This is a genomic window from Flavobacterium ajazii (assembly GCF_010614725.1).
GTDB lineage: Bacteria > Bacteroidota > Bacteroidia > Flavobacteriales > Flavobacteriaceae > Flavobacterium > Flavobacterium ajazii.
Genome location: NZ_JAAEHL010000013.1, coordinates 1 through 115,343 on the forward strand (window position 1 = coordinate 1; position 115,343 = coordinate 115,343).

The 115,343-nt window shown below is 33.7% G+C and carries 113 protein-coding genes and 1 pseudogene (1 of these 114 running past the window's edge); 61 read left to right on the plus strand and 53 right to left on the minus strand.

Going from position 1 to position 115,343, the window contains the following annotated elements; translation table 11 throughout:
• Nucleotides 1–185 precede the first annotated feature (185 nt).
• Nucleotides 186–1,838, plus strand: coding sequence for a M1 family metallopeptidase (locus tag GWR14_RS19895; RefSeq protein ID WP_163410897.1), 1,653 nt, complete (start codon nt 186–188; stop codon nt 1,836–1,838).
• Nucleotides 1,839–1,894: 56 nt separating this feature from the next.
• Here the strand turns inward: GWR14_RS19895 and tpiA are convergent, their stop codons facing one another.
• Both tpiA and GWR14_RS19905 read right to left on the minus strand, forming a co-directional pair.
• Nucleotides 1,895–2,647: a triose-phosphate isomerase gene (tpiA, locus tag GWR14_RS19900; RefSeq protein WP_163410898.1), complete on the minus strand. Its 753-nt coding sequence runs from the start codon at nt 2,645–2,647 to the stop codon at nt 1,895–1,897.
• A gap of 67 nt (nt 2,648–2,714) precedes the next feature.
• Nucleotides 2,715–3,209 carry a TlpA family protein disulfide reductase gene (locus tag GWR14_RS19905; RefSeq protein WP_163410899.1) on the minus strand — a complete coding sequence of 165 codons (495 nt, stop codon included), beginning with the start codon at nt 3,207–3,209 and terminating at the stop codon, nt 2,715–2,717.
• Between the two features lie 350 nt (nt 3,210–3,559).
• On the opposite strand from GWR14_RS19905, the gene GWR14_RS19910 reads away from it, so the two are divergent.
• The 4 genes from GWR14_RS19910 (at nt 3,560) to GWR14_RS19925 (ending at nt 7,568) form a co-directional block, all read left to right on the plus strand.
• Nucleotides 3,560–4,978 carry an amidohydrolase family protein gene (locus GWR14_RS19910; RefSeq protein WP_163410900.1) on the plus strand — a complete coding sequence of 473 codons (1,419 nt, stop codon included), beginning with the start codon at nt 3,560–3,562 and terminating at the stop codon, nt 4,976–4,978.
• A gap of 49 nt (nt 4,979–5,027) precedes the next feature.
• Nucleotides 5,028–5,501, plus strand: coding sequence for a 23S rRNA (pseudouridine(1915)-N(3))-methyltransferase RlmH (gene rlmH / locus GWR14_RS19915; protein WP_163410901.1), 474 nt, complete (start codon nt 5,028–5,030; stop codon nt 5,499–5,501).
• Nucleotides 5,502–5,593: 92 nt separating this feature from the next.
• Nucleotides 5,594–6,910: an MFS transporter gene (locus tag GWR14_RS19920; RefSeq protein ID WP_163410902.1), complete on the plus strand. Its 1,317-nt coding sequence runs from the start codon at nt 5,594–5,596 to the stop codon at nt 6,908–6,910.
• A gap of 85 nt (nt 6,911–6,995) precedes the next feature.
• Nucleotides 6,996–7,568, plus strand: coding sequence for a pentapeptide repeat-containing protein (locus GWR14_RS19925; RefSeq protein ID WP_163410903.1), 573 nt, complete (start codon nt 6,996–6,998; stop codon nt 7,566–7,568).
• On the opposite strand, the gene GWR14_RS19930 is transcribed toward GWR14_RS19925, so the two are convergent.
• Both GWR14_RS19930 and guaC read right to left on the minus strand, forming a co-directional pair.
• Nucleotides 7,569–8,066: a GNAT family N-acetyltransferase gene (locus tag GWR14_RS19930; protein WP_163410904.1), complete on the minus strand. Its 498-nt coding sequence runs from the start codon at nt 8,064–8,066 to the stop codon at nt 7,569–7,571.
• A gap of 2 nt (nt 8,067–8,068) precedes the next feature.
• On the minus strand, nt 8,069–9,112 hold the full coding sequence (gene guaC / locus GWR14_RS19935; RefSeq protein WP_163410905.1) for a GMP reductase: 1,044 nt from the start codon (nt 9,110–9,112) through the stop codon (nt 8,069–8,071).
• A gap of 271 nt (nt 9,113–9,383) precedes the next feature.
• Here guaC and GWR14_RS19940 point away from each other — a divergent pair, with 271 nt between their 5' ends.
• The 14 genes from GWR14_RS19940 (at nt 9,384) to GWR14_RS20005 (ending at nt 22,905) form a co-directional block, all read left to right on the plus strand.
• Entirely contained in the window at nt 9,384–10,613 is a 1,230-nt protein-coding gene (locus tag GWR14_RS19940) for an HD domain-containing protein (protein ID WP_163410906.1), read from the plus strand.
• Between the two features lie 38 nt (nt 10,614–10,651).
• Nucleotides 10,652–11,695 carry a UDP-3-O-(3-hydroxymyristoyl)glucosamine N-acyltransferase gene (gene lpxD / locus GWR14_RS19945; protein ID WP_163410907.1) on the plus strand — a complete coding sequence of 348 codons (1,044 nt, stop codon included), beginning with the start codon at nt 10,652–10,654 and terminating at the stop codon, nt 11,693–11,695.
• Nucleotides 11,688–13,076: a bifunctional UDP-3-O-[3-hydroxymyristoyl] N-acetylglucosamine deacetylase/3-hydroxyacyl-ACP dehydratase gene (locus tag GWR14_RS19950; protein WP_163410908.1), complete on the plus strand. Its 1,389-nt coding sequence runs from the start codon at nt 11,688–11,690 to the stop codon at nt 13,074–13,076. The genes lpxD and GWR14_RS19950 overlap by 8 nt, the downstream gene beginning before the upstream one ends.
• Before the next feature lie 68 nt (nt 13,077–13,144).
• Complete coding sequence (gene lpxA, locus GWR14_RS19955) at nt 13,145–13,930, plus strand: acyl-ACP--UDP-N-acetylglucosamine O-acyltransferase (protein WP_163394580.1); 786 nt, start codon at nt 13,145–13,147, stop codon at nt 13,928–13,930.
• 98 nt (nt 13,931–14,028) lie between these two features.
• On the plus strand, nt 14,029–14,595 hold the full coding sequence (efp, locus tag GWR14_RS19960; RefSeq protein ID WP_132991049.1) for an elongation factor P: 567 nt from the start codon (nt 14,029–14,031) through the stop codon (nt 14,593–14,595).
• Nucleotides 14,596–14,714: 119 nt separating this feature from the next.
• Nucleotides 14,715–15,644: a UDP-3-O-(3-hydroxymyristoyl)glucosamine N-acyltransferase gene (locus GWR14_RS19965; protein WP_163410909.1), complete on the plus strand. Its 930-nt coding sequence runs from the start codon at nt 14,715–14,717 to the stop codon at nt 15,642–15,644.
• 1 nt (nt 15,645) lies between these two features.
• Nucleotides 15,646–16,008, plus strand: a complete 363-nt coding sequence (locus GWR14_RS19970; RefSeq protein ID WP_163410910.1) for a nuclear transport factor 2 family protein — start codon at nt 15,646–15,648, stop codon at nt 16,006–16,008.
• Between the two features lie 86 nt (nt 16,009–16,094).
• Entirely contained in the window at nt 16,095–16,967 is an 873-nt protein-coding gene (sucD, locus tag GWR14_RS19975) for a succinate--CoA ligase subunit alpha (protein WP_163410911.1), read from the plus strand.
• A gap of 137 nt (nt 16,968–17,104) precedes the next feature.
• Nucleotides 17,105–17,530 (plus strand): hypothetical protein, encoded by a 426-nt coding sequence (locus GWR14_RS19980; protein ID WP_163410912.1) that lies wholly within the window; start codon nt 17,105–17,107, stop codon nt 17,528–17,530.
• 123 nt (nt 17,531–17,653) lie between these two features.
• A complete protein-coding gene (gene fabG / locus GWR14_RS19985) occupies nt 17,654–18,400 on the plus strand; it encodes a 3-oxoacyl-[acyl-carrier-protein] reductase (protein ID WP_163410913.1) in 747 nt (248 codons plus the stop codon).
• Nucleotides 18,401–18,500: 100 nt separating this feature from the next.
• Nucleotides 18,501–20,528, plus strand: coding sequence for a hypothetical protein (locus GWR14_RS19990; RefSeq protein ID WP_163410914.1), 2,028 nt, complete (start codon nt 18,501–18,503; stop codon nt 20,526–20,528).
• A 20-nt stretch (nt 20,529–20,548) separates the two neighbouring features.
• Nucleotides 20,549–20,959: a hypothetical protein gene (locus GWR14_RS19995; protein ID WP_163410915.1), complete on the plus strand. Its 411-nt coding sequence runs from the start codon at nt 20,549–20,551 to the stop codon at nt 20,957–20,959.
• Nucleotides 20,960–20,968: 9 nt separating this feature from the next.
• On the plus strand, nt 20,969–21,865 hold the full coding sequence (locus GWR14_RS20000; protein WP_163410916.1) for a LysR family transcriptional regulator: 897 nt from the start codon (nt 20,969–20,971) through the stop codon (nt 21,863–21,865).
• Between the two features lie 59 nt (nt 21,866–21,924).
• Entirely contained in the window at nt 21,925–22,905 is a 981-nt protein-coding gene (locus tag GWR14_RS20005; protein ID WP_187356549.1) for a YeiH family protein, read from the plus strand.
• A gap of 130 nt (nt 22,906–23,035) precedes the next feature.
• Here the strand turns inward: GWR14_RS20005 and GWR14_RS20010 are convergent, their stop codons facing one another.
• The gene (locus tag GWR14_RS20010; RefSeq protein ID WP_163410918.1) at nt 23,036–23,995 is read right to left on the minus strand and encodes a hypothetical protein; all 960 of its coding nucleotides are present in this window, start codon (nt 23,993–23,995) and stop codon (nt 23,036–23,038) included.
• A 169-nt stretch (nt 23,996–24,164) separates the two neighbouring features.
• Here GWR14_RS20010 and GWR14_RS20015 point away from each other — a divergent pair, with 169 nt between their 5' ends.
• Complete coding sequence (locus GWR14_RS20015; protein WP_163410919.1) at nt 24,165–25,163, plus strand: zinc dependent phospholipase C family protein; 999 nt, start codon at nt 24,165–24,167, stop codon at nt 25,161–25,163.
• A 64-nt stretch (nt 25,164–25,227) separates the two neighbouring features.
• Here the strand turns inward: GWR14_RS20015 and GWR14_RS20020 are convergent, their stop codons facing one another.
• Complete coding sequence (locus GWR14_RS20020) at nt 25,228–25,860, minus strand: MCP four helix bundle domain-containing protein (protein ID WP_163410920.1); 633 nt, start codon at nt 25,858–25,860, stop codon at nt 25,228–25,230.
• A gap of 269 nt (nt 25,861–26,129) precedes the next feature.
• On the opposite strand from GWR14_RS20020, the gene GWR14_RS20025 reads away from it, so the two are divergent.
• The 10 genes from GWR14_RS20025 (at nt 26,130) to hisIE (ending at nt 36,217) form a co-directional block, all read left to right on the plus strand.
• Nucleotides 26,130–26,792, plus strand: coding sequence for a response regulator transcription factor (locus tag GWR14_RS20025; RefSeq protein ID WP_163410921.1), 663 nt, complete (start codon nt 26,130–26,132; stop codon nt 26,790–26,792).
• A gap of 2 nt (nt 26,793–26,794) precedes the next feature.
• Nucleotides 26,795–28,186 (plus strand): sensor histidine kinase, encoded by a 1,392-nt coding sequence (locus GWR14_RS20030; RefSeq protein ID WP_163410922.1) that lies wholly within the window; start codon nt 26,795–26,797, stop codon nt 28,184–28,186.
• 363 nt (nt 28,187–28,549) lie between these two features.
• On the plus strand, nt 28,550–29,407 hold the full coding sequence (gene hisG / locus GWR14_RS20035) for an ATP phosphoribosyltransferase (protein ID WP_163410923.1): 858 nt from the start codon (nt 28,550–28,552) through the stop codon (nt 29,405–29,407).
• A 110-nt stretch (nt 29,408–29,517) separates the two neighbouring features.
• Entirely contained in the window at nt 29,518–30,801 is a 1,284-nt protein-coding gene (hisD, locus tag GWR14_RS20040; protein ID WP_163410924.1) for a histidinol dehydrogenase, read from the plus strand.
• Between the two features lie 104 nt (nt 30,802–30,905).
• Nucleotides 30,906–31,952 (plus strand): histidinol-phosphate transaminase, encoded by a 1,047-nt coding sequence (hisC, locus tag GWR14_RS20045; RefSeq protein WP_187356550.1) that lies wholly within the window; start codon nt 30,906–30,908, stop codon nt 31,950–31,952.
• Between the two features lie 116 nt (nt 31,953–32,068).
• Nucleotides 32,069–33,205 carry a bifunctional histidinol-phosphatase/imidazoleglycerol-phosphate dehydratase HisB gene (gene hisB, locus GWR14_RS20050; RefSeq protein WP_163410925.1) on the plus strand — a complete coding sequence of 379 codons (1,137 nt, stop codon included), beginning with the start codon at nt 32,069–32,071 and terminating at the stop codon, nt 33,203–33,205.
• 83 nt (nt 33,206–33,288) lie between these two features.
• Nucleotides 33,289–33,876: an imidazole glycerol phosphate synthase subunit HisH gene (gene hisH, locus GWR14_RS20055; RefSeq protein WP_163410926.1), complete on the plus strand. Its 588-nt coding sequence runs from the start codon at nt 33,289–33,291 to the stop codon at nt 33,874–33,876.
• Between the two features lie 84 nt (nt 33,877–33,960).
• Complete coding sequence (gene hisA / locus GWR14_RS20060; RefSeq protein ID WP_163410927.1) at nt 33,961–34,686, plus strand: 1-(5-phosphoribosyl)-5-[(5-phosphoribosylamino)methylideneamino]imidazole-4-carboxamide isomerase; 726 nt, start codon at nt 33,961–33,963, stop codon at nt 34,684–34,686.
• A gap of 96 nt (nt 34,687–34,782) precedes the next feature.
• Nucleotides 34,783–35,538, plus strand: coding sequence for an imidazole glycerol phosphate synthase subunit HisF (gene hisF / locus GWR14_RS20065; RefSeq protein ID WP_163410928.1), 756 nt, complete (start codon nt 34,783–34,785; stop codon nt 35,536–35,538).
• 82 nt (nt 35,539–35,620) lie between these two features.
• Nucleotides 35,621–36,217: a bifunctional phosphoribosyl-AMP cyclohydrolase/phosphoribosyl-ATP diphosphatase HisIE gene (hisIE, locus tag GWR14_RS20070; protein ID WP_163410929.1), complete on the plus strand. Its 597-nt coding sequence runs from the start codon at nt 35,621–35,623 to the stop codon at nt 36,215–36,217.
• 86 nt (nt 36,218–36,303) lie between these two features.
• Here the strand turns inward: hisIE and GWR14_RS20075 are convergent, their stop codons facing one another.
• From GWR14_RS20075 to GWR14_RS20105, 7 genes are all read right to left on the minus strand, one after another.
• Nucleotides 36,304–37,236, minus strand: coding sequence for a transglutaminase (locus GWR14_RS20075; RefSeq protein ID WP_163410930.1), 933 nt, complete (start codon nt 37,234–37,236; stop codon nt 36,304–36,306).
• Nucleotides 37,237–37,256: 20 nt separating this feature from the next.
• Nucleotides 37,257–38,108: a substrate-binding domain-containing protein gene (locus GWR14_RS20080; protein ID WP_163410931.1), complete on the minus strand. Its 852-nt coding sequence runs from the start codon at nt 38,106–38,108 to the stop codon at nt 37,257–37,259.
• Between the two features lie 60 nt (nt 38,109–38,168).
• Complete coding sequence (locus GWR14_RS20085; protein ID WP_163410932.1) at nt 38,169–38,642, minus strand: DUF4265 domain-containing protein; 474 nt, start codon at nt 38,640–38,642, stop codon at nt 38,169–38,171.
• A gap of 8 nt (nt 38,643–38,650) precedes the next feature.
• The gene (locus GWR14_RS20090) at nt 38,651–39,031 is read right to left on the minus strand and encodes a VOC family protein (RefSeq protein ID WP_163410933.1); all 381 of its coding nucleotides are present in this window, start codon (nt 39,029–39,031) and stop codon (nt 38,651–38,653) included.
• A gap of 22 nt (nt 39,032–39,053) precedes the next feature.
• Nucleotides 39,054–39,923, minus strand: coding sequence for a nucleoside phosphorylase (locus GWR14_RS20095; protein ID WP_163410934.1), 870 nt, complete (start codon nt 39,921–39,923; stop codon nt 39,054–39,056).
• 145 nt (nt 39,924–40,068) lie between these two features.
• The gene (locus GWR14_RS20100) at nt 40,069–40,401 is read right to left on the minus strand and encodes a translation initiation factor (RefSeq protein ID WP_163410935.1); all 333 of its coding nucleotides are present in this window, start codon (nt 40,399–40,401) and stop codon (nt 40,069–40,071) included.
• Nucleotides 40,402–40,513: 112 nt separating this feature from the next.
• Nucleotides 40,514–41,464, minus strand: coding sequence for an isopenicillin N synthase family dioxygenase (locus tag GWR14_RS20105; protein WP_163410936.1), 951 nt, complete (start codon nt 41,462–41,464; stop codon nt 40,514–40,516).
• Between the two features lie 250 nt (nt 41,465–41,714).
• Here GWR14_RS20105 and GWR14_RS20110 point away from each other — a divergent pair, with 250 nt between their 5' ends.
• The 3 genes from GWR14_RS20110 (at nt 41,715) to GWR14_RS20120 (ending at nt 46,463) form a co-directional block, all read left to right on the plus strand.
• Nucleotides 41,715–42,464, plus strand: coding sequence for a 4-hydroxy-tetrahydrodipicolinate reductase (locus tag GWR14_RS20110; RefSeq protein ID WP_163410937.1), 750 nt, complete (start codon nt 41,715–41,717; stop codon nt 42,462–42,464).
• Between the two features lie 228 nt (nt 42,465–42,692).
• Nucleotides 42,693–44,669 carry an alpha-ketoacid dehydrogenase subunit alpha/beta gene (locus tag GWR14_RS20115; protein WP_163410938.1) on the plus strand — a complete coding sequence of 659 codons (1,977 nt, stop codon included), beginning with the start codon at nt 42,693–42,695 and terminating at the stop codon, nt 44,667–44,669.
• Nucleotides 44,670–44,720: 51 nt separating this feature from the next.
• Nucleotides 44,721–46,463, plus strand: a complete 1,743-nt coding sequence (locus tag GWR14_RS20120) for a DUF885 domain-containing protein (RefSeq protein WP_163410939.1) — start codon at nt 44,721–44,723, stop codon at nt 46,461–46,463.
• A 67-nt stretch (nt 46,464–46,530) separates the two neighbouring features.
• Here GWR14_RS20120 and GWR14_RS20125 read toward each other — a convergent pair whose 3' ends face one another.
• From GWR14_RS20125 to GWR14_RS20140, 4 genes are all read right to left on the minus strand, one after another.
• A complete protein-coding gene (locus GWR14_RS20125; RefSeq protein WP_163410940.1) occupies nt 46,531–47,502 on the minus strand; it encodes a quinone oxidoreductase family protein in 972 nt (323 codons plus the stop codon).
• Nucleotides 47,503–47,579: 77 nt separating this feature from the next.
• Entirely contained in the window at nt 47,580–48,155 is a 576-nt protein-coding gene (locus GWR14_RS20130; protein ID WP_163410941.1) for a Crp/Fnr family transcriptional regulator, read from the minus strand.
• A gap of 21 nt (nt 48,156–48,176) precedes the next feature.
• Entirely contained in the window at nt 48,177–48,638 is a 462-nt protein-coding gene (locus GWR14_RS20135) for an LURP-one-related/scramblase family protein (RefSeq protein ID WP_163410942.1), read from the minus strand.
• A 6-nt stretch (nt 48,639–48,644) separates the two neighbouring features.
• Nucleotides 48,645–49,052 carry a glyoxalase gene (locus GWR14_RS20140; RefSeq protein ID WP_163410943.1) on the minus strand — a complete coding sequence of 136 codons (408 nt, stop codon included), beginning with the start codon at nt 49,050–49,052 and terminating at the stop codon, nt 48,645–48,647.
• A 252-nt stretch (nt 49,053–49,304) separates the two neighbouring features.
• On the opposite strand from GWR14_RS20140, the gene GWR14_RS20145 reads away from it, so the two are divergent.
• Both GWR14_RS20145 and GWR14_RS20150 read left to right on the plus strand, forming a co-directional pair.
• On the plus strand, nt 49,305–49,691 hold the full coding sequence (locus tag GWR14_RS20145) for an acyl-CoA thioesterase (protein ID WP_163410944.1): 387 nt from the start codon (nt 49,305–49,307) through the stop codon (nt 49,689–49,691).
• Nucleotides 49,692–49,724: 33 nt separating this feature from the next.
• Nucleotides 49,725–50,174, plus strand: coding sequence for a hypothetical protein (locus GWR14_RS20150; protein ID WP_246236357.1), 450 nt, complete (start codon nt 49,725–49,727; stop codon nt 50,172–50,174).
• 42 nt (nt 50,175–50,216) lie between these two features.
• On the opposite strand, the gene GWR14_RS20155 is transcribed toward GWR14_RS20150, so the two are convergent.
• Nucleotides 50,217–51,476 carry a mechanosensitive ion channel family protein gene (locus GWR14_RS20155; protein WP_163410945.1) on the minus strand — a complete coding sequence of 420 codons (1,260 nt, stop codon included), beginning with the start codon at nt 51,474–51,476 and terminating at the stop codon, nt 50,217–50,219.
• Nucleotides 51,469–51,756 carry a DUF3817 domain-containing protein gene (locus tag GWR14_RS20160; protein ID WP_163410946.1) on the minus strand — a complete coding sequence of 96 codons (288 nt, stop codon included), beginning with the start codon at nt 51,754–51,756 and terminating at the stop codon, nt 51,469–51,471. The genes GWR14_RS20155 and GWR14_RS20160 overlap by 8 nt, the downstream gene beginning before the upstream one ends.
• 105 nt (nt 51,757–51,861) lie before the next feature.
• Here GWR14_RS20160 and GWR14_RS20165 point away from each other — a divergent pair, with 105 nt between their 5' ends.
• The 6 genes from GWR14_RS20165 to GWR14_RS20190 all read left to right on the plus strand — a co-directional run bounded on the left by GWR14_RS20165 (nt 51,862) and on the right by GWR14_RS20190 (nt 58,146).
• On the plus strand, nt 51,862–52,395 hold the full coding sequence (locus GWR14_RS20165) for a DUF6155 family protein (RefSeq protein WP_163410947.1): 534 nt from the start codon (nt 51,862–51,864) through the stop codon (nt 52,393–52,395).
• A 109-nt stretch (nt 52,396–52,504) separates the two neighbouring features.
• Nucleotides 52,505–54,043, plus strand: a complete 1,539-nt coding sequence (locus tag GWR14_RS20170) for a DEAD/DEAH box helicase (protein WP_163410948.1) — start codon at nt 52,505–52,507, stop codon at nt 54,041–54,043.
• A gap of 124 nt (nt 54,044–54,167) precedes the next feature.
• Nucleotides 54,168–55,370: a tetratricopeptide repeat protein gene (locus GWR14_RS20175; RefSeq protein WP_163410949.1), complete on the plus strand. Its 1,203-nt coding sequence runs from the start codon at nt 54,168–54,170 to the stop codon at nt 55,368–55,370.
• Nucleotides 55,371–55,555: 185 nt separating this feature from the next.
• Nucleotides 55,556–56,602, plus strand: coding sequence for an o-succinylbenzoate synthase (locus tag GWR14_RS20180; protein ID WP_163410950.1), 1,047 nt, complete (start codon nt 55,556–55,558; stop codon nt 56,600–56,602).
• A 94-nt stretch (nt 56,603–56,696) separates the two neighbouring features.
• On the plus strand, nt 56,697–57,170 hold the full coding sequence (locus GWR14_RS20185; protein ID WP_163410951.1) for a CYTH domain-containing protein: 474 nt from the start codon (nt 56,697–56,699) through the stop codon (nt 57,168–57,170).
• A 7-nt stretch (nt 57,171–57,177) separates the two neighbouring features.
• Entirely contained in the window at nt 57,178–58,146 is a 969-nt protein-coding gene (locus GWR14_RS20190) for a YpdA family putative bacillithiol disulfide reductase (protein WP_163410952.1), read from the plus strand.
• Nucleotides 58,147–58,247: 101 nt separating this feature from the next.
• Here the strand turns inward: GWR14_RS20190 and GWR14_RS20195 are convergent, their stop codons facing one another.
• Both GWR14_RS20195 and msrA read right to left on the minus strand, forming a co-directional pair.
• Nucleotides 58,248–59,813: a protein adenylyltransferase SelO gene (locus GWR14_RS20195; RefSeq protein WP_163410953.1), complete on the minus strand. Its 1,566-nt coding sequence runs from the start codon at nt 59,811–59,813 to the stop codon at nt 58,248–58,250.
• 3 nt (nt 59,814–59,816) lie between these two features.
• Nucleotides 59,817–60,350 carry a peptide-methionine (S)-S-oxide reductase MsrA gene (msrA, locus tag GWR14_RS20200; RefSeq protein ID WP_163410954.1) on the minus strand — a complete coding sequence of 178 codons (534 nt, stop codon included), beginning with the start codon at nt 60,348–60,350 and terminating at the stop codon, nt 59,817–59,819.
• A 295-nt stretch (nt 60,351–60,645) separates the two neighbouring features.
• Between msrA and GWR14_RS20205 the strand changes: the two genes are divergently transcribed.
• The 5 genes from GWR14_RS20205 to GWR14_RS20225 all read left to right on the plus strand — a co-directional run bounded on the left by GWR14_RS20205 (nt 60,646) and on the right by GWR14_RS20225 (nt 68,623).
• On the plus strand, nt 60,646–61,869 hold the full coding sequence (locus GWR14_RS20205) for a BamA/TamA family outer membrane protein (RefSeq protein ID WP_163410955.1): 1,224 nt from the start codon (nt 60,646–60,648) through the stop codon (nt 61,867–61,869).
• Nucleotides 61,870–62,044: 175 nt separating this feature from the next.
• Complete coding sequence (locus GWR14_RS20210; protein ID WP_163410956.1) at nt 62,045–63,538, plus strand: aminotransferase class V-fold PLP-dependent enzyme; 1,494 nt, start codon at nt 62,045–62,047, stop codon at nt 63,536–63,538.
• Between the two features lie 123 nt (nt 63,539–63,661).
• Nucleotides 63,662–64,189: an MFS transporter gene (locus GWR14_RS20215; RefSeq protein WP_163410957.1), complete on the plus strand. Its 528-nt coding sequence runs from the start codon at nt 63,662–63,664 to the stop codon at nt 64,187–64,189.
• Between the two features lie 410 nt (nt 64,190–64,599).
• Nucleotides 64,600–66,375 (plus strand): 30S ribosomal protein S1, encoded by a 1,776-nt coding sequence (gene rpsA / locus GWR14_RS20220; protein ID WP_163410958.1) that lies wholly within the window; start codon nt 64,600–64,602, stop codon nt 66,373–66,375.
• A 130-nt stretch (nt 66,376–66,505) separates the two neighbouring features.
• Nucleotides 66,506–68,623, plus strand: coding sequence for a DUF7619 domain-containing protein (locus tag GWR14_RS20225; protein ID WP_163410959.1), 2,118 nt, complete (start codon nt 66,506–66,508; stop codon nt 68,621–68,623).
• Between the two features lie 69 nt (nt 68,624–68,692).
• Here GWR14_RS20225 and GWR14_RS20230 read toward each other — a convergent pair whose 3' ends face one another.
• Entirely contained in the window at nt 68,693–69,214 is a 522-nt protein-coding gene (locus GWR14_RS20230; protein WP_163410960.1) for an ExbD/TolR family protein, read from the minus strand.
• 12 nt (nt 69,215–69,226) lie between these two features.
• Nucleotides 69,227–69,751 carry an ExbD/TolR family protein gene (locus GWR14_RS20235; protein ID WP_163410961.1) on the minus strand — a complete coding sequence of 175 codons (525 nt, stop codon included), beginning with the start codon at nt 69,749–69,751 and terminating at the stop codon, nt 69,227–69,229.
• Nucleotides 69,752–69,964: 213 nt separating this feature from the next.
• Between GWR14_RS20235 and GWR14_RS20240 the strand changes: the two genes are divergently transcribed.
• The gene (locus tag GWR14_RS20240) at nt 69,965–70,519 is read left to right on the plus strand and encodes a fasciclin domain-containing protein (RefSeq protein WP_163410962.1); all 555 of its coding nucleotides are present in this window, start codon (nt 69,965–69,967) and stop codon (nt 70,517–70,519) included.
• 68 nt (nt 70,520–70,587) lie between these two features.
• On the opposite strand, the gene GWR14_RS20245 is transcribed toward GWR14_RS20240, so the two are convergent.
• From GWR14_RS20245 to GWR14_RS20265, 5 genes are all read right to left on the minus strand, one after another.
• Nucleotides 70,588–71,166, minus strand: coding sequence for a PhnA domain-containing protein (locus GWR14_RS20245; RefSeq protein ID WP_163410963.1), 579 nt, complete (start codon nt 71,164–71,166; stop codon nt 70,588–70,590).
• 237 nt (nt 71,167–71,403) lie between these two features.
• Nucleotides 71,404–71,862, minus strand: coding sequence for a pantetheine-phosphate adenylyltransferase (gene coaD / locus GWR14_RS20250; RefSeq protein WP_163410964.1), 459 nt, complete (start codon nt 71,860–71,862; stop codon nt 71,404–71,406).
• 99 nt (nt 71,863–71,961) lie between these two features.
• Nucleotides 71,962–72,654, minus strand: coding sequence for a DUF421 domain-containing protein (locus GWR14_RS20255; RefSeq protein ID WP_163410965.1), 693 nt, complete (start codon nt 72,652–72,654; stop codon nt 71,962–71,964).
• Nucleotides 72,655–72,705: 51 nt separating this feature from the next.
• Nucleotides 72,706–73,332, minus strand: a complete 627-nt coding sequence (locus tag GWR14_RS20260; protein WP_163410966.1) for a zinc ribbon domain-containing protein — start codon at nt 73,330–73,332, stop codon at nt 72,706–72,708.
• 130 nt (nt 73,333–73,462) lie between these two features.
• Nucleotides 73,463–74,434: a D-alanine--D-alanine ligase gene (locus GWR14_RS20265; protein ID WP_163410967.1), complete on the minus strand. Its 972-nt coding sequence runs from the start codon at nt 74,432–74,434 to the stop codon at nt 73,463–73,465.
• A 371-nt stretch (nt 74,435–74,805) separates the two neighbouring features.
• On the opposite strand from GWR14_RS20265, the gene GWR14_RS20270 reads away from it, so the two are divergent.
• The 4 genes from GWR14_RS20270 (at nt 74,806) to GWR14_RS20285 (ending at nt 77,779) form a co-directional block, all read left to right on the plus strand.
• The gene (locus GWR14_RS20270) at nt 74,806–75,429 is read left to right on the plus strand and encodes a PASTA domain-containing protein (RefSeq protein ID WP_163410968.1); all 624 of its coding nucleotides are present in this window, start codon (nt 74,806–74,808) and stop codon (nt 75,427–75,429) included.
• Nucleotides 75,419–76,465 (plus strand): RluA family pseudouridine synthase, encoded by a 1,047-nt coding sequence (locus tag GWR14_RS20275; RefSeq protein WP_163410969.1) that lies wholly within the window; start codon nt 75,419–75,421, stop codon nt 76,463–76,465. Before GWR14_RS20270 ends, GWR14_RS20275 begins: the two co-directional genes overlap by 11 nt.
• Before the next feature lie 158 nt (nt 76,466–76,623).
• Nucleotides 76,624–77,406, plus strand: a complete 783-nt coding sequence (locus GWR14_RS20280) for a HipA family kinase (RefSeq protein ID WP_163410970.1) — start codon at nt 76,624–76,626, stop codon at nt 77,404–77,406.
• Entirely contained in the window at nt 77,396–77,779 is a 384-nt protein-coding gene (locus GWR14_RS20285) for a DUF3037 domain-containing protein (protein ID WP_163410971.1), read from the plus strand. Before GWR14_RS20280 ends, GWR14_RS20285 begins: the two co-directional genes overlap by 11 nt.
• A 176-nt stretch (nt 77,780–77,955) precedes the next feature.
• Here the strand turns inward: GWR14_RS20285 and GWR14_RS20290 are convergent, their stop codons facing one another.
• Together GWR14_RS20290 and GWR14_RS20295 are read right to left on the minus strand one after the other, a co-directional pair.
• Nucleotides 77,956–78,465 (minus strand): GNAT family N-acetyltransferase, encoded by a 510-nt coding sequence (locus GWR14_RS20290; RefSeq protein ID WP_163410972.1) that lies wholly within the window; start codon nt 78,463–78,465, stop codon nt 77,956–77,958.
• A 21-nt stretch (nt 78,466–78,486) separates the two neighbouring features.
• Nucleotides 78,487–79,074 (minus strand): hypothetical protein, encoded by a 588-nt coding sequence (locus GWR14_RS20295; RefSeq protein WP_163410973.1) that lies wholly within the window; start codon nt 79,072–79,074, stop codon nt 78,487–78,489.
• 122 nt (nt 79,075–79,196) lie between these two features.
• Here GWR14_RS20295 and GWR14_RS20300 point away from each other — a divergent pair, with 122 nt between their 5' ends.
• Together GWR14_RS20300 and GWR14_RS20305 are read left to right on the plus strand one after the other, a co-directional pair.
• Nucleotides 79,197–79,967 carry a class I SAM-dependent methyltransferase gene (locus GWR14_RS20300; RefSeq protein WP_187356551.1) on the plus strand — a complete coding sequence of 257 codons (771 nt, stop codon included), beginning with the start codon at nt 79,197–79,199 and terminating at the stop codon, nt 79,965–79,967.
• Nucleotides 79,968–80,494: 527 nt separating this feature from the next.
• The gene (locus tag GWR14_RS20305; protein WP_163410974.1) at nt 80,495–81,877 is read left to right on the plus strand and encodes an MFS transporter; all 1,383 of its coding nucleotides are present in this window, start codon (nt 80,495–80,497) and stop codon (nt 81,875–81,877) included.
• Between the two features lie 408 nt (nt 81,878–82,285).
• Here the strand turns inward: GWR14_RS20305 and GWR14_RS20310 are convergent, their stop codons facing one another.
• Both GWR14_RS20310 and GWR14_RS20315 read right to left on the minus strand, forming a co-directional pair.
• Nucleotides 82,286–82,789 carry a hypothetical protein gene (locus GWR14_RS20310; protein WP_163410975.1) on the minus strand — a complete coding sequence of 168 codons (504 nt, stop codon included), beginning with the start codon at nt 82,787–82,789 and terminating at the stop codon, nt 82,286–82,288.
• Between the two features lie 7 nt (nt 82,790–82,796).
• On the minus strand, nt 82,797–83,003 hold the full coding sequence (locus tag GWR14_RS20315) for a helix-turn-helix transcriptional regulator (protein WP_163410976.1): 207 nt from the start codon (nt 83,001–83,003) through the stop codon (nt 82,797–82,799).
• Between the two features lie 144 nt (nt 83,004–83,147).
• Between GWR14_RS20315 and GWR14_RS20320 the strand changes: the two genes are divergently transcribed.
• Nucleotides 83,148–83,348, plus strand: a complete 201-nt coding sequence (locus GWR14_RS20320) for a hypothetical protein (RefSeq protein ID WP_163410977.1) — start codon at nt 83,148–83,150, stop codon at nt 83,346–83,348.
• Nucleotides 83,349–83,806: 458 nt separating this feature from the next.
• Here the strand turns inward: GWR14_RS20320 and GWR14_RS20325 are convergent, their stop codons facing one another.
• From GWR14_RS20325 to thrA, 5 genes are all read right to left on the minus strand, one after another.
• Nucleotides 83,807–84,025, minus strand: a complete 219-nt coding sequence (locus GWR14_RS20325; protein ID WP_163410978.1) for a hypothetical protein — start codon at nt 84,023–84,025, stop codon at nt 83,807–83,809.
• A gap of 67 nt (nt 84,026–84,092) precedes the next feature.
• Nucleotides 84,093–85,952, minus strand: a complete 1,860-nt coding sequence (locus GWR14_RS20330) for an AAA family ATPase (protein WP_163410979.1) — start codon at nt 85,950–85,952, stop codon at nt 84,093–84,095.
• Nucleotides 85,953–86,084: 132 nt separating this feature from the next.
• Complete coding sequence (thrC, locus tag GWR14_RS20335) at nt 86,085–87,374, minus strand: threonine synthase (RefSeq protein ID WP_163410980.1); 1,290 nt, start codon at nt 87,372–87,374, stop codon at nt 86,085–86,087.
• 329 nt (nt 87,375–87,703) lie between these two features.
• Entirely contained in the window at nt 87,704–88,627 is a 924-nt protein-coding gene (locus tag GWR14_RS20340) for a homoserine kinase (protein ID WP_163410981.1), read from the minus strand.
• 96 nt (nt 88,628–88,723) lie between these two features.
• The gene (gene thrA, locus GWR14_RS20345) at nt 88,724–91,171 is read right to left on the minus strand and encodes a bifunctional aspartate kinase/homoserine dehydrogenase I (RefSeq protein ID WP_163410982.1); all 2,448 of its coding nucleotides are present in this window, start codon (nt 91,169–91,171) and stop codon (nt 88,724–88,726) included.
• A gap of 561 nt (nt 91,172–91,732) precedes the next feature.
• Between thrA and hutH the strand changes: the two genes are divergently transcribed.
• From hutH to GWR14_RS20360, 3 genes are read left to right on the plus strand one after another with little or no spacing between them, the layout of a single operon-like run.
• Nucleotides 91,733–93,247: a histidine ammonia-lyase gene (gene hutH, locus GWR14_RS20350; RefSeq protein WP_163410983.1), complete on the plus strand. Its 1,515-nt coding sequence runs from the start codon at nt 91,733–91,735 to the stop codon at nt 93,245–93,247.
• A gap of 48 nt (nt 93,248–93,295) precedes the next feature.
• Nucleotides 93,296–93,940, plus strand: coding sequence for a DUF47 domain-containing protein (locus GWR14_RS20355; RefSeq protein ID WP_068843093.1), 645 nt, complete (start codon nt 93,296–93,298; stop codon nt 93,938–93,940).
• A gap of 30 nt (nt 93,941–93,970) precedes the next feature.
• Nucleotides 93,971–95,302, plus strand: a complete 1,332-nt coding sequence (locus tag GWR14_RS20360) for an inorganic phosphate transporter (protein WP_163410984.1) — start codon at nt 93,971–93,973, stop codon at nt 95,300–95,302.
• A 111-nt stretch (nt 95,303–95,413) separates the two neighbouring features.
• Here the strand turns inward: GWR14_RS20360 and GWR14_RS20365 are convergent, their stop codons facing one another.
• Together GWR14_RS20365 and miaA are read right to left on the minus strand one after the other, a co-directional pair.
• On the minus strand, nt 95,414–96,163 hold the full coding sequence (locus GWR14_RS20365) for an acyl-[acyl-carrier-protein] thioesterase (RefSeq protein ID WP_163410985.1): 750 nt from the start codon (nt 96,161–96,163) through the stop codon (nt 95,414–95,416).
• 68 nt (nt 96,164–96,231) lie between these two features.
• Nucleotides 96,232–97,152: a tRNA (adenosine(37)-N6)-dimethylallyltransferase MiaA gene (miaA, locus tag GWR14_RS20370; RefSeq protein WP_163410986.1), complete on the minus strand. Its 921-nt coding sequence runs from the start codon at nt 97,150–97,152 to the stop codon at nt 96,232–96,234.
• Here miaA and GWR14_RS20375 point away from each other — a divergent pair, their 5' ends adjacent.
• Complete coding sequence (locus GWR14_RS20375) at nt 97,153–97,305, plus strand: hypothetical protein (RefSeq protein ID WP_163410987.1); 153 nt, start codon at nt 97,153–97,155, stop codon at nt 97,303–97,305.
• 1 nt (nt 97,306) lies between these two features.
• Here the strand turns inward: GWR14_RS20375 and GWR14_RS20380 are convergent.
• The 6 genes and pseudogenes from GWR14_RS20380 to GWR14_RS20405 form a co-directional block, all read right to left on the minus strand.
• A pseudogene (locus GWR14_RS20380) lies at nt 97,307–98,142 on the minus strand (ion transporter).
• A gap of 30 nt (nt 98,143–98,172) precedes the next feature.
• Nucleotides 98,173–99,534 (minus strand): exonuclease domain-containing protein, encoded by a 1,362-nt coding sequence (locus GWR14_RS20385; protein WP_163410988.1) that lies wholly within the window; start codon nt 99,532–99,534, stop codon nt 98,173–98,175.
• Nucleotides 99,535–99,623: 89 nt separating this feature from the next.
• Entirely contained in the window at nt 99,624–99,971 is a 348-nt protein-coding gene (locus tag GWR14_RS20390) for a four helix bundle protein (RefSeq protein ID WP_163410989.1), read from the minus strand.
• Nucleotides 99,972–100,067: 96 nt separating this feature from the next.
• A complete protein-coding gene (locus tag GWR14_RS20395) occupies nt 100,068–100,757 on the minus strand; it encodes a YggS family pyridoxal phosphate-dependent enzyme (protein WP_163410990.1) in 690 nt (229 codons plus the stop codon).
• Nucleotides 100,758–100,768: 11 nt separating this feature from the next.
• Nucleotides 100,769–101,662: a 3-hydroxyacyl-CoA dehydrogenase family protein gene (locus GWR14_RS20400; RefSeq protein WP_163410991.1), complete on the minus strand. Its 894-nt coding sequence runs from the start codon at nt 101,660–101,662 to the stop codon at nt 100,769–100,771.
• Between the two features lie 88 nt (nt 101,663–101,750).
• Complete coding sequence (locus GWR14_RS20405; protein ID WP_163410992.1) at nt 101,751–102,716, minus strand: Gfo/Idh/MocA family protein; 966 nt, start codon at nt 102,714–102,716, stop codon at nt 101,751–101,753.
• Between the two features lie 198 nt (nt 102,717–102,914).
• Between GWR14_RS20405 and GWR14_RS20410 the strand changes: the two genes are divergently transcribed.
• Entirely contained in the window at nt 102,915–103,556 is a 642-nt protein-coding gene (locus GWR14_RS20410; RefSeq protein ID WP_163410993.1) for a protein-L-isoaspartate(D-aspartate) O-methyltransferase, read from the plus strand.
• A gap of 181 nt (nt 103,557–103,737) precedes the next feature.
• Here the strand turns inward: GWR14_RS20410 and GWR14_RS20415 are convergent, their stop codons facing one another.
• From GWR14_RS20415 to GWR14_RS20430, 4 genes are read right to left on the minus strand one after another with little or no spacing between them, the layout of a single operon-like run.
• Nucleotides 103,738–104,970 (minus strand): ATP-binding cassette domain-containing protein, encoded by a 1,233-nt coding sequence (locus GWR14_RS20415; RefSeq protein ID WP_163410994.1) that lies wholly within the window; start codon nt 104,968–104,970, stop codon nt 103,738–103,740.
• Between the two features lie 21 nt (nt 104,971–104,991).
• Nucleotides 104,992–105,843 (minus strand): sulfurtransferase, encoded by an 852-nt coding sequence (locus GWR14_RS20420; RefSeq protein ID WP_163410995.1) that lies wholly within the window; start codon nt 105,841–105,843, stop codon nt 104,992–104,994.
• A 20-nt stretch (nt 105,844–105,863) separates the two neighbouring features.
• Nucleotides 105,864–106,253, minus strand: a complete 390-nt coding sequence (locus GWR14_RS20425; RefSeq protein WP_163410996.1) for a DUF1398 domain-containing protein — start codon at nt 106,251–106,253, stop codon at nt 105,864–105,866.
• Nucleotides 106,254–106,275: 22 nt separating this feature from the next.
• Nucleotides 106,276–107,268: an alpha/beta fold hydrolase gene (locus GWR14_RS20430; protein ID WP_163410997.1), complete on the minus strand. Its 993-nt coding sequence runs from the start codon at nt 107,266–107,268 to the stop codon at nt 106,276–106,278.
• Nucleotides 107,269–107,632: 364 nt separating this feature from the next.
• Here GWR14_RS20430 and GWR14_RS20435 point away from each other — a divergent pair, with 364 nt between their 5' ends.
• Nucleotides 107,633–110,656, plus strand: a complete 3,024-nt coding sequence (locus GWR14_RS20435; protein WP_163410998.1) for a LamG-like jellyroll fold domain-containing protein — start codon at nt 107,633–107,635, stop codon at nt 110,654–110,656.
• 80 nt (nt 110,657–110,736) lie between these two features.
• Here the strand turns inward: GWR14_RS20435 and GWR14_RS20440 are convergent, their stop codons facing one another.
• The 4 genes from GWR14_RS20440 to GWR14_RS20455 all read right to left on the minus strand — a co-directional run bounded on the left by GWR14_RS20440 (nt 110,737) and on the right by GWR14_RS20455 (nt 114,720).
• Nucleotides 110,737–111,174, minus strand: coding sequence for an acyl-CoA thioesterase (locus GWR14_RS20440; protein ID WP_163410999.1), 438 nt, complete (start codon nt 111,172–111,174; stop codon nt 110,737–110,739).
• Between the two features lie 91 nt (nt 111,175–111,265).
• Nucleotides 111,266–111,934: a hypothetical protein gene (locus GWR14_RS20445; RefSeq protein WP_163411000.1), complete on the minus strand. Its 669-nt coding sequence runs from the start codon at nt 111,932–111,934 to the stop codon at nt 111,266–111,268.
• Between the two features lie 183 nt (nt 111,935–112,117).
• Nucleotides 112,118–113,215: a nuclease-related domain-containing protein gene (locus GWR14_RS20450; RefSeq protein WP_163411001.1), complete on the minus strand. Its 1,098-nt coding sequence runs from the start codon at nt 113,213–113,215 to the stop codon at nt 112,118–112,120.
• An 11-nt stretch (nt 113,216–113,226) separates the two neighbouring features.
• Nucleotides 113,227–114,720, minus strand: a complete 1,494-nt coding sequence (locus GWR14_RS20455; RefSeq protein ID WP_163411002.1) for a TlpA family protein disulfide reductase — start codon at nt 114,718–114,720, stop codon at nt 113,227–113,229.
• 396 nt (nt 114,721–115,116) lie between these two features.
• Here GWR14_RS20455 and dnaK point away from each other — a divergent pair, with 396 nt between their 5' ends.
• Nucleotides 115,117–115,343 carry the 5' end (the start) of a molecular chaperone DnaK gene (dnaK, locus tag GWR14_RS20460; RefSeq protein WP_163411003.1) on the plus strand. The gene runs 1,657 nt beyond the window's last position, so only the first 227 of its 1,884 coding nucleotides appear in the window; it begins with the start codon at nt 115,117–115,119; the stop codon falls past the right edge of the window.

A 115,343-nucleotide genomic window follows, 5' to 3' on the forward strand; every position in this document is an offset into this window, starting at 1 on the left:
TACTGCATTATTGTGGGAGAGTATGTCGTCGCCTTTCTTTGAAAACCCTTCCCGGTAGCGGGAAGGGTTTTTTGTTTTACAAAATCTTGTAATTTTAGATTCTAATAGGTATTAAAACAGGATTGAATGTTTACTTTTGTTAATAAGCGTTTTTTTTAGATTTTTAAATTTCAAAATTTATATTAATGAAAAATTATATAATCATTTTTATCTCTTTTTTTATAGTTTTTACAGCAAATTCACAAGGGCTTCTTAATAAGTCAGAAAAACTGTTTACACATCAGGATACTTTGAGGGGGAGTATTACTAAGGAAAGAGAATGGTGGGATTTAAAGTATTATCATTTGGATATTAAGGTAAATCCGATTGAGAAAACTATAATAGGCTCAAATACAATTAGGTATACTGTTTTAAGCGAATATAATAAAATGCAGATTGATTTGCAGGAACCAATGCAAATTTACAAAGTGACTCAAAATGGAAAGGAACTAAAATTTGAAAGAAATGGAAATGCTTTTTTTGTTCAGTTGCTTGAAAATCAAAAATCTGGTGAAATAAAAGAAATAGTTGTTTCGTTTGGAGGAAAACCTAAAGAAGCAGTTAATCCACCATGGGATGGAGGAATTACATGGAAAAAAGATAAAAACGGAAAAGATTTTATAGCTTCATCATGTCAGGGATTGGGCGCCAGTGTTTGGTGGCCATGTAAAGATCACATGTACGATGAAGTGGAAAATATGTTAATTAGTGTAAATGTTTCGGGAGATTTGACAGACGTTTCAAATGGAAGATTGCAAAGTGTCAAAAAAGAAAAAGATGGTACAAAGACATTTAATTGGTATGTTTCTAATCCTATTAATAATTATGGTGTAAATATAAATATCGGTGATTATGTGAATTTTTCTGAGAAATATAAAGGAGAAAAGGGCAATTTAGATTGTAATTATTATGTTTTGAGAGATAATTTAACATTAGCAAAAGAACAATTTAAAGATGTTCCAAAAATGTTGAAAGCTTTCGAAAACTGGTTTGGTCCTTATCCGTTTTATGAAGATAGTTACAAATTGGTTGAAGCGCCTTATTTAGGAATGGAGCATCAAAGCAGTGTAACCTATGGTAATCAATACAAGAATGGATATTTAGGACGTGATTTGAGTGGAACTGGCTGGGGGCTAAAATTTGATTTTATAATTATTCACGAGTCTGGTCATGAATGGTTTGCAAATAGTATAACCTATAAGGATATTGCAGATATGTGGATTCATGAGAGTTTTACTAATTATTCAGAGAGTCTTTTTCTGGAATATTATTATGGAAAAGACGCTGCAGAAGAATATATAATTGGTTGTAGAAGAAATATTGAAAATGACATTCCAATTATAGGGCATTATGATGTAAATAATGAAGGATCAGGTGATATGTATCCAAAAGGTGCCAATATGCTGAATATGATTCGTCAGATAATTAATGATGATGTTAAATGGAAGTCGATTTTAAGAGGCTTAAATAGTACCTTTTATCATCAGACCGTTACATCAAAGCAGATAGAAGATTATATTAATATTGAGTCAGGAATTAATTTCAACAGAGTGTTTGCACAATATTTAACAACTACTAAAATTCCGGTTTTAGAATATATTTTTAAAGAAGGATCTTTTGGTTATCACTGGACTAATTGTGTTGCTAAATTTGATATGCCGGTAAAAATAAAACTGAATGGGGTTGAAACGTGGTTAAAGCCAACTACAGAATGGAAATCTGAAAAAACCACAAGTAATGAAAGAACAATTGAAGTAGATAAAAACTTTTATGTAACCAATTCTAATATTACAGAATAATATAAAAAGAAGAAACCCGATAATTCATGAAATTTTATCGGGTTTTTGTGTTATAATTAGATAGCTGTTACAATTGCAAGGAAATCATCAGCTTTTAAAGCTGCTCCACCAATTAGGCCGCCATCTACATCTGGCTTAGAAAAAATTTCTTTTGCATTTTCAGGTTTTACTGATCCTCCGTATAAGATAGATACTTCATCAGCGATATCATTTCCAAAAGCTTTACGAATAGTTTCTCTAATAAATTCGTGCATTTCCTGTGCCTGTTCAGGAGATGCTGTTTCTCCTGTACCAATAGCCCAAACTGGCTCATAAGCCAAAACTACATTTGACCATGATTCTTTCGAAATATGAAATAATCCGTCACGTAATTGATTTTCAACAATATTAAAATGATTATTAGCTTGACGATCTTTTAATTCTTCTCCAAAACAAAAAATAACTGTCATTTCATGTTTTAAAGCTGTGTCAACTTTATTAGCAATTAAAGCATCAGTTTCATTAAAAATAGCTCTGCGCTCTGAGTGGCCTAAAATTACAGTATTAACTCCAATACTTTTTAGCATATCGGCAGAAATTTCTCCAGTAAAAGCTCCTCCTTCTGCCTGGTGAACGTTTTGTGCTGAAACACCAATTGGAGTGTTTTTTAATTTATTAATGGCAGCAGCTAAATTTACAAAAGTCGGTGCTACGATAACCTGAGCGTTTGTTTTTGCTGGTATTTTTGTAATTAATTCGTTTAATAATTCTTCAGTTTGACTAGCATTTTTATGCATTTTCCAGTTTCCTGCAACAATTTGTTTTCTCATTTTTGGATAGTATTAATTTTTTTTGTTTTTATAGATTTTAAAGGTTGTTTTTTTTAATGTGTATTAATTATTTAAGACTTTTTAATGTTTCATTAATTTTATCAAAATCGGTTTCTATGGCACGATAGATTATAATTTTTCCAGTTTTATCAAGTATAATATATCTCGGAATCCAGTCTAAATCAACTGATTTTCCAAAAGCACCTTTCATTCCATCATTCATCATGTAATGGTCCCCATTTAATTCGTGTTTTTCAATTCCGGCTTTCCATTTATCAGCTGTTTTATCAGCTGAAATAAATAAATAAGAAACTTCAGGATTGTTGGCTTGAAGTTCTTTTACTTTAGGCATCGCTTTTACACAGTCACCACACCACGAAGCCCAGACTTCAATTACTAAAGTTTTTCCTTTGTATTTTTTTAAAATATCTTTGAATGTAACCTGATTTTCTTCAACAGACAATAATTTTTCAGATAAAGCTTCTTTTGAAAAATTATTTTTTTGAGCATTTGTACATGAAAATGTAGCAAAAGCAATAAGTAATATAACTAATTGTTTCATTTTTATATGTTTTAAACAAAGTTAAACAAACAATTTGAAACAGAAATGCAGATTATAAAAATTCAGAAAACACTCAATTTTACATTCAAAAAGAGAAAAATTGTTTAGTAAAGAAAAAATGAAATCGTAATAGTTATACCTGAAATTTTAATTTTTTGATAATTCTATAAATCAATCTAGTGTTAAAAGGTTGTTTATTTGCTTTTTTATTCAAAAAAATGGAAAATAAACGTCAAAAAAGATTTTTGAGAAGTATAAAAATTTAGTTTTAAAGAATTGATTATGAAATTTAATTCTCTCCCGGATTTTTTCAAAATTAGCTATATTTGCATGTAATTTAAACTTAGAGTATGACGAGGATAATTACATTTTTTTGTTTTCTGATAACGCAATCAAATTTTTCGCAGTCGGCTGAAAATTATTTAGAAAAAATCAGAAGTAATGAAGCTGCCCTGACAGCTTTTTTTCAGCAAATGCCAAAAGGCGGCGATTTACATCATCATTTTTCGGGATCTATTTATGCAGAACCTCTTTTGAATAGGGTTATCGCAGAAGATTTTTATCTTAATTTGGAAACGATGGAAGTTTCAAAAACAAAACCGGCAAAAGGAAATTGGGAAACTTTTTCATCACTCAAAAATCAGGGTAAACTTCCTTTTTATAAGCAACAGGTAATGCAAACTTGGTCTGCAAAAGATTTTAACGGTGTATCAGTTCCTTCTGATGATTTGTTTTTTGACTCTTTTCAAAAGTTTTCTCCTGCCATTGAAGGTCATTTTGCAGAAGGCTTAACAGAACTAAAAAACCGTGCACTTTCTGAAAATGTAAGTTATATTGAAACGCAATTGTCTACGATTCCATGTGATATGAAAGTAGATGATTTAAATGATTTTAACGTAAAACTTCGGCAGGCAGCCAGTCAGAAAGATGAAAAGACTGTTTTAAAACTTCTGGATGATTTATATAAAAGCATCCAGCAAAGAGATGCTAAAAAATACGCTGAAGATTTTAATAGCAATTTTATAGCAAAACTTCACAAAGATTTAAAAATTGATGATGACCGATTTACGATGCGTTATCAAAATTTTGTACTCCGTTTTATGGAACCTGTTGATTTATTTAAAAATCTTACGATTGCTTTTATATCTGCAAACGAAAGTAAGCTGCTTGCGGGCGTAAATATTGTCTCTCCGGAAGATGGAGAAACTTCTATGAAGGATTATTGGCTTCATATGGTGATGTTTAAATATTGCCATTCGCGTTTTCCAGATGTAAAATACACGCTTCATGCAGGAGAACTTACATTGGGACTGGTACAGCCTGAAGATTTAACCTGGCATATTAATTCGGCAATCCATATGGCGGGAGCTAATAGAATTGGACACGGAGTAGATATTGCTTACGAAGCAAATTCGTATGATTTATTGCGTTACATGTCAAAAAATAATATTCCGATTGAAATCAATTTAGCGAGTAACGAATTTATTTTGAAAGTTAAAGAAGGTAGACACCCTTTTACACTTTATAAAGAATTTAATGTCCCAATAGTGATCAGTACAGATGATGCCGGGATTTTAAGAACCAATATGACGGAGCAATATGTTTTATTAGCCAAAAGATATCCGGATGTTTCTTATGAGACGATAAAAAAGTATGTTTACAACAGTATTAATTATAGTTTTATACAAGATACAGACATAAAAAAACAATTATTAAAAGATTTGGATAACAGATTTAAAATCTTTGAAAATCAATTTTTTAAAAATTAGGATATTTGAATTTGAAAACTGTTTTTGTAAACAAATTATATTTCTTCAGATGAATATTAAACTTATCGCCATTGGCAAAACCGATAATAAATCATTGCAAACGTTAATCGATGATTATACCAAACGTTTGTCGTTTTATATCAAATTTGATTTAGAAATCATTCCTGATATTAAAAACGTAAAGAATTTATCTGAAAGTCAGCAAAAAGAGAAGGAAGGAGAATTGATCTTATCTAAATTAGCTCCAACCGATCAATTGATTTTGTTGGATGAAAACGGAAAAAATTTCTCCAGCGTTGGTTTTTCAGAAGAGCTGCAAAAAAAGATGAACTCCGGAATAAAAACACTGGTTTTTGTAATTGGCGGACCTTATGGTTTTTCGGAAACGGTTTATAACAAAGCTCAGGGCAAAGTCTCACTTTCTTTAATGACATTTTCCCATCAAATGGTGCGTTTGTTCTTTATAGAACAATTGTATCGCGGTTTTACAATTTTAAGAAATGAACCTTATCATCATCAATAATTAGAGATTGTTAAAATCTTGTTTATTTATTAATGAAGATTCATTATGATTACAGGAAAAAATAGATAAATTAGCCTTCCAAAACCATAACTATGACAAACTTACCTAAAGGAAGTAAAAAACTATTGAATGCCTGGGTCTTTTATGATTGGGCAAATTCTGTTTATACTCTTACAATAGCATCAGCTGTATTTCCAATTTTTTATGAAGCCTTATTTTCTAAAAGAAGTCATTACATTGAAGTTTTTGGATTAGAATTAAAAAATACAGCCCTGATTAGTTTTATAACAGCATTTGCCTTTGTTTTTGTAGCCATTTTTTCGCCATTATTATCAGGTATTGCAGATTATGTTGGGAATAAAAAATCATTCATGAAATTTTTCTGCTATGTGGGAGCATTATCCTGCATGGGATTGTATTGGTTTGATCTTGAAAATATTTACATCGGATTATTGTTTTACTTTCTGGGGCTTATTGGTTATTGGGGAAGTTTAGTTTTCTATAATTCCTATTTGCCGGATATTGCTTTTCCTGAACAGCAGGATAAAATTAGTGCGAAAGGATATTCTTTAGGGTATATTGGAAGCGTAATTTTGCTGGTTATCAATCTGGCGATGATAATGAAGCCTGACTGGTTCAAAATTACAGGAACAGCAACTCAATCGGCTAGTGATATAGCGATGCGATATTCTTTTATAATGGTGGGGGCATGGTGGATTTTATTTAGTCAGTATACCTATTATTATTTACCAAAGGGAAGTAAAGAAAAAGGCGAAAAACTAACTAAATCTGTAATTTTTAACGGTTTTAAGGAGTTGAAAAAGGTGTGGGGTTTATTGAATGATAATGTACCTCTAAAAAGATACTTAGGTGGATTTTTTGTGTCAAGTATGGCGGTTCAGACAGTGATGCTTGTCGCTACTTATTTTGGTGCTCAGGAAATTCAGTGGGCATCTAAAGACGAAAGTACAATTGGTTTGATTATTTGTATTTTAATTATACAGTTAGTTGCTGTAATTGGAGCTGTTTTAACTTCGAGAGCTTCGGAGAAGTTTGGTAACATCCCAACTTTAATCTTCATTAACTGTATTTGGGCAGTTTTTTGTGCTCTTGCTTTTTTTATTACTTTACCAATACATTTTTATGTTATGGCGACAGTAGCAGGATTTGTAATGGGAGGAATTCAGGCTTTATCACGCTCAACATATTCAAAATTATTACCTGAAACAGAAGATACAGCATCATTTTTTAGCTTTTATGATGTAGCTGAAAAAATTGGGATTGTTATTGGAATGTGTCTTTATGGAATTATCGATCAGATTACAGGAAGCCCTCGTTTGGCGATTGTGTTTTTAGCATTATTTTTTGTAACTGCTATTTTCCTTTTAAGAAGAGTACATAAAAAATAATTAGTAAAATAATACTTCAGTCTCAACGCAATTATCATACAATTGATTCTTGCGTTTTTTATTTAAATTAAACAATAAATCTTTAATGATTAGCGAGTATTTCATTGATAAAGAATATAATAACGTCATTTATGATAAGGATGCTGCTAATTTTAAGGAATTTGAATGTTGTATTTTTAATAATTGTAATTTTTCTGCCTGTACTTTTTTAGCTGTTACATTTATTGACTGCGTTTTTAATGACTGCACTTTTTCTGAAGCAAAGATTAATTATGTGGCTTTTAGAACAGCAACTTTTAATCGGTGTGAAATTAAAGATGTGAATTTTGCCATGTGTGACAAACTCATTTTTGAAATTCATTTCAATGATTGTGTATTAGATTTTTCGAAATTTTATACCTTGAAAATAAAAGGAACAACATTTACAAACTGTAGTTTAATTGCTGTTGATTTTATGGCTGCAGATCTTACAAATGTGCTTTTTGATAATTGTGATTTGTATCGATCGGAATTTGATAAAGCAACTGCAAATAAAGCGGATTTTAAAACCAGTTATAATTATACGATTGATCCATCCAAAACGAAACTAAAAAAAGCTATTTTTTCTTTGAATGAAGTAAAAGGATTGTTGTTTAAGTATGATGTAATTGTGAGTTAATTACAACTTTTTCTCCATTACATAATCTTCCATTAAATATCCATTTCCAATGTCAATATTGACTTCATCGATAATTTCAAAACCTATTTTTTTATAAAAACTTAAGGCTGAATTGAATCGGTTTACATTTAATAATAAACTGATGGAATGATTTTCTAAAGCCAGTTTTTCAATGTTTTCAATTGTTTTTTTACCAATACCTTTTCCCTGTGTTTCCGGTAAAAGATATATTTTATGAATTTTTGTTACTGCATCATTTTTGTAATGATGTTCAATTCCGATAAAACCTAAAGTTGTTCCATCTTCTGAAATCAGATAAAATAATTGCTCTTTGTTCTTAATCTGATTGGTTAAAGCTTCATCTGAATAAATTAAATTGAGCATATAGTCTAATTGATCTTTCGTTAAAATTTGACCATAGGTTATCGGCCAGGTTATATGCGCAATCTTTTGAATTTTGTTGATATCCTCAAATGAGGCTTCGGTAACTAGAATCATATTTATTTTGTAAAAACTTGATTTTCCTGCTCGCTTACGCGGATAAAAGTGGTTCGTTTTGTTAATTCTTTTAGTCTGGAAGCTCCCACATACGTGCAGGTACTGCGTAAGCCACCTAAAATATCCAGAACAGTGTTGATTACGTTGCCTTTAAAAGGGACCTGAACAGTTTTTCCTTCACTTGCTCTGTATTCAGCAACTCCGCCAGCATGTTTGTCCATTGCGGTAGCCGAACTCATTCCGTAAAATTGTTTGAATTTTTCGCCTTTTATTTCAATTAGTTCACCTCCACTTTCTGTATGTCCGGCAAGCATTCCGCCAAGCATTACAAAATCTGAGCCTGCACCAAAAGCTTTGGCAACATCACCGGGAGTTGTACACCCTCCATCGCTAATAATATGTCCGCCTAAGCCATGAGCCGCATCAGCGCATTCAATGATAGCTGACAGCTGCGGATAACCTACTCCGGTTTTTACACGGGTAGTACAAACGGAACCAGGACCAATTCCGACCTTAACAATATCAGCTCCGGCTAATAATAATTCTTCTGTCATTTCACCGGTTACTACATTTCCTGCAATAATAACTTTGTCAGGATATTGTTTTCGGGTTTGTTTTAAAAACTGCACAAAATGTTCTGAATATCCATTGGCAACATCAATACATATGAATTTCAGTAATGGATTTGCTTCAATAATTTTAGCGATTTTTGCAGCATCCTCTTTTCCTGTTCCGGTGCTGATGGCAATATAATTATAGAAATCGGTAGATGCATTTTCTAAAAACTCATTCCATTCCTTAAGTGAATAATGTTTATGAATAGTTGTAAAAAGCTTTTCTTTTGCTAAAATAGCAGCCATTTCAAAGGTGCCGACAGTATCCATATTCGCTGCCATAATTGGAATTCCTGTCCATGCAGTAGCAGTACTGTGTAAAAAATTAAAATTTCTTTCTAAAGATACTTCGGATCTGCTTTTCAAAGTAGATCTTTTGGGTCTGATCATAACATCTTTAAATCCTAATTTAAGATCTGTTTCTATTCTCATGATTTTCGAAATTTTAGATACTATCAAATATATTAATTTTGAAAATGACAGTGTTTATAACAATGTAAAAACTAATCTTTTAGTTATTAACATCTGAAAAAATAAAAGTTTTAAAAATTTAGCAGGTATTTGTATTTTGTTTTAAAGTGCTTGTTTTTAGTGTTTTGTGATGTTTGTTGTAAAAGAATTTCTTTTTGTTTTTTAAGATAAAAACAGAAAACGGTTTATAGTTAATTACTTATATTTGTTGACTTAAAAAATTACCAGAATAGTGAATCATATCAATAAGTTAAAAATATTCAATGACCCCATTTATGGCTTTATTTCTATTCCGAATGAGCTTATTTATGATTTAATTCAGCACCCGTATTTTCAGCGTCTACGCCGTATTTCGCAAATGGGATTGTCATATTTGGTCTATCCGGGAGCTAATCATACACGTTTTCATCATGCTTTGGGTTGTATGCATTTGATGCAAAAAGCTGTTGAAACACTTCGTTTTAAAGGCGTTGCTATTTCAAATGATGAAGAATGTGCTTTATTAATAGCTATTTTATTGCACGATATTGGCCATGGGCCTTTTTCTCATGCAATGGAGAAAAGTATTGTAGAAGATGTTAATCATGAAGCTATTTCATTGTTGTTTATGAATCAGTTAAACAATGAATTTGATGGAAAGTTAAGCTTGGCAATTCAGGTTTTTAAAGGAGAATACCATAGAAAATTCATGCTTCAATTGATTTCTAGTCAATTAGATATGGATAGAATGGATTATTTAAAACGAGATAGTTTTTATACGGGAGTTGCTGAAGGAAATGTAAATTCTGAACGTCTGATTCAGATGATGAATGTTGAAAACGATGTTTTGGTTATAGAAGAGAAAGGAATTTATTCCGTAGAAAAATTTTTGCTGTCAAGAAGATTAATGTATTGGCAGGCGTATTTGCATAAAACAAGTCTGGTGGCTGAATTAATTTTGATGAAAGTGCTTAAACGGGCTAAGGAATTAACATTGAAAGGAGTTAAGTTACCTTGCAGTGAGCCTCTTTCTTATTTTATGCAAAATAAAATTTCACTTGAAAATTTTGATGCCGAAAAATTGGATTTATTTTCTCAGTTAGACGATTTCGATATCATAAGTGCTTTGAAAGCGTGGCAAAAGCATAATGATTTTATATTATCGACTTTAAGTAAAATGATCATTAACAGGGATTTGCTGAAAATTAAAATGAGTGCTGAGAAAATTCCGATGGAAGAGTCACAGGCGATGAAAGAAGAGTTTGCAGAGGAGCATCATATCTCGCAATTAGAGGCAGGATATTTTATTTTTAGAGGGAAAATTAAAAATCAGGCTTATAGTAAAGAAGCAGAACCAATACGAATTTTGAAAAAAGATAAAACAATTGAGGATGTTGTTGAAGCATCTGACCAGTTGAATTTGAAATCGTTATCTAAATTGGTGACAAAATATTACATCTGTTTTCCAAAACAACTTATTTAAATTAACATTTAAAACCTATTTTTTATATTTTTGTCGGGATGAAATTTACAGCAGAACAAATAGCAGGAATTTTAGAAGGAGAAGTTGTTGGAAATCCCAATGCAGAAGTTTCTCGGCTTTCTAAAATTGAAGAAGGGGAGGAAGGTTCTCTTACTTTCTTGGCAAATCCAAAATATATCAATTACATTTATACGACAAAAGCATCCATTACAATTGTTAATGATTCTTTTGTCCCGGAATCTGAAATTACTACCACTTTAATAAAAGTTGAGGATGCGTATGCGTCTTTTTCTAAACTTTTAGAATTTTACAATCAGGTTAAATTAAACAAAAGCGGAATCGAACCTCAGGCTTTTATAACTGAAGGAACTAAATATGGTGAAAACCTGTATTTAGGAAGTTTTAGCTATGTAGGTCAAAATGTGAGTTTAGGTAACAATGTAAAAATATATCCAAACAGTTTTATCGGTGACAATGTTGTTATTGGTGATAATGTATATATTTTTGCGGGCGCTAAAATTTATTCTGAAACTATAATTGGTAATAATTGTACAATTCATTCAGGAACTATAATTGGAGCAGATGGTTTTGGTTTTGCGCCAAATGAAGATGGAGAATATAATAAAGTACCGCAAATAGGGAATGTTATTATCGAAGATAATGTAGATATTGGTGCCAATACGACAATTGACAGAGCTACGCTTGGTTCTACAATTATTAGAAAAGGTGTGAAATTAGACAATCAAATTCAGATTGCCCATAATGTAGAGATTGGTAAAAATACTGTAATTGCTGCCCAGACAGGAGTTGCAGGTTCTACAAAAATTGGAGAAAATTGTATGATTGGTGGTCAGGTAGGTATTGCAGGACACTTGGTAATTGGAAATAATGTTCGGGTTCAGGCACAGTCAGGAATTGGCAGAAACATTAAAGATGACGAAATTTTACAGGGAAGTCCGACATTTGGTTATACTGATTTTAGTAAATCATATGTTCATTTTAAAAACTTGCCAAAGATTGTTGCCGAATTAGAAGAATTAAAGAAACAAATAATAAACCCAAAAAATGGAAATAATGGTTAAACAGAAGACCATCAAGAATGAAATTTCACTAACAGGAGTTGGATTACATACTGGAAAAGAAGTTACAATGACTTTTAAACCTGCTCCGATTAATAATGGTTTCACTTTTGTTAGAATTGATTTGCAAGGTCAGCCAGTAATCGAAGCTGATGCCAATTATGTAGTTAACACACAAAGAGGTACCAATTTAGAAAAATTAGGCGTAAAAATTCAGACTCCTGAACACGTTTTAGCCGCATTAGTTGGTTGTGATCTGGATAACGTAATTATAGAATTAAATGCTTCAGAACTTCCTATTATGGATGGTTCTTCCAAATATTTTGTTGAGGCTATTGAAAAAGCCGGAATCGAAGAACAGGATGCAAAACGTAATGTTTATGTAGTAAAAGAAGTAATCTCATTTACAGACGAAGCTACAGGAAGTGAGATTTTGGTTATGCCAAGCGATGATTATCAGGTTACAACAATGGTAGATTTTGGTACTAAAGTTTTAGGTACCCAAAATGCAACTTTAAAAAGCATTACTGACTTTAAAGATGAAATCTCAAATTCAAGAACTTTTAGTTTTTTACATGAATTAGAGTCTTTATTAGAACATGGATTAATTAAAGGCGGTGATTTAAATAATGCTATTGTTTATGTAGATAAAGAGATTTCTGATTCTACAATGGAAAGTCTAAAAAAGGCTTTTGGAAAAGATGAAATTTCGGTTAAACCAAATGGTGTTCTTGATAATTTAACTTTGCATTATCCAAACGAAGCGGCAAGACATAAGCTTTTGGATGTTATTGGTGATTTATCTTTAATAGGTGTTAGAATTCAGGGTAAAATTATTGCTAATAAGCCAGGACATTATGTGAATACTCAATTTGCCAAAAAATTAGCAAAGATTATTAAGATTGAGCAAAGAAACCATATTCCGGTTTATGATTTAAATCAGGAGCCATTAATGGATATTCATAAAATTATGGCTGTTTTGCCTCACAGGCCGCCATTTTTGTTGATTGACAGAATTATTGAAATGTCAGCAAGCCATGTAGTCGGATTGAAAAATGTTACAATGAACGAAAATTTCTTCGTTGGACATTTTCCTGATGCTCCTGTAATGCCAGGTGTATTAATTGTTGAAGCAATGGCGCAAACGGGTGGAATTTTAGTTTTGAGTACAGTTCCGGACCCTGAAAATTATTTAACTTATTTTATGAAAATAGATAATGTTAAATTTAAACATAAAGTCTTACCGGGTGATACCTTAATATTTAAGTGTGATTTGATTTCTCCTATCAGAAGAGGGATTTGTCACATGCAGGCCAACGCTTATGCCAACGGAAAATTAGTAGCAGAAGCAGAATTAATGGCTCAAATTGCGAAAAAACAGTAATTAATCTAAAATTATTGTTTAGGTTTGTTGCCTAAATTAGACATTTAATTAAAATATAAAAAACACAGATGAATCAACCATTAGCCTATGTTCATCCTGGCGCTAAAATCGCTAAAAATGTTGTAATAGAACCCTTTACAACGATTCATAATAATGTTGTTATCGGGGATGGTACCTGGATAGGTTCAAATGTAACTATTATGGAAGGTGCCCGAATTGGTAAAAATTGTAATATTTTTCCAGGGGCAGTAATTTCTGCAGTTCCACAGGATTTAAAATTTGGAGGTGAAGATTCGTTAGCTATTATCGGAGATAACTGTACAATTAGAGAGTGTGTAACTATTAATAGAGGAACAATTGCTTCAGGTCAGACAGTGCTTGGAAATAATTGCCTTGTAATGGCTTACGCTCATATTGCACACGACTGTGTAATCGGAAATAATGCTATTATCGTAAACGGAGTAGCTTTAGCAGGTCACGTAGTAGTCGGAAATCATGCCGTAATTGGTGGTTTGGCTGCAATTCACCAATTTATTCATATCGGAGATCATGCTATGATTTCTGGAGGATCTTTGGTTAGAAAAGACGTTCCTCCTTATACAAAAGCGGCAAAAGAACCGTTGTCTTATGTTGGAATTAATTCTGTTGGTTTAAGAAGAAGAGGGTTTTCTACCGAAAAAATTAGAGAAATTCAGGAAATCTACAGAATTTTATACCAGAAAAATTATAATACAACTCAGGCTTTAAGTATAATTGAAGCCGAAATGGAAGCGACTCCTGAGAGAGATGAAATTTTAGATTTTATCAGAAATTCATCAAGAGGAATTATGAAAGGTTATTCAGGTAACTATTAAAATAAAAGTTTAATTGTTTATTTGTTGAATCGTTTAATCGAAAAAAAACAGTTAAACGATTCAACGGATTCAACAAAAATAAAATAAAACAAATTACAATGGCATCTACATCAGATATTAGAAACGGATTGTGTATTAAATTTAATCACGATATCTATAAAATTATTGAATTTCTTCACGTAAAACCAGGAAAAGGACCTGCTTTCGTAAGAACTAAATTAAAAAGTTTAACTTCAGGTAAAGTATTGGATAATACTTTTTCAGCAGGTCATAAAATTGATGTTATTAGAGTTGAAACTCATACATTCCAGTTTTTATATCCGGAAGGTGATGAATTTCACTTCATGAATGCTGAAACGTTTGAACAGATTTCTTTAAACAAAAATATTTTGGATGCTCCGGATTTGTTAAAAGAAGGAACAAATGTAATGGTTCAGATCAATACAGAAACAGATTTACCTTTATCTGTTGATATGCCTGCATCTGTAATTCTTGAAGTTACTTATGCTGAGCCAGGAGTAAAAGGAAATACAGCTACGAATGCTACAAAAAATGCTACAGTAGAAACTGGTGCATCTGTAAATGTTCCTTTGTTTATTAACGAAGGAGATAAAATTAAAATTGATACAGCTTCAGGGTCTTACATGGAGCGTGTAAAGGAGTAGTTTTTTAATTAAGATATTTGATAATGAGTCAATTAGGTAATTTGTGAATCGACATATTTTTGTATATTCACATTCTAATTGACTCATTTTCTAATTGGCACATTTTCGAATTATAAAATATGAAATTTCCAAAGGTTTACTCTTTAGACGAAATTGCAAATTTGCTTAACTGCGAATTTATTGGAGACAAGAACTTTCAGGTTTTGGGCATGAACGAAATTCACGTTGTAGAACCAGGAGATATTGTTTTTGTTGATCACCCGAAATATTATGACAAAGCTTTACAATCTGCAGCAACTATTGTTTTAATCAATAAAAAAGTGGATTGTCCAGAGGGTAAAGCACTTTTAATTTCTGATGATCCTTTCAGAGATTTCAATACTTTAACGAAACACTTTAAGCCTTTTCAATTTGCTAATGTTGCTATTGCTTCATCTGCCCAAATTGGAGAAGGGACAGTTATTCAGCCAAATTCTTTTGTTGGAAATCACGTTACTATTGGTAAAAACTGCCTGATACATTCTAATGTTTCGATTTATGATCATACAGTAATCGGAGATAATGTGATTATTCATGCAGGAACTATTTTAGGAGCAGATGCTTTTTATTATAAAAAACGTCCGGAAGGTTTTGATCAGCTAATATCGGGAGGAAGAGTGGTAATTGAAGATAATGTTGGTATCGGAGCTCTTTGTACTATAGATAAAGGAGTAACCGGCGATACAACAATTGGTGCGGGTACAAAACTAGATAATCAAGTGCATGTTGGACACGATACCGTTATTGGTAAAAAGTGTTTAATTGCTTCTCAAACAGGTATTGCAGGTTGCGTTATCATTGAAGACGAAGTGACACTTTGGGGACAAGTTGGAACTACCAGCGGAATTACAATTGGAGCTAAAGCTGTAGTTATGGGACAAACCGGTGTGACTAAATCGGTAGAAGGAGGAAAATCTTATTTTGGAACTCCAATAGAAGAATCAAGAGAAAAGCTGAAACAATTAGCGAATATCAAAAAGATTCCAGAAATTCTAAATAAATTGAAATAATATGTCTATTAAAGAATTTGTTCAAAAATTTTATAAATCGGATGCCCTGATTGATAGTGAAATTTTGAAGACCTATCTGCATCCTGACGTTACAATAGAGTGGAATAGCAGTAAAGGATTAATTCATATGGATTATAATTCGATAATAGAAATGGCTAATGAATTAAATAGAGCTTACGTACGTTCAAAAGTTCGAATTAGTCATATTGTAGCTGAAGACGATTTGGTTTCAGTACGTTATTCCCACTTTGTAAAAACGATTGAGAATCCTCGTGAAGAAATGCTATTAGCTCATTTTTTTACAATTTGGCAAATAAAAGATGATAAATTATACAGAGGTTATCAAATGAGTCAATTTTCTTAATATTTTTTGCCAATAAAAAAGGTGAAAATAAGTTACAAAACCTTACTTTTGCATCACAATTTTAAAAACTACATAAAATATATATCATGAGTGTTTTAGTTAATAAAGATTCCAAAATAATTGTTCAGGGATTTACAGGAAGCGAAGGGACGTTCCATGCTTCTCAAATGATTGAGTACGGTACTAATGTTGTAGGTGGTGTTACTCCGGGTAAAGGAGGAACTAGCCATTTAGATCGTCCGGTTTTTAACACAGTAAAAGATGCTGTTGATCAGGCCGGAGCTGATACTTCTATCATTTTTGTACCGCCAGCTTTTGCTGCTGATGCAATTATGGAAGCTGCTGATGCCGGAATTAAAGTAATTATTGCTATTACAGAAGGAATTCCTGTAGCAGATATGATTAAGGCTAATAATTATGTTAAAGAAAGAAATTCAAGATTAATCGGACCAAACTGTCCTGGTATTATTACTCCGGGAGAAGCTAAAGTTGGTATCATGCCAGGTTTCGTTTTCAAAAAAGGTTCAGTTGGAATCGTTTCTAAATCTGGAACTTTAACTTACGAAGCTGCTGATCAGGTTGTAAAACAAGGTTTAGGAATTACTACTGCTATTGGTATTGGTGGAGATCCAATTATTGGAACTACAACTAAAGAGGCTGTTGAATTATTAATGAATGACCCTGAAACTGAAATTATCATCATGATTGGTGAAATCGGAGGTCAGTTAGAAGCTGATGCTGCTAAATGGGTTAGAGCTGATGGTAACCGTAAGCCAGTTGTTGGTTTTATTGCCGGAGAAACTGCTCCTGCAGGTAGAACTATGGGGCATGCTGGTGCTATTGTTGGTGGTTCTGATGATACAGCTGCTGCTAAAAAACAAATCATGAGAGACAACGGAATCCATGTTGTTGATTCACCAGCTGAAATTGGTAAAAAAGTAAAAGAAGTACTTGGATAATTTTCAGGTCTCGAAATAATAAATTTCAAAAAGTCTCAATATTCGTTGAGACTTTTTTATATTTTTAAAATGTTTGAAATATAAAAAAACTTAGCGGCTCAGATTCTTAGGAACTTTGAAGCTAAAAAATAAAATATATGTATAAAGAATTAGAAAAATTTAAAGTAACGAATAGTTTTACTTTTACGGTTGAAGATAGTTTAGAACAAGCTTGTAATGCTCCTGATGGTGCGGGCATTTTTGTTGTTTATGCTGTTGAAGGAAATGAGAAAGAATTGATTATGGTTGGTTCTACGGGTACTGTGCAGAATGATGGAACTTTAAAAAGTAAAAATGGTGGTTTGTATGATAAAATCGTAAACGGACATCAATTTGCTAAAACAGGAAGAAAATATTCATGGTCGGCACAAATGAAGCTGGAAAATATTGAAGCTCTTGAAGTAACTTGGTATGAAACATTCAATGCCGATGTAAAAGCAATTCCAACTACTGTTGAAGGTCAGGTTTTGCAAAATTTTCTTGATGAAAATGGCAGATTGCCGAGATGGAATGTTGCTTTCTAAATAACGCTTAAATAATTTTAAAAAAGCTTTGCATTATGCAAAGCTTTTTTAGTATTACAAATTTTATAAAACGCCCAAATAATCTATATTTGTACTTCAAAAAATAAAAACGAATACCTTAATATGAAATTACTAGAAGGAAAAGTAGCCATCATTACAGGCGCAAGCCGTGGAATTGGTAAAGGAATTGCCGAAGTTTTTGCTAAACATGGTGCCAATGTGGCCTTTACATACAGTTCATCTGTAGAATCAGCTCAGGCTCTGGAAGCAGAATTGAACGGTTTGGGAGTTAAAGCAAAAGGATACCAGTCGAATGCAGCAGATTTTAATGAGGCGCAAACTTTTGTTGACGCTGTTTTAGCAGATTTTGGAACAGTTGATATTTTGATTAACAATGCCGGTATTACCAAAGATAACTTATTGATGCGTATGTCTGAAGCTGATTTTGATCAGGTGATCGATGTGAATCTCAAATCGGTTTTTAATATGACAAAAGCAATTCAGAAAACTTTCTTAAAACAGCGTGCAGGTTCTATCGTTAATATTAGTTCTGTGGTTGGAGTTTCCGGAAATGCGGGACAAACGAATTATGCAGCTTCAAAAGCAGGTGCGATTGGTTTTACAAAATCTGTAGCTTTAGAACTAGGTTCTCGTAATATTCGCTGCAATGCAATCGCTCCGGGATTCATTGAAACAGAAATGACAGCAAAATTACCGGAAGATGTAGTAAAAGGATGGAGAGACGGAATTCCGTTGAAACGTGGCGGAACTACTGAAGATGTTGCTAATGCATGTCTTTACCTGGCTTCAGATTTGAGTGCTTATGTTACCGGACAAGTACTAAATGTTTGCGGAGGAATGCTTACCTAGATAAATTAAAAGATTTAATGATTTTAAAATTAAAAGATTCTTATATTCGTAGCTCTTTAATTTTTCAATCTTTCAGTTTTTTAATCCTCAAATTAAATTTATGACTACAAACACGATTCTATTATTACTACTTTCTTTAGTAATAGCTGGTGGATTGTCGTATTTTCAATATTTTTATAAAGCCAAAAACCATTCGAATGTGAATGTGTTTTTGGCTTTTTTACGTTTTTTAGTCATTTTCGGATTATTGGTGTTACTGATTAATCCTGTTATGACGAAAAATTCGCTTCAGGTTACCAAAACGCCTTTGGCAATTGCGGTTGACAATTCGAGTTCTATAACAGCTTTAAAATCTGATAAAAAAGTTACTGAATTATATCAGAAACTGATTTCAAATCCTGCTCTTAAGGACAAATTTGAAATCCAGTCCTATCAGTTTGATGCCGATTTTAAACCTTCGGATAAGTTTGATTTCAAAGGAAAACAGACTAATCTTGATGAAGTAGCAAAGAATTTAAAAAGCATCAATAAAAACCTGATTTTTCCAACGGTTATCATTACCGACGGAAATCAGACTACAGGAAACGATTATGTATATCGTTTTGATCCTGCTAATAAAGTTTATCCTTTGGTTGTAGGAGATACAACCACTTTTTTTGATTTAAAAATCAATCAGTTAAATGTCAATAAATACGCTTTTCATAAAAATAAATTTCCGGTTGAAGTATTTCTGCAATATGCCGGGACCAAAGCTGTAAATGCCGATTTTACAATTTCGCAGGGAAATTCAGTAGTAGCCAGAGAGAAAGTTTCTTTTTCTCCTTCTAAAAAAACAGCTTCTTTAAATCTATTATTACCGGCTGATAAGGTTGGACTTCAGATTTTCAGGGCAAATGTTTCGTCTAACGCAAAAGAGAAAAACAGCTATAACAATATCAAAAACTTTGCAGTTGAAGTAATCGATCAAAAGTCAACCATTGCAATAGTTTCTACTATAAATCATCCGGATATTGGCGCTTTGAAACGTTCCATCGAAACGAATGCACAGCGCAAAGTGATTCTGGCAAAACCAAATGAAATAGACAAATTAAATGATGTGTCAGTTTTGGTTTTGTATCAGCCAAATGGAGCTTTTAAACCCATTTTTGATAACAACAAATTAGCCGGAACGAATAGTTTTATCATTACCGGAAACAACACGGATTTTAATTTCCTCAACCAAAAACAGAATAATCTGGTTTTTAAAATGAGTGGTCAGAGAGAAGATTTTTTAACCGAATTTCAGTCGCAGTTTAATTTGTTTGCTATTGAAAATATTGGTTTTGAAAATTTTCCGCCTTTACAGAATCTATTCGGAAGTGTTACAACGAGCGGAAATGTATCGGTTTTACTTTCGTCTAAAATCAGAAACGTTTCGACCAATGCGCCTTTATTGGCTTTCGCTGAAAATCAGGGCAAAAGAACTGCTTTTCTTTTAGGAGAAAATAGCTGGAAATGGCGTTTACAAAGCCATATTGACAATCAGTCGTTTGAAAAATATGATGTTTTTGCAGACAAGATCATTCAGTATTTGGCAACATCAGCCTCAAAAAAATCGTTAGTTGTAGAACACGAAAGCTTTTATAATTCGGGAGAGGCTATTGTAATCAATGCACAATACTTCAATAAAAACTATGAGTTTGACGAAAAAGCAAGATTAACCATCACGGTTACTAATGCCGAAACGAAGCAAACAAAGAACTACGATTTGTTAAAAGGAAACAATTCTTTCTCAGCTAATCTGGACGGATTAATAGCCGGAAAATATAATTTTACGGTAAAAGAATTAAATTCGAATACGTCGTATTCGAGTCATTTTGAGATTTTGGATTTTGATATCGAAAAACAATTTGTAAACCCTGATGTTCAAAAACTGAAACAACTGGCTTTACAAACCAACGGAAAAGCCTTTTTCGAAAACCAGGCAGATGATTTGATTCAGGCACTTTTAGAAAATAAGGAATATAAATCGATAGAGAAGAATATTTCAACAAAAACACCACTGATTGACTGGATTTGGCTGTTGGTTTTAATTGCTACTTTATTGACTACGGAATGGTTTGTTAGGAAGTATAATGGGATGTTGTAAAATAATTTAAATTAAAGCAAATGGATGACATTCAGAATATTTTAGATGAAACATTTCCTTTTGTAGAAACTTTGCTTAAAGATTATGGGGAGTTTTACCCATTATCTTCTGTCGTTGATACTGAACGAAAAGTCAAACAGTTTATACTTGAGGAAGATGAAGAAAATGATTTTCCTACCTCAAATTCGGTAATAGCAGAGTTGAAAAAAGATTTGCGATGGAGGAAAAATGAGTTTTTAGCGATAGCAATTTTTTATGATGTCAAAATAAAAGAAAAGCAAACAGATGCAATTGCAGTTTTTGTTGAACACAAAGAGACAAAAGAAGCTTATACATTTTACTATTCATACCAATTGATTAATAAAGATTTAATTTTTGGAGAATCTTGGAAAGTGGAGGAAAAAATGCAAATCTTTGATTGCAATAACTAAATTATAAAGATGGACTTCAGGTTAAAAGTATTTTACACCGTTGCACTCCGCCTTAATTTTACTAAAGCGGCAACAGAATTATACATTACCCAGCCAGCCGTTTCAAAACACATTCAGGAACTCGAAGAAACTTATAAAACCAAACTTTTCGAGCGAAACGGTTCTAAAATTGCCTTAACTCCTGCCGGAAAAATCCTTTTAGAACATACTAAAAATATTTTCGAAATTTATCGCGAAATCGACTTTGATATGAGTTCGTTTCGTAACGAACGTCAGGGATTACTGCGATTAGGTTCAAGTACCACCATTTCACAATATATTATTTCGCCTGTTTTGGCACGGTTTCATCAAAAGCAGCAGGATATTAAAGTCAATTTGCTGAACGGAAATACCGAACAGATTGAAAATGCCTTAATCAACAAAGAAATCGAAATTGGAATTGTCGAAGGTCAGTCTAAAAACCAGTTGATTAAGTATGTTCCGTTTATAAAAGACGAATTGGTTTTGGTCTGCAATACTCAAAATCCTTTGGTAAAGCAAAACGAAATTTCACAGGAAGATTTAAAATCCATGAAATTCATCACCCGTGAGCGTGGTTCTGGAACACTTGAAGTTATAGAATATGCTTTGAAACAAGTTGGTATAAAATTATCCGATCTGCAAATCGAAATGCAGTTAGGAAATACAGAAAGTATCAAATCGTATCTGCTCAATTCAGATTGTTTTGCTTTTATGTCAATACACGCAGTAGGCAAGGAACTTAAAAATAATGAATTGATAGTTTTAGATGTAGAAAATTTAACGGTCGAAAGATACTTTTACATTATTACCTTACTCGGAAAATCAGATGCTCTATCTGAACTGTTTATTCAAAATATTTCATCTTACTATAACCTGAAGTTATAGTCGATTGTATTTTACGATTGGTTTTTTCAATATAAAGAGCAGAACTTTGCAGGGTAAATATGAAGTACCCAATTTTGAAAACACAACAACATACAGCGTCCCATTTATTTGAAGTTAATCTTTTTCTTCAGCAGCTTATTTTTGGAGCAGTAATCATTTTGTGTCTGTTTTCAATAATTTCGCCACCAATTGCTTTATTATTAGGTGTTCTGATTGTAAATGTTTTTGGAAACCCGTTTTTAGAATTCAATCATAAAGCCATCACCTTTTTATTGCAGTTTTCAGTTGTGGGTCTAGGTTTCGGAATGAATGCTTCATCAGCTATTTCAGCCGGTAAAGAAGGGTTTTTGCTGACTGTCCTGTCTATTTTCAGCACATTAATTTTCGGTGCACTTTTAGGAAAATGGCTTAAAACCGATAAAAAAACATCACATTTAATTTCATGCGGAACAGCAATCTGTGGAGGAAGTGCCATTGCGACGATTTCACCAACAATCAAATCAAACGAAAATCAGACTTCAATTGCTTTGGGAGTAATTTTTATTCTGAATTCAGTTGCTTTATTTGTGTTTCCGTTTATTGGTCATCAGTTTGATTTATCCCAGAAAGATTTTGGATTATGGTGTGCCATTGCGATTCATGACACCAGTTCAGTAGTAGGAGCGGCCAATAAATATGGTGCTGAAGCCTTGCAGATTGCTACAACTGTAAAACTCGCAAGAGCTTTATGGATTATTCCGATTTCGATTCTAACAGCCATTATTTTTAAAAATAAAAACTCAAAAATTAAGATTCCGTATTTTATCGGATTGTTTGTTTTGGCAATGCTTTTAAATTCTTACGTACCGCAAATAGCTATTTTTACCCCAAATATTGTTGGGATTGCCAAAATCGGTTTAACAATAACGTTGTTTTTAATCGGGGCAACTTTAAATAGTAATGCTTTAAAATCAGTAGGAGTAAAGCCTTTATTGCAGGGCGTGTTTATTTGGATGTTTATTGCTGCTTTAGGTTTGGCATCAATTTTATATCTGAAATAATTTTTACGTAAAATTTTTAAACACATAGAAACATAGTTTTTGAAAGCGTAAAAAGACGTTTCACTTATTCTGAAAACATATAGCGAACTATGTGTTTAAATTAAATTTTTAAAATTACATTCACTAAAGTTTATTTAACATTAGAGAATTTCACAATAGGCTTACCAACAATAGTATACCATTTTCCATTAAATGAAAGGCGTTTTTCAATTGTAAAATTAAATTGTTTTTTTGTTTTCACCATTTCGCTTAATTCTTTTGGCATATCCACTTCAAAGTCATCTTCAGTTCCTTTCGCTTTTTTATAGAATCCGGTAGTTGTAATGATAAAATCCCTAAAAAACTTTTTCTTGCCATCATTAATAACTTTGTAGGTACTTGACCATTCAGTACTACCTTCAGCATTATTAGAAAGTCTGTAATCTCCAAGTTCCATTAAAGTCTGGTATTTTCCGTTAAATCCCACAATAAGATATAGGTATGCATTGTATGGGCCGCCCGCACCTCCGTTGGCATGTATAAGCGAAAAAGCAAATTGATCTTCACCAATTTCTACAAGTTTCAAAGCAGGTATATGAGAGAAAGCACCAAATGCACCAATTGCAGGTTGATACGACTTCATTTCCCAGGCACTTCCATTTTTTGCAAATTTGGCTAATCCTAAAAGACCTCCACTAAAACGCCCGGTTTGTGATCCATCGGCATCATAAACAGAATGATTAAAAACCAACATTTTGAATTGATTCCCTTTTGAATCCGAATAACTGATTGTTGTATCAAGTCGTGTTGCAACACCTTCAGCATAAGGAAATGATGGGTCTTCTTCAACGCCATTAACATCCGTGTAAGTTGTGGGTTTGCAAGTACTGCATTTCCAACTTATAAAAGTATTGTATGAAGATTTTTTATATAGCTTTCCAGGAAATAATTGTTGCATTGTTTTAACTCCATTTAGAGGATCTGGTATAGTCAATACTCGTTTGGAATTTAAAATGGTGTCGCTAACGTTTTTCAACTGCACAATATCATCTTGTGCAACACAGAAAGAAGTAAAAATCAGGCAAAGAATACCGGAATAAATTTGGCGCATATATTTAATTTTAAGTAAAAGTGATACGAATTTACAAATAAACTTTTAAATGAACTTATATTGCTTATATGGTTTAAAAAATCATAAAAATTAAATTAACACAATATTAATTGGTATTCTTTTGAATTATCTTTAAATGAAATAAATTTGCAGTTCAAATAAAATTCAAATGAAAAACTTTAAAATGAAACCAAAATTGATTGCATTTTTTGCAGTTATAATTGGATTTTTAACCTTATCATGGGGAATCGTAGGTCACGAACGAATCAATAAAGCTGCTGTAATGGCACTGCCGCAACAACTACAAGTCTTTTTTTACAATCATATCGATTTTATTACGCAGGAAGCTTCTGTCCCGGATATACGCAAATATGCCTTAAAATACAAAGATGAGAACCCGAGACATTATATCGATTTGGAAAACTTCGGTGCAATGGACAGCCTGCCTAAAACATTAGAAGAAGCAACTAAAAAATATGATGCTAAATTTCTGAATGATAACGGAATTTTACCTTGGTATATCGAAGACATGATGGCTAAATTAACGAAAGCTTTCAAAGAAAAAAACAGGGCCGAAATTTTATTCCTGGCTGCAGATTTAGGGCATTACATAGGAGATGCACACATGCCTTTACACACTTCTGCAAACCATGACGGACAATTGAGTGATCAAAAAGGAATACATTCACTTTGGGAAAGCAGATTGCCTGAGTTGTTCGTTAAAAATTACAGATTAAATGTTCCGGAAGCAAAGTATTACGAAGATGTTCACAAAGCAACATGGGACATGATCAGAGATACACACAGTCTGGTTCAGCCGTTATTGGCAGTAGACAAAAAACTAAGGACTTCAACTCCCGAAAATCAGGTTTTTGTGGTAGATGCCGAAGGGAAAATTATAAAAAATAAATACAATTCGGCTAAATTCTCAGATGAATATGCTGTCAAACTTCATACAGAATTAAACGGGATGGTCGAAAATCAGATGAAAAAAGCGATTACAGCAACAGCAAGTTTTTGGTACACTGCCTGGGTAAATGCAGGAAAACCGGATTTAAGTGATTTAGATTCAAAAGAACTTACAAAACGTAACAGCAAAGCCTTAAAAGAAGATTTGAAATTATTCAGGAAAGGAAATCTTTTCGGAATGCAGAATCAAAACGATTAAGGGTTTTATCATATTTAATAAAACCGAAAAGCCTGTGAATACTACTTCACAGGCTTTTCGATTTTTAATTAAGACTCGGAGATCCCGGAATTTTAATATTTCTTTTATGCTTTTTTATGATCAGTAAGTAAAAAGTAATACCGCCCAAAACAATCAGTAAAGCAATCTCAAGCTGACCAAGCGTATTATTGCCGCTATGCATAGCATTGGCACTTGCCAGTTTGGCTTTTCCTTCCTTTACCTGAATCTCAGAAAGCTGATTTAGTGTGTTTAAAGCTTTGTCGCATAGTGGTACGATATGATTCCAGTTTTTATTCTGCACATCTTTATTAATTGCAGTACAGGAAGCCAGAAAACTGTCAAAATGAATTTTTTCCTTTGGCGTTAATACCGTTTTAAAATACAAATCATCAATTGTATGGATTATTTTCAGGGCATTTTTAATTTCGTCATTTTTCGTGATATCATTCAGATTCTCTTTCTGTGCTTCAGCTTTTATATAATGGAGTTCATTCGCATATTGAAAAATATAATAAGCCACAACCAGCCTGTCATTATAAATTGTGTTGATGTTTTCGTTGACATTTTTAGAATTTCGCAGCGTATTAAAGTTGCTCAGTAAGATGATCAGCATCACAATCAGTAAAATAAAAGCGGCTTTTGTTTTGTTGCTGTATTTTTTTAAAATGTCTTTCATTATCGATAGATTTATAAATAGCTCCTTTCTCAAAGATACATAAATATAAGGTTTTAGATTGTTGTAATTTAGAATGTTAGGCAGATTTTTTAAGGAGCATTCTCCTGCTGTCCGCTATATCTTTACTGCCGAACCCCGGCAGTAAAGGATGTCGCTTCCATCAGGGCTAGGGCCTTAGGTTTCATAAGATGATTAATGAAAAAACATTTATCTTTGAAAAAAAATAACTATAAAAGCCTAAAAATTAATCTTAATTACAAACAGTAGCAATGCATATTTTAATAGTAGAAGATGAGTTGGGAATTGTTCAGTTTTTGCAGCAGGGACTGCAGGAAGAAGGATATAAGGTAACTACAGCCAACGACGGATTAAAAGGTTTTGAATTAACGCAAAACCATCAGTTTGACCTGATTTTACTGGACTGGATGCTGCCAAAAATCAACGGACTGGATCTTTGTAAAGCCATCAGGATTAAAAACCAGACAACACCAATAATTTTTTTAACAGCAAAAGATACTGTAAGTGAAACCATTCAGGGCTTGAAAGCAGGTGCTAATGATTATATAAAAAAGCCTTTTAGTTTTGAAGAACTGGCTGAGCGCATAAAAGTTCATTTCAGATACCAAAAGGGTTCAGGAACATTGTCTTTGGGCACTATCAAAATTGACTTGTCAAAATATACTGTTTTAAAAAACGATGAAGAAATTTCGCTCACACAAAGAGAATTTGAATTACTGTGCTATCTGATTGAAAACAAAGGAAAAGTTTGTACCAGAAACCAGATTTTAAAAGACGTCTGGGATATCAATTTTGAGTATGATACCGGGGTTATTGATGTTTTTATCAATGCCATCAGAAAAAAACTGAATTTAAAAATTGAAGAAGATTATATAAAAACAATCCGTGGTGTTGGATACATTGCAAACGATTAAAAATGACACAGCTTTCCTTTAGAAACAGAATTGCCTTAAATTATATCCTCATAACCGGTTTGTTGATTCTGGTGGTTTTTTCGATGATTTATTCCACAGTAAAATTTACAGTTTACAAGCATCTTGATGAAAATTTAATGATTGAAATTGAAGATCATTTAAAAGAAATTAAGGTCGAGAACAATGTAGTAATTTTAATGGATGCTGAAGAATGGGAAGAACGTGAACATAACTCGGTAGATGTAAATCCGATTTTTGTTCAGTTTTTGGATGTGAATAAAAAAATAATCGAAAAATCACCTAATCTAAAGAATGAAGCCCTCGTTTATCACGAAAATGTTAGGCATCTTAAGCCGTTTGATACAGAATTATTAGGCAGTACAATCAGACAGATTCAGGTTACACTTCATATAAAATCAAAGAAAATTGGTTATTTGATAATTGCAATGCCGCTAACAGATTCTGCAAATGTTTTAAATAATCTTTTTGAGACCCTATTAGTTGCATTTCCTGTAATTTTAGTAATACTGTTTTTAATTGCACGTTTTTTTGCAGGAAGAAGTATTAAACCAATCAATGCAATTACAAGCATTTCAGGGATGATTACAAAGGATAATTTAAAAGCCAGAATTCCTTTACCTAAACAAAGAGACGAATTACACACACTTTCAGAGACTATCAATAGCTTATTAAATCGTATTGAAGATGCGGTTGAACGCGAAAAGCAATTTACATCTGATGCTTCTCATGAACTAAGAACACCTTTAACCGTGATTAAAGGAACGTTGGAAGTACTCATCAGAAAACCCCGGGACAACAAGGAATATGAAGAAAAAATAAACTATTGTATTAATGAAGTAGATCATTTAAATACACTGGTTGATCAGCTTCTAGTTCTGGCAAGGTTTGAGAATCAAAGGCAAAATATCTTACATGAGTCCGTTTACCTAAACGCTGTGATTTTGGACGTTATAACCTTAAATTCAGGAAAAATAAACAGCAAGAAAATCAATATGAAATTTGATGCTCAGGAAGATTGTTACATCAATTCAGATAATTACCTTGTTGTAACGATTTTAAGGAACATTGTTTCGAATGCTGTCAAATATACAAATGAAAGTGGCGAGGTGGCTGTTTCTCTTTCTAAAAATCAAGGTAAGATAATCTGTAAAATTTCAGACAACGGAATCGGAATTGCCAAAAAAGATTTAGAAGCCGTTTTTAATCCTTTTTTCAGGTCAAATTCGACGGTACATCCCGAAATTAAAGGAACAGGACTGGGATTGTCTATTGTAAAACGTTTTACAGAACTTCTTGAAATTAAGTTTGAGATAGAAAGCAAAATTAATATAGGAACCACAGTGGTTTTAGAATTTAATGAAGAGAGAAAATAAGTGTCAGGCTGAGTCCATTCGACTTCGCTCAGGATAAACTTAGTTGAAGCCCTTTTTAATAAAAAAAAAGTATTAAAAAACATGAGAAATCTTTTTTTAACAATAAACTGTAGTTAAGTTAAAATAAAAATTGCTTTTTTATGAAATTAACCTGTATATTTGCAACCGAATCAAAGAATAAAAAAACAACCAACAATGTTTATAAACCAATTACATCATCATCATTTTCATAATTGCTCTCAGGCGATGTGTTAATGTATGGATGTAAATCATCATATTTTAAAACCCGTTTGAGTACATCAAACGGGTTTTTTATTACCTATTCTTTGTACTCAAACTATTAATTAAACAAAAAAAAGAAAAATGAGTACTTTAAAAATTGCAATTCAAAAATCAGGTCGTTTAAATGAAGACAGCATTCAAATCCTAAAAGACTGCGGTATTTCAATTAATAACGGAATCGATCAGTTAAAAGCCGAAGCTTCAAACTTTCCTCTTGAAGTTTTATACTTAAGAAATTCGGATATTCCTCAATACTTAATTGACGGAGTGGTAGATTTGGCAATTGTAGGAGACAATCTTTTGGTAGAAAAAGGAAAAGGAATTGAAGTAGTTCAGCGTTTAGGATTTTCAAAATGCAAAGTTTCTGTTGCTGTTCCTAAAACTTTTGAGTACAATTCGGTTCAGGATTTAGCGAATTTGCGTATTGCAACTTCCTATCCAAACACAGTTACGGAGTATTTTAACTCTTTTGGATTGACAGTAGACATTCACCAGATTTCAGGATCGGTAGAAATTGCGCCAAATATTGGTCTTGCAGATGCTATTGTGGATATTGTTTCCAGCGGAAGTACTTTATTTAAAAACAATTTGAAAGAAGTTGAGGTAATTTTGAAAAGTGAAGCAGTTTTGGCGGTTTCTCCAAAAGTTTCTCCGGAAATCCAAAAACACATTGATACTTTAAAATTCAGAATTCAGTCGGTATTAAGAGCCCGAAATTCAAAATATATTTTGATGAATGTGCCAAACGACAAGATCGATGAAGTGGGTAAAATTTTACCGGTTTTACGAAGCCTTACCGTTTTGCCATTAGCTCAGGAAGGTTGGAGTAGTGTTCACTCTGTAATTGATAAAGATACTTTTTGGGATGTAATCGATCAGCTAAAAGAAGCAGGAGCCGAAGGAATTTTAGTTTGTCCAATTGAGAAGATGGTACTGTAAAAAAGAAATTTCCAATTTTTTAAAATCCAAATTCCAACTTTACGAAACTTTGCAATCATACAGAATTGGAATTTGGAATTTTTAAAATTTGGAATTTAATATGAAATATTATGAATAAAATAAATAACCCAAAACCGGATACCTGGTCAGAAATATTAAAAAGACCTACAAAAACAATCGATGATATCGAAGTTACGGTTAAAGAAATATTTAAAGAAGTACAGAAAAAAGGTGATGAAGCAGTTGCGAAATACACTTCTATCTTCGACGGAATTGCTTTAGATAATTATGAAGTTACTTCAGAAGAAATTCAGGAAGCGATTAATTTAGTTTCAGTCGAATTGAAAGAAGCAATCCAGCTGGCTAAAAACAATATTTATAAATTCCATTCAGCACAAAAAACAGAAAGAATCTCGATTGAAACAATTGAAGGTGTAAACTGCTGGCAGGAAAAAAGACCAATTCAAAAAATTGGATTATATATCCCGGGCGGAACAGCTCCTTTGTTTTCAACTGTTTTAATGCTGGCTGTTCCTGCTGAAATTGCAGGTTCGAAAGAAATTGTGTTATGTTCGCCTCCGGATAAAAACGGCAAAATTAATCCTGCTATCTTGTATGCTGCCAATTTATGCGGAGTAACCAAAATATTAAAAGTAGGCGGAATTCAGGCTATTGCCGGAATGACGTTTGGAACAGAATCAATTCCGAAAGTGTATAAAATTTTTGGTCCTGGCAATCAGTTTGTAACCGTGGCTAAGCAATTGGCAACACAATTTGGAGTTGCAATCGATATGCCTGCTGGTCCATCAGAATTATTGGTAGTAGCTGATGACACGGCTGTTCCTGCCTTTGTAACTTCTGATTTATTGTCACAGGCAGAACATGGAGCTGACAGTCAGGTAATTTTAGTTTCGACTTCAAAAAAACTTATTGCTGCTGTAGAAGAGGAGCTTCAGGTTCAGCTTGAAGCACTTCCAAGAAAAGAAATCGCCAAAAAAGCCATTGCCAATTCTAAATTAATCTTTGTTGAAAATGACAAAATTGCTTTAGAACTTATCAATGAATACGGTCCGGAACACTTTATTATCTGTTCAGAATATGATGATTTTTACTGTAACGGAATCGTAAATGCAGGTTCTGTTTTTATTGGAAATTATACCCCTGAAAGTGCCGGAGATTATGCTTCAGGAACCAATCATACACTGCCGACAAATGGTTATGCCAAAAATTACAGCGGCGTAAATCTGGACAGTTTTATGAAATCAATGACTTTTCAGAAAATTTCAGAAAAAGGAATTCAGAACATAGGGCCAGCTATTGAAGCTATGGCTGAAGCAGAAGGGTTACAGGCACATAAAAATGCTGTTACTTTAAGATTGAGGAATTTAGATTAAATTAAAGAGAAAAGAATATAGAACAAAGAATATAGAAATTTTACAGACCAGATGAGAAGTCTTTCCTCTTTATTCTATTTTCTATATTCTAAAAAATTAAGACAATGAAATTCGATATAAACACAATAACACGTGAAAACGTAAAATCTTTAAAACCATATTCGTCCGCGCGTGATGAATTTGAAGATTTTGATACAGCCGAAATGATTTTTCTGGATGCCAATGAAAATCCATTTCAAAATGGAGTAAATCGTTATCCCGATCCACAGCAGAACTCGGTTAAGGCAATTTTAGCTAAGAATAACAATGTAAAACAAAGCCAGATCTTATTAGGAAATGGAAGTGATGAGGTTTTAGATTTGCTTTTCAGGGCTTTTTGCGAACCAAAAGCAGACAATATTATTTCGTTGCCGCCAACGTACGGTATGTACAGTGTTCTGGCGAATATAAATGCCGTTGAAAACAGAGAAGTTTTACTTTCGACAGATTTCCAGCCACAGGTGGAGAAAATTTTAGAAGCAGTTGACGAAAATACAAAAATCATCTTTTTATGTTCGCCAAACAACCCAACCGGAAATTCATTTTCGGATGAAAGTGTGGTGAAATTGCTTCAAAACTTTAAAGGTTTGGTGGTAATTGATGAAGCCTACATTGATTTTTCGGATAAAGAAAGCTGGCTGATAGAAATTGATGAGTATCCAAATTTGGTAATCACTCAGACACTTTCTAAAGCATACGGATTGGCCGGAATTCGTTTAGGAGTTTGTTATGCTTCAGAAGCTGTGATTTCAATTTTAAACAAAATCAAACCTCCATACAATGTAAACGAACTCACACAGCAAAGAGCGATTGAGCGTTTGAAAGACGGAGAAAAAATAAAACAGGAAATTGCTTCTATCATTGAACAAAGAGAAGAATTGCTTAAAGTTTTGACAGAAGTTGCTTTTGTTGAAAAAATATATCCAACAGAAGCTAATTTTGTTCTGGTAAAAGTGGATGATGCTAATAAAAGATACGATCAGTTGATTGAAAAAGGAATTGTGATTAGGAACAGAACAACACAGCCTTTATGCGAAAACTGTCTTCGTTTTACGATTGGTATTCCTGAGGAAAATGCTGTATTAATTAAGGAGTTGAAGTTGTTGAAATAGAAAAGAAGAGTAAAGAGTAAAGAGTAAAGAGTAAAGAAGAAAGAAAGTTGTAAAGCTCTAAACATTTAATTACAAGTCTATTCTCTTTGATTTCTTTATTCTAAAAAAAATAAAATATGAAAAAAGTACTTTTTATCGATCGTGACGGAACGATTGTTTTAGAACCAGAAGGATATCAATTAGACAGCTTAGATAAACTTGAGTTTTATCCGAAAGCGTTTCAGTATTTGGCAAAAATTGCCAATGAACTGGATTACGAACTGGCAATGGTAACCAATCAGGACGGACTGGGAACGGATAGTTTTCCGGAAGATACGTTTTGGCCAACACAGAATTTTATTCTGAGAGCTTTTGAAAACGAAGGCGTTTTGTTTGATGATATTTTTGTAGACAGATCGTTTCCGGAAGATAATGCACCAACACGCAAACCAAGAACCGGAATGCTGACAAAATATATTGACAATCCGAAATACGATCTGGCAAATTCGTTTGTATTAGGAGATCGTCTCACAGATGTTGAACTGGCTAAAAATTTAGGTGCAAAAGCCATTTTCATGAATTTGACTGATGGAGCAGGTAGTACTGAAATTTCATCAAAACGTGAAGAATTAGATGAAACGATTATTCTGCAGACAACGGACTGGAAAACGATTTATGAGTTTTTAAAATTAGAGGCACGTTCTGCTTCGATTACACGTAAAACGCACGAAACGGATATTTACATCAATCTGAATCTGGATGGAACCGGAAAAAGTAAAATCGATACCGGGATTGCTTTCTTTGACCATATGTTAGATCAAATCTCCCGTCATGGTCAAATGGATTTGGAAATTTTGGTAAAAGGCGATTTAGAAGTTGACGAGCATCATACTATTGAAGATACAGCAATTGCGCTTGGAGAGGTTTTTGCAAAAGCATTAGGAAATAAATTAGGAATTGAACGTTACGGTTTCTGCTTGCCAATGGACGATTGTTTAGCTCAGGTTGCCATTGATTTCGGAGGAAGAAACTGGCTGATTTGGGAAACCGAATTCAAACGTGAAATGGTAGGCAAAATGCCAACAGAAATGTTTTTCCACTTTTTTAAATCATTCTCAGACGGTGCAAAAGCGAACATCAATATCAAAGCGGAAGGTGATAATGAGCATCATAAAATTGAAGCAATTTTCAAAGCTTTCGCGAAAGCGATAAAAGTAGCTGTAAAAAGAGATACCGAAAAAATGATTTTGCCTTCGACGAAAGGGATGCTTTAATGAATTTTGTTTCAAGTTTTAGGTTTCACGTTTTGTTGAGCAACCTGAAACATGAAACCTGAAACAAAACAAACAAAAAACTAATGAAAATAGTAATAATAAATTACGGAGCAGGAAATATTCAGAGCATTATGTTTGCTATTGAAAGACTGGGTTTTAAAGCTGTTCTGAGTAATAATCCTGAGGAAATTCAGGCAGCAGACAAAGTGATTTTTCCTGGTGTGGGCGAAGCAAGCTATGTCATGAAAAAACTGAAAGAAAGCGGTTTGGATACTTTAATTCCAACTTTGAAACAGCCTGTTTTCGGCATCTGTCTCGGAATGCAGTTAATGTGTAATAAAACAGAAGAAGGAAACACAGAAGGCTTAGGAATTTTTGATGTCGATGTTATCAAATTTTCAAATAAGGTAAAAGTACCGCAAATGGGCTGGAATCAGATTTATGATTTAAAAACCGATTTGTTTAAAGGCGTTTCTGAAAATGAATTTATGTATCTGGTACATAGTTTTTATGCTCCAAACTGTGCTGAAGCCATTGCTACAACGAATTATGAAGTAGAATATGCGTCGGCTTTGCGCAAAAATAATTTTTACGGAACACAATTTCACCCGGAGAAAAGCGGGGATGTTGGAGAGAAAATCCTTGGGAATTTTCTTCAATTAAATAATTAAAAGATTTAATGATTTAAAAATTAAAAGTTCATAATGACAAATTTTTAAATTCTTCAATCTTCAAATCTTTAAATAAAAAAGTAAATGAGAATAATACCAGCTATAGATATCATTGAAGGAAAATGCGTTCGTTTGTCCAAAGGTGATTATGATACCAAAATAATTTACAATGAAAATCCGCTTGAAGTGGCCAAATCATTTGAGGCACACGGAATAGAATATCTGCATTTAGTGGATCTTGACGGTGCCAAATCGAGTAAAATTGTCAATTATAAAATATTAGAGCAAATTGCAACGCAGACAAGTTTAAAAATTGATTTTGGCGGAGGTTTAAAATCGGATGATGATTTGAGAATTGCATTTGAAAGCGGTGCAAACCAAATTACCGGTGGAAGTATTGCTGTAAAAAACAGAACAATCTTCGAAAAATGGATTTCTGAATATGGTTCGGATAAAATTATTTTAGGAGCTGATGCAAAAGACGAAAAAATTGCAGTTTCAGGCTGGCTGGAAGATTCTGATGAAGATTTGATTCCGTTTATTCAGGATTATCAAACAAAAGGAATTCAGTATGTTATTTGTACTGATATCGCCAAAGACGGAATGTTAGAAGGGCCAAGTTTTGATTTGTACGGCAAAATTTTAGCCGAAGCTAAAGGAATAAAATTAATCGCCTCAGGAGGTATTTCAACTTTTGATGAATTGCCCAAATTAGCTGAATTAGGCTGTGAGGGAACGATTATCGGGAAAGCAATTTACGAAGGCAGAATCACGCTAAAACAGTTAGAAAATTATATTTTAAATAAGTAGTATTCCGCAAAGATGCACAAAGTTAAGCGCAAAAGATTCACAAAATTTTGCGTAACTCTGAGAATCTTTGTGAATCTCTGTGAAACAACAAAAAAAATGCTTGCAAAAAGAATTATACCCTGTTTAGATATAAAAAACGGAAGAACCGTAAAAGGAGTTAACTTTGTTGACCTGCGTGATGCGGGTGATCCGGTTGAATTAGCTGAAATTTACTCAGCAGAAGGTGCGGATGAATTGGTTTTTCTGGATATTTCGGCTACGGAAGAAAGACGCAAAACGTTGGTTAATATGGTGCGAAGTGTGGCGGAGAAAATCAATATTCCGTTTACCGTTGGCGGCGGAATTTCATCTGTTGAAGACGTAGAAATCCTGTTGAATAACGGTGCTGATAAAGTTTCGATCAATTCATCGGCAGTAAAAAATCCACAGCTGATTAATGATTTGGCCCAGAAATTTGGAAGCCAGTGTGTTGTAGTTGCCATTGATGCCAAACAAATTGACGGACAATGGATCGTACATTTGGTGGGTGGAAAAGTTCCGACTGAATTAAATCTTTTCGATTGGGCTGTTGAGGTTGCTGAACGGGGAGCGGGAGAAATTTTATTCACCTCAATGGATAATGACGGAACTAAAAATGGTTTTGCAAATGAAGCTCTGGCAAAATTGTCAACTTTGATTAATATTCCGATTATTGCTTCGGGAGGAGCTGGAAATATTCAGCATTTCGTGGATTCATTTAAAGAAGGAAAAGCAGATGCGGCATTGGCAGCGAGTGTTTTTCACTTTAAGGAAATTGAAATTAAAGCTTTGAAACAGGAGTTAAGAAATAATTATATAGAAGTTAGAATTTAGAAAATAGAGTAAAGAATAAAGAAAAAAGAAAATCAAATGCGATTTTTCAATCTTTATATTTTTCAATCTTTAAATAAAATACATGGAAATAGATATCAAAAGCGCCCACGGATTAATTCCGGCTATCATTCAGGATTCAGAGACTAAAAACGTCCTGATGCTGGGATATATGAATGAAGAATCGCTTCAAAAAACAATAGAAACGCAAAAAGTAACTTTTTTCAGCCGATCCAAGCAAAGACTTTGGACAAAAGGTGAGGAGAGTGGTAACTTTTTAAATCTGGTAAGTATAAAAAATGACTGCGATGGTGATACGCTTTTAATTCAGGCAAAACCAGTTGGGCCAACATGTCACACGGGTGCAGATACCTGCTGGCAGGAACCAAATGATGTCAATTATGGCTTTATTTCCCAGTTAGAGAATACAATCAAAACCCGCAGAGAAAATGCTGATTCCGAACAAAGTTACGTAGCGTCTTTATTCGCAAAAGGAATCAATAAAATTGCTCAAAAAGTTGGAGAAGAGGCTGTCGAAGTGGTTATTGAAGCCAAAGACGATAACGATGATTTATTCCTGAGCGAAAGTGCCGATTTGCTTTTTCATTACCTGATTTTATTGCAGGCAAAAGGATATCAATTGAACGATGTAATAGAAGTTTTGAAGAAACGCCAGAAGTAGTTTCAGTAGATCGAAATAATCAAAATATATCAAAATATATCAAAAACCTGTCAGGAATTAAAGTTTCTGACAGGTTTTCTATTTTTTTAATTAAGCGTCAAAGCCCCTAAAATTTCTTCATACATAAAAGGGCCACCGGGATATTTGGCAGTGTAATCCAGATTCATCCAAACCTGACCGCGTTCGTCGATATGGTAATGAATTATTTTTCCCTTACTTTCTTTCACAAAAAGGACATTTTTAATCAGGTAATTAACTTTTTCCAGATCGATTAAAGATCCAATCAATATTTCCGGGTAAATATGTCCTTTGGTGTGAATTAATCTTGGTGTTCCTCCAATAGAACGAATTGCTGCAGCCATCAAGATCGAATGATCATCGCAATCACCCGAAAAATATTGTAAAGATTCACTGGCTGTGGCAATATAATCGCCTTCTTTAGGATCATTGACGTAATTCCATCGATTATTGATTTCCTTAAAAACAGCAAAACACTGAATTATAGTTCTGTAATCTGAATAGCCCCTTACCTTTTTAAAATGCTTTGTGGTTGACATGATAGCAAAGTTTCGAACCTTTGGGTCCTGATATTCTATCGCATTGATGATTTTTGTTTTATTAGGAAACGGAAGCAATTTTGCTACGATGATATCCTGTGGAAACGGGTTGTCAGACATGGTATAAATCATCGAATTGTAATCCTCGGATATTTCGGTAAAACCATAATTTCCAATCACGCTTCCGTAAAATAAAACCAACAAATAAACAGCAATACAAATGATGATGATGGTTCGTAACAACATCAGCAAGAAATAAATTGCGGCAAATACAAATAAAAAAATAAAAATACGGTCTAAATTAAAAGGCCATTTTAAGTCAATAAGGTTTTGGTGCAATATGATAAAAACCGGAATGGTAATCAAAAGACTCAATACCATAATAATAATCCTATCCCAGGGAGATTTTACCTGTAATTTGGATTTTAATTGCGGAAAGTCAATTTTTGGGAATTTTATCATAGCATTAAAAAGCAGTGTTTTTACATCGCTTTTACGGTTTCAACAAAAGTACTTTTTTTATCAATAATTCCCAGATCAAATAACTGATTTTGAATCTTAATAAATGCTTTTTCGGTTAAATTTTTCTGAGACCATTGTGTCAGTTTAAGCCATTCCTGAATATCTTCCAGTTTTTGATTGAAAATATCAGCTAATGTTTTGTCTATATCAGGAATCTGAGTAAAATCGTGTGTCGTACTGTTGATGATTTCAAGGATTTTCTCAACGGTTTTAGGATTTTTTTTCAAAAATTCATCACGAACTGCAATTACAAAAGAAGGCCATGGAGTGGGACAATCACTTACACGTCTGAAAACGCCTTTATCTACAAGAGGTTTTGTCATAAAACGCTCCCACATAAAGTAATCTGCAGTTCCGTTGGTCAGGGCTTCAACAGCACCATCTATCGTATTAATAATTTCAAATTGTATATTGTCAGTTTCCCAGTCTTGCTCATGTGCATTTACATACGCCATTAATTGAGAGCCAGAACCCAATCGTGAAATAGCAACTTTTTTATTTTCAAGGTCTTTTATAGTATGAAAATCTGATTTTTCAGCTACGTGAATTCCCCAGATTAAGGGAGACTGAACATAAATCTGAACAATTTTACTGGGATTTCCGGCAATAATATCTTTAATAATTCCCTCTGTTAAAATAACCGCCATATCGGTTTCTCCATCGCGGAGCATCTGGCACATTTTACCGGTACCTTCGGGAATATTTTTCCATTGTAAATCGATGTTTTCAGCTTCGAATTCGCCATTTTCAATGCATAGCTGCCATGGCAAATTGAAGTGTTCAGGAACACCTGCAATTTTTACTGTTTTCATTAGGTTGAAGTTTTAAGTTAAGTTGTTTGGGTATGCGTATTGTTTTGTTTGTTTGTTTGTTTAGTTTTTTAATAAATCTGTCCGGTGTTTATCTGAAAGGCAAGGCTCAGCGAATTCAATGATTTCCTGATCTTCGTATTGAAGAAGCAGGTTTTTTACAATAGAATAATCCACATCTCTTAAAACCTCAACAGCAAATAAGGTCTCATTTAAGCCTTCTGACGAACAGTTAATGGTCTTTAATTCTTCTCTGATGATCTCCTTATCAAAACCTTTTTCTAAAATTACAACCTGAAGTATAGAATTTCCAAAGCTTTCAATTGTTTTTTTATAAACCAGTCGTTCTTCATCTTCATCGTATTCAGCATAGAAAATATCATCTGTGGCAATTAAAGGACCAAAAAACGGAATATTATCTAATTTGAAGATTCCTTTCTCCAGGTCAATAATTTCTGCCCACATCGTTTCTGAAACGGTTTCTTCTAATAAGTCGCTGTAGTACTTAAACAATATTTTAATGTGTGTTTCTGACATTTTCTAATTTAATTTTGTGCTTTTAAAGGCGATATTAAAATTCGATATCCGTCCGGATCCTGAAACATTTTACCATTTTCATTCCAATACGGATTTATAGCCGGGATGATTGAGATATTATTGTCTGCAACCTTTTTTAGTATTGAATCATATTCAAAAAATGTTTTTGGATAAAGTACAATGATATCATCTTCATCAAAAATATGATTGGCTTTTGTTAGGGATTGTGTAAATTCAAAATGCCAGTCTAAATCCGGTTTTCCAATAAAAATACCATCGTAATTATTATGATTTTGAAAACCGCCGAGTATTTCAAAACCTAAAATATTCACGTAAAAATTTTCAATTTTCTTTAAATCATTAGTATGTCGGGCAACTCTCAAAATCATATTAAAAAAATAATTATCTAATTTAATTACCTGCCAGTTTATTCAATGTGTACCCAATTAATTCATCAACAGCTTTATACGGATCTTCACTAAATGTACCCGAAGCACGATTGGCGATAATGGCGTTTAAAGATAGCGCATTATGTCCTAAAAGTGCTGAAAGTCCATAAATAGCAGCTGTTTCCATTTCAAAATTGGTAATTCGGTTATCATTAAAATCGAAATTATCCATTTTATTATTAAGTTCCTCATCTTGGATATTCAAGCGTAATACACGCCCTTGTGGCCCGTAAAATCCTCCGGCTGTAGCAGTAATTCCTTTGAAAATTCTATCACTTTCAATGATTTTTTCCAGTTTTTCAGAACAGGCAATGGCGTAAGGTCTTCCTTTTCGGATATCCCAGTTGGTATGCATTATAAAAGCATCTTCGATAGCGTCTTCGGAAACTTCATCAAGTAAGTAAGAACGAAGCATGTTATCAAGTCCTAATCCAAATTTAGACATTACGAAACTATCTACCGGAATATCTTTTTGTAAAGAACCTGAAGTTCCGATCCTGATGATATTTAAAGAAGTCAATTCCTTTTTAGGAAGGCGGGTTGTTAAATCGATATTAACCAACGCATCCAGTTCATTTAAAACAATATCAATATTGTCAGGACCAATTCCGGTTGACATAACCGAAATCCGTTTGCCTTTGTAAATTCCGGTTTGGGTTTTAAATTCTCTTTTTTGAGTAGAATATTCAATGGAATCAAAAAACTGAGTAATTTTTTCTACCCGGTTTTGATCTCCTACAAAAATTATATCGTGCGCTATATGTTCAGGACGAAGGTTTAAATGATAAACACTTCCGTCAGGGTTGAGTATTAATTCTGATGCCTGTATCATTTTTTTTAGTTGCTAAGGTTTTTCTAAAATTCCAATTTTTAAAATTCCAAATTCCAATTCGTGAAACTTAAATGAGAGCTTTTGCGATTTTTAGATTGATACCAATTTATTGGAATTTGGAATTTAATAAATTGAGCTTTAAATTTTAACCGCCAACGCGTTTTGTTTTAAAGCCTTTCTCTTTTAAAATAGCCATAATTTTATCACGATAATCTCCCTGAATAATAATTGAAGGATCTTTGAAAGTACCACCAACACTGAGCTTTGTTTTAATTTCCTTTGCAAGGATTTTAAAATCTTCGTCAGAACCTTCGTAACCTTCAATTATAGTCGTGGCTTTTCCTTTTCGTTTTTCGAATTTGCAGATCATAGGTTCTTTCTGTACGTAAAGAACGTGTTCCTGCTCCTGAATTTCTTCCGGTTCGTTTGATTCAACGTGGTCCGGAAATAAATTTTTTAATTGATCTTTAAAGTCCATAAATTTTTATTCTAAAATAAATTCCAAATCATTACGTTTTTTAAAAATTAAATTCCAAATTCCAATGAAAGTTTGGAATTTGGAATTTTTAATATTTGAAATTTATTTGGTTTTATTTTTTGATTAAACCTAATTCTACTAAACGTTCGTGCAAAAACTCGCCGGCAGAAATATCCTCATATTTCTTAGGGTTTTCAGCGTCAATGCAATTTTCTAAACAATCCAGGCGCATATCACTTACAGGATGCATGAAAAACGGAATTGAATAACGTGATGTTCCCCATAATTCTCTTGGCGGATTTACAACCTGATGAATTGTAGATTTTAATTTATTGTTTGTATGTCTGGACAACATATCTCCAACGTTAATTACTAATTCATCATCCGCTGCAATAGCATCAATCCATTCGCCGTTATGATTTTGAACCTGAAGTCCTTTTCCCTGAGCACCCATCAATAGGGTAATCAGATTGATGTCACCGTGAGCTGCTGCACGAATAGCATTTTCAGGCTCAGAAGTAATTGGAGGGTAATGAATAGGCCTTAAAATGGAGTTTCCTTCTTTTCCATATTCATCAAAATAGAACTCATCAAGTCCAAGGTGTAAGGCCAAAGCTCTTAAAACGTAAATTCCGGTTTTTTCCAGCATTTGGTAAGCATCTTTGCCAACTTCATTAAAGCGGGGTAATTCTTTAACCTCAACGTTGTCGGGGTATTCAGATGCCCATTTGGAATCTTTGTCAACGTACTGGCCAAAATGCCAGAATTCTTTTAAATCTCCCTCTTTGCGTCCTTTGGCATGTTCTTTTCCAAAAGAAACATAACCTCTTTGGCCACCTATTCCGGGAATTTCATAATTGTGTTTGGTTTCTAATGGCAAGGCGAAAAATTTTCGAATTTCGCCATAAAGTTCGTCTACCAGTTTGTCATCCAAAAAATGACCTTTTAGGGCTACGAAGCCAATGTTTTCAAATGCACTGCCGATTTCATTTACAAATTTTTGTTTACGTTTCGGGTCGTCCGAAAGGAAATCACGTAAGTCTACACTAGGAATGTTTTGCATACTTTACATTTTTATTTAAGAAAAAAAGGTTTTGAACCTTTTCATAACAAAGGTAGAGAATATTTTAGTTTTGAATTTTAAAAAAATGTATAAAATTGGACTTTTCCTGTAATAATTTAACATTGTGATTGAAAAATAAAATTTGATTATACTTTAATTTAAACCTCGTTTTGAATTAAAAACATGTTAATAATTCTGAAATCACAGGGTTTTTAAATATAAAATGCTATTTTTATGAAAAACGAACATTATGAAAATAGGACTAATTGGATTTGGAAAAACAGGAAAAGCAGTAGCATCGGTTTTATTGCAAAACAAAAATTTCTCCCTTAAGTGGGTTGTGAAAAGAAGTCATACTTTAGAGAATCGTACTACAGCAGAATATCTGGGAATTGATTCTGAAGAAACCGGAAAAATATATTCTAGTGAAACGACTCCTATTGCAGAGCTTTTAGACAATCAGCCAGTTGATATGATTATTGATTTTTCATCAGGTTCCGGAATTTACACTTATGGTGAAGCAGCCAGCAAACGAAAAATAAAAATAATTTCTGCCATTTCGCATTATACAAAAAAGGAAAAAGATTTTTTGGAATCACTTTCTAAAATGACAACGGTATTCTGGAGCCCAAACATTACTCTTGGCGTGAATTATTTACTGTTTGCTTCTAAATTTTTAAAGAAAATAGCTCCCTGGGTAGATATTGAAATCATAGAAGAACATTTTAAAGGCAAAGATGGAATTTCAGGAACAGCAATAAAAATAGCCGAAGCACTGGATGTGGAAAAAGATGATATAAATTCTGTCAGAGCTGGTGGAATTGTGGGTAAACATGAAGTTGTTTTCGGATTTCCTTTTCAGACGGTAAGATTAGTACACGAAAGCATTTCCCGGGAAGCCTTTGGAAGCGGTGTAATCTTCGTTGCAGAAAACCTGAATGATAAAAAGGAAGGGCTTTTTAATTTTGAAGATATTCTCTCTCCGTATTTTGCTGTTTAATAATGTATTGATGAATGAATTTTACTTTTTAATATAAAATAGATTTAGAATTAAAGTTTTTTAGACACATTTGTCTGGCTAAGCAAAGTAGAAGCTCTAGCAGATAGATTATTAGAATCAGATTTTAATCAGTTTGACATTATGAGATTACTTTTTAAATAATTAATTCTTTAACAATTAGGTTTATGATTGTTGTATTTTTATATATTTGAAATAAAAAAACAGCAAATGATCTTTTATAGGCAAAACCTCACAGACAACCAATTATTAGATTTATACAAAAAAATACTGAAGCCTCGTTTGATCGAAGAAAAGATGCTCATCTTGATTCGGCAGGGAAAAGTATCAAAATGGTTTTCCGGAATAGGCCAGGAAGCGATTGCTGTAGGAGTTACGGCTGTTTTGGATGAATCTGAATATGTATTGCCAATGCATAGAAATCTGGGCGTTTTTACCACCAGAAATATTCCGTTACACAGGCTTTTTTCACAATGGCAGGGAAAAGCGAATGGTTTTACAAAAGGACGTGACAGAAGTTTTCATTTTGGAACTCAGGAATACAAAATAATAGGAATGATTTCGCATTTGGGACCTCAGCTTGGAATTGCTGATGGAATTGCCCTTGCGAATAAACTTCAGGACAATAAAAAAATCACAGCTGTTTTTACAGGCGAAGGTGCAACAAGTGAAGGCGATTTTCATGAAGCCTTAAATATTGCTGCGGTCTGGAAACTGCCGGTAATGTTTATTATCGAAAATAATGGTTACGGACTTTCTACTCCAACTAACGAGCAGTATGCTTGTAAAAATTTAGCCGATAAAGGAATTGGTTATGGTATGGAAAGCCATATTATTGATGGAAACAATATTCTTGAAGTTTATGATAAACTGTCTAAGTTAAAAGCAGAAATGCAGGAAAATCCACGTCCGGTTTTATTGGAATTTAAGACCTTCAGGATGCGTGGTCATGAAGAAGCGAGCGGAATCAAGTATGTTCCGAAAGAATTGATGGATGAATGGGCTGCAAAAGATCCGGTTGCCAATTATAGGAATTATTTAATTGAAAGTGGTGTTCTTACAGCAGAACTCGATGAGCAATTTCATAATGAAATAAAGCATGAAATTGACGAAAATTTAGCCATAGCAAATGCAGAACCTGAAATTGTCCCAACTTATGAGGGAGAATTAGAAGATGTCTATAAACCGTATCAATATGAGAAATTCAGTACAGATTCATCAAGTCAGAATATCCGTTTTATTGATGCTATACGCAATAGTTTAAATCAGTCGCTACAGCAGCATAGGAATCTTATAATTATGGGACAGGACATTGCTGAATATGGCGGAGCCTTCAAAATTACTGATGGATTTGTTGAGGTTTTTGGTAAAGATCGTGTTCGTAATACTCCAATTTGCGAAAGCGCCGTTATTTCTACAGCAATGGGATTGTCCATAAACGGATATAAAGCAATTGTAGAAATGCAGTTTGCCGATTTTGTTTCGACAGGCTTTAACCCAATTGTAAATTTACTGGCAAAATCACATTATCGCTGGGGCGAAAAAGCCGATGTGGTTGTTCGCATGCCTTGCGGTGGCGGAACTCAGGCAGGGCCATTTCATTCGCAGACAAATGAAGCATGGTTTACCAAAACTCCAGGCTTAAAAGTCGTTTATCCGGCTTTTCCGTATGATGCCAAAGGGTTATTAAATACTTCAATAAACGATCCCAATCCGGTGTTGTTTTTTGAACACAAGTTATTATATAGAAGCGTTTATCAGGACGTTCCAATAGATTATTATACGATTCCATTAGGCAAGGCTGCTTTAATAAAAGAAGGAAAGAAAATAACTATCATTGCTTTTGGCGCTACAGTGCATTGGGCATTGGAAACCTTAGAGAAAAATCCGGATATTGAGGCTGATTTGATTGATTTAAGAACATTACAGCCTTTGGATACCGAAACTATTTTTGCATCAGTCAAAAAAACCGGAAAAGTGATTATCTATCAGGAAGATACTCTGTTTGGTGGAATTGCCAGTGATATTTCAGCTCTGATTATGGAACAGTGTTTTGAATACCTGGATGGCCCTGTTAAAAGAGTCGCCAGTTTAGAGTCACCGATTCCGTTTACAAAAGCTCTGGAAGACCAGTTTTTACCCAAAAACCGATTCGAAAAAGAACTGATTGATTTACTGGCTTATTAAAAGAGCCAATTAAAATTATTTAAAAACGAATATTACTTAATACATAAAAATATGAAAAAACTGTTTGTTTCGATTTTTACACTTACACTCCTTTTTTCCTGCAATAAAAGCGCGAAATCTGGTGATGATAAAGCTTTAGACAAAAAATTCGATAAGTATAAAGATGGTTTTGTAACCGCTTTATGGCAAGTTAATCCGGGATGGGCTTCGGCTGTTGGTTATCATAAATTGGATAGTGTTTTGGTAGTTCCGGATGCTACGGCAGATAAAGTGCAGCTTGATTTTGCAAATGCGCAATTAGACTCCTTAAAACAATATGATGTTGAAGACTTATCGGATAACAATAAGACGGATTATCATATGATAAAAAATCAGCTGGAATCTGTAATTTTTAGTATTAAAGAATTAAAATCGTCGCAATGGGATCCGTCGGGATATAATGTTTGTGGTGCTTTTGCAGAAATTTTAAATGGTAAATATGATTCATTGGAAGTTCGTCTGCGTTCTTTTAATGCAAAAATGAATGCTATTCCGGCTTATTATGAAGCAGCTAAAAAGAATATTAAAAATCCAACGGTTGAACATACAGAACTTGCAATTGCCCAAAACATTGGAGGTTCTTCTGTTTTTGAAACGGATTTAAATGATGCTCTTGCTAAAAGTAAACTAACTCCGGCGGAGAAAAAAGAAATTCAGGACAAAGCAAAAGTTTCTGTAAAAACAATTAAAGATTATGCAGACTGGCTTAAAAATCTGTCAAATAAAACACCGCGCTCGTTTAGATTAGGAGCTGATTTATACGCTAAAAAATTCAGTTTTGATATTCAGTCTCGTTATTCTACGGATGAAATTTATAAAATCGCCGTTGATCACAAAAAAGATCTGCATGATAAAATGTTTGCACTGGCTGATAAACTTTGGTCTAAGTACAAAGGAAATGAGACAAAACCAACAAATAAGCTGGAATTAATCAAACAGGTTATTGATCAGATTTCATTAAAACATACTACTCCGGAGAAATTCCAGTCAGAAATTGAAAAACAGATTCCTGAATTGACAGCTTATGTAAAAGCGAAAGACTTATTATACATCGATCCTTCAAAACCACTGATTGTTCGTAAAGAACCTGCTTATATGGCCGGTGTTGCAGGTGCTTCAATTTCTGCTCCGGGACCTTATGACAAAAATGGAAACACTTATTACAATGTAGGTAGTATGTCTGGCTGGACAGCTGAAAATGCTGAAAGTTATTTGAGAGAATACAACGATTATATTTTGCAGATTTTAAATATTCACGAAGCAATTCCGGGACATTATACACAATTGGTTTACAGTAATCAGTCGCCAAGTATTATCAAATCTATTCTTGGAAATGGTGCAATGGTCGAAGGCTGGGCTGTATATGCAGAAAAAATGATGCTGGAAAGCGGTTATAAAAATTCTGATGAAATGTGGCTGATGTATTATAAATGGAATTTAAGAGCAACTTGTAATACTATTTTAGATATTAGTGTTCATACAAAAAACATGTCTAAGGAAGCAGCTTTGGATTTGCTTGTCAAAGAAGCTTTCCAGCAGCAGGCAGAAGCAGAAGGGAAATGGAAGCGTGTTACCTTGACACAGGTACAATTATGTTCTTATTTTACAGGATACACTGAAATTTACAATTTAAGAGAAGAACTTAAAAAACAGGAAGGAGAGAATTTTAACCTGAAAAAATTCCATGAGAAATTCTTAAGTTTTGGAAGCGCTCCGGTTAAATATATCAGGGAGTTGATGTTGTCTGAAGATTAAATTTTAAGATTATGGATTACGCCAAAAGGGTTTGATAAAATAGACTATCAAACCCTTTTTGAGTTTATCAGATATTTATAACCAAACGTTTGCCATCTAAAAGTTCAGTGTTCCAGGCTTTTTCAATATCACTTAAATTTACAGTTTCAATATTGATTTTTAATTTGTTTTGAGCAGCCAAAAGGAAGGTTTCAGGAAGTATTTCAGAAAATAGTAATTTCACTTCTTCCTTAGTCCAGCTTCCTAAGCCGGAACCTGATAACTGAAGATCAATACTTCTTAAAATTCCTGATGATAACTGAATATCGTCTCCTGACATGGAGCCAATTGAAACAAATCTGACTTTATTAGTAAATGTCCCGTTTCCTTTTAACGCTGACAAAATCAATTCTGCAGAGTGCCCCCATAAATAATCCAGAATAATATCTATTGGAGTATTTTGATGGATTTTTTTAAGTTGGTTTAGGATCGTTTCATCATCCTGTTTAAGAGAAATGATTTCGTTAGCTCCTAGTTCTAAAAGGGTTTTAAGTGTTTTTTCATTTCTTCCGGTTGCGATTATTTTTTTTGCTCCGTAATGTTTCGCAAGCTGAATAGTTATTTGCCCCGTAAAACCTGTAGCTCCGTTTATTAAAACTGTTTCTCCCGGTTTTATTTTTGCTCGAAATAGTAGGGCCATTGCTGAGCCTGCAACTGCATTTGGCATTGCCGCTGCTGTCGCATTACTGATTTCTTCAGGCAACAGAACCATTCTGTTTTTTTCTACAATGGCCTTTTCTGCAATTGTTCCTGTGATTCCCCTTGCGTAAACTCTTGTACCGTTTTCTAATAAGCCAATACAATCACTTCCTATTATAAACCCGTTTTGATTTTCATTTTCAGATGAATAATGTTTGCCACTCGCTTTTGCTTTGTCCAGATTGGTAATGGCAATGGCTTTTACTGAAAGTAAAATTTCGTTTTCATTTTGTGGAATGGGTTCTGCAAATTCTGCATATTTTGGCATTTCGCCCTTTTTATAAATTACTGCTGCTTTCATAATAATTAATTTTTATGATACAAAGCTAGATAGCAGTTTATGAGCAGACGATAACATTTGTTATCAAATGAAATGTATTATTTTTTCTGAAGTAATTTGCTTTTTATCCGGCTTAAATGAACTGTACTTATACCGAGATATGAGGCAATATAATGTTGTGGGACACGCTGGATGATTTGAGGATTTTCTTCTGTTAAATTTAGATATCGCTGAGCAGGAGAATCCTTTATAAAAGAAACGAAATGGTGTATGTAATCAAATGTGCGCTGAAAAAGTCTGTTAATAAGCTGATCTCTTAATTCTGGAATTTTCTTAATTTCTTCCAGTATTACATCGATATCACTTTTATGGATCCACCATAAAACAGAAGGCTCAATGGTTTCAATAAATACAGGACTTGGGTGTTTTTTAATAAAACTTTCGATAGAAGCAACGCTTTGGTTTTCGAAAAAAAACTGAGTAGTAAGATCCTTACCATTATTGTTAAACCAAACCCGGATGCATCCTTTTTCGATTATAAAAAGCTTTTTTGAAATTTCGCCTTCTTCTAAAAGAGTCGTTTTTGCAGGAACTTCAATACGATTGAAATAGCTTGTATATTCATGCCATTTTGAATCATCAAGAGGAAAATTATTTCGAAATTGGTCGAACATTATTGATCATTTTTGGGGTATTTAATCAACGGAAACCCCAGTTTCAATTGAAAGTATATGCATTATTATTTGATTTGAAAATTCTAAATTTTCATCGTTTATATCAAGTATCATTTTGAATGAAGTGCTAAAAATCTTCTTTTTTAGTTCGGCTATTTTAGTGTCCCTGAAATAATAATTATAATTGAATGAAATAAAGTGTTTTTGATTAACTGTTAAATGCTTGTCATTATTAAAAGTTATGGTTCTGCTATTTATTTCATTTATAAATGGGGTTAGAGATTGATTTTGAAATAAAATTTGATAATTGGATTTCATGAAAAATGATCTGCATTTTAATTCTAAAAATAAATCATCATTTTGATTGTAAATGTTTATAATTCTATTAATCCAATTAAATTTTAATACTGAATAAAATAATAATTGTCCATCCTGATAAACAAAAAGACTTTGTGTCCCTTTTTGTATTATTTCTAAAATCATCTAAAATTATTTAAAATCCGATTCCTTTTCAAACAACTGCACCTGGCTTTTTAATCTGTCAATCAGTAAATTCATCATTCGTTTATTTAAGTCGGAAGAATTCTTAATATAAGTTTCATATTCTTCACCGGTAAAAAGCGCAATGACAATTCCTTTTAAAGAATTTCTGAATTTGATATCTTTTTGAATCGAGTTTTCGATGGTCTGCAGTTTCTTTTCGACGGTATAAGAATAAAAATCAGCTTTATTTTTATTTACATAATTAATGAAAACCGCAATAAATAAATCATTCTGAAGTTTTAAAATTGGTCTAATCGTTTGATTTTGAAATATTTCATCAGATGATGACTGAGCGCTTACGGTTCCTAAAGTTTCGCCTCTGAATTCTCTTAAAAAAGTGTCTCTGTCGCTCATGGTTTTTATTTAAAGTTATAAAAATATCTTCTATAAAAATAACTTCCTCGGATTTAGTTACTGACAAATTCTACAATAAATAAGTTTATAAATTAAAATTTTAAGTTGACTTTAATTTTTAGAGTTTTAAAAGTGATTTTTGAAATAATTCAATAGCAAATTTTCGAATTATTGAAATCGTAAGAATTAATAAAAAAACATAATTCGACTATGAAAGTAAAAAACTATTTTTACCCGTATAAAATAAAAAATATGAGATTCCACACCAGAAAATGGGTTAAACCTGAAGATTTAAATCCAAACGGAACATTATTCGGCGGACAATTATTAGCCTGGATTGATGAAGAGCTTGCTTTGTATTCAATTGTTCAATTAGAAAATTCGAGAGTAGTGACCAAGCACATGTCTGAAATCAACTTTAAAAGTTCTGCCCGCCAAGGCGATATTGTAGAAATAGGAATCGATGTAGTAAAATTTGGAACAACTTCTTTAGTCCTTAAATGCGCCGTAAGAAATATGATGACCCGCGAAATCATTATCACAATTGACAACACTACTATGGTTAACTTAGGTGAGGACGGAAAACCAAAACCACACGGTAAAACTCAAATCGAATTTGTAAAAGACCGTTTACTGTAAAATAATGAGTAAATAAAAATAATGAAGTTTTGCATGGTGAAAGAAATATATTCAAAAGTGCCTAAAAAAATAATTCTGGCTTCTTTATTAATCGTTTTTCAAATGTCCTGCAACTCCAAAGAAGAGAAGGATAAATATAATGAGGTTGTTTATCGAGCATTAAACAATAAGGATACTGCAACTTTAGCCATTAAAATAAGTGATAAACGTTTTTACGGACGTTATGAAAGATCGTATTACAGAAATGGTAAAGATTCAGGAGATGTAAGGGGAGATATAAAAGGAGATACTTTAAGAGGTGACTTTCATTACATAACCAGTGGCGGAGGCTGGAAAAGAATTCCAATTGCTTTATTAAAGAAAGAAAATAAACTGTTTTTAGGAAGTGGTGTAATAGGAACTTACATGAATCTTCCATGTTTTTTGCCGGGAACTCTTAATTATAAGGACTCAGAGTTTGTTTTTGAAGAAGTAAAAAAATAGTTTCAGATTTCAAGTTTTTCAAATTGAAATCTGAAACTAAAATTACTTATCTAAATTAGGTAGACTGGAAGGTAATTCGAATATTTCCAAATCAAAATAGCCTACAGCTGCCATAATGTGGTCAAAAATATCGGCCATAATATATTCGTAATTGGCCCAGCGTTTATCACTCGAAAACACATAAATTTCCAATGGAACCCCATGTGCAGTCGATTGCAGCTGACGACAGATAATATGCATGTCTTTGTTAAGGCCTGGAGTATTCACTAAATACTGAATAATATATTTTCTGAACAAACCTAAATTGGTCATGTTTCGACCGTTAATTGCCAGATTTTTATCAATGCCCCTTAAGTCGTTGTATTTTTCAATTTCGGCTTGTCTGGATTCGATATAAGAGGTAATCAGCTGTATTTTTTTCATTTGATGTAATTCTTCATCATTTAAAAAACGAACACTGCTGCTTTTGATTAAAACATGTCTTTTGATACGTCTTCCCTGAGAATTTTGCATACCACGCCAGTTCTGAAACGAGTCTGAACTTAAGGCATACGTTGGGATTGTGGTAATCGTATTATCAAAATTTCGGACTTTTACAGTGGTCAGATTAATTTCGATTACATCTCCATCGGCACCAAATTTATCCATTGTAATCCAGTCGCCAATACGAACCATATCGTTGATGGCTACCTGTACACTGGATACAAAACCTAAAATAGTATCCCTGAAAATAAGTATGATGATTGCCGAAAGTGTTCCTAAGATTGTCAGCAATTCGCCTCTTTTCATGCCAAACAATGTTGATACTATAAGGGCAACTCCAAAAATCCAGAGTACAATCATAATGACCTGAACAAAGCTGTCGATCGGTTTGTCGCTGTATTCAGGCTTGTTTTTTAAATAATCACGTAGGGCATTAAAAATAGTCCTGATAATCCATAAACTGATCAGAACGATATATACACCTACAATTTTTCCGAAAACAGCTTCCCAGTATTCATATTTGTCCAGTATAACAGGAACCGCTTTATAAATAAAGAAAAACGGAATCAGATAGGCTGTATATTTAGTAGTCTTATTGTTAATCAGATAATCGTCAAATTTAGTTTTGGTTCGCTGTGCAAAAATGGCCATCAGCGTTACCAGAACAAATTTGGCAATGTAATAAATAGCATAAGCCAATGCCAGCATAATGGCAATATTAAAGATCAGGCTGGTATAAGACGCAAAACTGCGGCTCATTCCCCAATCTCTGAAAAGTGGATATAAAAAATTGAATATTTTATCCAAAAGCTTATGCATTATTTTCTAAATATTTTTTCTCAATGTAGAAAGTTCCGAACGGAATAAGAGAAGCAATCAAAATGATTCCAAAGGTTTTTGAATCCCAGTTTTGCGGTTTTTTTAATAATACAGCCAGTATAATATAAGCGATAAACAAGACTCCGTGTCCCATTCCGAAAGGACGTACAATGGCATGATACAGTTCCGGATTATTGGATTTTAAAATCAGCATATTGGCGATTAATACTAAATAAGAGATTCCTTCTAAAATGGCAGTAACTTTAAAAATCCTAAGCATACTTTTTTGTTTTTTGAATTAATAGCCGCAAAATTAAGTATTATCAGCGATTATTAAGGTATCTGTAATAAAAGTAATTTACTTTTGTATTCTTAAACTTTGGCTATGAGCAAACGCGATTTAAAAAAATATTTGGCTGAATTGAATAAAGAGCAGCTCGAAGAACAAATTATAGAATTGTACGAAAAATTCAGTCCTGTAAAAGTCTATTATGATTTTGCTTTCAATCCAAAAGAAGATAAACTTTTACAGGAAAGCAGAACGAAGATTTCACACGAATATTTCCCTGTTAAAAAGCCGGGTGCAAAATGGCGTCCAAAAGCAAAAATGCGGCGTTCTGTAGCGCAGAAAATCATTAAACATTTTATAGCTCTTGGAGTTGATTCTTTTGTGATTGCAGATATTATGCTTTTTAATATCGAAATTGCACAGACGTATTCGGCAGAAAATTTTATAAAACAGGAATTATTCTATAAGAGCATGCTCAATTCCTTTGAACAAGCGGTAAACTTTGCAATTTCTAATGGAATTTTAGGCGAATTTAAAGCCAGAATTATCGCGATTCAACAAGAAACTATTCAACAAAAATGGAAAAATAAGTATGATTTTGAAGCAATTGTAGATAAAATTGACTTTTAAATGCTTTTAGTATAAAAAAATCTTGTTTAAAAAAAACATTTATTTTAGGTTAAATTAAGATGAAAAACTGTTTTTTAGGTGTATTTTTGCAAAAATTCAAAAAATTACAATGCCTCAAGACACTTTAGAATTAGAAAGAGAAGACAGAAAAGAACTTTATGCATATCAAAAAGGCGATATTGACGCCATTTTTGATAGGTTAGACAATGCTCCTTCAAAACATCATTTACTTTACCAATTGCCGACAGGTGGTGGAAAAACGGTGATATTTTCTGAAATCGTTCGTCGCTATTTAGCGAATAATGATAAAAAGGTAGTTGTCCTGACACATCGTATCGAACTTTGTAAGCAGACTTCAAAAATGCTGAAAGGTTTTGGCGTAAGTAACAAAATAATCAACAGTAAAGTAAAGGATTTGCCGGATCAAAATGAATATTCATGTTTTGTGGCAATGGTTGAGACTTTAAAAAACCGTATTAATGATGAGAAACTGCATCTTGATAATATTGGTTTGGTAATTATTGATGAGGCGCATTACAATTCATTCAGAAAACTATTAAACTCATTTAAGAATGCTTTTATACTTGGTGTAACGGCAACACCTCTGAGTTCGAATATAAAATTACCGATGCATCAAAGCTATAATGAGCTGATTGTGGGAGACACTATTGGTTCATTGATTGAAAAAGGATTCCTGGCACGTGCGACTACCTATAGTTATGATGTGGGACTGACTTCTTTGAAAGTAGGTATCAACGGAGATTATACAGTAAAATCTTCAGACGATTTGTATACTAATACGCTGATGCAGGAAAAATTGCTGCATGCTTATACGGAGCGTTCTTTGGGTAAAAAAACGCTTATTTTCAATAATGGTATTCATACTTCACTATATGTATATGATACTTTTAGAGAAGCAGGTTATGACATCAGACACCTTGATAACACAAGTGGAGCAGAAGAGCGTAAAGAAATTTTGGCATGGTTCAAAAAAACTCCTGATGCTATTTTGACTTCGGTAGGTATTTTAACGACAGGCTTTGATGAACCGACTGTAGAAACTATTATTTTAAACAGGGCTACAAAATCCCTAACGTTATATTTTCAGATGATTGGCCGTGGGTCGCGTAAACTGCCTGGAAAAGATGAATTTACGGTTATTGATTTAGGGAACAATGCAGCCCGTTTTGGTTTGTGGAGTGATCCTGTCAACTGGCAGCATATTTTTAAATCACCTGAATTTTATTTGGAAAATTTACGTGACGACAATGAAATCGAAATGTTTTTCAAATACAGCATGCCTCCTGAATTACGTGCTAAATTCAGTAAAACTGCCGATGTTACTTTTGATGTTGATGAAGAACATAAATTAGCAATTAAGCAAAATCTGCGTTCAAAAATTGTACTGGATAAATCATTGGACCAGCACGCAGCAATGTGTGTAGATAATACAGAGACCCTTCAGGAAGCAAAAGCTTTAGGGAAAGAGTTGGATGACGATATAGAATGCAGGATCAAACGTTATGCAAAATGTCTGAGTCAGTGCAGTAAAAATTACCGCGAATGGCTGGTTGATGATTACAAGAAAAACATGACTTTATTAATCGGTAAAAAGTATCGTGAAAAAATCATGAACGAACCGGATTGATAAAATTTTTATTTCAGGTTTAAAAACACCAAACTAACGAAGTCGAATTGATTAAAGTTTGGCATTGAAATTGTTTTTTGCAATTGATTTTGATTTTGCCATTGAATTTTGATATTGAATAAAGATGAATTTGAAGAAAATTGTTGTTTTGTTTTTAATTGGTTCTTTTCATAATGCTTTTGCGCAAAAAGACGGGTATTGGGATAAAGAACGTGCTACTACAAAAGAGATAATCGTTTCTGCAGGAGACAGAATAACAGTTAAAACTGAAGACTTGCCTGTTGGTACAACTGAAATCGTTTATAGAGTTACACTTTTAGACGAAAACCAGCAAATGGCAAATAGTTTGGTTAATGTATTAAAAGCTATTCCTGATCCTTACGGAATAGGGCAGGGTTCGGCAGGAGCAGTATTTCTGATGTCAAAAATTTCAGGTGATGACAAATGTACTTATGCACTTTTTACTTCAGATATAAATGCCAAAAAATACGTTGATAATGGGAAAACCAATGATGCCTGTTATGCACAGACAGAGCCTTTAAGCAAAGATGCCAAACGTTTATCAATCGATAAATCGTCTTGCCTTAGTGCAAATACCACTACCATTTGGTTTGGTTTTGAAAGCAAAAACTGGTTGCTGAAACAAAAAATAGTTTTAGAAGTTGTGCCATGGGTTGACACGAAATTAAACCGTGGCTGGAATGCCGATAACAAAAACGAAATCGTGAGTTTGTGCAAAACTTCTACGATGGCACAAAAAATGGCTAATTCAGACGATTTTTGCGTTTGTATTCTGGATAAAATCATGAAACAATATCGTTATGATGAGTATCAAAAACTACTTGCTATAGAAAAAACTAAAGTTTACAAGGATTTTGGAAATGCCTGTTACAATGATGCTTCAATTTCTAAAAATGTCTACAATGATTTGCGTACTCAGGCAAATACTTTGATAAAACTGCAAAAATACAACGAAGCAATTCCAAAGTTAAATACAATTATAACAGCAGGAAAAGCAACAGCTCTGGATTACAGTTCCATTGGTTACAGTTATATTTTGACCAAACAATATGCAAAAGCCATAAAGTTTTTAAAGGAAGGCGAAAAGCTGGACGATACCGAATTATTAGTGAAATTAAACCTGGCGCATGCTTATTTAGTTAGCGATGATTACAGTCAGGCAAAAGCGATTTATAAAAAATATCAGTCTCAAAATGTTACTGATAGTTTAAGCTGGATAGACAAAACCAAACAGGATTTCATTCTTTTTCAAAAAGAAGGATTGCCTTCGTCAGATTTTGAGAGGGTTTTGAAGCTGTATAATTAAAAAAAATATTTCACCATATAAGTGTTATAAGTTCATTTAACTTTAGGCTGAGTTTATAGTTTTCATTGAATGTAATTAAAATCAATTGTCAGGCTGAGCGGAGTGAAGCCCTTTTTATAAATTTATACTTAAAAGAGAAATTTATATTTTCTTATATCGCTTATATGGTTTAAAAAGACTTCAAAATGATAGCTACTTACCAAAAATACATGCTCGAATTCAAACGTCCTTCGGGAACGTCTCGTGGAATTATGACCGAAAAAGAAACCTGGTTTATAATCCTTGAAGAAAACGGCAAAAAAGGAATAGGTGAGTGTGGAATTCTTAGAGGACTGAGTGCGGACGATAGGGAAGATTATGAAGAGAAATTAAATTGGGCTTGTCAAAATATTCATTTAGGTGAAAAGGTACTTTGGGAAAATTTATTGGAATTTCCTTCCATTCAATTCGGAATCGAAATGGCTTTTTTGTCTTTGAAAAGTGAAAATCCATATCTGTTATTTCCTTCAGATTTTACGAATAATTCAAAATCAATTGATATAAACGGTTTGGTTTGGATGGGAGAAGAAGCTTTCATGAAAGAGCAGATCGAAGAAAAACTCCAACAGGGATTTACCTGTATTAAACTCAAGATCGGGGCCATAGATTTTCAAAAAGAACTCGAATTATTGCACTTTATCCGTACTCATTTCACCGCTGAACAGATAGAAATACGAGTGGATGCGAATGGTGCTTTTTCTTTAAATGAAGCTTTAGATAAATTAAGTCAATTATCTGGTTTTGAATTGCATAGTATTGAACAGCCTATTCAAAAAAACAACACTGACAGTATGGCAGAGCTGTGTAAAACAACTCCTTTTCCTATTGCTTTGGATGAAGAATTGATTGGTGTGTTTTCGTTCGAAGAAAAAGAAGCGCTTTTGCAAAAAATCAAGCCACAATATATTATTTTGAAGCCAAGTTTTGTAGGTGGCTTCAGAGGAACTCAGGAGTGGATTACATTAGCAGAAAAATATAAGATCGGCTGGTGGATTACCTCAGCACTGGAAAGCAACATTGGTTTAAACGCAATTGCACAATGGACATTTCTGCTAAATTCTAACATGCCTCAGGGATTAGGTACCGGAGCACTTTATACCAATAATATCGATTGCCCATTGGAAGTTTTGAACGGACAATTGTGGTATAGTAAAACTAAAAACTGGGATACTTCATTTTTAGAAAATACCTAATAAAATTACTTTTTTGTCTTCTCAAAATCTGGCCAAACGAATTCAGCTTAGCGCTAAATTAAGTAACTTGCATAAAATTTAATTTGCAGAACTAATGGTTGAGATTGAAAGAAAGTTTCTTGTAAAATCGGATGAATTCAAAGCTGTGGCTTTCGCCCAAAATAATATTGCTCAGGGCTATTTGAGTTCGCTTCCTGAACGCACAGTACGCATTCGTATTAAAGGCGAAAAAGGATTCATTACGATAAAAGGAATCGGGCATCATGGCGGAATGACGCGTTTTGAGTGGGAGAATGAAATTCCGCTTGGTGAAGCGCAGGAATTGCTTAAATTATGTGAGAAAGGAAAGATTGAAAAAACACGTTTTGAAATTCAATCCGGTAAACATGTTTTTGAAGTGGATGAATTTTACGGAGAAAATGAAGGTTTGGTTATGGCGGAAATTGAACTTGAATCTGAAACAGAATCTTTTGAAAAACCGGACTGGCTGGGTGATGAGGTAACTAATGATGAACGATACTACAATGCTTATCTGAGCAAAAAACCTTTTAAAGACTGGGAAAAATAAAAATTTTATGACACATCCATACGATCTGATTATTGTGGGAGGCGGTCCAATCGGGCTTGCATGCGCAATTGAAGCTCAAAAGAAAGGCCTGAATTATCTGATTATCGAGAAAGGGGCAATTGTAAACAGTATTTTCAATTATCCTTTGTATATGACTTTTTTTTCTACTGCCGAAAGACTTGAAATAGGCAATATTCCGTTTAATTGTCTCGCACCAAAACCGGGTCGTCAGGAGGCTTTGGAATACTATCGTAATATTCACCGTTATTTTAATTTCAATATTAATTTATTCGAAAAAGTTACTGAAGTTCAGAAACAGGAAAATCAAATCTTTAAAATCACAACTGATAAAAGTTTTTACGAAACTAAAAATGTAATTATCGCAACAGGTTTTTATGACATTCCGATCGAAATGAACGTAAAAGGCGAGGAGCTGTCAAAAGTTCGTCATTATTACAAAGAAGCACACGAATATGCTTTTAGGGATATTCTGGTTGTAGGAGCCAATAATTCGTCTGTGGATGCGGCTCTGGAATGCTGGAGAAAAGGAGCGAATGTAACGATGGTAATTCGAAAAACCGAAATCAATAACAGGGTAAAATATTGGGTAAAACCGGATATTGAAAACCGAATCGCAGAAGGCAGTATAAAAGCGTATTTTGAATCGAATATTGCTGAAATTAAGGACAATGAAGTAGAAATTGAAACTCCTGAAGGCAAAGTAACTATCAAAAATGATTTTGTTCTGGCTTTAACAGGATACAAACCTGATTTGTCTTTCCTTGAAAAAATGGGTATTGAATTGTCTGATGACGAATTGAAAATACCAACGTACAATGCTGAAACGATGGAAACAAATGTTGAAGGATTGTTTTTAGCTGGCGTGGTTTGCGGGGGAATGCAGACTCATAAATGGTTTATCGAGAATTCTCGTGTTCATGCCAGTATGATTGTGGATTATATTGCTTCGAAATAGAAATAATAATTAAGATTGTCGGCTCGAGCGGAATCGAAAAGCTTTAGAGATAAAAGGTTCTCGATTCTGCTCAAACTGACAAAAGTTGATTCGTAATGATTTTAAGAACTGCACGAAAGCATAGAACATCCCACTTTTGATCTGGCCCAGTCCGGGCGTTTTGCAAACCATTTTTCGTATTCTGGCTGTTCGTCATAAGGTTTTTTTAGTAATTCATATAATTCTTCAATTAGCGAATAATCTTCTTTATCAGCAGCATCAATCGCTAATTGCGCCATATAATTTCGCAAAACATATTTTGGGTTAACTGAATTCATGTTTTTAATCCTTTCTTCGTCTGAAGTGTTTTCAAGATTCAGGCGTTTCAGGTAATCGGTAAACCATAATAACCAGTTTTCTTTAATCGCCTCTTTGATTTCTTCTGGTTTGTAAAAGGCATATTCAATAGCCTGCAGAGCTTTTTCGGCCGAATCACCTTTTCTGATTTTATTTAGATTGCGATAAAAAATAGTCATATCCGTTTCAGATAATTGCAAGTTTGATTCCAGATAAGCTATAAATTCTTCGTCATTCTCAGCTGGAGTAACGATGCCTAATTTTCCTAAAATCATTTTTTTATAATCGGAATTAAAATCGATTATAAATGATTCTAATATTTTTTCCAAAGGCTCGGCTTCATTGACTAAAGGATAAAGAGAGTTTGCCAGTTGAAACAAATTCCATTGTGCAATCTGTGGCTGATTCCCAAAGCGATATCTTCTGTTTTGACTGTCAGTTGTATTTGGTGTCCAGTTCGGATCGTAATTTTCCAGCCAGCCATAAGGTCCATAGTCGATTGTAATTCCGTGAATCGACATATTATCGGTATTCATTACGCCATGAACAAAACCTACACGCTGCCAATGCAAAATCATTTCTCTGGTTGTATCAGCTACGGTTTTAAAAAACTGTAAATATTGTTCTTTTGGCTCGCCTTTTATTTCAGGGAAATAATATTTGATGTTGTACTCAACGAATTGTTTTAGGTTTTTAAGTTCGTTTCGGGCAGCAAGCATTTCAAAACTACCAAAACGGATAAATGATGGGGCAACACGGCATACAATAGCACCTTTTTCGTAAGCAGGGTTTCCATTGTATAAAATATCACGAAGTACCTGATCGCCTGATAAAATCAACGAAAGAGATCGGGTGGTGGGAACGCCCAGATAATACATCGCTTCGGCACATAAATATTCACGAATGGAAGAGCGTAAAACAGCCAGACCGTCAGCGGTTCTTGAATAAGGTGTTTTTCCGGCTCCTTTTAGCTGTAAAGTATAAAACTGATTGTCATGTTCAATTTCGGTTAAATTGATTGCACGTCCATCACCTAATTGTCCCGCCCAGTTTCCAAATTGGTGTCCTGCATAGCACATCGCATACGGACGTGTCTGTGACAGAATTTCTTTACCGGAAAAAACATTTAAAAATTCTTCAGTCTTAATTTCATCTGCTGAGATTCCAACCAGTTCAGCCACTTCTTTTGAAGCGTGGATTAATTTAGGTTCAGATGGTCTCGTTGGTTGAACATAAGAAAAAAGCGCCTTCGAAACCTGACGGATTTCATTAGTTTCATCCTGGTCTGCCGGTAATTCGGCAGTAAAACGATTGTTTATTTTTAAGTGCATGGTTTATTCTGTTAATTTGCCAGCATACATTTTTTTTAATTTGTATACTTTCGGGTCAATTACCATTCGGCAATAACCTGCTTCGGGATTATCATTGTAATAATTTTGATGATCTTCTTCAGCTTCGTAAAATACCTGAAAAGGTTTTAGCTGTGTTACGATTGGGCTTGGAAAAACAGATTTTAATTCTTCAAATACTCTTTCAGCTGTTTCTTTTTGAATAGTGTCATGGTATAAAATAATCGAACGGTATTGAGTGCCAACATCTGCGCCCTGTCGGTTTAGCGTTGTTGGGTCATGGCTCGTCATGAAAATAGTGATTAAGTCGTGATAAGAAAGAATATCCGGATTGAAAACGACTTGTACTACTTCAGCATGACCGGTTCGACCTGTGCATACTTCCCGGTAAGCAGGATTTTTTATCTGTCCGTCTGAATAACCTGATTTTATAGTTTCAACACCTTTTAGACGTTGAATAACAGCTTCGATACACCAGAAACAGCCACCACCGAAAGTTGCAATTGCTTGATTTTTCATATTTTAAGTTTTTGGCTTCTAAAATTGGGGTAAAATAATAGTTTTATCAAATTTAAAACTATTTATACAGATTCTAATCAGTGCAAACGTTAATTGAATTATAAATAAATTAGCAGGTTTTATAAGATGTGCAATACTTTTTTCGATGTATTTAATTGTTTTTTTATTTTTATGTTGTTGTTAATGAGGTATATATGAGTATATTTACTGTAGTGAATAATATTTTGAAAATAACCATTTAAATCGAAATCATTTGGCCAGTTTTAAAAATAAATATCGCAGAATAAGTTCAGTCATGTTATGGTCGATACTTTTGTTTTCTATTAATTTGATTGCACAAAATGAAGTTATTACAGATACTTTATGCCTTCCAAAAACCATATTTGATGTTTTTAAAAAGAAAGATTCTGTTTTGGTAGTGAAACCGGTCAAGGACAATTTTTTTTTGGTAATTCCGGTCATTGGTTCTCAACCGGCAACAGGGTTTGTATTTGGTGCAGTTGCCCAATATACTTTTAAAGGAAAAGGAGCCGAAGATAAATATTCTATTGTAAATCTTGGGGTTACCTATACCACAAAAAAGCAATGGCTAATCAATGCAAAAAATAATGTTTTGCTTAATAACAATAAAATATTCCTGAGTGGAGATTACCGATTATATGTTTTTTCACAGTCCAATTACGGGTTGGGAACAGGTATTGTTCCGAGACATAGCGAAGAAAGTGATTTTGATATCAGTATTATAGAGCAGCCAATGGATTATAATTATTTTAAATTCCATCAGACAGCTTCATGGAAGGTAAGAGAAAATTTTTATGTTGGAGGAGGTATTAATATTGATTGGTATTCTTCCATAAAAGACCATGATCTTGATTTAGAAAACAATCAGTTTACTTATCATTACGACTATAGCAAAAAATATGAATTCGATAATCTCGAATATTTTCTAAATGGTTTTAGCTTCAATGTGGTTTACGATTCAAGGGATAATCAGATCAATGCAAGTCATGGCTGGTTTGCTAATATCAATTATCGTTTTAATCCTGTACTGTTTAATAATCAGAGATATAGTAATGTGCTTTTAGGGGAATATCGTCATTTTATCCCTGTATTTAATCCTAAAAAACACTTTTTGCTGGCAATCTGGACATATGGGCAGTTCGTTGTCCGAGGTAAAGTGCCTTATTTAAATTTACCTGCATTGGGCTGGGATCAGCGCAGCAGAAGCGGGGAAGGGTACACACAAGGATTATTCCGCGGGCCTAATTTGGTCTATTTATCTACAGAATTCAGGTTTCCAATTACCTGCAATCGGCTTTTGAGTGGTACAGTTTTTACTAATTTTATCACAACAAGTAATGAGGATAACAGCGTGCGTCTTTTCAATTATATTCAGCCTTCTGCGGGAATAGGTTTGAGATTATTAATTGATAAGGCGACAAAAACAAATTTGGTTTTTGATTATGCATGGGGTCGAAATTCTAAAGCATTTTATTTAAATGCAGGTGAAACTTTTTAATTTTTTTTATTTTCTATTTAGTCTACTTGTTATATAGGTAATATTATTAAATTGATTAAAAAATAACTGTTTTTGTAATTATAATACTGCATAAGTTAAAATTTAAACTTTATTATTGATAAATTAACAATTTTGTAAAAAAGGAATATATTTGTGTGCAAATAAAAAAGCACAAATGGATACTAAAACTAAAAGCACTTCATTAGAGTTATATTTTGAACGTTTTCGAGAGAATATAGTAGGGATAGATCAGGAATTTGATTCGCCTTACGGAAAAAAACAAATTATTTATACCGACTGGACAGCCAGCGGAAGACTATATCGCCCGATTGAAGAGAAGCTTTTAAACGAATTTGGGCCTTTTGTAGCCAATACTCATACTGAAACAACCGTTTCAGGTACTGCGATGACGAAAGCATATCACCATGCGCGCCACATCATTAAACGTCATACAAATGCGAGTTCTGATGATGTTTTGATTACAGACGGAACCGGAATGACAGGAGTTATCAATAAATTTCAGCGAATTTTGGGTTTGAAAGTACCAGAAAACCTAAAAGCTTTTACTAATATTCCGGCGGAGAAAAAACCAATTGTTTTTATTTCGCATATGGAGCATCATTCGAATCAGACTTCGTGGCTGGAAACGATTGCTGATGTTGAAATTATTCCGTGTTCAGAAACTGAAAAAGGACTTTTTAGTCTGGATAACTTAAAAGAATTATTAGAAAAATATAAAGACAGAACGATAAAAATTGCTTCAATCACGGCTTGTTCAAATGTAACCGGTTTGAAAACGCCTTTTCACGATGTAGCAAAATTAATGCATCAGTACAATGGTGTCTGTTTTGTAGATTTTGCCTGCTCAGGACCTTATGTCGAAATCAATATGCATCCCGAAGATCCGGAAGCCTATCTGGATGCTGTTTTCTTTTCGCCACATAAATTTTTGGGAGGTCCAGGAACTTCAGGTGTTTTGATTTTTAATAAAAAGTTATACAACAATATGATTCCGGATTGTCCAGGCGGAGGAACGGTTAGCTGGACGAATCCTTGGGGGGAGCATAAATATGTTGATAATATCGAAGACCGTGAAGATGGCGGAACCCCTGGCTTTTTGCAGGTAATTAAAACTGCTCTGGCAATTGAACTGAAAGAAGAAATGGGAATTGAAAACATTCTGAAACGCGAGCATGAAATAGTAGATTATGTTTTTGAAGAACTGAATCCAGTATCGAATATTAACATTCTGGCAGGACATCATCAGGAGAGGTTAGGAGTTGTTTCGTTTTTTATAGATGATCTGCATTTTAATTTAGGAGTAAAGTTGCTAAATGACAGATTTGGTATTCAGACCAGAGGAGGGTGCAGCTGTGCCGGAACTTACGGACACTTTTTACTGCATGTTGATCAGGAAACTTCAAGCAAACTGGTTAATGAAATTACGATTGGCGATTTGATTAAAAAGCCGGGCTGGATCAGAATGTCGATTCATCCAACGACTACGAGTGAAGAAATTGCTTATGTGTGTCAAAGCATAAAAGAATTGGCAGAAAACCATGAAACTTGGAAACTGGATTATTCGTATGATAAGCAAACGAATGAGTTTGTACATAAAAATGCTACTTCTTTTGAAGATGAATTAGTGGCGAGGTGGTTTGCTTCATAAATCAACTTGTTTATAAAGTATTAAATCCGACAGGTTTTTATAAATCTGTCGGATTTGTTGTTTTTAACGATATTCGTTTATATTTGATGTCACAGGTGATTGATTAAAAAACATAAAATTTCAATGAAATTCGAACTAAATTTTGATAAAGATATTTACAACCAACAGATGGATTTGCTATTTGATTTGGCATGGAAAAGAAAAATTAAATATTATAAAAATTCACAATATTTAGGTTTTTTACTCATTATTCTTGGCGCTGCTTTAATTTATAATCGACCAAATATATTTGGAATAGGTTATGTTTTTATCTTTTTTGGTTTAACGAATCTAATTCCTTTTGTTTATCATTATTTCAAAATAAAATCAACATATAGAAAGTTTAATGCTGCAAAAAAATCAGAAATTGAAATAAATAAAGAAGTAAAAGATTTTAGTTGGGAATTTACGGAAGAAGCCTTTGTAATAAATGTTGGAAATCAATTCAAAGCTTTGCCATGGGAAGAATTTACAATTTATTTAATAAAAGACGATAACATAATATTGATAACGAAAGATTATCAACCCTATATATTAGGTGAAATTGAAGTTGGTAAGGAAAATTTTAAAATGATAATTTCATTTGTACAGAATAAAATCAGCATGGAATGATTTTATTAATGATTCGAATAAAATTTTTACTAGCATTTTTACAAAGTTAGCCTCATTAGTTTTAAAGCCTGGCGGTTTGTTTTTAGAGGGGGGAAGAATTCTTAAAAACTTCAAAACTTCTAACCTAGCCCCGATAGGAGTGAAAATCCTTTTGTGCCGGGGTTCGGCACAAAAGATTGTAACGGATAGCGGGATTTTGGTTCTGAAAATGCCAAAAATACCTGCTTCTGAGCAATTAACTGATAATCGTCTCTGTTTTAGTTGGCTGTTACAAATAAATGTATTAATTTTGCAATCCTTTTGGCAGAGAAGAGTTTCCATTAGGAATCAACTATTTATGTAAAACAACTTCTGTTTTTTTACTGCTTTATGAAACTCAAGGAAAACAGAATACAAATTTTTTTATCAGCATGTCTGAACAATTAAAATCACAAGAAGAGTTTTTAGCAAATTTTAACTGGCATAACTTCCAAGAAGGAATCGACGCAGTAGATGAGAAAAACTTACAAGAGTTTGAAGAACTAGTATCAAAAACTTTCATCGCTACAGATCAGGAAGAAGTAGTTGAAGGTGTTGTTGTTAGAATTACAGATAGAGACGTTATCGTTGATATCAATGCTAAATCTGAAGGTGTTATTTCTTTAAACGAATTTCGTTACAACCCAAATTTAAAAGTAGGTGACAAAGTAGAAGTATTAATCGACATCCGTGAGGATAAAACAGGTCAATTAGTATTATCTCACAGAAAAGCACGTACTATCAAATCTTGGGATAGAGTTATTGCAGCTAATGAAACTGGAGAAATCGTTAACGGTTTTGTTAAATGCAGAACTAAAGGAGGTATGATCGTTGACGTATTCGGTATCGAGGCGTTCTTACCAGGATCTCAAATTGACGTTAAGCCAATTAGAGACTACGATGTATATGTAAACAAAATGATGGAATTCAAAGTGGTAAAAATCAACCACGAATTCAAAAACGTTGTTGTATCTCATAAAGCGCTTATCGAAGCTGATATTGAGGTACAGAAAAAAGAAATCATCGGTCAATTACAAAAAGGACAAGTATTAGAAGGTGTTGTTAAAAACATTACTTCTTATGGTGTGTTCATTGACTTAGGTGGTGTTGACGGATTAATTCACATTACTGACCTTTCTTGGAGCAGAATCAACCACCCAAGTGAAGTTCTTGAATTAGACCAAAAATTAAACGTTGTAATCCTTGATTTCGATGATGAGAAAACAAGAATTCAATTAGGATTGAAACAATTAAACGCTCACCCATGGGATGCTTTAGATGCTAACTTAACTGTTGGAGATAAAGTAAAAGGTAAAGTAGTTGTAATCGCTGATTACGGTGCATTTATCGAAGTTGCTGAAGGTGTTGAAGGTTTAATCCACGTTTCTGAAATGTCATGGTCAACTCACTTACGTTCTGCTCAGGACTTCGTGAAAGTTGGAGATGTTGTTGAAGCAGTTATCTTAACTCTTGACAGAGATGATCGTAAGATGTCATTAGGTATCAAACAATTAACTCAGGATCCATGGACTGACATTACTTCTAAATACCCAGTAGGTTCTAAACATACAGGTATCGTTAGAAACTTTACAAACTTTGGTATTTTCGTAGAATTAGAAGAAGGAATTGATGGATTAATCTACATCTCTGACTTATCTTGGACTAAGAAAATCAAACACCCATCTGAGTTTGTAAACGTTGGTGAAAAACTTGATGTTGTAGTATTAGAATTAGATGTTGAAGGACGTAAATTATCTTTAGGTCACAAACAAACTACTGCTAATCCTTGGGATCAATACGAAGATTCTTTCGCTGTAGGAACTATTCACAACGGTGAGATTTCTGAAATCGTTGACAAAGGAGCTACTGTAGAATTCGGAGATGATATCGTTGCTTTCATTCCTACTCGTCACCTTGAAAAAGAAGACGGAAAGAAATTGAAAAAAGGTGATACTGCTGATTTCAAAGTAATTGAATTCAACAAAGAATTCAAAAGAGTTGTTGCTTCTCACACTGCTATCTTCCGTGAAGAAGAAGAGAAAAATGTAAAAGCTGCTGCTGAAAACACTGCTGCTGCATCTACTAACGCACCAGCTGCGACTTTAGGTGACAACAATGATGTATTAGCTGCTCTTAAAGCTAAAATGGAAAAAACTGAGAAAAAATAATTCTTACGTTTTTATAAATAGAAAGTCCCACAGTGATGTGGGATTTTTTTTTGTTTTTATATTTTCTTTTTTAACAAATAAAGTTGTGTTATAGTTTTGAAAAGTTACTTTTGTCTGAAAATTTATTTATATGAAGAAAATTTACTTTTTGGTTCTGGCTTTGTGTTTTTTTAATAGTTTGAGTGCGCAGGTTATTAATTTTCCTGATGCGAAGTTAAAAGCAAAACTTTTAAGTGCAGTTAACGGAAATACTGTACCGGTTGCATCTGTGCAATATTTTAATCCCGGATATCCAAGTTATTACAATGGGATTGATACAAATAATGATGGTGAAATTCAAATTAGTGAAGCATTATTAATTAAATCACTGGATATCTCTAATGCAAATATTACTGATTTAACAGGTTTGTCGTATTTTAGTAATTTGCATACACTTTTTTGCCATAATAATAAAATATCAAATTTATCTGAAGTTAACGCAATTCCGGGTTTAGTGCAATTTCAAATGAATTACAATACTGGTTTAAGTCAAATTGATTTATCTAATCTAATTAATTTAAAAACACTTACATGTATATCTGATAAGTTAACCCTGCTAAATGTTTCTAATAATGTAAGCTTAGAAAGTATTTCTTGCCAAGATAATAAACTTACTTCATTAGATGTATCAAATTGCCCAAATTTAAAATGGTTAGTATCTTTTTATAATCAATTACAATTTTTAAATATTAAAAATGGGAACACCAATAATTGGGTAAAATTAGATATTCATAATGGTGAACGATATTTAAAATATGTATGTTCAGATGAAGAAGATGTATCGTTGGTTCAAAAGAAGACTTCAAATTTACCAAATTGTCATGTAAATACTTATTGTAATTTTACACCTGGAGGTACGTTTTATACTATTGAAGGTAACCAAAAATTAGATTTTTTAAATGACGGTTGTGATAGTGATGATAATTTAATTCCATATTCCAAATACTTATTAAATGATGGTACTTCTACTCAAATACTATTTGCAAATAATTTTGGATCCTATTATATTCCTGTGCAAGCTGGAGAATATACACTGACGCCACTACTAGAAAATCCAAGCTATTTTTCTATAACTCCTCAAAATATTACAGTTAATTTTTCAACACAAACTAGTCCGTTTATTCAAAATTTTTGTGTTTCTAATTTTGACAAACATGATGTTGAAGTAATAGTTGTTCCTATTAATTCTGCCAGACCAGGCTTTGACTCTAATTATAAAATCATTTATAAAAACAAAGGAAATAGAATAGAAAACGGGACAATTAATTTAGAATTTAACGAAGCAGTTTTGGATTTGGTTGATGCTAGTCCTGTAGTTTCTACTCAAACTGAAGGTAACTTATCCTGGATTTTTTCTAATTTACAGCCGTTTGAAACTCGTGAAATTACTTTTACACTAAATGTAAATTCACCAATGGAAACTCCTGCAGTAAATAACGGAGATATATTAAAGTTTGCAGCAACAATAGCATCGCAAGATACAGACGAAACTCCAATTGATAATACATTCACTTTAAATCAAACTGTTGTAGGTTCATACGATCCAAATGATAAAACCTGCTTAGAAGGTTCTATTATCACACCAAGCCTAATAGGTGAGTACGTACACTACATGATTCGTTTTGAAAATACAGGAACTTATGCCGCACAAAACATAGTTGTAAAAGACATGATTGATTTGTCAAAATTTGATATTTCAACATTGATTCCAACTAGTTCAAGTCATTCATTTGCGACTAAAATATCAGAGGGAAACAAAGTAGAATTTATATTCGAAAATATCAATCTTCCTTTTGATGATGCACATAATGATGGTTATGTTGCTTTTAAAATTAAAACACTTCCAACATTAAAAGTGGGGGATTCCTTTACGAATGAGGCTAATATTTACTTTGATTATAATTTTCCGATACTTACTAATAAAGCGACATCAAAATTCCAAACGACTTTAAGTAATCCTGATTTTGAATTTTCGAATTACTTTACCTTGTATCCAAATCCTGTGAATGATGTTTTAAATATTAATGCTACACAGGTTATAGAAATACAATCATTAGCCATTTATGATATTTTAGGGCAATTGGTTATTGCGGTTCCAAATGCAAAATCAGTTTCTAATATTGATGTTTCTAAGCTTAGAGTTGGTACTTACTTTATAAAAGTGAAATCAGACAAAGGAAGCTCCAGTATGAAGTTTATTAAAAAGTAAACTCTATTTTTAAAACCAAGAAGTCCCGCATTGATGTGGGACTTTTTTTTAATCGTTTTAAAAATGAAATTAATTTGAAGCAAGTAATTTTGTTTCTTCCGGAGTGAAATCATTTACAATTTCATAGGAATTAATTCCTGTAATGTTCATCTCATCTATAATATCGACCAGATTTCCGTAGTTTGATTTTTTGCTTGGTTTAATGATAACAGATATTCCTTCTGAATGCCCTGATTTTTTGGAATAGTCCAAGCTGGATTTTTGTCTCTCAAGTAATTCTTTGCGAATGCCATCTTTGCCATAAGTAATTATTTGAGGTTCTTTTATTGGATTAGCAACAAGTCCTATAAAGTAAACTAGTTTATTATTTTCGCCTAACAAAATGGTAACGGATCTATTTTCTCCAGGATGCCGATATGGACAGTCACAGCACCCATTGTCACTAGAATTTAAATCCATCATTTTAGGTTTCCTTAATTCCGCTGACACCATAAAAAATATAATCAGCAAAAAAGAAACGCTAACCATTGCAGTTAAATCAACTCTTGAGTTTAATTTTCTGCCTCGAACTTTTTTAGGAAGGTTCCTCATAAGATGAATTTATTAATTAGCAGCTAATAGTTTAGATTCTTCAGGCGTGAAATCATTCACGATTGCATAGGTACCAATATTTGCAATAGCCATTTCATCTAAAATGTCCACTAAGTTTCCGAAATTAGACTTTTTACTTGGTTTTATGATTACAATTACACCTCTTTCATGGTCTCCGGTATATTCCTGAACTTGTCGAATTTTATTTAATAATTCTTTTCGGATTCCTTCCTGACCATATTTTAATTTTTTAGGTGATTCATCAGGTAATTCTAATAACCCTGAATAGGTTATGATTTTATCATTGTCACCAAGTAAAAGAGTCATAACTCTATTGTTAATGCCAACACCACAATGAATTACTCCATCGTCACCACAATATCTTTCAGGTAAACCTAAGTTCATTATTTTAGGCTTTCTCAACTCAGCGGCAACCATAAAAAAAATGATTAGCAGAAAAGAAATACTAACCATGGCAGTTAAATCAACTCTTGTGTTTAACTTTTTACTTCGGACTTTTTTAGACAGATTTTCCATAAATGATAGGTTTTGATTTTAAAGTTAATAATAAAATAAATACAAAAATGATACATCTTTAGAAATTTAATAAAAAATAAAATAATTTGCTAATGCCTTATTTTGCAGGTGTTACTGCTATTATTTTATATTTTTTGTTATCAGGTATTTTTCTTTTGAAAACCAAAACAGGTTTATCCCCGTAAATGAGCTTATAACTTAAAAACATTCATTATGAAAACTAGAAAATTTTTAGCAGCAGCAGTTTTAGCTTTAGGATTTGCATTTACATCAAATGCTCAAAAAACAGTAATGGTAGGTGGAGCAGCAATGTATCCGAACAAAAATATTATTGAAAATGCGGTAAATTCAAAAGATCACACTACTTTGGTAGCTGCTGTAAAAGCTGCAGGATTGGTAGAAACATTACAAGGAAAAGGACCATTTACCGTTTTTGCTCCAACAAATGCTGCTTTTGATAAATTACCAAAAGGAACTGTAGAAACTTTATTGAAACCTGAGAATAAAAAGAAACTTCAAACCATTCTGACCTATCATGTGGTTGCCGGAAAAATGAACGCTTCTGATATTGCAAAAGCAATAAAAGCGGGTAAGGGAAAAGCAACTCTTAAAACGGTTAGCGGTGGAACTTTAACTGCCTGGATGAAAGGTAAGGATTTATACATTTCTGACGAAAGCGGAAACAAATCTAAAGTGACTATTGCAGATGTCAATCAGTCAAATGGTGTTATTCATGTAGTTGACACCGTATTGTTGCCAAAAATGTAAAATTAAATAAGATTAATTAATTTTTAAGTCACAGTTTTGTTAATGCAATAAAACTGTGACTTTTTAAATTATATCTTCTTAACGTATTGTGTAATAATGACAATTTGCTGACCATCTACTTTTCCTTCAATATATTCAGCATTTTCATGGTCCAGACGAATGTTACGAACAGCAGTTCCTTGTTTTGCAACCATGCTCGAGCCTTTTACTTTCAAATCTTTAATTAAAACGACAGAGTCTCCATGTTGTAAAACTACGCCGTTGCTGTCACGATGAACCAGTTTGTTTTCGTCGTCTTCACCTTCTCCGGTTGCCTGTGCCCATGCAAGTGTATCTTCGTCTAAATACATCATATCCAGTAATTCCTGTGGCCAGCCTGCAGCACGCATACGGCTTAGCATTCTCCAGGCAACAACCTGAACCGGAATGTTCTCATTCCACATACTGTCGTTAAGGCATCTCCAGTGATTTAAATCAACTTTATCCGGATTTTCAATTTGGTCAATGCAGGTATTGCAAGCTAATATACTTTCGTCAATTCCGCCTTTTTGAGTGGGTAAAACAGTATATACTTTTAGGTTTTCTTCAGCGCCGCAAAGTTCACATTTAGATCCGCTGCGTTTATTTAATTCTCTTTCGATGCTCATGGTTTGATTTTTATTTGAGAGAGCGAAATTACTTTTAATTTGATTCGCTTACAAATTTATATTTAGGTCTGAAAGTACTGAAATTGCAGGTAATTGTGATTTTTTGAAGCACAAGTTTTGTTTTTTCAAGACCATTTGTCCCGCTATCCGCTTGTATCTTTTTCTGGCAGCAGCCAGAAAAAGGATACCGCTTCTATCGGGGCTAGATTAGAAATTTTTGATTAAAGGTATTATAAATTACTTTTTAACCCTCACCGCATCCGGAACCAGCATCTCATATTCACCTCCGTGACGTAATACATCACGAACAATACTCGAACTAATGAATGAAGTACCTGCAGCAGTTAATAAAAATACAGTTTCAATTTTAGAAAGTTTTCTGTTTGTGTGCGCAATGGCTTTCTCGAACTCGAAATCGGCGGGATTACGCAAACCTCTTAAAATAAAATTCGCTTTTAGTTTTTTTGCCAGATCAATAGTTAAACCTTCGTAAGTGATCACCGAAACTTTTGGTTCATCTTTGAAAGTTTCTTCGATAAAGCGTTTTCTTTCTTCAAGTGAAAACATGTATTTTTTTTCGGCATTAACACCAATAGCTATTATAATTTCATCAAACAAAGGGATTCCTCTTTTGATAATATCTTCATGACCAAGTGTAATCGGGTCAAACGATCCCGGAAATATAGCTTTTTTCATTTTTTTATTTTTGAGATTCAAATTCCAGCAAGCAAAGTTGTAAAAAATTATTGAAATTGAATTTTGATATTGATATTGATTTTTGAAATTGTAATTTGATTACGTTATCCTTTTTGTATTTATTGAAGCTACCCATTCGTCTTTTTGACAAACCTTGCATTTTGCAGTTCCTGCTTTTTGCTTTTCGGTATGTCCACAGAAGCTGCAGGAATAGGTTCCGTCAGTTGGAATAATTTTGCTTTTTTCAATAAACAAAGCGGGCAGAATCGGCAATCCGTATCCGACTTTTTCGTCCGGGTAATAAAAAACACTTACTTCGCCGCTCGGTTCAATAAAAGCATGTTTTATTTGGCCTAAATGCTCGATAGATTTTACACGCAGCTCTGAGAAAAATTCATCCTGCGCCAGTGTTTCTTTCTTAAACGATGATAAAGAAAATTTTCCGTCCTGAATAAGGCATTCGGTTTTGCCTTCAATAAATTCTTCAAACTTTTTGCTTTTTCCGGTTAGCCAGGTAACAGTCCGGTACAAAATCATAATAACCGCAAAAACGATTATCGCCGGTACAATCCCGACATCTTCATAAAACATTGGATCTCCTGCAGCAGAGCCCAGTGCAATAATTATCACGGTTTCAAAAATTGATAATTGTTTTACGCCCCTTTTTCCCGCCAGTTTTAAAGTCAGTAATAAAATCGTGAACATTACGGTTGAACGAAAGATTACCTCCAAAAGAAAAACTCCCGGCAGTTCGTTAAATAAGACCCTATTCCATTCAAATATTTCTTTCATTTTTTTGAGAGTTGCTAAGGTTCTGAGATTCTGAGTTTCTTTTTTCCAAAATTAATTACTGAAATTTAAATCAGACTTTTTTCGGACTATTTTTAGAATACCATCTTCATGATAAAGTTTTAATAGTTCATTTTTGGAGTAATTAACTTTTTTATCAGAATAATTTTCTGCTTTATCTAAATCATCAATTTCATAAGGCATATAGGCATCAAAATCATTATGAGTTGTGTAAATACTGTCTTTGGTTACTTTATCAATTTTCATATTCGAATAATAACCATTTGAAAATTTTAAATTATAAACATCACCCTCTTTTGGATTTTTTACCAGAATACTTGTTTCGTCTTTTTTCTCAAAATAATTCTTAATTGTAAAAATAAGGAATAATGCCAGAATAAAAGAACCTGTGAATATCCAAATTGAATTATCTAATTTTTCGGTTCGTAGTTTTGATTGAATGTTTTCTGATAAATCTTCGTAATCAAATTTTTCTTTGCAATGGCTGCATTCAATAAAAACAAGTTTACCCACAGGAAACAAAGGAATCATAGTCAGATGTGTATATCTTCTGTAAATGCTAAAATGCAGTGTGTTTTCTTTTTTACATTTCGGACATTCTTCATTTGAAATTTCACCGTTTTTTATATTTGAATCACGAGTTCCAACTAGAAAGAGCATATTGTTTGAGTTTGCGAAAATGAAGATTAGACTTGAAAGAACTTAGATTCCGCTCAGTCAGACAAGTTTTATAAATTTAATAAAAAAGGTGCTAAAATCTCAGAATCTTAGCACCTCAGTATCTTAGCGACTATTTTAAAGTCAGCTCAATTGCATTGGTAAATAAATCTTCAAGAGTTATTCCGGCTGCTTTGGCCTGCTGTGGAATTAAACTTTCGGTTGTTAATCCCGGAATGGTATTCATTTCCAGCATGTGTGGTTCGTTGTTTACGATAATGAATTCGCTTCGTGAGAACCCTTTCATTTTTAATACTTCGTAAGCACGTTTAGCTGTTTCGCCTATTTTTTGTGTAAGTTCATCTGAAATTCTCGCAGGCGTGATTTCCTGTGATTTTCCTTCGTATTTCGCTTCGTAATCAAAGAAATCATTGTCTGATACAATTTCTGTAATTGGTAAAACGATGATTTCGCCTTTATAATTGATAACCCCAACAGAAACTTCGGTTCCGTCAAGGAAACTTTCGATGATGATTTCGTTGTCTTCTTTGTACGCTACTTCAATGGCAATTGGCAATTCGGCTTCGGATTTTACTTTTGAGATTCCGAAACTTGAACCTGCTTTATTTGGTTTTACGAAACAAGGCAAACCTACTTTTTTGACGATTTCGGCTGTATTGATTTCGTCTCCTTTATTTAGGTAGTATGAAATTGCAGTTTTGATTCCGTATGGTTTTAAAACCGATAATAAATCACGTTTATTGAAGGTTACGGCTGCCTGATAATAATCGCAGGAAGTTTGGGGGATTCCTAATAATTCGAAATAAGCCTGCATCAGTCCGTCCTCACCCGGAGAACCATGAATAGCATTGAAAACACAGTCAAATTTGATTTTTTCACCATTTACGGTTACAGAGAAATCGTTTCTGTCAATCGGAAATTCAGCATCATTTTCGTCAACGTAAACCCATTTTTCTTTGAAAATATGAATTCGGAATCCGTTGTATTTTGTTTTGTCAAGGTATTGTTTTACAACGTTTCCGCTGATTAGAGAGATTTTATATTCGCTTGAATATCCGCCCATGATAATGGCTATGTTTTTCATTGACTTTTTGGTTTATGTGTTTAATTGTTAATTTTATTTGTTTCAGGTTTCAGGTTTCCTTTGTTTCATGTCTTAAAATTTCTTTTTTGTCAGACTGAGCGGAGTCGAAGTCCCTATTACCGAATCACTTTGTTAAGACTTCGACTCCGCTCAGTCTGACACTGTGAACAATAATAATAAACGTTCTTATAAAACCTAATGCCCTAGCCCCGATAGAGCCGGTATCCTTTTTGACCGCTTTTTTGCGGGTAAAAAGATATAGGCGAAAGCGGGAAACAGCTCCCGATTATTCGCTTTACTGTTTAAAACAAAATTATCATTTTTTTTGAAACGAAATAGCTTTATCTTTGCGTTCATCTAAAAATAAATTTATGAGTTTACGTAAGTATTTAACGAGCCGTGTGTTTTTTTTACAAGTATTGGGTGCAGCTGCAATTATTGCGGTTTTGGGTTATTTGTTTATGCACTGGCTGACGTTTACAACGGATCACGGACATGAAATTGCGGTTCCGAATTTAGCTAAACTGACAGAAGAACAGGTAGAAGAAAAGCTGGACGATCTGGATCTGGATTATGTGCTTTTGGATAGTGTTGATTACAGAAGTGAATATCCTAAATTTAGTGTGGTAGAGCAGGATCCGCTGCCGGGAACAATGGTAAAAGTAGGAAGAAAAATATATATTAAAATTAATGCATCCGGGTTTTCGTCTGTTAGAATTCCTGATTTAATTGATAAAACGTATCGTGAAGCGGTTCCGACTCTGAAAGCTTTAGGGCTTCAGGAAGGAACTATTACGTATATTCCGAATCTTGGAAAAGATATGGTTTTAGAACTTCGCTACAAAGGCAGAAACCTGAAAGCAGGAGACCGTGTATTAAAAGCATCTAAAATTGATTTGGTTTTAGGCGACGGAAAAGCGAGTTATGTAGATGAAAGTGAGGCTGTAGACAGTACTGCTGCGCCAATTGAAGAAACACCAACTGATGAACAATAATAATGAAGAAAATTTAGATCTGGAAGACGAATTATTCGAACATTACAGATTTGAAGTCCCAAAAGGTCAGGCGTTTTTGCGTATTGACAAATATTTAATGTATTTGATTCCGAATGCCACACGAAATAAAATTCAGAATGCGGCCACTAACGGAAACATTTTTGTAAATGATATTCCGGTAAAGTCAAACTACAAAGTAAAACCTTTTGATGTGATAACAGTGATGTTGTCGCATCCTCCATTTGAGAATAGAGTAGATCCGGAGGATATTCCGCTGGATATCGTTTATGAAGATGAAGCGCTCCTGCTTATCAATAAACCGCCCGGATTGGTAGTGCATCCGGGACACGGCAATTATACCGGAACTTTGGTGAATGCTTTGGCATTTCATTTCGAAAATTTACCAATGAACAGCAGTGAACGTCCAGGTTTGGTTCACCGAATAGATAAGGATACGTCCGGACTTTTGATTATAGCAAAAACGGAAGCTGCAATGACGCATTTAGCCAAACAATTTGAGGCTAAAACTACAGAACGTGAATATGTTGCCCTTGTATGGGGAAATATTAAGGAAGACAGCGGTACGATTGAAGGTAATCTTGCCAGACATTTGAAAGACCGTATGCAAATGGCGGTTTTTGCTGATCCTGAAATTGGAAAGCCAGCAATCACGCATTATAAAGTTTTGGAGCGTTTTGGTTACGTAACTTTGATTTCGTGTAAACTGGAGACAGGAAGGACACACCAGATTCGTGCACACATGAAACATATCGGGCATCCGTTGTTTAATGACGAACGTTACGGAGGTCATTTGATTCTGAAAGGAACTACTTTTACAAAATACAAGCAGTTTATAGAAAATTGTTTTAAAGCCCTGCCACGTCAGGCGCTGCATGCAAAAACACTTGGATTCGTTCACCCAAATACAGGCGAAATGATGCGTTTTGACACCGAATTGCCTCAGGATTTTCAGGATTGTATTGAAAAATGGCGCAATTATGTGAAATCGCACAATGTTGAGGATGACGAGGTATAATTTGATAATGAGATAATTTGTCAATTAGATAATTTTTTTGAAAATACAAAAAGCTCCATTTTTTAAGGAGCTTTTTTGTTTTATGAAAGACACTTAAATCTAGGAAGTCTAAAAATCTAACATTCTAAATTACTAAGTTTGTATTTCAGAAAATAATTATGAAAAACAATTTCGATCTTAGAACGGTAAATGTTACGCGTTACATCACGCCTTTGCGTGAGGGAGGTTCTTTGCCTGCTTTGGCTGAGGCCGATGACGATTTTAAATATGTACTCAAATTCAAAGGTGCCGGTCATGGCGTAAAAGCCCTGATTGCCGAATTGATAGGCGGACAAGTTGCGAAAGCCTTAAAATTACAGTTGCCGGAATTGGTTTTTGCCAATCTCGATGAAGCTTTTGGGCGCACTGAAGCCGATGAAGAGATTCAGGATTTGCTGCAGGGAAGTCAGGGATTAAATCTGGCGCTTCATTTTCTGTCGGGTGCGATTACGTTTGATCCCGCAGTTACGACTGTCGATGCCAAATTGGCGTCTCAGATTGTCTGGCTGGATGCCTATATTACCAATGTCGACCGAACTTTTAAAAATACCAATATGCTGATCTGGCATAAAGAATTGTGGCTGATCGATCACGGAGCATGTCTGTACTTTCATCATTCCTGGAACAACTGGGAGCAGCATGCCAAAAGTCCGTTTGCATTGATAAAAGATCACGTTTTATTGCCTCAGGCCTCACTTTTAAAGGAAGTTGACGCCGAATTTAAAGCGATTTTGACACCCGAAATTTTAGAAGAAATTGTCAATGCAATTCCGCTGGACTGGCTTGAATGGGAAGATACAGATGAAACACCGGAGGGCTTGCGAAATGTGTACTTACAGTTTTTAAAGACAAGATTAGATAATTCAGAAATATTTGTAAATCAGGCTCAAAATGCAAGATAGTCACTTATATGAGTACGCTGTAATTCGGGTTGTGCCAAGGGTAGAACGCGAAGAATTCCTGAATATCGGAATCATTTTGTTTTGCAAAAAAGCCAGGTTTATAAAGGTTCTTTTTCACTTAAATAAAGAAAAAATTCAAGCACTTTCTACAGATTTCGACATCGAACAGTTAGAATGTAATTTAACCTCGCTGGTAAAAATCGCCAACGGAGCCAAAGACGGCGGTCCGATTGCTGAGTTTGAGATTCCGGAGCGTTTTAGATGGTTAACGGCTATTAGAAGTTCTGCAATTCAAACGTCTAGACCGCATCCGGGGTTGTGTATGGATTTGGAGAAAACGATTCAGAGGTTGTTTGAGGAACTTGTCTTGTAATTTTTTTTACCATATAAGTTATATAAGATAATTTAAGTTTTGTTTTAATGAATCTCGCAAAGACGCGAAGGCACAAAGAAATATAAGAAAAAAACTTTGCGACTCTGTGTCTTTGCGAGATTATAACATCTTTGTGAGTCTTAGCGTAAACCTCTGCGAATCTCTGTGAAATAAGCCTAAATCAGTTTTTTCTCCAAATAAATAAATTCCAAAGGCTCTTCAGAAACCGTAACATGAATGTCACTCTCAGGAAAAGCCTCACGTTCACCAGTATCCACATATCCATGACGTTTGTACCACGCAATAAGCTCTTCACGAACTGAAATGACCGTCATGATTATACTATACAATCCCAAAGCTTTCGCCTGATTTTCGGCTTCAGCCAAAAGCTTTTTCCCGATGCCGCTGTTTTGAAGTTCAGGCGAAACCGTCAGCATTCCTAAATACAATTGATGACCTTTTTCGACCAATAAAACCGAACCGATGATTTTGTCGTTTTCAGTAAATTTCAGAATCGTGTTTTTTGGATCTAGAAAGATTTCGGTCATTTCGGGTTCGTCGGTTCTTTTTCCTTCGAGTAAATGGGCTTCGGTTGTCCAGCCTTTTTTGGAGGTTTCGCCTCTGTATGCTGAGTTGATCAGGGTTACTAATGTGGGAATATCTTCTAAAGTTGCTTTTGTAATCATGTGTTGTAACTTTAATCCAAATTAATATTTTGGAGTATTCTGCTTTACCTTTTGAATTAATTCATTTTCTTTTTCAATCATTTTTACAAAAGGATCATTTTTAGGCAAATGTTCTTTTTGATATTTTTCAATAAGGGGAAGGGTTAATACGATTTTCAGTGTATTATGATAATCGTGTATACTGTTTCGTTTTTGGTTAATTGTTTTTATTAAGGCTTTCAAATCAGTTTTTTCAGAAACATATTTTTCTTCACTTTTTTTAATCAGATTTAGAATCTTATGCTTCATTATACTATCAGTAATCAAATCTGCCTGATTTCTTGCAGAAAGGTAGTAATCATTTGATTTCTGATCATAGCTATAATAGCTATTTAAAGTATCTTGAGGATTAAACTCATTTAATTCACTTTCTAAAGCTTTTAATTTTGGAGATTTATTCATCAGCTCTGTATACAAATCATTTACTAAATCATTGTGAGATCTAAATCTTCCAAAATCAATACTTTTTTCCTGTAATGCTTTTGGTTCTTCATTATTTCTGTTAACAGTTTTATTTTCCTGACAAGATGCTAAAAGAAGTAACGATAATAAAGCGCATATTTTGATCATAGTTTTATTTTTTGTTGAATGAAAAACGAAACTACAAAAAAAGTGTTCATTTCTTATTCCGATTTGTACGGAAATATCTGAAAAATTCTTCAAATTTGCATAAAACACAATATCAATAAAGTATGAGCAGAATGCATTTATTCGAATTTGAAGATCAGCAATGGCTTCCGGAATTTATTAGAAATTACATGACCGACTTTCTACAGTTTCTTTCTAATAAAACTGCGATGTACAAAGGCATAGTTCCGATAATCGAAAAAGGATTAAAAGAAAGCCAGACCAACCAGATTATTGATCTTGCTTCGGGCGGTGGCGGCGGACTTATCTGGCTCAACACCGAATTGCGACAACACAATCCCGATTTAAAAATTCTGCTCACCGATTATTTCCCAAATATTCCTGCTTTCGAACATACGCAAAAACAAGCCGACAATTTTGATTTTGTAAAAGCGTCAGTCGATGCCAGAAATGTTCCCGAAAACCTAAAAGGACTTCGAACGCAATTTTTATCATTCCATCATTTTAAACCCAAAGATGCACAGCAGATTCTGCAAAATGCGATTGATACAAACAGCTCGATTGCGATTTTTGAAGGGCAGGAAAGGAGTTTCCAGAGTATTATGGCTATGATTTTTTCTCCTTTTACTGTCTTAGTGACAGCACCGTTTATAAAGCCATTTCACATCGGCAGAATCATTTTTACGTATCTGATTCCGATTGTGCCTATTTTGATTCTCTGGGACGGCGTTGTTTCTTCTTTAAGGACTTATTCTGTTGAAGAAATGAGTGTATTGGTTTCTAAGTTAGATAACAAAGAAAATTTTAATTGGGAAGTTGGAAGGGTGAAATCAGGACCTACTAAGATTTTGTATTTGTTGGGGACGAGGAAATAAAATTTACAATTACGACCAAAGAATAAGCCCTCCGCAAACATTTTCGCCATCAAAATCCTCAATCTTTGTTAACTTTCTAACGGAGATTGTTTTCTCCAATTGACTTAGCTCGTGTTCTCCTTTGTCGTAATGGCAATGGTGAGTGCAGGTCTTATAATACCCCTATCGGCTAAGGCTTCTTGAAAGTCATCTTATATTGCTTTTTTAATAATAAAAAGTATACCCCGAAATAACAAATTACACGTAAAATCTGCCGAATTCAATTCAGTTTTTGTGCATCTGGGTGTGACGCCTATGCTGGGTGGATTTCAATTTAATTTCTTCCTGATCATGAACTTATGTGGTGAGTTGTTTAAAATAGAATTAAATACTTAAGTATAAATACTTATTTTTTTTTGAAAAACTGCCAAAACGCAGTTTTTATTCCAAGTTAAGCTTATAATTTTGCTGTGTAAATAAGTAAAATACTTAGACGTAAGTTTGATACTTAGAAAATAAAAAGTACTTAACGATTAATTTTTTTTGATATGAGTTCAATTTCAACAAATCAACCGCTTTCAAGTTTAAACATTTTTAGTGGCAAAGGAGTTCAGATGCGTACCTTCCACATTACATGGTTAACATTTTTCTTTTGCTTTTTTGCATGGTTTGGTATGGCATCGCTTATGCCTATCGCCAAAGAGCAATTGCACCTGACAAAAGACCAATTAGGTAACATTCAGATTGCATCGGTATCGGCAACCATTATCGCCAGATTATTAATAGGCCGATTAGTCGATAAATTTGGGCCAAGAATAATTTATACCTGGTTATTACTGATTTGCTCCGTACCGGTATTATTGATTGGTATTTCACAATCGTATGAAAGTTTCCTGTTTTTTAGATTGGCTATCGGAGTTATTGGTGCTTCTTTTGTGATCACACAGTTTCATACTTCAGTAATGTTTGCGCCGTCCATTAAAGGAACTGCCAATGCTACAGCAGGAGGATTCGGTAATGCGGGTGCCGGTTTGGCTAATATTACCATGCCTCTTATTGCAGCAGGATTCGTGGGATTAGGAGTGTGTACTAAGGAAGACAGCTGGAGATATGCCATGATTGTTCCCGGAGTACTATTATTGGTTTTTGCTTTTTTATATTTCAGATTTACCAAAGATTTGCCAAATGGTAATTATAAAGAACTCGGAATAGAAACAACCAATAAAGAAAATACCTTTATGCTGGCTGTAAAAGACTACCGTACCTGGGTTTTGACCATTGCTTATGCAGCTTGTTTTGGAGTTGAGATCACGATTGATAATTTTGCCCCGATTTATTTTACAGATACTTTTGGTGCCAGTTTGAAAACGGCAGGAATCTGCGCAGGTATTTTTGGATTAATAAATCTTTTTGCAAGACCATTAGGCGGAATCGTTGCCGACAAAGTAGGTAAGAGATATGGTTTTTCAGGGAAAAATTTATTGCTTGCATTACTGCTTCTTGTAGAAGGTGTTGGTGTTATTTTCTTTGGTCTGACAAATCAATTAGGGGTTGCTATATTTTTAATGTTCTTGTTTGGAATGAGTTTAAAAATGGCAAATGGAGCAACTTATAGTCTTGTACCCTTCGTAAATCCAAAAGCGGTAGGTAGTGTTGCCGGAATTGTAGGAGCAGGCGGAAATATAGGGGCGATGTTGATTGCTTTCCTGTTCAAAGCTAAAGCTGTTAAATTTACTAAAGATGTGATTGACGAAAGCGGAGTATCACAAACCAAGGATTTAATTGATTACACAAGTGCTTTTTATGTATTGGGAATCATTATTCTGGTAACAGGATTTGTAGTTTTGGCTATAAAACTTTTAGTTAAAGATAAAGAAGAAGAGAAATTGCCTGCAGCTGTAAATTTAGCGTATCAAACAGTAAAATCTTAAATCTAAAAAATAGAAATAGTAAATGTTTTTGTTTAAAAAGAAAGGTTGTCCAGATTAGGACAGCCTTTCTTTTTTGCTAAAATTGATTAGATTGCTTGTCTTTGTCACACGGATTGCACCTGGGCGATAGCGAACTGAAGAAGTAAATCCCCTCTATCGGGTTAATTTTTAGGAGCAGAAAATTCATTTTCATATGAAATTCAGTCCCGCTTTCCATTGCACACGAGCGATAGCGAACTGACGAAGTAATCTTGTTTGCCGAACCCCGGCAAACAAGGATTTTCACTGCAATCGGGGCTAGACGAGAAATTTAGTTTTTCATAATTTTTTTGCCAATTGTAGTTGTTAGCGCTGGTGAGAGCGTCACGTTCGTGAACGTTGCAATGAAGTCTTAATCTAACTCGTGATTTATTTTTTATTACTTAAATCTTCAAAGAATTTTATAGGATCAGAAATAAAACTCATGGCATTCGATGTTTGTATACCTTGCATTATATCTTTTAGTTCTGGCTTAAAAATATCCCCTTTTAAGTTAATTAATACAAGTTTATGTTTTGTGCAAATCGCTAAAATGGATTGAAGAACATCTGCAATATTGGAGGCTTTTCTTAAGTCAATTCGGAAGTGAAATTCTTTGATTTTAGTTTGATTTTTATTTAATGAAATGCTGGCATCATTGTCTTCTTCATCTTCTTTGCCTTTCCAACAGATAAAAGTTTCATTACCCCAATCAGCTTTTGGTATAATTTGATTCATTTCAGAAACAATAGAAAAGATATCACTACTAAAGTCTTTCCATAATGTTTTTGTTTTAGGTAAATATTTAGTTTTGTTGTTTTTAAAAATACATTGATAGTTGCTATCAATAGAATTTCCGGGAACTACAATTAGAAGATATTGCCAGATTGCCATTTGTTCTTTATTTAGTTGGAATCAGTAACTCTCTAACATCCACATCTAAGACCTTAGCAATTTTTCGTAGGATTTCGATACTTGGTTGAGAATTGTTGTTGCAATAATTTGTTACCACTACGTAACTTTTGTCAATTTTTTCAGCTAACCACGTTTGTGTTCTTCCTTGTTCTTTTAGGACTTCTTTGATTCTATTTATTTGAATATTAGCCATTAATAATTTTTTATAATGCTATTTGATATAGAAAACTATTATCAGTTGATAGTTTATTTTCAATGTGTTAAATTATGATATAAAAATATATTGTAAAATATTATAATTTAATATAAATTTGTATTGAAATTCAATATATGATTTATGAAAGCCTATACGAAAGCCAATCTTGAACAGATAGTTATGCTGCAATTAGAAAATCTAAACGCTATGAATGATTTATTATCTATAATGAAATTGCAGAATGAATTATTACATAATGCCAACAAGAAATTAAAAGATGAAATTTCTGAGTTTAAGGAAAAAAGTTTTAGATATCAAGCGAGTAGGAGAAATCAGAAATAACTTTTAAAATGATTGATTGAGTTTGTGGCTAAAAGTTTTTAAATTTCTTTGCGTTCACGAGCGGGACGCTCGCGTTATCGGGGGGATGTTTATTTTATTTTTTCGAAATAGTAATCTTGATCAAAATCAAAGACTAATTTGGGTTTTATATAAAAATCTCTTTGAATGCTCATTTGATAGCCACCTTTTCCAAATTCATAATCGTAATGAATATTAATCGTGGTTCCTTTTCCTGAATTATTTAAAGTATATTTTCCTTTTCCCCAACTTTGACTTTCGTAAGTGTAATTTTCTAAAAGTATTAAAGTATCGTTTTTGTTCGGACCATTTATGCCACTCTCGATCGCGCGGATTTGTAATCCGTGCCCACAAAGATTGGCTATTTCTCTTTGTAAAACATTAATTTGTGTAATTTTTATTTAGTGATTTGTTTTGTGTCTCACTGTTGCGGGCACGGATTACAAATCCGCGCTATCAGGGGTATCGTCACTCCAATTAGCTTTTGGTATAATTTGATTCATTTCAGAAACAATTGAAAAGATATCACCACTAAAGTCTTTCCAGAATGTTTTTGTTTGAGGTAAATATTTGGTTTTGTTATTTTTAAAAATACATTGATAGTTGCTATCAATAGAATTTACGGGAACTACAATTAGAAGATATTGCCAAATTGCCATTTGTATTTGTTTTAATTATTGAATTTCTTTGTGTTCACGAGCGGAATGTTCGCGCCAGCTGTTTTTTTTAGCCCTCATTTTCTTTAATGATAGGTAAACATCTAGAAATATTTTCAAATATATGTCTAAAATTTTCCCAACTTTTGTCTGAAATTTGTATTTCCTTGTTAAATATCGATTGTGCAAATTTTTCTTTAGGGAGAGCAAGATTAGCGGACTCTCTATTGTATACATTAGATTCTATGATGGTTTTTTTTCCTGCTTTATTAATATTTTGATTATCTCCGCCCAGATTTAATGATGAATCCGTAAGATGAATTTTACTGTCTTTGTGAAATTCATCACCAATAAATAATCTGTAACCTCCGATTTTTGTTTTTATTTCGTCTTCAGAAAATAAAAATTCTGTAGAAATGTTATTAGGTTCAATTTTGAAAGAAAAAATATTTTTCTCTTTTTCGTTTATAACAGTTATGCTGTTATTGTCTGAATCAAATATTCCAATTCTTATTTTAAAATTATTTACGTCAATATTTCTTGTTTTACTCAAAGATTCGAGATAAGCTCTAAGTTTTGTATCACTAAGTTCATTTATTTCAGTAGTATTGCAAATTTTTTCCTTTACATCATTTTCTGTACCATAGCGATAAAAATAATTACTCTTAATCTCTAAAAATTCTTCTTTTGAATGAAAATATTCTAAAGCTTTTAGAATATATTTCCAATCAGTTTTTCCCTCAGTAATTACTAATATATCTTTCTCTGATTCTACATGAGCTTCTAATTCTTTAATCCGTCCTGCTTGATCGTCAATCTTATCATAGAATTGTTTATTGACTTTTTTTAATTCAGAATATTCCTCTTTATTAATTTGTAGAATTCTATTTGGATAAATATTTTTCTTGTAAACTTCATAATAAGAAGTATTTTCTGGTGCAAGAGCTATTGTGGCTGGCGAATGAGTTGTTAAAATAACAATGATGCCTTTCTCGAGGTAGTATTTTTTTATAACAATAAAAAAACTTTCTATCAAAGAAGGATTTAAAACAGCATCAAACTCATCAAGTAGCAGTATTTTCTTGTCTTCGTTATCAATTCTTTTTAAAGAATTAAAACATAATGAAATAATCGTTTTTTCACCATCAGATAAATTTTTCAACTCTCTATATTCCTCTTTTATGATTTTGCCTTCATCATCGATTTGAAAAAGCAAAGGAGTTTCTGTAAGTTCGCCATGATTAATTTCGAAATTATCCTTAAATCGATATTCTAATTTTAATTTTTCAAATAATTCATTTAGTTCTGCCCAAGGAGCTTTTCCTAAAGTTAAAGGATTAAAAGCTGGGCCATCTATTTTTCCTGCATTTTGTTGACCTTTTGCAATATCACTAGCATGATTGTAAAACAACTCTCCAATAATGTCACTAAACACATCATCTTGTTTCCATATAAACTTACGATCTCTTAATTTATTTCTAAAAATATCTTCAGATATATTTATTGAATCTGGGACATATAGATCTCCAAGTACTTTTTTTAGTTGTTCCCAAGAACCTCTATAACTTTTATCCTCCCGAGCTCTATTATAATTTTTATAGTAATTGTATGCTTGGTCAATTGAACTATTAATTGTTGTAGATGAAGCTTTCACAACTTCAGCTACAATAAGATTATTTTTATGTGTGATATATTCTATATTTAAACTTGTAATATTTGCGCCATCAATTTTAATATCACTTAATATATCTTTAGGAGGTATACCTAGAAAAGAGATATTAATTTCTTTACCATATAAGATATTTAAAAATTGTGATTTTCCTGAACCATTAATTCCAGATAATATTATTAAATCTCCTTCTAATTCAGTTTCAAAACCTTCATCAAAAGATTTATATTTTTCATTTAATTTAATGTAGACTTTTTTCATTGGATAATTCGGTTAGATTTTATGCTTCTATCAAACATAACAAATTTTTCTTATAAAAGTTAATCAATATAAAAAGCCAGAAATATATGTAAACATAATTTCTGGCTCTTTTAATTTTATAAAGAATAAATATTACCCCAAGAAACTCTTCAACTCCTCATAACTAGAAATCTTAACACTAACTTTCTCCTCATTAATAACACTCTCAATCTGAGCAGGAATAGGAAGTGTAATTCCTAAAGCAGGTTCAACAACATCTAAGAATTTAATAGGATGAGCGGTTTCTAAGAAAATACCAATTGCGTTAGGGTATTTCTCCAATTCTTTTTTCAAACCTAAATAACCAACAGCACCGTGCGGTTCTGCAATGTAACCGTCTGTGTTATAAATATTTTTTAGAGCAACTAAGGTTTCTTCATCAGTATAGCTATAAGAAGAAAAGTCTTTTTCGAATGCTTTTAAGTCATTGTTGTATAATTCCTGAATTCTAATAAAGTTGCTTGGGTTTCCAACGTCCATGGCGTTAGAAATTGTTGCTTTAGAAGGTTTTGGGTCGTATTTTCCGTTTTCTAAGAATCTTGGTACGGTGTCGTTTACGTTTGTAGATGCTACAAAATGCTCAATTGGCAAACCTAATTTTTTTGCCATAATTCCGGCACAGATATTTCCGAAGTTTCCGCTTGGGCAAGAGAAAACCAATGGTTTGTTCTGGTTTTTCAAAGCTTTGTAAGCAAAGAAGAAATAAAACATTTGAGGCAGCCAGCGCGCAATATTAATAGAATTCGCCGAAGTCAGGTTTTTATGCGCTAAAGTTTCATCTAAAAACGCTTTTTTTACCATATCCTGACAATCGTCAAAAACACCGTCAACTTCCAGTGCTTTTATGTTTTGTCCTAAAGTAGTCAATTGTTTTTCCTGAATATCGCTCACTTTTCCAGACGGATATAAAATGACAACATCAACGCCGTCAACGCCTAAAAATCCGCTTGCAACCGCGCCGCCTGTATCTCCGGAAGTGGCTACTAAAACGGTGTTTTTAGAATCTTTTTTGTCTTTGTTGAAATAACCCAGACAACGAGACATAAATCGTGCTCCAACGTCTTTAAATGCCATTGTCGGTCCGTGGAATAATTCTAACGAATAGATTCCGTTTTCGACTTTCACCACCGGAAAATCAAAAACTAAGGTCTCAGCAATGATTTCTTTTAGTTTCTCTGCTGGGATTTCGTCTCCAACAAATTGTTTTATCGCTTCAAAAGCAATTTCTTCGTGGCTTAAACTTTCGATTTTATCAAAAAAAGAAGGATCAAGCGGTGTAATACTTTCCGGAAAATATAATCCTTTATCACTCGCTAATCCTTGTATCACAGCTTCCTGAAAAGAAACTTTTGGGGCATTATGGTTTAAACTGTAGTATTTCATTGTGTTGTTTTTGCTTAGAAAAAAGAGAATAGAAAATAGAATACAGACTTTTTGTGAAATCAAATTCCAATTTTTTAAATTCCAAATTCCAATATTTTATTTATAATTTTTTTAAGTTCTTTTGTCATTTCGACGGAGGAGAAATCACACTAGAAACTCGACAACAGGGCGTTGCTCTCCCTCAGTGATTTCTCCTTCGTCGAAATGACAAACCAAATGTGTCTTACTTTGTGTGGGCTTCGACTCCGCTCAGCCTGACAAACGTTTCGTGTAAGTCTTAATACTTAATTCTTCGTACTTAATACTTTTCACAATTCACATCTCACATTTTACAAAATGCGTACACCATCCGGATTAATTTTCGAAACGTGAATTTCATATGGTAAATTCATTTTCTCGTAAACGTCGCTCATGGCTTTTGCGATTTGGTTTGCTGTGTCTTTTCCTTTGCTTAAAGCGAAAATAGACGGACCGGAACCTGAAATTCCAGAGCCTAAAGCACCGTTTTCGTAAGCAGTTTGTTTGATTAAATCAAATCCCGGAATTAAAACGCTTCGTACTGGCTCAACGATTTCGTCATGAAGCGATCTTCCAATTAAATCGTAATCTTTGGTGTAAAGCCCCGCTACAAGTCCGCCTACGTTACCCCATTGCGTGATGGCGCTTTTTAGGGAAACATTTTGTTTTAAAACCGAACGTGCGTCAGAGGTTTTTAACTCGATTTGTGGATGAACCACCGTTGCGTACAATTCTTCCGGGCTGTCAATTCTGATAATATCTAAAGGCGAATAACTTCTTACCAAAGTAAAAGCGCCTAAAAGGGCAGGAGCAACGTTATCAGCATGAGCATTTCCGCTGGCTAATTTTTCGCCCTGCATCGCAAACTGAACCAAATCTTTACGGGAATAAGGTCTTCCCAATAATTCATTGATTCCGAAAACCGCTCCGGCAGAACTTGCAGCGCTGCTTCCGATTCCGCTTCCGGCTTTGATATTTTTATAAATTTCGATTTCAAATCCAAAATCCAGTTCGTCCAAAGTTGCCAACATAGCCAAAGCCGCCACACCCGAAACGTTTTTCTCGGTTTCAAGAGGCAAATCGGCCCCCACAATTTTAGTGATTCGAACACCTTTTTGATCGACTTTTCGAACAATCATTTCATCGCCCGCATTGTCTAAGCAAAGTCCCAATACGTCAAATCCGCATGAGAGGTTGGCGATAGTTGCCGGGCAAAATAGTTTTATTTCTTTCATTTCTGGTTGTTTCAGGTTTCAGGTTTCAGGTTTCAAGTTTAACCGCAAGGTTCGCAAAGTTTAGCAACTTGAAACATGAAACTTGAAACAAAAAAATTATATATTTCCTATACGAATTACATCCGCAAAAATTCCTGAAGCAGTTACGGCAGCACCGGCACCAGCTCCTTTGATCAATAACGGCTGGTCTACGTAACGATCTGTGTAGAAAAGCACGATATTGTCTTTTCCTTCCAAATTATAGAAAGGGTGGTCTTTTGCAATGAACTGAAGGCCTACGTTTGCTTTTCCGTTTTCAAATTGCGCTACAAATTTTAGGCGGGATTCTTTTTCGTTGGCTTCTTTCAAAATATTCTCAAAATGCGAAGCATGTGTAATCAATGATTTGAAAAAATCTTCGTTGTTTGTGGTTTTCATGCACTCGTCCGGTAAGAAAGACAGATTCTCGATGTCTTCGATTTCCATTTGATAACCGCTTTCGCGAATTAAAATCAGGATTTTACGAGCCACGTCGATTCCGCTTAAGTCGATTTTCGGATCCGGTTCTGTGAATCCCTGAACTCCGGCTTCTTTTACTACATCGTGGAAAGAATTATTTTCATCAAAATTGTTAAAAATAAAGTTCAGACTTCCGGATAAAACCGCCTGAATTTTATGCACTTTATCTCCGGATGCAATTAGATTTTTTACGGTATCGATAATTGGTAATCCCGCACCAACATTCGTTTCAAATAAAAACGGAGCGTTGTATTGACGAGATAAGCTTTTTAGTTTTTTATAATTGTCGTACGCAGATGAACAGGCAATTTTGTTGCAGGTTACAACTGCAATACTTTCTTTTAAAAATTTTTCATACATTTCAGAAACGCTTGCATTTGCTGTGATATCTACGAAAATGCTGTTTCTTAAATTCAGTTCTTTGGCACGGGCGATGAATTCTGTTGGAATAGCCGCTTCTCCTTTATCTAAAGTAGACTGCCAGTCTTTAAGAGAAATTCCGTCTTCGTCAAAAATCATTTTTCTTGAGTTAGACAAAGCAATCACACGAACATTGATTTTTAAAACATCTTTTAAGAATTTTTTCTGACTGTGAATCTGTTCGATAAATTTCTCACCCACATTTCCAACACCCATTACAAATAAATTCAGCTGTTTGGTGTTTTCTTCGAAGAAGTTTTCGTGTAAGGTATTCAGTGCTTTTTTAACATCTCTTTCGTTGATTACCGCTGAGATATTTCTTTCTGAAGCACCTTGGGCAATCGCACGGATGTTTACGTTGTTTTTTCCTAAAGTACTGAACATTCTTCCGCTCAGACCCTGGTGGTTTTTCATGTTTTCACCTACCAAAGCAATAATGCAAAGGTCTTTTTCAACAATGCAAGGATCGATTTTATTTTGTAAAATTTCAACTTCAAATGCTTTGTTGATGGCTTCTTCGGCATTTTCAGCATCCGAATTCAGAATTCCGATACAGATAGAATGTTCAGAAGAGGCCTGAGTGATAAAAATAACATTGATTTTTTCGTGTGACAATACTTCAAACAAACGTTTTGAAGAACCTGAAACGCCAATCATTCCAGGACCTTCCAATGTCAATAACGAAATGTTGTCAATATGGCTAATTCCTCTTACAGCTGCACCATTTGAAGGCGCCTGATTTGTGATTAGAGTTCCTTCTGCTTCCGGTTCAAAAGTGTTTTTGATTAAAATCGGAATATTTTTTCTTAAAACTGGCTGAATTGTTGGCGGATACAACACTTTCGCACCAAAATGAGACAATTCCATTGCTTCCTGATACGAAATGTTTGCAATTGGCTGTGCCTGTTTTACAATTTTTGGGTTGGCAGTAAACATTCCGTTTACATCTGTCCAGATTTCAAGCTGTTCAGCATTCATTGCTCCGGCAATGATAGCCGCAGTATAGTCAGAACCTCCACGTCCTAACGTTGATGTGATTCCGTCAAGGGTCTGGGCAATAAAGCCGGGTAAAATATTAATTTTTGACTGATTTTCTGCGAAATATTCCTGAATCAGGACATTTGAAATTTCAAAATTTACAACCGCTTTACTAAAATCATTATTGGTTTTGATTAAGTCGCGGCTGTCTTTATAAACAGCATCTTTGCTAATTTGCTGATAAGCCTGAGCAATAATATAAGAGGAAAGCAGTTCACCGAAACTCAAAATAGTATCGGCAGTTCTTGGAGATAATTCGCCCAAAAGGAAACAGCCGTCCAGTAAAGTTTCTAAATGATTGATGATTCTTTTTACGTGGCTTAACAAACTGCTTTGTTCGCTAACAGGAATCAGTTCTTTTAATGTATCTAAGTGTTTTTTCTCGATTTCTGCAACTATGTCTCTAAAGCTTTCATCATTTTCGGCTGCTTTTGCTGCTGCCAGATGAAGCAAATCAGTTACTTTGCTTAATGCTGAAACGACTACAACTAATTTGTCATTTTTTGCTTTTTGACTAACAATTTCGAGAACGAGTTTTATATTTTGTGCATTGGCTACAGAAGTTCCGCCAAATTTTAATACTTTCATTTTTGATGTTTTTTCTTTTATGCAAATATTTTTATGTATCCAAAGACTTTCTTCTTTCATGAAAAAAGTATAGATAACCAGGATTATATGTAAAAATGTATACCCCTAAGGGGTAGTAATTGTTGTAGTAGTAATTGTGGTAACAGCTAAAGCAACTCTTGTCTGAGTTGTTATTGAAGATTGATATTTTAAGCTGTTATTTTTCATTTTTGATTTTTCAAAAGTACAGTTTTTTGTAAAAGTTAAAAAGATAAATTTTCTTTTTGCGAATATTTTAATAATTCAAATGATAAAAAATCAATATTGAGTATTTGTTAAAATTAAATATATTAAGTTGAGGTTTTGATATATTTTGAGTGTTTTTTGATAAAGATTTACCGAATTACAGACTTGCTTTTCAAAGAGTAAAATAGATTAAAATCAATACTGTGCCACTGTATTTAGCATTATGAAATGAATAATTGTTTAGAATCACTTTTATAGAAAATACAATTATTGTGATAAAATGTTGTTTTTTAATGCTGATTTGTTGAATTTTGGCGTTTTAAATTTGAAAGCATCATGAGAGAAATCCATTATATTAGTACTGAAACATTAACTTTAGAAACGTTACAGGAGATTTTAGGAAACGATAAAGCATTAGAATTATCAGAAGAGGCTAAAGTAAATGTTCAGAAATGCCGTGACTATCTTGATAAAAAAATGGCTTCTCATCCGGAACCTATATATGGAATCAATACAGGTTTTGGGGCACTTTACAGTGTGAAAATCTCAAATGAAAATTTATCCCAGCTTCAGGAAAACCTTGTAAAATCACATGCTTGCGGAACAGGAGAAGAAGTTCCGGCTGAAATTGTAAAAATGATGCTTTTACTAAAAATTCAGTCTTTGAGTTACGGATATTCAGGAATTCAGCTGCATACATTAAACCGTTTGATTGATTTTTATAATAATGATGTTTTACCTATTGTATACACTCAGGGTTCGCTTGGCGCTTCAGGAGATTTAGCACCATTGGCACATTTATCATTACCTTTATTAGGAGAAGGAGAAGTGTTTTTTGAAGGTAAAAGAAGGACTTCTGCTGAAGTTTTAAAACGTTTTAACTGGGAGCCGATTGTTTTGCAGTCCAAAGAAGGTTTAGCGTTATTGAACGGAACACAGTTTATGAGTGCTTACGGGGCCCATATTTTGATAAAAGCTTATAAATATTCGTATCTAGCTGATTTAATCGGGACCATTTCACTCGAAGCTTTTGATGGAAGAGTAGAACCTTTTAATGAATTGATTCATTTTATTCGTCCTCACAAAGGTCAGATTGTAACGGCACAGCGAATCAATGAATTTTTGGAAGGAAGTGAAATTATTGTACAGCAGAAAAAACATGTTCAGGATCCATATTCTTTCCGTTGTATGCCTCAGGTTCATGGCGCTTCAAAAGATGCAATTGATTATGTTCGAAAGGTATTTAAAACAGAGATTAATTCGGTTACGGATAATCCAAATATATTTATAGAATCCGATCAGATTATTTCAGGTGGAAATTTCCACGGACAACCATTAGCTTTAGCGTTGGATTTTATGGCAATTGCTTTGGCAGAATTAGGAAGTATTTCTGAAAGAAGAACTTATCAGCTGATTTCGGGATTACGAAATCTTCCAGCATTTCTGGTTGACAATCCGGGACTGAATTCAGGATTTATGATTCCGCAATACACAGCTGCAAGCATCGCAAGTCAGAACAAACAGTTAGCAACACCTTCAAGTGTTGATAGTATTGTTTCGAGCAACGGACAGGAAGATCATGTGAGCATGGGAGCAAATGGGGCAACAAAAGCTTTAAAGGTCATGGAAAACCTGGAGCGTATTCTGGCTATTGAATTACTGAATGCTTCACAGGCAATTGCGTACAGAGCACCTTTAAAATCAAGTGATTTTATCGAAATGTTTTTGAATAGTTATAGGGAAGCTGTGCCTTTGGTAAAGGAAGACAGGATTTTACATTATGATATTGAACAGTCTGTTTTGTTCTTAAATAGTTTTCAAATTGAAAATGATTTGTTAACAATGGCTTAACATTACAAAATAATATTGAAGTAATTTTGCACTATCAAAAATATAAAAATGTCAATAAACAGTATTTTCCAATTTTTAGTGCCGAAAGACAAGAAATTCTTTCCACTTTTTGAAGAAGCTTCAAGCAATTTAATTGAATTAGCTTCTAACTTACACGAAGCTGTAAATTTACCATTAAAAGAAAGAGAAATCCTTTTTCAAAAAATTGACGAATTAGAACAAAAAGGCGAAGATATTACTCGTCAGACCAACCTGGAGTTAAGCAGAAACTTCATTACTCCATTTGACAGAGAAGATATTCATACGTTAATTACTTCAATTGACAACGTTGCAGATTACCTTCATGGAGCATCAAGCCGTATGAGATTATATCAGGTAGATAAAATTACCAAATCTATCAGAAAAATGACGGAAATCAACCTAGAAGCATGTCAGAATATTGACAGTGCTGTAAAAGAGTTGAGAAATTTAAAGAATTTCAAAGTTATTAAGGATGCCTGTTCCAGAATTAATAAATTGGAAAACAAATCTGATAACGTATATAACAAAGCAGTTTTTGAAATTTTTGAAAACGAAACAGATGCTAAAAACATTATTAAGTATAAAGAAGTGTTATCTGTTTTAGAATCAGCAACAGACAAATGTAAGAGTGTTGCGAACATACTGGAATCTATTTCTGTAAAACATTCTTAATTCAATTTTTCATTCTGAAGTTATAATTTTATGACGCTACTTATAATTATTATAGTATTAGCTTTAATTTTTGATTACATCAACGGTTTTCATGATGCGGCAAATGCTATAGCGACTGTTGTTGCAACAAAGGTTTTGACACCTTTTCAGGCTGTAGTCTGGGCAGCATTTTTTAACTTTCTGGCTTATTGGGTTTTCGGATTTGGAGTTGCAGATACTGTTGCCAAAACGGCACATACAATGGAGATTAATCTTGTAGTGATTTTAGCCGGTGTTATTGCAGCAATATGTTGGAACTTATTAACCTGGTGGTTAGGAATTCCTTCCAGTTCATCACATACTTTAATTGGTGGTTTTGCAGGAGCGGCTATTGCTCATGCCATTGCAGTTCACGGTTTTTCGGGTTATGTTGGAGAAGATGGGACGACACACTACTGGTACGAAATCGTAAGCTGGTACAAAGCAGGAAAAGATGGAGGAATGCCTTCGGGAGTTATTATCATCATTGCTTTTATTGTATTAGCGCCATTGTTGGGAGCATTAGCCTCTTATTTAATATCAATTTGGTTATTGAATGCTTCACGAAAAAGTATCTGGCCTAAAATATTTACCGTAGGTTTAATGATTGCTACAATCTGGTTTGTAAAAGTTCAAATGGTACCATTTGCAGAAATTGAAAAACCAAGATTTGAATCACATTTTTGGAGTGTAGCTTTTGATCCACATAATATTAAATGGTTTTTAGTCGCTTTTATTATTCTTACTGTTAGTGCTTTTTGTTTGCTGTTCAGTAGTTTGAATTTACATCAGGCTGATGCGGCTTTGAAAAAAATGCAATTATTGTCTTCAGCTGCATTCAGTTTAGGTCACGGAGGAAACGATTCGCAAAAAGTAATGGGTATTATTGCAGCTGCTGTTGCCGTTTATATCAATACAAATCCGGGAGTTCACATGGACTCATGGTTAGATGTTGTTTTGCCAAATGATGACAAAGGAATAAAAGGAGTAATGCCGGGCTGGATTCCATTAGCTTGTTATTCTGCAATTGCTGCTGGAACTTTGAGTGGTGGATGGAAAATTGTAAAAACAATGGGTTCTAAAATTACTAAAGTAAGTTCTTTTGAAGGGGTTGCTGCTGAAACTGCAGGTGCTTTGACACTTTACTTTACAGAACATTTAAAGATCCCGGTAAGTACAACGCATACCATTACAGGATCGATCATCGGGGTTGGATTAACGAAACGTGTATCTGCTGTAAGATGGGGAGTTACTGTCAGTTTGATTTGGGCATGGGTATTAACGATTCCTATTTCGGCTATTTTAGCAGGATTGGTTTACTTTGTACTGAGTGTTTTTATCTAAATGAGTAAAATGATTTTTGTGAAATGTGAGATGTAAATTACATTTGATAATATAAAAAAAGCTGGTTTCAATATTAAGAAACCAGCTTTTTGTTTTAATGCGAATGCTGAATTATTTCTTCCAGTTTAGCTGTAATGCATAACAGGTTTTCTCTCCTTTGGTGATGCTAAAAGTAGTAGCTGAGTTATCTTCAATATCGCTTTCATGAATGATTACAGTGTCTTTTAATGAAAGTTCCTTCATAAAATTCATTTCAAAGCTTTTTACTTCTTGTTTCAGGATTTTCTTCGGGTTGACGTGGTCAAGGCACCATTCGAGATATTTTACGTTATTAACATGGTTTACAATATCCAGATCTGATAAATAAACTGTTTTCTCGAATACAGCTTCTTTTTCGTGATTGATATTGATTTTTGAAAAACCTTCTTCTGTAGCTCTTTTATCCGGAAATAATTCAAAATGTTCATAAGGCAATGCCAAAGCTTCGGGACGGCGTAATTGTGTGTTGAAAACCGCCCAATAGGTTTCGCAGCCCACTATTTTTTTTCCGTTGACATGCATTTCCAGCGCACGTACAGAGCGTGAGTTTTCAAGGCTGTTAATCCAGGTGGTTACCGTCACTGCATCTCCCCATTTTGGTAAAGCGATAATTTCGACTCTCATTCTGCTTAAGACCCATGCCTGATGAAACTCCTGCATATCATAAAAACTGATACCGCCAATTTCTGAATGTGCCGCTGCAGTCAATTGTAAAATATTACACAAATCGGTATATTTTAAAGAACCGTTTGGGGTACATTGTGTGAAATTGATTTCCCAGTCTTTGCTTAGAATCGATGTGAAGTTTGGAGATATTGGCATTTTAATTTTAGACTTCTTAGATTGTTAGAATTTTAGATTTTTTCGAAATAGAGTAAAGAAAAAAGATTTTATTTTACAATTTCGTCAATATAATTTATAATTTCTTTCCTGTCTCTAGCATAATCAAACCATTTGGTCTGTTCATTTCGTTTGAACCACGTTAATTGCCTTTTTGAAAATCGTCTGGTATTTTTTTTGATTTCCTCAATGGCAAATGGCAGCGTGAATTCTCCGTCAAAATAACTGAATAATTCTCTATAACCGACTGTTTGGAGCGCATTTAACGCTTTATTAGGATATAGTGCTTTTGCTTCTTCAAGTAAACCTTCGTTCATCATAATATCAACACGCTGGTTGATACGGTTATAAATTACTTCTCTGTCGGCTTCTAAACCAATTAAGATGGGAGTGAAGTTTCGATTATTTTTCTTTTGATTCAAAAAAGATGAGTATGGTTTTTGAGTCCCGATGCAAACCTCAACAAAACGCATCATTCTTTGTGGGTTTTGTAAGGTCTGTGGATTTTCTAAAGTGATTTTCTGAAAGTAATCAGGATCTAAAGTTTTTAATTGTTCCTGAAGATACTCAATTCCGAGTTTTTCGTAATTTGAACTAACTTCTGAACGTACTTCAGGATTGATTTCAGGAAATTCATCAAAACCTTTTAGAACAGCATCTACATACAATCCGGAGCCTCCAATTAAAATGGCGAAATCATTTTTTTGAAACAATTTTTCGAGTTTTAAAAGAGCTTCCTTTTCGTAATCGCCAACAGTATAGTTTTCGAAAATTGATTTATTTTGAATGAAATGATGCGTTGCTGACTGTAGTTCTTCCTGATTTGGAACAGCTGTACCGATAGTCATTTCTTTAAAAAACTGACGGCTGTCGCAGGATATTATTTCACAATTAAAATGTTTTGCCAATGTAATACTTAAGGCTGTTTTGCCTATGGCTGTTGGTCCGACAATGGTAATTAGGTATTTCATATGTTTTTTAGCCCGGATGGAAATGGAAACCCCGGACTTATATTTGTTAGTTTTTGTGGCGTAAAAGAAGCGACTTTAGAAGCTGCTTTTATGACTCTAAAAAACAACAAAGATAAGGAGGAGTTGCAATGTACAGCCGGAATAGCTTCATAAATTAATGATGTAATTCGGATCCGCATTCATGACAGTATTTTGCATTGTCAAAATGAAGTTGTGAACCACATACCTGACAGGAGGTTTTTGTACTGACAGTGTTGTTTTTGAGACTTTTTTTAGCAAATTCGGCTGTTACGATTCCGGTTGGAACAGCTATGATTCCGTAACCCAAAATCATGACCAGTGCCGCTATGAACTGACCTAAAGGGGTTTCTGGTGAAATATCTCCGTAGCCAACGGTTGTTAAGGTTACAATTGTCCAGTAAATCGCCATTGGAATGCTTGTAAATCCTGATGCTTCGCCTTCGACCAGATACATTATAGTTCCGATAATGATCGTGCTGATTAAAACAAAATAGATGAAAACCAGGATTTTCTCTTTACTGGCGTCAATTGCTTCTTTTAATTGTAATGACTGATGTGAAATTTGAGGAAGATGCAGAATTTTGAATAATCGAAGGAAACGCAGGGCTCTTACGATGGATAAAATACTTGCTCCGGGGAAGAATATCGACAAATACATGGGTAAAACAGCCAGTAAATCGATAATTCCATAGAAGCTGAAAATGTATTTTATCGGTTTTTGAATAGAAATAATCCGTAAAAGATATTCAATGGTGAAAAATAGAGTAATTACCATTCACATATCCATAACTGATAGTGATATTTTGAACTAATACCCTGAACGGTGTCGAGCATTATTAATAGAACGCTCAATAAAATCAAACCTAAAAGGACCAAATCGAACATTCGCCCTAAAATGGTATTGGTACCATAAAGAACAATTTTGACTTTTTCTCTGAAAATCTCGTATTGTGATTTTTTGTTTTTCATTTCCTTAAAGATAATGAAAGTTTTGTTCTGCTAAAAATGAAGTATTTTTAACGATTTACTTTTACGGATGTGGTTCTGAATGATGTTTTTTACATCGCGGTTGTGCTGCATCGGAATCAGGATTTTTTTCAGAATCTCAATATTTGTAATCTGATAGTTTAAATCATAATAGGCGTAGCCTTTGTAGATGCCGTTTTCGATTAAAATAGCGCTTCTTTCATTTACGTTTCGGCCTCTGTCGAGCAAAATTATGCTTTTGTTTTCGAAGCTGTTTTCAGAAATAAACTGCTGAACCCTTAAATTGTAAATTTCAGGTGTTACTTCGCCAATACAGGCACCATCACATTCCTTGATTTTGTATTGAAAACATTCTTTTTTCGTCTGATATAAACCGGTCAGTTTTTGGCACAAATGATATTTTGCCGTAAACCTGAAAAGCGCATTTTTTCCTTCCTGTAAAGTAGCAAACGAAGTGATTTCTTTTTTGCGTCCGTCTGCTTTTTCGAGTTTTAGATTTATATAACCGTTGGAATCTTTCTCTGCATATAAGGCATATTGAAAAATCGTTTTACGCTGAGAGCGGTTATATCTTGGGCGGTTTATTTTAATTTCTTCGCTTTCTTTTAATAGCGCAATTAATTCACTTCCGGTTTCTTCATACGTTATGGTAAAAACCTCTGTCTGAATCTTTTTGCTTTTAGTGGTGATTCCGGTAAAATGCTGATTTACCCTTTTTCTGATATTTTGACTTTTGCCGATGTAAATTAAAGTTCCTCCTTCGTTATGAATGTAATAAACTCCGGTTTTAGAAGGCATCTGGTTTACTAAATCCTGAAGTTTTGGCGAAATCCCTTTTTCGATTTCGAATTTTACAAAATCTTTGACGATGGTTTTTTCCAGGTCTTTTTCCAGTAATATTTTGAACAGTTTGGTTGTGGCGATAGCATCTCCGCTTGCACGATGTCTGTCGGCTATTGGTATTCCGAGAGAACGGACTAATTTTCCTAAACTATAAGATGGCTGTTCCGGAATTAATTTTTTGGCAAGTTCAACGGTACAAAGTGTTTTTGATTCGAAATTATAGCCTAAACGTCTGAATTCGGTACGCAGGATTCGATAATCAAAAGAGGCGTTGTGCGCTACAATAATACAATCAGAAGTAATTTCGATGATTCGTTTGGCTACTTCATAGAATTTTGGAGCAGAACCCAGCATAGCATTGTTGATTCCGGTTAATTTAGCCACAAAAGGCTGAATCGGAATCTCAGGATTGACAAGACTTATGAATTGGTCAACGACTTCATGTCCATCAAATTTATAGATGGCGATTTCGGTAATTCCTTCTTCGTTGAATTGCCCTCCGGTGGTTTCTATGTCTAGTATTGCGTACATTTTCAAATGTCAATATCAATTTCAAAAATCAATGTCAATATCAATTTCAAATTTTGAAAATTGTCATTGTGATTGCTATTGTCATTGATTTACTTTTTATTTATTATCATTTTTGATGAAATTGCAATAAGTTGTTCTACTTCTGAAAGAAGCTTACTCCTTTTGTCATTATCACCTTCTTTTATATAATCTAATATTTTTAAAGAATTTCTGGATTCCTTTAATTCTTTTACAACTAATGAAACTTTAAAAATAAAGTCTTTATCAGTTACTGTACCCTGAGCTTCTCCAAAATTTAAAGAAGCACTTCCGGATGATCTGATTAACTGATTTTTATAATATTCATTTTCGAATAACTTTTCTAATTGTCTCGTAAAGAAAATACATTCTCCTGCAAAACGAACCAATCGATCTTCAAAATTGAATATTTTTTCCATTTAAAATTTAAAATTGAAATTGCAATTAATTTTTGTCATTGCAATTGACCTTTGATATTGTCATTGATTTTTGACATTGCCATTGATATTCAAAAATTATCTTCCTCCAAAAATGCTGCTCCCAATCCTGACCATTGTGCTTCCACATTCAATAGCAAGTTGATAATCGCCTGACATTCCCATTGAAATAGTCGAAAAATGTGCTGCTGTAGAAATACATTGTTGTGTATCCCTGCATTGTGCATCTTTGTTTTGAAGCGAATCAAAAATCGATTTTAAATGCAGAAATTCTTTTTTGATCTGATCATGGTTTTCTGTAAAAGTTGCCATTCCCATCAATCCTAAGATACGAATGTTTTTCATCTCTTTAAATTCGGAAGACGATAATAACTGAGTCAGTTCTTTTTCATCAAGACCAAATTTTGTTTCTTCTTCGGCAATATATATCTGAAGCAGGCAATCAATAACACGATTGTTTTTTAACGCTTGTTTGTTGATTTCCTGTAATAATTTTAAACTGTCAACACCATGAATCAAACTTACAAACGGTGCCATAAATTTCACTTTATTTGACTGAACATGACCAATCATATGCCATTGAATATCTTTTGGCATTTGCTCATATTTATCGGCCATTTCCTGAATTTTGTTTTCGCCAAAAATACGCTGACCGGCTTCATAAGCCTGAATCAGATCTGAAACAGGTTTTGTTTTTGAAACGGCAACCAGAGTTACATGTTCAGGTAAAGTTGCTTTGATTGTATTTAGGTTTGATGCTATTGACATTGTTAACTTTTTTATGCGGAAAGAAATTGTTTAGAAATTTTCTCAGCCTTTTTACTTTCGCTGTAATCGTAAAAACCTTCTCCGGATTTTACACCTAATTTCCCGGCTCTAACCATATTGACTAATAATGGGCAAGGAGCGTATTTCGGATTTTTAAATCCGTCGTACATTACATTCAAAATGGCAAGACAAACGTCAAGGCCAATAAAATCAGCTAATTGAAGCGGTCCCATTGGATGCCCCATTCCTAATTTCATTACCGTATCAATTTCATAAACTCCGGCTACTCTGTTGTATAACGTTTCAATTGCCTCGTTTAGCATAGGCATTAAAATTCGGTTTGCTACAAAACCAGGGTAATCGTTTACTTCAACCGGAACTTTACCTAACTTTTCAGATAAATTCATGATTATTTTGGTGACTTCATCGCTGGTATTGTATCCTCGAATGATTTCAACCAGTTTCATAATCGGAACCGGATTCATAAAATGCATTCCGATAACACGCTCAGGATGTGCAACAACAGATCCAATTTGTGTGATTGAAATCGAAGAAGTGTTGGTTGCTAAAATTGTATTATGTGAACAGTATTCATTTAATTGTTTGAAAATATTCAGTTTCAATTCTACATTTTCAGTTGCTGCTTCGACTACTAAATCAACGCCGACAACACCATCTTTAATATCTGTATAGGTAATAATATTGGTAATCGTTCTGGCAACTTCTTCCTGAGTGATTGTTCCTTTAGACAGCATTCGATCCAGATTTGCAGCAATAGTCGCCATTCCTTTATCCAATGATTTTTCAGAAACATCAATGAGTTTTACAATAAAACCGCTTTGCGCAAAAGTATGTGCAATTCCGTTACCCATTGTTCCGGCACCAATTACAGCTATAGTTTTCATTTATCTGGTATTTGAATTTTAAAATTTAAGGTTTAAAGAAGCTTTGAAGCCTGCTTTAAACCTTAAAGATAATAAGTTTATTTTTTTATTATTTATCGAAACAATCAATAATCTGATAGGCAACTCTTAATGCATCTGTAGCCTGTTCAAGTGTTACAACCGGAGTTGTGTCGTTATTGATAGCATCTGCAAATGAATTTAATTCGTCTAAAATAGCGTTGTTTTGCTCTACGTCCGGATTTGTAAAGTAAATTTGTTTTTTTACTCCCTCGGCATTTTGAAGAATCATATCAAAATCTCCCGGAACTTCAGGAGCATCTTTCATACGGACAACTTCACATTTTTTTTCCAAAAAATCAACCGAAATGTAGGCGTCTTTTTGAAAAAAACGTGTTTTGCGCATGTTTTTCATCGAAATTCGGCTGGCAGTTAAATTGGCAACACAGCCATTTTCGAATTCAATTCGGGCATTGGCAATATCAGGAGTTTCACTGATTACCGAAACACCACTGGCATTGATGTTTTTTACATTTGATTTTACCACACTTAAAATGGCATCAATATCATGAATCATTAAATCAAGAACTACCGGAACATCCGTGCCACGTGGATTAAATTCGGCCAAACGATGCGTTTCTATAAACATCGGGTTTTCGATCATGTTTTTGGTTGCAATAAAAGCAGGGTTAAAGCGCTCTACGTGACCAACTTGTCCTTTTACATTGTGTTCTTTTGCCAAAGCAATAATCTCTTCAGCCTCTTCAACGGTGTTGGCAATTGGTTTTTCTATAAAAATATGTTTTCCTGATTTGATGGCTACTTTGGCACATTTGTAGTGCGAAAGTGTTGGAGTTACAATGTCGATTACATCCACGGCGTGGATTAATTTTGCAATTGTATTGAAGTTTTTATAGCCAAATTCTTTTGAAATTCTTTCGGCATTTTCCTGATTTTCATCATAAAATCCAACTAATTCGTATTTGTCAGATTGTTGTAATAAGCGTAAATGTATTTTACCTAAGTGACCCGCACCTAAAACTCCTACTTTTAACATGTGAATGTATTTTAAACAAAAATAGAATTTATTTGTTGAAAGTGAAAAAGAATTTAACTAATTGTGAAATGTGAATTATTGGTAGTGCCTTTTGACTTTCGCCTTTTTGACTTTCAACTTTATTAATTTAATAATTAAAAATCAATATTTGATTTCCTGTTTTGTTTCTTATTTTTGCGAAAATAAAACCTACCCATTTTGAAAGATACTGCCAAACATCAAGGACTTCGCAATCAATTAGTAAGCACTTTAGAACAAAAAGGGATTACTGATAAGGCGGTTTTAGAGGCGATAAAAAAAATCCCAAGACACCTTTTTTTAAATTCAAGTTTTGAAGATTATGCTTATCAGGATAAGGCATTTCCTATAGGAGCGGGTCAGACTATTTCGCAGCCTTATACGGTTGCTTTTCAGTCTCAGCTGCTGGAAGTGAAAAAAGATGACAAAATTCTTGAAATCGGTACAGGATCGGGCTATCAGACTGCTGTTTTATTCATGCTGGGGGCAAAAGTGTATAGCGTTGAAAGACAAAAAGAACTGTTTAAAACAACTTCTAATTTATTCCCTAAATTAAATATCAGACCTAAACATCTCTCGTTTGGTGATGGTTACAAAGGTCTCCCAAACTATGCTCCGTTTGACAGTATTATTGTTACAGCAGGTGCTCCTTTTATTCCACAGCCTTTGATGGCACAATTGAAAATAGGAGGAAGGCTGGTGATTCCACTTGGAGAAGATGTACAGATTATGACTTTACTAATTCGTAAAAACGAAACACAATTTGAAAAACATGAGTTTGGGGAATTTAGATTTGTTCCTTTATTAGAAGATAAAAATTAAAAAAAAATGCCCCATAAATATTTAATTTATTTTGGGGCTTTTTTATGACTTAACTAGTTAGATATGAAATCAGGTGTCAGGCTGAGTCCATTCGGCTTCGCTCAGGATAAACTTAGTTGAGGCAAAAAGCCTTCGACTCCGCTCAGGATGACATCTCGTTTCTAAGTAGCATAAAATATACTTATTTAATTCTCCCAATAGATCCCGTCTCAGAAGGAATAAGTTCAAAAACAGAAGTAGGAGCAAGTCCTGATTCGATTCTGTGCGAAACGTATAAAATAGCTACATTGGTTTCCTGTCTGATAGTGTTAATTAACTGAATCACCAAATCGACATTTTCGTCATCCAGACCCTCAACAGGTTCATCTAAAATTAATAAAGGCGGATGTTTTAAAACGGCACGAACAATAAGTGCTACTCTTTGCTGTCCGATCGAAAGATCTATAAAACGTTTCTTTTTCAGGTGGCTCATTTCAATTACCTCCAGCCATTGCGTAACAATTTGTTTTTGTAAGGTAGTCGGTTCCGTATATAATCCGATAGAATCAAAGAAACCGGACAGAATCATTTGTTCCAGTGTATGTCCTTTCTGAAACAAATCCATCATAGAAGTGGTATAAATTCCGATTTGCTTTTTTATTTCCCAAACACTTTCACCGCTTCCTTTTTTTCTTCCAAATAAAAATAAATCCTGACCATATCCTTTTGGGTTATCGCCTGTAATTAAAGATAAAATAGTGCTTTTTCCGGATCCGTTCGGACCAATTAACTGCCAGAATTCACCTTGTTTGATGGTCCATGAAATGTTGTTCAGAATTTTTCGGTCTTCATAACTTACCGAAACATTCTCCATTTTTATTAATACACTTTCGTGAAAAGTACCCGGTTCATGAGCCTTTGGAATTGCAGCTGTATTTAAGGTTTTAAAATGGTTTTCGGTTTTTGAAATAGGATATAGAGTAAACGAATTGTCTTTGATCTGGACTTTATTCAGTACAAAATCCATTAAATCAACCGTACGGTTTACAAGCTGAATAATAGAAATGGTATCAGTAAGTTTTTCTAAAGATAGAGCCAAAGCCAGACGGGAAGCCTGATCTAAATGATCGAAAGGATTATCGAAAATGATAAAATCAGGATTTTGGCTGATACAGTATTTTAAGAACTCTTTTTTGCGTTCGCCTGATGAAAAAGTCCGCAATTGCCTGTGGGATTCAGGAGAAGCTTCAACAGATTCATATTGATATTCCCTTTCAATGAATTTTTCAATTGAAATATCAGAGAATAAAATTCCTTTTTGGTTGTTAAAAACGGCTAATTCTTCTTTCGCTTCGCCGGAAAGTAGGGTGTCTATGAACTTTTTTTTATTGACCTGATTGGTTAAAAGAATGTCCCAATGTTGTTTTTGATGCATTATTTATTTCTTGAAAGGATATTATTGTTTAGTTGCCATTGGCATATTGTTTCTTGACCATTCGCTCCAGGAGCCTATGTAAAGCTGTGGAATTGGAATTCCGGCATAACCCATAGCTAACAGAGTGTGGCAAGCAGTAACACCTGAACCGCAATGGACTATTACATTTTCGGGTTTTACATTTCCTAAAATTTGAGTATATTTTTTCGCCAGTTTTTCAGCGGAAAGATAAAAGCCATTTTCGTCTAAATTTTCGCTAAACGGAACATTAACTGCACCCGGAATATGACCTGCAATCAGATCAAGTGGTTCTGTGAAACCGTTAAAACGATTTTTATCTCTTACGTCAATGACGATATTTTCAGGGTTGTTGCGGACTTTATCGACCTCTTTAATATTGCTTAAAGAAAGTTTCCAAACTGAAACCGGATATTTTTCAGCTGTGTCAAAATTTTCTGTACCTGAACTTACAGGGAAACCTACATGAATTGCTGCCTGATAGCCACCATTTAAGACCTGCACTTTTTCATGACCAATTGCTTTTAGCATCCACCAAAATCTGGCTGCGGCATTTGAACCGTTTTTGTCATCATAAATAATCACATGGCTTTGCGTTGTAATGCCAAGTTTTGAAAGCACTTCTGAAAATTTTTCTAACGAAGGCAATGGATGTCTTCCGCCGTTTGCAGGGTTACAGCCAATTGTAGCCAAATCCCGGTTTAAATCAACATATCGGGCATCTTTTAAATGTTCGTTTTTATAATTTTCCTCCATATTGAGTCCGGCTCTGGCATCAACTAAAATAACTTCAGTTGAGTTTTTTAGCTGAAGTAATTCTTCGGGATTTATTATGGGAGACCAATTTTTCGGCATCTGAATTTCTTCTAAAATGATTAACCAGGAATTTTTTCAATTAAAATTTCAGCGCCTGATTTGTCAAAATAAGTACAGGTCATTTCAATAATATCAACACGCCATTTTGCGATTCCGCATTGTCCTGAATGATTACAAAATGTAATATAATCGGTCTGGCCGTCCTGATGCGCTACCAGAAATTCTATAAAACGTTCTTTGTTGGCTGTATCCTGAACTTTTATTTCAGGATATTTTTCGTCTGAAATAACAGAATAGTTATTTACACCATAATATTCAACATGGCCATCATTTACAAAGGTGTCATACCCTTTTACGCCCAAAATAATTAAATCCTGTATATAATTTGGAAAATCGGCACCGCTTTTTACTTTGGCATGTGCCTCTTTTATTTGTTCGATTGTAAACATAAAATATAATTTAAGGTTAACTTTATTGCTTCAAAAATACGATTAATGGTTTTATAAATTGATTAAAAGATTCAATATGTGGCAAATGTCCTGTGTTTGCAATTTCTACAAGTTTTGCATTCGGAATGGCTTTTTGTGTTTTTTTGCCCAGTTCGGCATAATTGCCCATTGTTTTTCTGACTTCTTCTGAAACGAGGGGTTTTCCTAAAGCAGTTTTATCTCTGGTTCCGATGATTAGTAATGTTGGACTTTTGATGTTTTTAAATTCATATAAAACAGGCTGAGTAAAAATCATGTCGTACATCAATGCCGAATTCCATGCTATAATATTATAATTAGGAGCTGTTGTCCAGCCAGCACCCAATTCAGCCCATTTTTGAAAATCAGCATTCCATTTTCCATCATAATAATTCGCCATTTGGTATTTTTTGATAGCTTCGTAATTTTGTTTTAATTCACTTTCGTACCACCAATCTACAGGCTTGTAAGGAACAATCAATTTCCAGTCTTCTAAACCAATTGGATTTTCAAGGACTAATTTTTCAGCAGTTTCAGGATACATCAACGTAAATCTTGTAGCTAACATTCCGCCCATGGAATGTCCTAAAACAGCTGTTTTTTCAATTCCCAAATGTTCTAACAGTTTTTTTGTGTTTTCAGCAAACTGCTGAAATGTATACTGAAAATTATCCGGTTTTGAAGATTTTCCAAAACCAATCTGATCCGGGACAATAACCCTGAAACCTTCTTTTGTCAGGGCTTTAATAGTGGTTTCCCAATAAGCTCCATTAAAATTTTTTCCATGAAATAAAATGATGTTTCTATGATTGTAATTGGCAGGAGTTATGTCCATATAGGCCATTTTTAAAAGTTGGCGCTGATTACTGAGTTCAAAAAACTTAACAGGGAACGGATATTCGTAATTGCTTAAATTAATATCAAATTGTTTTATTTTTTCTTCTTGTGAAAAGGAAAAAAGTGGAATTAATAACAATAAGAGTTTTAAGGTTTTCATTGGAATGATAATTTTTATTTGAGATTTATAAAATTACCGTTCTGAGTTTGAAAGGCAAAAATTATAATCTTAAAATTATCAGAAAATATAGCTTTATTTCAAGAAAAAGATGCTTACTAATAATCATTTTTCTGAAAAATATAAACGCCCGATATTTTATTTTTTATTTTAAATCATGAAATAAAATTCGAAAAAACTGCAATTCGTTAAATTTTGAATATTTTAATCAGGTGATAATTTTGTTTTGTTGCTGAATTTATAATGTATTGATTTTTAAAGATGTAAACACAGGACGGGGCAGGACAGACTCTTTTTTGCTTATGCCTAAATTCGGTTAACTAACTTTTAACCAATTTATATTAGTATGAAAAAAATTACCTTATCATTCAGATATGGGGTCAAAATTCTTTCGGCCTTTGTTCTGATTACGTTTATGGGAGAATTAAGAGCCCAAACGTTGGCATTTCCCGAAGCCACAGGTTTTGGAAGATTTACAACAGGGGCAAGAGGAGCTGCAAATCCACAGATTTATTTAGTAACCAATTTAAATGACAGTGGTCCTGGGTCATTTCGTGATGCCGTTAGTCAGGAAGGAAGATTTGTAATTTTTAAAGTAGGAGGTATCATTAACGTAGCTTCTTCGATTGCAATTGCGAAAAACACGACTATTGCCGGACAAACAGCAACAGGTGAAGGAATTGTATTGTTGGGATCTAAGGTGTCATTTACCGGAGCAAGTAATACGATTGCCCGTTACGTTCGTATTCGTTATGGAGGAACTGCCAAAGATCAGGATGCGTCTGGGATTTCAAATGGAGCGAATATAATTTTAGACCACATGAGTTTTACCTGGGGTACAGACGAAGTGTTTTCTGTGAACTGGGATAGTAAAGGAACAAGCCCGGATAATATTACGATTCAGAATTCTATTATTGGACAGGGAATGCACCGTCACAATCACTCAGCCGGAGGTTTAATGCAGCCTTCTGCCGGTGGTAAGATAAGCTTAATTGGGAATTTATACATCTGTAATAAAACCCGTAACAATAAAGTGAAGGGTATCAATGAGTTTGTAAATAATGTTGTTTACAACTGGGGGAATTACGGAAATACCTATGGGCATGCTGAATCCGGTGATGCCTATATTATGGGAGGAGATTCTGCAGGAAGTTCAGATGTTAATATTATCAATAATTATTTTATAGGAGGGCCAAACACAAGTAGTACAGTTTCATCACCGTTTAATCGCGGAAATGATAATTTCTCTTTATATGGCTCTGGAAATTATTTTGACAATAATAAGGATGGTGTACTAAATGGTACGTTAGTTCCTTACGATTTAACGGGATATCCTACTGGAGATATATCTACTCTTTTGTCAACACCGTATGATTATCCTATGAAAAATCCAGCATTGTCTGCTGAGGATGCTTATAATAAAATTGTAGCAAGTGTTGGAGCTTCGTATCCAAGACGTGATCAGGTTGAGAGTTTAATGATTTCAGATTTGGTATCTAAAGGGACAACTGCCACGTATGTATATGTGCAAACTGATTTGACCAGTAAATTTGGTTTTATAAACGGAGGTGCAGGACATGTTTACGGTGCTCCGGCTCCTTTGGATACAGACAATGATGGTATGCCTGATGCCTGGGAAGATGCCAACGGATTAGATAAAAATACGGCTGATGCTTTATTAGTCAGTACAACCAATGCTCCTTATCTGAATATTGAAGTTTATATTAACGGATTAACCAATACAACACCTGCTGATTTTCTTATTCCGCCATCAGGTGTAAATTTTAGTTCTGTAACTTCAACTGAAATCCCACCGGCTAGCTCTTTAACAGTAAAATGGAGTGATAATGCTACAAATGAAAATAACTATATATTAGAGCGTTCAACTGATGGAACAAATTTTACAGTAATTAATACGCTTGCAGCTAACACTATTAGTTATAATGATTCTGGCTTGACGCCTAATACAGTATATTATTATCGTGTTAAAGCAACAAATGCTACAGAATCATCTGCTTATAGCGAAATAGGCTCTGTAACAACTCCTCCAATCCCATCGGCTCCAGCTAAGGCAGCTAATCCAACGCCAGCCTCAGGATATAATTTTGTACAGTTAAACGGAGGTAATACAACATTAAAATGGACTGGAAGTTCTAATACGACAACTTACGCAGTTTATTTAGGCACAAATCCTGCAAATCTAACTAAACTAGCCGATGTAGCCTATGTTGCAGCTCCTTCATATCAGCTCACAGGTTTAAATACTGCGACAACTTATTATTGGAGAATTGATGCTTCTAATGCAAAAGGGACAATAGCTGGAGATGTATGGAATTTTAAGACTTTAACACCAGAAATTGTTGGATATTGGCCATTTAAAGAAGCAGCCGGAGAGGGTGATCAAATTGCGGATATTTCAAGTTATGGAAATAATGGACAATTGGATGCGGCTTATGATAATGCTTCGGTTAGGGTAATAGGAAAAGAGAATAAAGCTATAGATTTTGCGACATTATTACCAAACAAGCTTATGGTTAGTATTCCAAATCAGGATCAGATATTCTTTGATAAAAATTCATTTACTGTTTCATTCTGGATGAAAGCTGATGCTAGTTTAATACCTGCAGGAACAACATTGAGTTCTTATATTTTGTGCAAAGGCTCAATGACAAAAAGTGTGACAACAGGAGCAACAGGCAGAAGATTTAATGTAGAAATTAAAAGTAATCAATTGCGTTTTGCTATAGATGATGATGTTACAAAAACAGAACTTGTATCATCATTGGCAGCTACGAGTTATTTTACCGGAAACTGGGTTAATGTGATTATTATGAGAGATGTTGCCACATCTAAATTAAAAATTTATACAAATGGTGTTTTTACAAATGAAAAAGCAGATGCAACAGGAACATCAGTGGGTATTGGAGAGGCAACAGATTTAGTAATTGGTAATATCGGGGCACTTGAACTGTATGCTAATACTACTCCTGCACCGTACAAAGGATTGTTTGATGAGCTTAAAATGTTTAATTATGCATTAACAGCGGCAGAAGTTACAGCCCTTTATAATCAGACATTTTTAAGTAATAGTAAATTTAGTCAAAATGACAGTCGAAGCAAAAGTAATCTTGTAGTATATCCGAATCCTGCAAAAGAGCAAATTTTTATCAATATTCCTGATACTAATTTGTCTTCTGTAACTGCAACTTTGAGTGATGTAACCGGGAAAATTATCGTAAAAGAAAACATCACTTCTGACGGAAATGGCGTTTTTACTTTGAATATAGCGAATAAAAATCTTTCAGGACTTTATATCTTAAATGTTTCAGGAGAAAACTTTAACAACAGTTTTAAAATAATGACAGAATAGTAATAAAAGTTTATATCTAAAAAAAAACCGTTACATTGATTTGTAACGGTTTTTGTAATTTATAGTGAACCGTATTTTGTTTAAAGTCCAACGAAATCATCACTTTTTGGGAAAATACTCAATGCTTCTATGGCAATTTCAGGTGTTGGAGAAGCAAGTTTTCGCAGTTTGGTATCCATCCAGGCGCCGTCGACGGTAATAGTGGCACAAAGTGTATCGTCTTCTCTTCTGAATTCGTGAATGATAGACCAGCGTGAGGCATCGGCTTTCATTTTAGAAGTTTTGGTATGAATGAAAATTTTATCCGAAAGTTTTAATTCTTTTCTGAAAACACATTCTTCCCTAAATAAAACCGGGCCAAATCCCTGCGTTTGCATCACTTTTAAAGTCAGGCCAAGTTCTTCAAGGATTTCGATACGATGCTGTGCGCCAAAATCGTAATAAGCACTGTGACGAACATGAAAATTTGGGTCAAGATCTGACCAGCGAAAAGATATTTCTTTAGTAAACGAAACCATTTTTTTTATTTTAATTTAAAATCGAAATTACGAATATCAAATGGTAGTTTTTTCTAAATAAAAGTTATTTTTTATTCGTTTTAGATTTTCACTATATCATTTGGGTACTAACAAGGATCAAGAGCAATATTTGTATTCCTAAAATAATCCAAAAGAAGTTTCTGCTTGGTTCTGAAACATTTTTTAATCCGGATATCGTTTTTTCTTTTATGACGTCAGTAAAACTTAATTTTTCATCTGAAAAATCAACATCGTCAAGATTTGCTTTTTTAAGACCGTAAATAATAATTTTTTTTAACCATTTATTATTGTCCTTAGAATCACTAATTTCCTGAATTAATTTTAGTTTCAATTTCGTATTGTCTGTTCCCTTTTTTAATAAATCGGGCTGGTTCGATTTTATTTTCCCGAGGACTTTCTCAATAATCGGGTATAATAAAGCTTCTCCTTTATCGGATAATATTTTATTGACTGTTTTTGAAATAATGTATTTATTTCCAAAAGAAAACAACACAAAGGGAGTGATAAAAATAGAAAGAGTTATAAGAGTAAAACCAATAGGTCTCTCAAAGAATAAAATTAACAAGACTGCTATACCTGCTCCTGGCGCACCAGGACCATCTGACGATTGAAATAAAAAGATTAATAATGTAGCTACAGATAAAGCAAAAATTAATAGTTGTCCGATAATATTTATTTTAAGAAAGCTAAATGTTGCGCTGCCAAAAAGTTTGGTAGCATATTTGAAATTGTCGGTCATTAAAAGGTATTTTTTAATTTATTTTTTTTTTACACTTGTAATTATTTTCGTTGAAAGACAGAAAAATTGAGCGGCAAAAATATAGAAAAAATAGTACAAAATAGAGATTGTGAAAAATAATTTTTAATGGATTAAACGGATGTCATTTGAATTTAAAATAATTTGAAAGTAGTATGGAATTATTTAGATAACTAATTTAGACGATACTTCTGTATGTTCCGAAATACTAAGTAAAAATTCCGCAATTAACACTGTTTCATTTGTTGTAAAACTGTGATTAAAATATCCTATATAATTTAGTAATTCTCGTAAAGTTAGGATTTTGACAAACTCAAATTCTTCAAATGGTTTATTGTTGGAGAAAACAATAATATTTTTGATAGGAATTTTTCGGTTGCCCCAATGATTACGTGAAAAAAATAGGTTTGATTTGTTTATTTTCTCAGTTAGTATTTTATATAAAGCAAAGTTTGTTCGAAGAACCTGCTGGACAGGGGAGCGTAAATCCAGATTGTCTATTGAATTTTTACTCCAGTTTTTTGTTTCAATCAAGAAAATACCAGATGGAGAAATCAATAAATGATCTATTTGAATAGATTTTATAGAATCATTTTTGTGTTTTATTGGAGGATTAAAAGAGCAACAAAAATCATTTATCAAAATATAATCATCAGACAGCTTTCTAAGAATGTTCTCTACTTTTTGTTCGCCAAGGGCGCCGTAAATTGTATTGTTTAGACTTTCAATAACCTCTTTTTTCCTTTCCAATATCTTAAAATCTGTAACACTACTTTCTTTGACTGCATTCTGAAAATGTAATGCAAGATATTCAAAGCGTTTATTTTTTTTAGAAAGCATTTTTTTTGCCTGATATTTAAAAAAGATGACTTTGAAGTAATATATCAATTGTATAAGCCAAAATTTTGTACAAAGGACAAGATTAATCCAATAGTCTTTTATAATCGGGATAATTTTAGAATTCGTTTGAGGCAGATTTTCTATTTCTTGATTATAATAATCCAGTCTTTCTTTTAATTCTTCTTTAAGATCATTTTCTCTTTTCGGAATAACGATGTTCAACTCAGATAATTCTTTTTCAAGAGTTATTTTTTCTTTCTCAATAAGTGAAGTGTGATCTGAAATGATTTTTTGTTCATTGATATGATAATTTTTCCGAAAACTAATCAACTCATTTAATGAGTTAAATTCATCGATATTATTTTTAACCAAATGAAATTGTATAGTATTTAAGCATCCAATTGTATTATAAACTCTACACATGTTCTTGTTTATTAAGGATTAACCTCATTTAGTTGTTTTTCTAAACTTTCGATTTCAGAAGGACCATTTAGACTTTTTTTAATAACAGTTCCGTTTTCGTCAGTCAGGAAATGCCACGGAATGCTCATCGATTGATTACCATATAGAGTTCTTAAATCGGCATCTAGCTTTTCGTTCGCCCTGATATGATGCCCTTCTAAACTGTAAAAATGAATCATATCTTTCCATTGGTTTTCCCGGTTTTCTTTGTCTATAGAAATATAAACCATTGTAATGTTTTTAGATTTCAGTAGTTCATACAATTTTGTATTGTCTTTAAACTCTGCTTTACAAGGGCCGCACCAGGTTGCCCAGATGTCGATATAATATTGTTTTCCATTTAATTCTTTTATAACATCCTTTACGGAATTAACAGTTGCCGGATTATCTATAAATTTAATTTTTTCATTCACCGATTCTTCCTTCTTTTTATGGAAGGCAATGATTGAAATGATTTCTGGTTCTAAAAATAAAGTATAAGGACTGGAAGGGTATTCTTTTTTAAATTGTTCGAAAAGTGTAATTAATTCTTTTTCGTAATTTTTATTGATGGCTTCATAATAGATATAAGCCGCAAAATAATATTCTAACTGTTTTCCTGATAAATGCTTTTTAGCGTTGTCAATATTATGAGTATGGATTAGTCCTTTTTTATGGTATTCTGATAATGCAGCGATGTCAGTTTTTTCAATAATTAGTTCCTGATAGCGCAGATAATTTTCTGCATAATAAAAAAACCATGGGGATCTTAATAATTCAGGATTAGTTACAGGATTAGAGTCGAAAATTACAGCCCAGAGTTCACTGTATTGAGCAGGTGTCAGAGTATTTTTGTTTCTGGATACATTTAAAAAGTTTATAAATCCAAGACTTCCCATAATGCCTTTATGAAAGTAATTCCGGTCTGTTTCAATAAGATTGTAAAAGTCTTTAGATATTTCTTTATTTTTTAAGAGCTTTTTAAATTCGGCGATTTCTGTTTCTCTTGCTTTTTCATTTTTTTGTGTTATTTGAGATATAACACTGTCTTTTGTATAATTTTTTGTTTCAATTTCAAAATGGCCTCCAATGAGCATACTTCTGTTTGGAATCTGATTGTATAAAGCCTGACCTTTTTCGTTTTTAGATAGAATTCTAAATTTGTTGTCTTTGATTTCAGTATTGATGAAAACTTCATATTTCATTCCGGGTTCTGCAATGATGATTCCGTAAGAGTTAAAATGATTAAAGAGTTCAACAATGCAGGCTTTTTCTGCATTAAGTTTTATTTGAAAATTACCTGAAGAATCCGTTTGTACGGAATTTTTAAATCCGATAAAATCAATTCCGTTTATGGGTAAAGTGTATTCGATTATTTCAGGAATCTTTCCCGTTATTTTTCCTGTGATGATTATATCGCTTTTTTTTCCATGCCCAATTGCGAATAAGGGAAGGAGTATTATAAAAAGAAGTTTGGATAGTTTCATGATTTTTGGTTAAAAAGAATGAATTAGTAAAAGCAGGTTTGATTCTTTCAAATATATAGTATTTAGATGGTTAATTGAATTGCGAGATGCAAAATGTTGTTTTTAGATTCGGGATTTTTATTTTGAAAACGAGTGTTTTAGCCCTGATAGCAGCGTCATCCTTTACTGCCGGGGTTCGGCAGTAAAGATATAGCGGATAGCAGGAACAGCTCCTGATAAATGACATGTAAAGTCCTTATGCCATGATTGTCAGGTTTTAAAAATGTCATGTTGTCAGATGATTTTTGGTGTCCCGACAGTAAAACTGACAAATTACTTTGGTTTTTTATATTGGCACAAAGATTGACTTATGCCACCTGAGTTATAAAATTTAAATCAAAATTAAATATATAAAAAATGGGTAAAATAATCGGAATTGACTTAGGTACGACGAACTCTTGTGTTTCTGTAATGGAAGGTAACGAAGCAGTTGTTATCCCTAATGCAGAAGGAAAAAGAACAACTCCTTCTATTATCGCTTTTGTTGAAGGTGGAGAAATTAAAGTGGGAGATCCTGCAAAAAGACAAGCAGTAACGAATCCTACAAAAACGATTGCTTCTATTAAACGTTTTATGGGACACAC

Coding starts and splice junctions, on each gene's coding strand:
- GWR14_RS20140 (WP_163410943.1), bottom strand. CDS start 49,052: ATGAGCGACAGAGACACTTTTTTAAGAGAATTCAGAGGCGAAACTTTA.
- GWR14_RS20430 (WP_163410997.1), bottom strand. CDS start 107,268: ATGAAAACCTTAAAACTCTTATTGTTATTAATTCCACTTTTTTCCTTT.
- GWR14_RS20290 (WP_163410972.1), bottom strand. CDS start 78,465: ATGATTACAAAAGCAACTTTAGAAGATATTCCCACATTAGTAACCCTG.
- GWR14_RS20415 (WP_163410994.1), bottom strand. CDS start 104,970: ATGCATCAAAAACAACATTGGGACATTCTTTTAACCAATCAGGTCAAT.
- GWR14_RS20185 (WP_163410951.1), top strand. CDS start 56,697: ATGGTTGAGATTGAAAGAAAGTTTCTTGTAAAATCGGATGAATTCAAA.
- rlmH (WP_163410901.1), top strand. CDS start 5,028: ATGAATATTAAACTTATCGCCATTGGCAAAACCGATAATAAATCATTG.
- GWR14_RS20375 (WP_163410987.1), top strand. CDS start 97,153: ATGTTTTTTAGCCCGGATGGAAATGGAAACCCCGGACTTATATTTGTT.
- hisC (WP_187356550.1), top strand. CDS start 30,906: ATGAAATTCGATATAAACACAATAACACGTGAAAACGTAAAATCTTTA.
- GWR14_RS20330 (WP_163410979.1), bottom strand. CDS start 85,952: ATGAAAAAAGTCTACATTAAATTAAATGAAAAATATAAATCTTTTGAT.
- GWR14_RS20230 (WP_163410960.1), bottom strand. CDS start 69,214: ATGAGGAACCTTCCTAAAAAAGTTCGAGGCAGAAAATTAAACTCAAGA.
- GWR14_RS20265 (WP_163410967.1), bottom strand. CDS start 74,434: ATGAAAAACATAGCCATTATCATGGGCGGATATTCAAGCGAATATAAA.
- GWR14_RS19925 (WP_163410903.1), top strand. CDS start 6,996: ATGATTAGCGAGTATTTCATTGATAAAGAATATAATAACGTCATTTAT.
- GWR14_RS20315 (WP_163410976.1), bottom strand. CDS start 83,003: ATGGCTAATATTCAAATAAATAGAATCAAAGAAGTCCTAAAAGAACAA.
- miaA (WP_163410986.1), bottom strand. CDS start 97,152: ATGAAATACCTAATTACCATTGTCGGACCAACAGCCATAGGCAAAACA.
- GWR14_RS20190 (WP_163410952.1), top strand. CDS start 57,178: ATGACACATCCATACGATCTGATTATTGTGGGAGGCGGTCCAATCGGG.
- GWR14_RS19905 (WP_163410899.1), bottom strand. CDS start 3,209: ATGAAACAATTAGTTATATTACTTATTGCTTTTGCTACATTTTCATGT.
- lpxD (WP_163410907.1), top strand. CDS start 10,652: ATGAAATTTACAGCAGAACAAATAGCAGGAATTTTAGAAGGAGAAGTT.
- GWR14_RS20420 (WP_163410995.1), bottom strand. CDS start 105,843: ATGCCGAAAAATTGGTCTCCCATAATAAATCCCGAAGAATTACTTCAG.
- GWR14_RS20395 (WP_163410990.1), bottom strand. CDS start 100,757: ATGTCAATAGCATCAAACCTAAATACAATCAAAGCAACTTTACCTGAA.
- GWR14_RS20275 (WP_163410969.1), top strand. CDS start 75,419: ATGAACAATAATAATGAAGAAAATTTAGATCTGGAAGACGAATTATTC.
- coaD (WP_163410964.1), bottom strand. CDS start 71,862: ATGAAAAAAGCTATATTTCCGGGATCGTTTGACCCGATTACACTTGGT.
- GWR14_RS20325 (WP_163410978.1), bottom strand. CDS start 84,025: ATGGCAATTTGGCAATATCTTCTAATTGTAGTTCCCGTAAATTCTATT.
- hisG (WP_163410923.1), top strand. CDS start 28,550: ATGAGTACTTTAAAAATTGCAATTCAAAAATCAGGTCGTTTAAATGAA.
- GWR14_RS19965 (WP_163410909.1), top strand. CDS start 14,715: ATGAAATTTCCAAAGGTTTACTCTTTAGACGAAATTGCAAATTTGCTT.
- GWR14_RS20455 (WP_163411002.1), bottom strand. CDS start 114,720: ATGAAACTATCCAAACTTCTTTTTATAATACTCCTTCCCTTATTCGCA.
- GWR14_RS19950 (WP_163410908.1), top strand. CDS start 11,688: ATGGTTAAACAGAAGACCATCAAGAATGAAATTTCACTAACAGGAGTT.
- GWR14_RS20030 (WP_163410922.1), top strand. CDS start 26,795: ATGACACAGCTTTCCTTTAGAAACAGAATTGCCTTAAATTATATCCTC.
- GWR14_RS20240 (WP_163410962.1), top strand. CDS start 69,965: ATGAAAACTAGAAAATTTTTAGCAGCAGCAGTTTTAGCTTTAGGATTT.
- GWR14_RS20090 (WP_163410933.1), bottom strand. CDS start 39,031: ATGATTTTGAGAGTTGCCCGACATACTAATGATTTAAAGAAAATTGAA.
- hisD (WP_163410924.1), top strand. CDS start 29,518: ATGAATAAAATAAATAACCCAAAACCGGATACCTGGTCAGAAATATTA.
- GWR14_RS20285 (WP_163410971.1), top strand. CDS start 77,396: ATGCAAGATAGTCACTTATATGAGTACGCTGTAATTCGGGTTGTGCCA.
- GWR14_RS20105 (WP_163410936.1), bottom strand. CDS start 41,464: ATGCAAAACATTCCTAGTGTAGACTTACGTGATTTCCTTTCGGACGAC.
- GWR14_RS20085 (WP_163410932.1), bottom strand. CDS start 38,642: ATGTCAGAAACACACATTAAAATATTGTTTAAGTACTACAGCGACTTA.
- GWR14_RS19970 (WP_163410910.1), top strand. CDS start 15,646: ATGTCTATTAAAGAATTTGTTCAAAAATTTTATAAATCGGATGCCCTG.
- GWR14_RS20075 (WP_163410930.1), bottom strand. CDS start 37,236: ATGATAAAATTCCCAAAAATTGACTTTCCGCAATTAAAATCCAAATTA.
- efp (WP_132991049.1), top strand. CDS start 14,029: ATGGCATCTACATCAGATATTAGAAACGGATTGTGTATTAAATTTAAT.
- hisA (WP_163410927.1), top strand. CDS start 33,961: ATGAGAATAATACCAGCTATAGATATCATTGAAGGAAAATGCGTTCGT.
- GWR14_RS20005 (WP_187356549.1), top strand. CDS start 21,925: ATGAAGTACCCAATTTTGAAAACACAACAACATACAGCGTCCCATTTA.
- GWR14_RS20130 (WP_163410941.1), bottom strand. CDS start 48,155: ATGTTCGACCAATTTCGAAATAATTTTCCTCTTGATGATTCAAAATGG.
- GWR14_RS20255 (WP_163410965.1), bottom strand. CDS start 72,654: ATGAAAGAAATATTTGAATGGAATAGGGTCTTATTTAACGAACTGCCG.
- rpsA (WP_163410958.1), top strand. CDS start 64,600: ATGTCTGAACAATTAAAATCACAAGAAGAGTTTTTAGCAAATTTTAAC.
- GWR14_RS20400 (WP_163410991.1), bottom strand. CDS start 101,662: ATGAAAACTATAGCTGTAATTGGTGCCGGAACAATGGGTAACGGAATT.
- GWR14_RS20215 (WP_163410957.1), top strand. CDS start 63,662: ATGAAATTCGAACTAAATTTTGATAAAGATATTTACAACCAACAGATG.
- GWR14_RS20300 (WP_187356551.1), top strand. CDS start 79,197: ATGAGCAGAATGCATTTATTCGAATTTGAAGATCAGCAATGGCTTCCG.
- GWR14_RS20115 (WP_163410938.1), top strand. CDS start 42,693: ATGATCTTTTATAGGCAAAACCTCACAGACAACCAATTATTAGATTTA.
- GWR14_RS20165 (WP_163410947.1), top strand. CDS start 51,862: ATGAGCAAACGCGATTTAAAAAAATATTTGGCTGAATTGAATAAAGAG.
- GWR14_RS19920 (WP_163410902.1), top strand. CDS start 5,594: ATGACAAACTTACCTAAAGGAAGTAAAAAACTATTGAATGCCTGGGTC.
- GWR14_RS20340 (WP_163410981.1), bottom strand. CDS start 88,627: ATGAAAGAAATAAAACTATTTTGCCCGGCAACTATCGCCAACCTCTCA.
- GWR14_RS20080 (WP_163410931.1), bottom strand. CDS start 38,108: ATGAAAACAGTAAAAATTGCAGGTGTTCCTGAACACTTCAATTTGCCA.
- msrA (WP_163410954.1), bottom strand. CDS start 60,350: ATGAAAAATCAAGCAATTGCAACTTTCGGTGGTGGCTGTTTCTGGTGT.
- GWR14_RS20390 (WP_163410989.1), bottom strand. CDS start 99,971: ATGGAAAAAATATTCAATTTTGAAGATCGATTGGTTCGTTTTGCAGGA.
- GWR14_RS20120 (WP_163410939.1), top strand. CDS start 44,721: ATGAAAAAACTGTTTGTTTCGATTTTTACACTTACACTCCTTTTTTCC.
- thrA (WP_163410982.1), bottom strand. CDS start 91,171: ATGAAAGTATTAAAATTTGGCGGAACTTCTGTAGCCAATGCACAAAAT.
- GWR14_RS20270 (WP_163410968.1), top strand. CDS start 74,806: ATGAGTTTACGTAAGTATTTAACGAGCCGTGTGTTTTTTTTACAAGTA.
- GWR14_RS20405 (WP_163410992.1), bottom strand. CDS start 102,716: ATGTTAAAAGTAGGAGTTTTAGGTGCGGGTCACTTAGGTAAAATACAT.
- GWR14_RS20425 (WP_163410996.1), bottom strand. CDS start 106,253: ATGTTTACAATCGAACAAATAAAAGAGGCACATGCCAAAGTAAAAAGC.
- GWR14_RS20225 (WP_163410959.1), top strand. CDS start 66,506: ATGAAGAAAATTTACTTTTTGGTTCTGGCTTTGTGTTTTTTTAATAGT.
- hisH (WP_163410926.1), top strand. CDS start 33,289: ATGAAAATAGTAATAATAAATTACGGAGCAGGAAATATTCAGAGCATT.
- GWR14_RS19910 (WP_163410900.1), top strand. CDS start 3,560: ATGACGAGGATAATTACATTTTTTTGTTTTCTGATAACGCAATCAAAT.
- GWR14_RS20320 (WP_163410977.1), top strand. CDS start 83,148: ATGAAAGCCTATACGAAAGCCAATCTTGAACAGATAGTTATGCTGCAA.
- thrC (WP_163410980.1), bottom strand. CDS start 87,374: ATGAAATACTACAGTTTAAACCATAATGCCCCAAAAGTTTCTTTTCAG.
- GWR14_RS20170 (WP_163410948.1), top strand. CDS start 52,505: ATGCCTCAAGACACTTTAGAATTAGAAAGAGAAGACAGAAAAGAACTT.
- GWR14_RS19980 (WP_163410912.1), top strand. CDS start 17,105: ATGTATAAAGAATTAGAAAAATTTAAAGTAACGAATAGTTTTACTTTT.
- guaC (WP_163410905.1), bottom strand. CDS start 9,112: ATGAGAATAGAAACAGATCTTAAATTAGGATTTAAAGATGTTATGATC.
- hisB (WP_163410925.1), top strand. CDS start 32,069: ATGAAAAAAGTACTTTTTATCGATCGTGACGGAACGATTGTTTTAGAA.
- GWR14_RS20245 (WP_163410963.1), bottom strand. CDS start 71,166: ATGAGCATCGAAAGAGAATTAAATAAACGCAGCGGATCTAAATGTGAA.
- GWR14_RS20000 (WP_163410916.1), top strand. CDS start 20,969: ATGGACTTCAGGTTAAAAGTATTTTACACCGTTGCACTCCGCCTTAAT.
- GWR14_RS19995 (WP_163410915.1), top strand. CDS start 20,549: ATGGATGACATTCAGAATATTTTAGATGAAACATTTCCTTTTGTAGAA.
- hisF (WP_163410928.1), top strand. CDS start 34,783: ATGCTTGCAAAAAGAATTATACCCTGTTTAGATATAAAAAACGGAAGA.
- sucD (WP_163410911.1), top strand. CDS start 16,095: ATGAGTGTTTTAGTTAATAAAGATTCCAAAATAATTGTTCAGGGATTT.
- GWR14_RS20195 (WP_163410953.1), bottom strand. CDS start 59,813: ATGCACTTAAAAATAAACAATCGTTTTACTGCCGAATTACCGGCAGAC.
- GWR14_RS20125 (WP_163410940.1), bottom strand. CDS start 47,502: ATGAAAGCAGCAGTAATTTATAAAAAGGGCGAAATGCCAAAATATGCA.
- hutH (WP_163410983.1), top strand. CDS start 91,733: ATGAGAGAAATCCATTATATTAGTACTGAAACATTAACTTTAGAAACG.
- GWR14_RS20210 (WP_163410956.1), top strand. CDS start 62,045: ATGGATACTAAAACTAAAAGCACTTCATTAGAGTTATATTTTGAACGT.
- GWR14_RS20440 (WP_163410999.1), bottom strand. CDS start 111,174: ATGGTTTCGTTTACTAAAGAAATATCTTTTCGCTGGTCAGATCTTGAC.
- GWR14_RS20160 (WP_163410946.1), bottom strand. CDS start 51,756: ATGCTTAGGATTTTTAAAGTTACTGCCATTTTAGAAGGAATCTCTTAT.
- GWR14_RS20435 (WP_163410998.1), top strand. CDS start 107,633: ATGAAAAAAATTACCTTATCATTCAGATATGGGGTCAAAATTCTTTCG.
- GWR14_RS20010 (WP_163410918.1), bottom strand. CDS start 23,995: ATGCGCCAAATTTATTCCGGTATTCTTTGCCTGATTTTTACTTCTTTC.
- GWR14_RS20305 (WP_163410974.1), top strand. CDS start 80,495: ATGAGTTCAATTTCAACAAATCAACCGCTTTCAAGTTTAAACATTTTT.
- GWR14_RS19990 (WP_163410914.1), top strand. CDS start 18,501: ATGACTACAAACACGATTCTATTATTACTACTTTCTTTAGTAATAGCT.
- GWR14_RS20385 (WP_163410988.1), bottom strand. CDS start 99,534: ATGTACGCAATACTAGACATAGAAACCACCGGAGGGCAATTCAACGAA.
- GWR14_RS20110 (WP_163410937.1), top strand. CDS start 41,715: ATGAAAATAGGACTAATTGGATTTGGAAAAACAGGAAAAGCAGTAGCA.
- GWR14_RS20450 (WP_163411001.1), bottom strand. CDS start 113,215: ATGTGTAGAGTTTATAATACAATTGGATGCTTAAATACTATACAATTT.
- GWR14_RS20025 (WP_163410921.1), top strand. CDS start 26,130: ATGCATATTTTAATAGTAGAAGATGAGTTGGGAATTGTTCAGTTTTTG.
- GWR14_RS20295 (WP_163410973.1), bottom strand. CDS start 79,074: ATGATCAAAATATGCGCTTTATTATCGTTACTTCTTTTAGCATCTTGT.
- lpxA (WP_163394580.1), top strand. CDS start 13,145: ATGAATCAACCATTAGCCTATGTTCATCCTGGCGCTAAAATCGCTAAA.
- GWR14_RS20020 (WP_163410920.1), bottom strand. CDS start 25,860: ATGAAAGACATTTTAAAAAAATACAGCAACAAAACAAAAGCCGCTTTT.
- GWR14_RS20365 (WP_163410985.1), bottom strand. CDS start 96,163: ATGCCAATATCTCCAAACTTCACATCGATTCTAAGCAAAGACTGGGAA.
- GWR14_RS20155 (WP_163410945.1), bottom strand. CDS start 51,476: ATGCATAAGCTTTTGGATAAAATATTCAATTTTTTATATCCACTTTTC.
- GWR14_RS20175 (WP_163410949.1), top strand. CDS start 54,168: ATGAATTTGAAGAAAATTGTTGTTTTGTTTTTAATTGGTTCTTTTCAT.
- tpiA (WP_163410898.1), bottom strand. CDS start 2,647: ATGAGAAAACAAATTGTTGCAGGAAACTGGAAAATGCATAAAAATGCT.
- GWR14_RS19895 (WP_163410897.1), top strand. CDS start 186: ATGAAAAATTATATAATCATTTTTATCTCTTTTTTTATAGTTTTTACA.
- GWR14_RS20145 (WP_163410944.1), top strand. CDS start 49,305: ATGAGATTCCACACCAGAAAATGGGTTAAACCTGAAGATTTAAATCCA.
- fabG (WP_163410913.1), top strand. CDS start 17,654: ATGAAATTACTAGAAGGAAAAGTAGCCATCATTACAGGCGCAAGCCGT.
- hisIE (WP_163410929.1), top strand. CDS start 35,621: ATGGAAATAGATATCAAAAGCGCCCACGGATTAATTCCGGCTATCATT.
- GWR14_RS20015 (WP_163410919.1), top strand. CDS start 24,165: ATGAAAAACTTTAAAATGAAACCAAAATTGATTGCATTTTTTGCAGTT.
- GWR14_RS20280 (WP_163410970.1), top strand. CDS start 76,624: ATGAAAAACAATTTCGATCTTAGAACGGTAAATGTTACGCGTTACATC.
- GWR14_RS20100 (WP_163410935.1), bottom strand. CDS start 40,401: ATGGACTTTAAAGATCAATTAAAAAATTTATTTCCGGACCACGTTGAA.
- GWR14_RS20260 (WP_163410966.1), bottom strand. CDS start 73,332: ATGCTCTTTCTAGTTGGAACTCGTGATTCAAATATAAAAAACGGTGAA.
- GWR14_RS20235 (WP_163410961.1), bottom strand. CDS start 69,751: ATGGAAAATCTGTCTAAAAAAGTCCGAAGTAAAAAGTTAAACACAAGA.
- GWR14_RS20310 (WP_163410975.1), bottom strand. CDS start 82,789: ATGGCAATCTGGCAATATCTTCTAATTGTAGTTCCCGGAAATTCTATT.
- GWR14_RS20135 (WP_163410942.1), bottom strand. CDS start 48,638: ATGATTTTAGAAATAATACAAAAAGGGACACAAAGTCTTTTTGTTTAT.
- GWR14_RS20205 (WP_163410955.1), top strand. CDS start 60,646: ATGTTATGGTCGATACTTTTGTTTTCTATTAATTTGATTGCACAAAAT.
- GWR14_RS20360 (WP_163410984.1), top strand. CDS start 93,971: ATGACGCTACTTATAATTATTATAGTATTAGCTTTAATTTTTGATTAC.
- GWR14_RS20445 (WP_163411000.1), bottom strand. CDS start 111,934: ATGACCGACAATTTCAAATATGCTACCAAACTTTTTGGCAGCGCAACA.
- GWR14_RS20355 (WP_068843093.1), top strand. CDS start 93,296: ATGTCAATAAACAGTATTTTCCAATTTTTAGTGCCGAAAGACAAGAAA.
- GWR14_RS19930 (WP_163410904.1), bottom strand. CDS start 8,066: ATGATTCTAGTTACCGAAGCCTCATTTGAGGATATCAACAAAATTCAA.
- GWR14_RS20150 (WP_246236357.1), top strand. CDS start 49,725: ATGGTGAAAGAAATATATTCAAAAGTGCCTAAAAAAATAATTCTGGCT.
- GWR14_RS20180 (WP_163410950.1), top strand. CDS start 55,556: ATGATAGCTACTTACCAAAAATACATGCTCGAATTCAAACGTCCTTCG.
- GWR14_RS20095 (WP_163410934.1), bottom strand. CDS start 39,923: ATGATACAGGCATCAGAATTAATACTCAACCCTGACGGAAGTGTTTAT.